The sequence below is a fragment of the Desulfoluna sp. HI9BLuna genome (assembly GCF_056829775.1).
Genome location: NZ_CP186555.1, coordinates 2786345 through 2901687 on the forward strand (window position 1 = coordinate 2786345; position 115343 = coordinate 2901687).

At 57.7% G+C, this 115343-nt stretch carries 98 protein-coding genes (2 of these 98 running past the window's edge); 63 read left to right on the forward strand and 35 right to left on the reverse strand.

What is annotated here, in order from left to right; translation table 11 throughout:
* Nucleotides 1-458, reverse strand: partial view of a DNA polymerase IV gene (gene dinB, locus ACOYW0_RS11335; RefSeq protein ID WP_482418545.1) — the start only. It extends 715 nt beyond the left edge of the window; only the first 458 of its 1173 coding nucleotides appear in the window; the start codon lies at nt 456-458; the stop codon falls past the left edge of the window.
* A 642-nt stretch (nt 459-1100) separates the two neighbouring features.
* On the opposite strand from dinB, the gene ACOYW0_RS11340 reads away from it, so the two are divergent.
* Nucleotides 1101-2621, forward strand: coding sequence for a sigma-54 interaction domain-containing protein (locus ACOYW0_RS11340; protein WP_482418546.1), 1521 nt, complete (start codon nt 1101-1103; stop codon nt 2619-2621).
* A gap of 239 nt (nt 2622-2860) precedes the next feature.
* Here the strand turns inward: ACOYW0_RS11340 and ACOYW0_RS11345 are convergent, their stop codons facing one another.
* Nucleotides 2861-3358: a hypothetical protein gene (locus ACOYW0_RS11345; RefSeq protein WP_180138131.1), complete on the reverse strand. Its 498-nt coding sequence runs from the start codon at nt 3356-3358 to the stop codon at nt 2861-2863.
* A 379-nt stretch (nt 3359-3737) separates the two neighbouring features.
* Between ACOYW0_RS11345 and ACOYW0_RS11350 the strand changes: the two genes are divergently transcribed.
* The gene (locus ACOYW0_RS11350) at nt 3738-4160 is read left to right on the forward strand and encodes an HIT family protein (protein ID WP_482418547.1); all 423 of its coding nucleotides are present in this window, start codon (nt 3738-3740) and stop codon (nt 4158-4160) included.
* 228 nt (nt 4161-4388) lie between these two features.
* Here the strand turns inward: ACOYW0_RS11350 and ACOYW0_RS11355 are convergent, their stop codons facing one another.
* Nucleotides 4389-5819: an ATP-binding cassette domain-containing protein gene (locus ACOYW0_RS11355; protein ID WP_482418548.1), complete on the reverse strand. Its 1431-nt coding sequence runs from the start codon at nt 5817-5819 to the stop codon at nt 4389-4391.
* A 707-nt stretch (nt 5820-6526) separates the two neighbouring features.
* Between ACOYW0_RS11355 and ACOYW0_RS11360 the strand changes: the two genes are divergently transcribed.
* Genes ACOYW0_RS11360 through ACOYW0_RS11375 form a run of 4 tightly spaced genes read left to right on the forward strand, consistent with a single transcriptional unit; the run spans nt 6527 to nt 11409 of the window.
* Nucleotides 6527-7585: a BMP family lipoprotein gene (locus tag ACOYW0_RS11360; protein WP_482418549.1), complete on the forward strand. Its 1059-nt coding sequence runs from the start codon at nt 6527-6529 to the stop codon at nt 7583-7585.
* Nucleotides 7582-8586 (forward strand): BMP family lipoprotein, encoded by a 1005-nt coding sequence (locus ACOYW0_RS11365; RefSeq protein ID WP_482418550.1) that lies wholly within the window; start codon nt 7582-7584, stop codon nt 8584-8586. The genes ACOYW0_RS11360 and ACOYW0_RS11365 overlap by 4 nt, the downstream gene beginning before the upstream one ends.
* Nucleotides 8583-10760: an ATP-binding protein gene (locus tag ACOYW0_RS11370; protein ID WP_482418551.1), complete on the forward strand. Its 2178-nt coding sequence runs from the start codon at nt 8583-8585 to the stop codon at nt 10758-10760. Before ACOYW0_RS11365 ends, ACOYW0_RS11370 begins: the two co-directional genes overlap by 4 nt.
* Nucleotides 10747-11409 carry a response regulator gene (locus ACOYW0_RS11375; protein ID WP_482418552.1) on the forward strand — a complete coding sequence of 221 codons (663 nt, stop codon included), beginning with the start codon at nt 10747-10749 and terminating at the stop codon, nt 11407-11409. The genes ACOYW0_RS11370 and ACOYW0_RS11375 overlap by 14 nt, the downstream gene beginning before the upstream one ends.
* A gap of 56 nt (nt 11410-11465) precedes the next feature.
* Here ACOYW0_RS11375 and ACOYW0_RS11380 read toward each other — a convergent pair whose 3' ends face one another.
* On the reverse strand, nt 11466-11759 hold the full coding sequence (locus tag ACOYW0_RS11380; protein WP_482418553.1) for a hypothetical protein: 294 nt from the start codon (nt 11757-11759) through the stop codon (nt 11466-11468).
* Between the two features lie 29 nt (nt 11760-11788).
* Here ACOYW0_RS11380 and ACOYW0_RS11385 point away from each other — a divergent pair, with 29 nt between their 5' ends.
* Nucleotides 11789-12505: a FadR/GntR family transcriptional regulator gene (locus ACOYW0_RS11385; protein WP_482418554.1), complete on the forward strand. Its 717-nt coding sequence runs from the start codon at nt 11789-11791 to the stop codon at nt 12503-12505.
* Between the two features lie 160 nt (nt 12506-12665).
* Nucleotides 12666-13463 (forward strand): sulfite exporter TauE/SafE family protein, encoded by a 798-nt coding sequence (locus ACOYW0_RS11390; protein WP_482418555.1) that lies wholly within the window; start codon nt 12666-12668, stop codon nt 13461-13463.
* A 458-nt stretch (nt 13464-13921) separates the two neighbouring features.
* Here ACOYW0_RS11390 and ACOYW0_RS11395 read toward each other — a convergent pair whose 3' ends face one another.
* The 4 genes from ACOYW0_RS11395 to ACOYW0_RS11410 form a co-directional block, all read right to left on the reverse strand.
* Nucleotides 13922-15247, reverse strand: coding sequence for an ammonium transporter (locus ACOYW0_RS11395; protein ID WP_482418556.1), 1326 nt, complete (start codon nt 15245-15247; stop codon nt 13922-13924).
* Between the two features lie 611 nt (nt 15248-15858).
* Nucleotides 15859-17292 carry a sigma-54-dependent transcriptional regulator gene (locus ACOYW0_RS11400; protein WP_482418557.1) on the reverse strand — a complete coding sequence of 478 codons (1434 nt, stop codon included), beginning with the start codon at nt 17290-17292 and terminating at the stop codon, nt 15859-15861.
* A 2-nt stretch (nt 17293-17294) separates the two neighbouring features.
* Nucleotides 17295-19037 carry a transporter substrate-binding domain-containing protein gene (locus tag ACOYW0_RS11405; protein ID WP_482418558.1) on the reverse strand — a complete coding sequence of 581 codons (1743 nt, stop codon included), beginning with the start codon at nt 19035-19037 and terminating at the stop codon, nt 17295-17297.
* Between the two features lie 501 nt (nt 19038-19538).
* Nucleotides 19539-20855, reverse strand: a complete 1317-nt coding sequence (locus ACOYW0_RS11410) for a dicarboxylate/amino acid:cation symporter (protein WP_482418559.1) — start codon at nt 20853-20855, stop codon at nt 19539-19541.
* A gap of 364 nt (nt 20856-21219) precedes the next feature.
* Here ACOYW0_RS11410 and ACOYW0_RS11415 point away from each other — a divergent pair, with 364 nt between their 5' ends.
* From ACOYW0_RS11415 to ACOYW0_RS11435, 5 genes are all read left to right on the forward strand, one after another.
* Nucleotides 21220-21567, forward strand: a complete 348-nt coding sequence (locus tag ACOYW0_RS11415; protein ID WP_482418560.1) for a TehB-like domain-containing protein — start codon at nt 21220-21222, stop codon at nt 21565-21567.
* Between the two features lie 109 nt (nt 21568-21676).
* Nucleotides 21677-22495: an outer membrane lipoprotein-sorting protein gene (locus ACOYW0_RS11420; RefSeq protein WP_482418561.1), complete on the forward strand. Its 819-nt coding sequence runs from the start codon at nt 21677-21679 to the stop codon at nt 22493-22495.
* A 272-nt stretch (nt 22496-22767) separates the two neighbouring features.
* Nucleotides 22768-24006 (forward strand): ABC transporter permease, encoded by a 1239-nt coding sequence (locus ACOYW0_RS11425; RefSeq protein WP_482418562.1) that lies wholly within the window; start codon nt 22768-22770, stop codon nt 24004-24006.
* Entirely contained in the window at nt 23999-25222 is a 1224-nt protein-coding gene (locus tag ACOYW0_RS11430; protein ID WP_482418563.1) for an ABC transporter permease, read from the forward strand. Before ACOYW0_RS11425 ends, ACOYW0_RS11430 begins: the two co-directional genes overlap by 8 nt.
* Before the next feature lie 365 nt (nt 25223-25587).
* Nucleotides 25588-26037 carry a hypothetical protein gene (locus ACOYW0_RS11435; RefSeq protein WP_482418564.1) on the forward strand — a complete coding sequence of 150 codons (450 nt, stop codon included), beginning with the start codon at nt 25588-25590 and terminating at the stop codon, nt 26035-26037.
* A 17-nt stretch (nt 26038-26054) separates the two neighbouring features.
* Here ACOYW0_RS11435 and ACOYW0_RS11440 read toward each other — a convergent pair whose 3' ends face one another.
* The 4 genes from ACOYW0_RS11440 to ACOYW0_RS11455 form a co-directional block, all read right to left on the reverse strand.
* Nucleotides 26055-27350, reverse strand: a complete 1296-nt coding sequence (locus tag ACOYW0_RS11440) for a hypothetical protein (RefSeq protein ID WP_482418565.1) — start codon at nt 27348-27350, stop codon at nt 26055-26057.
* 257 nt (nt 27351-27607) lie between these two features.
* On the reverse strand, nt 27608-28057 hold the full coding sequence (locus ACOYW0_RS11445; protein ID WP_482418566.1) for a MarR family winged helix-turn-helix transcriptional regulator: 450 nt from the start codon (nt 28055-28057) through the stop codon (nt 27608-27610).
* A gap of 6 nt (nt 28058-28063) precedes the next feature.
* The gene (locus ACOYW0_RS11450; RefSeq protein ID WP_180138172.1) at nt 28064-28486 is read right to left on the reverse strand and encodes an iron-sulfur cluster assembly scaffold protein; all 423 of its coding nucleotides are present in this window, start codon (nt 28484-28486) and stop codon (nt 28064-28066) included.
* Nucleotides 28487-28488: 2 nt separating this feature from the next.
* Nucleotides 28489-28902, reverse strand: a complete 414-nt coding sequence (locus tag ACOYW0_RS11455; RefSeq protein WP_218950983.1) for a MarR family transcriptional regulator — start codon at nt 28900-28902, stop codon at nt 28489-28491.
* Nucleotides 28903-29368: 466 nt separating this feature from the next.
* On the opposite strand from ACOYW0_RS11455, the gene ACOYW0_RS11460 reads away from it, so the two are divergent.
* From ACOYW0_RS11460 to ACOYW0_RS11475, 4 genes are all read left to right on the forward strand, one after another.
* Nucleotides 29369-30106: a lysophospholipid acyltransferase family protein gene (locus ACOYW0_RS11460; protein WP_482418567.1), complete on the forward strand. Its 738-nt coding sequence runs from the start codon at nt 29369-29371 to the stop codon at nt 30104-30106.
* A 234-nt stretch (nt 30107-30340) separates the two neighbouring features.
* Nucleotides 30341-30835 carry a cytochrome c3 family protein gene (locus ACOYW0_RS11465; protein WP_482418568.1) on the forward strand — a complete coding sequence of 165 codons (495 nt, stop codon included), beginning with the start codon at nt 30341-30343 and terminating at the stop codon, nt 30833-30835.
* A 481-nt stretch (nt 30836-31316) separates the two neighbouring features.
* A complete protein-coding gene (locus tag ACOYW0_RS11470; RefSeq protein WP_482418569.1) occupies nt 31317-33263 on the forward strand; it encodes a methyl-accepting chemotaxis protein in 1947 nt (648 codons plus the stop codon).
* Between the two features lie 380 nt (nt 33264-33643).
* Entirely contained in the window at nt 33644-34519 is an 876-nt protein-coding gene (locus tag ACOYW0_RS11475) for a hypothetical protein (protein WP_482418570.1), read from the forward strand.
* A 351-nt stretch (nt 34520-34870) separates the two neighbouring features.
* Here ACOYW0_RS11475 and ACOYW0_RS11480 read toward each other — a convergent pair whose 3' ends face one another.
* From ACOYW0_RS11480 to ACOYW0_RS11505, 6 genes are all read right to left on the reverse strand, one after another.
* Nucleotides 34871-36283 carry a cobyrinic acid a,c-diamide synthase CobB gene (locus ACOYW0_RS11480; protein WP_482418571.1) on the reverse strand — a complete coding sequence of 471 codons (1413 nt, stop codon included), beginning with the start codon at nt 36281-36283 and terminating at the stop codon, nt 34871-34873.
* 65 nt (nt 36284-36348) lie between these two features.
* Complete coding sequence (locus ACOYW0_RS11485) at nt 36349-36597, reverse strand: dissimilatory sulfite reductase D family protein (RefSeq protein WP_180138187.1); 249 nt, start codon at nt 36595-36597, stop codon at nt 36349-36351.
* A gap of 94 nt (nt 36598-36691) precedes the next feature.
* Nucleotides 36692-37840 carry a dissimilatory-type sulfite reductase subunit beta gene (gene dsrB / locus ACOYW0_RS11490; protein ID WP_482418572.1) on the reverse strand — a complete coding sequence of 383 codons (1149 nt, stop codon included), beginning with the start codon at nt 37838-37840 and terminating at the stop codon, nt 36692-36694.
* Between the two features lie 12 nt (nt 37841-37852).
* A complete protein-coding gene (gene dsrA / locus ACOYW0_RS11495) occupies nt 37853-39229 on the reverse strand; it encodes a dissimilatory-type sulfite reductase subunit alpha (protein ID WP_482418573.1) in 1377 nt (458 codons plus the stop codon).
* Nucleotides 39230-39822: 593 nt separating this feature from the next.
* Nucleotides 39823-40953, reverse strand: coding sequence for a hypothetical protein (locus ACOYW0_RS11500; RefSeq protein WP_482418574.1), 1131 nt, complete (start codon nt 40951-40953; stop codon nt 39823-39825).
* Nucleotides 40954-41047: 94 nt separating this feature from the next.
* On the reverse strand, nt 41048-41671 hold the full coding sequence (locus ACOYW0_RS11505) for a tetratricopeptide repeat protein (RefSeq protein WP_180138195.1): 624 nt from the start codon (nt 41669-41671) through the stop codon (nt 41048-41050).
* Nucleotides 41672-42064: 393 nt separating this feature from the next.
* Here ACOYW0_RS11505 and dapA point away from each other — a divergent pair, with 393 nt between their 5' ends.
* Complete coding sequence (gene dapA / locus ACOYW0_RS11510) at nt 42065-43102, forward strand: 4-hydroxy-tetrahydrodipicolinate synthase (protein ID WP_482418575.1); 1038 nt, start codon at nt 42065-42067, stop codon at nt 43100-43102.
* Nucleotides 43103-43265: 163 nt separating this feature from the next.
* Here dapA and ACOYW0_RS11515 read toward each other — a convergent pair whose 3' ends face one another.
* Entirely contained in the window at nt 43266-44060 is a 795-nt protein-coding gene (locus ACOYW0_RS11515) for a YkgJ family cysteine cluster protein (protein ID WP_482418576.1), read from the reverse strand.
* A 223-nt stretch (nt 44061-44283) separates the two neighbouring features.
* Here ACOYW0_RS11515 and galU point away from each other — a divergent pair, with 223 nt between their 5' ends.
* Nucleotides 44284-45150, forward strand: a complete 867-nt coding sequence (gene galU / locus ACOYW0_RS11520; RefSeq protein ID WP_482418577.1) for a UTP--glucose-1-phosphate uridylyltransferase GalU — start codon at nt 44284-44286, stop codon at nt 45148-45150.
* Between the two features lie 56 nt (nt 45151-45206).
* Here the strand turns inward: galU and ACOYW0_RS11525 are convergent, their stop codons facing one another.
* Together ACOYW0_RS11525 and ACOYW0_RS11530 are read right to left on the reverse strand one after the other, a co-directional pair.
* Nucleotides 45207-45773 carry a lytic transglycosylase domain-containing protein gene (locus ACOYW0_RS11525; protein WP_482418578.1) on the reverse strand — a complete coding sequence of 189 codons (567 nt, stop codon included), beginning with the start codon at nt 45771-45773 and terminating at the stop codon, nt 45207-45209.
* Nucleotides 45774-45826: 53 nt separating this feature from the next.
* Nucleotides 45827-46213 carry a hypothetical protein gene (locus ACOYW0_RS11530; protein ID WP_482418579.1) on the reverse strand — a complete coding sequence of 129 codons (387 nt, stop codon included), beginning with the start codon at nt 46211-46213 and terminating at the stop codon, nt 45827-45829.
* Nucleotides 46214-46548: 335 nt separating this feature from the next.
* Here ACOYW0_RS11530 and rdgC point away from each other — a divergent pair, with 335 nt between their 5' ends.
* The 5 genes from rdgC (at nt 46549) to ACOYW0_RS11555 (ending at nt 52993) form a co-directional block, all read left to right on the forward strand.
* A complete protein-coding gene (gene rdgC / locus ACOYW0_RS11535) occupies nt 46549-47166 on the forward strand; it encodes a recombination-associated protein RdgC (RefSeq protein ID WP_180138206.1) in 618 nt (205 codons plus the stop codon).
* A 3-nt stretch (nt 47167-47169) separates the two neighbouring features.
* The gene (locus ACOYW0_RS11540) at nt 47170-47697 is read left to right on the forward strand and encodes a hypothetical protein (RefSeq protein WP_482418580.1); all 528 of its coding nucleotides are present in this window, start codon (nt 47170-47172) and stop codon (nt 47695-47697) included.
* A gap of 732 nt (nt 47698-48429) precedes the next feature.
* Nucleotides 48430-49551, forward strand: a complete 1122-nt coding sequence (dnaN, locus tag ACOYW0_RS11545; protein WP_482418581.1) for a DNA polymerase III subunit beta — start codon at nt 48430-48432, stop codon at nt 49549-49551.
* A gap of 75 nt (nt 49552-49626) precedes the next feature.
* Entirely contained in the window at nt 49627-52050 is a 2424-nt protein-coding gene (gyrB, locus tag ACOYW0_RS11550; protein ID WP_482418582.1) for a DNA topoisomerase (ATP-hydrolyzing) subunit B, read from the forward strand.
* Nucleotides 52051-52216: 166 nt separating this feature from the next.
* Nucleotides 52217-52993 (forward strand): response regulator, encoded by a 777-nt coding sequence (locus ACOYW0_RS11555; RefSeq protein WP_482418583.1) that lies wholly within the window; start codon nt 52217-52219, stop codon nt 52991-52993.
* A gap of 336 nt (nt 52994-53329) precedes the next feature.
* Here ACOYW0_RS11555 and ACOYW0_RS11560 read toward each other — a convergent pair whose 3' ends face one another.
* The gene (locus ACOYW0_RS11560) at nt 53330-53776 is read right to left on the reverse strand and encodes a methylglyoxal synthase (protein WP_482418584.1); all 447 of its coding nucleotides are present in this window, start codon (nt 53774-53776) and stop codon (nt 53330-53332) included.
* Nucleotides 53777-54026: 250 nt separating this feature from the next.
* Entirely contained in the window at nt 54027-55388 is a 1362-nt protein-coding gene (gene asnS / locus ACOYW0_RS11565; protein WP_482418585.1) for an asparagine--tRNA ligase, read from the reverse strand.
* Nucleotides 55389-55922: 534 nt separating this feature from the next.
* Between asnS and ACOYW0_RS11570 the strand changes: the two genes are divergently transcribed.
* The 11 genes from ACOYW0_RS11570 (at nt 55923) to ACOYW0_RS11620 (ending at nt 67679) form a co-directional block, all read left to right on the forward strand.
* On the forward strand, nt 55923-58451 hold the full coding sequence (locus ACOYW0_RS11570; RefSeq protein WP_482418586.1) for a TIGR03960 family B12-binding radical SAM protein: 2529 nt from the start codon (nt 55923-55925) through the stop codon (nt 58449-58451).
* A 28-nt stretch (nt 58452-58479) separates the two neighbouring features.
* The gene (locus ACOYW0_RS11575; protein WP_482418587.1) at nt 58480-59991 is read left to right on the forward strand and encodes an Rne/Rng family ribonuclease; all 1512 of its coding nucleotides are present in this window, start codon (nt 58480-58482) and stop codon (nt 59989-59991) included.
* Between the two features lie 101 nt (nt 59992-60092).
* The gene (gene rpmH, locus ACOYW0_RS11580) at nt 60093-60227 is read left to right on the forward strand and encodes a 50S ribosomal protein L34 (protein ID WP_180138223.1); all 135 of its coding nucleotides are present in this window, start codon (nt 60093-60095) and stop codon (nt 60225-60227) included.
* 145 nt (nt 60228-60372) lie between these two features.
* On the forward strand, nt 60373-60729 hold the full coding sequence (gene rnpA, locus ACOYW0_RS11585; protein WP_180138225.1) for a ribonuclease P protein component: 357 nt from the start codon (nt 60373-60375) through the stop codon (nt 60727-60729).
* Nucleotides 60686-60934: a membrane protein insertion efficiency factor YidD gene (gene yidD / locus ACOYW0_RS11590; protein ID WP_425484394.1), complete on the forward strand. Its 249-nt coding sequence runs from the start codon at nt 60686-60688 to the stop codon at nt 60932-60934. The genes rnpA and yidD overlap by 44 nt, the downstream gene beginning before the upstream one ends.
* A gap of 262 nt (nt 60935-61196) precedes the next feature.
* Entirely contained in the window at nt 61197-62804 is a 1608-nt protein-coding gene (yidC, locus tag ACOYW0_RS11595; protein WP_482418588.1) for a membrane protein insertase YidC, read from the forward strand.
* A 15-nt stretch (nt 62805-62819) separates the two neighbouring features.
* Nucleotides 62820-63635: an RNA-binding cell elongation regulator Jag/EloR gene (gene jag / locus ACOYW0_RS11600; protein ID WP_482418589.1), complete on the forward strand. Its 816-nt coding sequence runs from the start codon at nt 62820-62822 to the stop codon at nt 63633-63635.
* Nucleotides 63636-63965: 330 nt separating this feature from the next.
* Entirely contained in the window at nt 63966-65345 is a 1380-nt protein-coding gene (mnmE, locus tag ACOYW0_RS11605) for a tRNA uridine-5-carboxymethylaminomethyl(34) synthesis GTPase MnmE (protein WP_482418590.1), read from the forward strand.
* Between the two features lie 136 nt (nt 65346-65481).
* Nucleotides 65482-66132, forward strand: coding sequence for a YkgJ family cysteine cluster protein (locus ACOYW0_RS11610; RefSeq protein ID WP_482418591.1), 651 nt, complete (start codon nt 65482-65484; stop codon nt 66130-66132).
* Entirely contained in the window at nt 66129-66509 is a 381-nt protein-coding gene (locus tag ACOYW0_RS11615; RefSeq protein ID WP_246317736.1) for a hypothetical protein, read from the forward strand. Before ACOYW0_RS11610 ends, ACOYW0_RS11615 begins: the two co-directional genes overlap by 4 nt.
* Nucleotides 66510-66881: 372 nt before the next feature.
* A complete protein-coding gene (locus ACOYW0_RS11620; RefSeq protein ID WP_482418592.1) occupies nt 66882-67679 on the forward strand; it encodes a 50S ribosomal protein L11 methyltransferase in 798 nt (265 codons plus the stop codon).
* A 605-nt stretch (nt 67680-68284) separates the two neighbouring features.
* Here the strand turns inward: ACOYW0_RS11620 and ACOYW0_RS11625 are convergent.
* The 3 genes from ACOYW0_RS11625 to ACOYW0_RS11635 all read right to left on the reverse strand — a co-directional run bounded on the left by ACOYW0_RS11625 (nt 68285) and on the right by ACOYW0_RS11635 (nt 71914).
* Nucleotides 68285-68632 carry a TraR/DksA family transcriptional regulator gene (locus tag ACOYW0_RS11625; RefSeq protein WP_482418593.1) on the reverse strand — a complete coding sequence of 116 codons (348 nt, stop codon included), beginning with the start codon at nt 68630-68632 and terminating at the stop codon, nt 68285-68287.
* Complete coding sequence (locus tag ACOYW0_RS11630) at nt 68629-69237, reverse strand: HAD family hydrolase (RefSeq protein ID WP_482418594.1); 609 nt, start codon at nt 69235-69237, stop codon at nt 68629-68631. The genes ACOYW0_RS11625 and ACOYW0_RS11630 overlap by 4 nt, the downstream gene beginning before the upstream one ends.
* A gap of 184 nt (nt 69238-69421) precedes the next feature.
* A complete protein-coding gene (locus ACOYW0_RS11635) occupies nt 69422-71914 on the reverse strand; it encodes a DEAD/DEAH box helicase (RefSeq protein WP_482418595.1) in 2493 nt (830 codons plus the stop codon).
* A gap of 390 nt (nt 71915-72304) precedes the next feature.
* Between ACOYW0_RS11635 and ACOYW0_RS11640 the strand changes: the two genes are divergently transcribed.
* The 23 genes from ACOYW0_RS11640 (at nt 72305) to ACOYW0_RS11750 (ending at nt 103534) form a co-directional block, all read left to right on the forward strand.
* Entirely contained in the window at nt 72305-73684 is a 1380-nt protein-coding gene (locus tag ACOYW0_RS11640; protein ID WP_482418596.1) for a radical SAM protein, read from the forward strand.
* A 325-nt stretch (nt 73685-74009) separates the two neighbouring features.
* Nucleotides 74010-74933, forward strand: a complete 924-nt coding sequence (prmA, locus tag ACOYW0_RS11645) for a 50S ribosomal protein L11 methyltransferase (RefSeq protein ID WP_482418597.1) — start codon at nt 74010-74012, stop codon at nt 74931-74933.
* A 580-nt stretch (nt 74934-75513) separates the two neighbouring features.
* Entirely contained in the window at nt 75514-76047 is a 534-nt protein-coding gene (locus tag ACOYW0_RS11650; RefSeq protein WP_482418598.1) for a tetratricopeptide repeat protein, read from the forward strand.
* 192 nt (nt 76048-76239) lie between these two features.
* Entirely contained in the window at nt 76240-77349 is a 1110-nt protein-coding gene (asd, locus tag ACOYW0_RS11655) for an aspartate-semialdehyde dehydrogenase (RefSeq protein ID WP_482418599.1), read from the forward strand.
* 310 nt (nt 77350-77659) lie between these two features.
* Complete coding sequence (locus tag ACOYW0_RS11660; protein WP_482418600.1) at nt 77660-77887, forward strand: hypothetical protein; 228 nt, start codon at nt 77660-77662, stop codon at nt 77885-77887.
* A 289-nt stretch (nt 77888-78176) separates the two neighbouring features.
* Nucleotides 78177-79454, forward strand: a complete 1278-nt coding sequence (gene ltrA, locus ACOYW0_RS11665) for a group II intron reverse transcriptase/maturase (protein ID WP_482417693.1) — start codon at nt 78177-78179, stop codon at nt 79452-79454.
* 259 nt (nt 79455-79713) lie between these two features.
* The gene (locus tag ACOYW0_RS11670; RefSeq protein ID WP_482418601.1) at nt 79714-80160 is read left to right on the forward strand and encodes a hypothetical protein; all 447 of its coding nucleotides are present in this window, start codon (nt 79714-79716) and stop codon (nt 80158-80160) included.
* A gap of 564 nt (nt 80161-80724) precedes the next feature.
* Complete coding sequence (locus ACOYW0_RS11675; RefSeq protein WP_482418602.1) at nt 80725-81855, forward strand: class II glutamine amidotransferase domain-containing protein; 1131 nt, start codon at nt 80725-80727, stop codon at nt 81853-81855.
* Nucleotides 81819-83456, forward strand: coding sequence for a glutamate synthase-related protein (locus ACOYW0_RS11680; RefSeq protein ID WP_482418603.1), 1638 nt, complete (start codon nt 81819-81821; stop codon nt 83454-83456). Before ACOYW0_RS11675 ends, ACOYW0_RS11680 begins: the two co-directional genes overlap by 37 nt.
* 5 nt (nt 83457-83461) lie before the next feature.
* Nucleotides 83462-85804, forward strand: coding sequence for an FAD-dependent oxidoreductase (locus ACOYW0_RS11685; RefSeq protein WP_482418604.1), 2343 nt, complete (start codon nt 83462-83464; stop codon nt 85802-85804).
* Between the two features lie 286 nt (nt 85805-86090).
* Nucleotides 86091-87227, forward strand: coding sequence for a glutamine-hydrolyzing carbamoyl-phosphate synthase small subunit (gene carA / locus ACOYW0_RS11690; RefSeq protein ID WP_482418605.1), 1137 nt, complete (start codon nt 86091-86093; stop codon nt 87225-87227).
* A 342-nt stretch (nt 87228-87569) separates the two neighbouring features.
* Nucleotides 87570-90782, forward strand: a complete 3213-nt coding sequence (carB, locus tag ACOYW0_RS11695) for a carbamoyl-phosphate synthase large subunit (RefSeq protein WP_482418606.1) — start codon at nt 87570-87572, stop codon at nt 90780-90782.
* Between the two features lie 352 nt (nt 90783-91134).
* Nucleotides 91135-91689 (forward strand): cyclic nucleotide-binding domain-containing protein, encoded by a 555-nt coding sequence (locus ACOYW0_RS11700; RefSeq protein WP_180138258.1) that lies wholly within the window; start codon nt 91135-91137, stop codon nt 91687-91689.
* Nucleotides 91690-91834: 145 nt separating this feature from the next.
* Nucleotides 91835-92842, forward strand: coding sequence for a radical SAM protein (locus ACOYW0_RS11705; protein ID WP_482418607.1), 1008 nt, complete (start codon nt 91835-91837; stop codon nt 92840-92842).
* A 200-nt stretch (nt 92843-93042) separates the two neighbouring features.
* Nucleotides 93043-93672 (forward strand): TetR/AcrR family transcriptional regulator, encoded by a 630-nt coding sequence (locus ACOYW0_RS11710; protein ID WP_482418608.1) that lies wholly within the window; start codon nt 93043-93045, stop codon nt 93670-93672.
* Nucleotides 93673-93955: 283 nt separating this feature from the next.
* Complete coding sequence (locus ACOYW0_RS11715; protein ID WP_482418609.1) at nt 93956-95764, forward strand: acyl-CoA dehydrogenase; 1809 nt, start codon at nt 93956-93958, stop codon at nt 95762-95764.
* 212 nt (nt 95765-95976) lie between these two features.
* Nucleotides 95977-97272: a helix-turn-helix domain-containing protein gene (locus ACOYW0_RS11720; RefSeq protein WP_180138265.1), complete on the forward strand. Its 1296-nt coding sequence runs from the start codon at nt 95977-95979 to the stop codon at nt 97270-97272.
* Between the two features lie 261 nt (nt 97273-97533).
* A complete protein-coding gene (locus ACOYW0_RS11725; RefSeq protein ID WP_482418610.1) occupies nt 97534-98484 on the forward strand; it encodes a ketopantoate reductase family protein in 951 nt (316 codons plus the stop codon).
* Nucleotides 98484-99044 carry an inosine/xanthosine triphosphatase gene (gene yjjX, locus ACOYW0_RS11730; RefSeq protein WP_482418611.1) on the forward strand — a complete coding sequence of 187 codons (561 nt, stop codon included), beginning with the start codon at nt 98484-98486 and terminating at the stop codon, nt 99042-99044. The genes ACOYW0_RS11725 and yjjX overlap by 1 nt, the downstream gene beginning before the upstream one ends.
* Complete coding sequence (locus tag ACOYW0_RS11735) at nt 99037-99816, forward strand: alpha/beta fold hydrolase (RefSeq protein WP_482418612.1); 780 nt, start codon at nt 99037-99039, stop codon at nt 99814-99816. The genes yjjX and ACOYW0_RS11735 overlap by 8 nt, the downstream gene beginning before the upstream one ends.
* A 479-nt stretch (nt 99817-100295) precedes the next feature.
* Nucleotides 100296-100538, forward strand: coding sequence for a hypothetical protein (locus ACOYW0_RS11740; protein ID WP_180138273.1), 243 nt, complete (start codon nt 100296-100298; stop codon nt 100536-100538).
* 472 nt (nt 100539-101010) lie between these two features.
* Entirely contained in the window at nt 101011-101709 is a 699-nt protein-coding gene (locus ACOYW0_RS11745; RefSeq protein ID WP_482418613.1) for a response regulator, read from the forward strand.
* Between the two features lie 58 nt (nt 101710-101767).
* Nucleotides 101768-103534, forward strand: coding sequence for an ATP-binding protein (locus tag ACOYW0_RS11750; RefSeq protein ID WP_482418614.1), 1767 nt, complete (start codon nt 101768-101770; stop codon nt 103532-103534).
* A gap of 87 nt (nt 103535-103621) precedes the next feature.
* Here the strand turns inward: ACOYW0_RS11750 and ACOYW0_RS11755 are convergent, their stop codons facing one another.
* The 7 genes from ACOYW0_RS11755 to ACOYW0_RS11785 all read right to left on the reverse strand — a co-directional run bounded on the left by ACOYW0_RS11755 (nt 103622) and on the right by ACOYW0_RS11785 (nt 110251).
* A complete protein-coding gene (locus tag ACOYW0_RS11755) occupies nt 103622-103945 on the reverse strand; it encodes a hypothetical protein (RefSeq protein WP_482418615.1) in 324 nt (107 codons plus the stop codon).
* 26 nt (nt 103946-103971) lie between these two features.
* On the reverse strand, nt 103972-105255 hold the full coding sequence (locus ACOYW0_RS11760) for a glycosyltransferase family 39 protein (protein WP_482418616.1): 1284 nt from the start codon (nt 105253-105255) through the stop codon (nt 103972-103974).
* Nucleotides 105256-105510: 255 nt separating this feature from the next.
* The gene (phoU, locus tag ACOYW0_RS11765) at nt 105511-106173 is read right to left on the reverse strand and encodes a phosphate signaling complex protein PhoU (RefSeq protein WP_482418617.1); all 663 of its coding nucleotides are present in this window, start codon (nt 106171-106173) and stop codon (nt 105511-105513) included.
* 254 nt (nt 106174-106427) lie between these two features.
* Nucleotides 106428-107204 (reverse strand): phosphate ABC transporter ATP-binding protein PstB, encoded by a 777-nt coding sequence (pstB, locus tag ACOYW0_RS11770; RefSeq protein ID WP_482418618.1) that lies wholly within the window; start codon nt 107202-107204, stop codon nt 106428-106430.
* Nucleotides 107205-107452: 248 nt separating this feature from the next.
* On the reverse strand, nt 107453-108337 hold the full coding sequence (pstA, locus tag ACOYW0_RS11775) for a phosphate ABC transporter permease PstA (RefSeq protein WP_482418619.1): 885 nt from the start codon (nt 108335-108337) through the stop codon (nt 107453-107455).
* Between the two features lie 2 nt (nt 108338-108339).
* Complete coding sequence (gene pstC, locus ACOYW0_RS11780; RefSeq protein ID WP_482418620.1) at nt 108340-109317, reverse strand: phosphate ABC transporter permease subunit PstC; 978 nt, start codon at nt 109315-109317, stop codon at nt 108340-108342.
* A 115-nt stretch (nt 109318-109432) separates the two neighbouring features.
* Complete coding sequence (locus ACOYW0_RS11785) at nt 109433-110251, reverse strand: phosphate ABC transporter substrate-binding protein (RefSeq protein WP_482418621.1); 819 nt, start codon at nt 110249-110251, stop codon at nt 109433-109435.
* A gap of 274 nt (nt 110252-110525) precedes the next feature.
* On the opposite strand from ACOYW0_RS11785, the gene ACOYW0_RS11790 reads away from it, so the two are divergent.
* A complete protein-coding gene (locus tag ACOYW0_RS11790) occupies nt 110526-111017 on the forward strand; it encodes a phosphate-starvation-inducible PsiE family protein (RefSeq protein ID WP_180138292.1) in 492 nt (163 codons plus the stop codon).
* Nucleotides 111018-111406: 389 nt separating this feature from the next.
* Here ACOYW0_RS11790 and ACOYW0_RS11795 read toward each other — a convergent pair whose 3' ends face one another.
* Entirely contained in the window at nt 111407-111910 is a 504-nt protein-coding gene (locus tag ACOYW0_RS11795) for a MogA/MoaB family molybdenum cofactor biosynthesis protein (protein WP_482418622.1), read from the reverse strand.
* Between the two features lie 10 nt (nt 111911-111920).
* Nucleotides 111921-112460 carry a bifunctional pyr operon transcriptional regulator/uracil phosphoribosyltransferase PyrR gene (pyrR, locus tag ACOYW0_RS11800; protein WP_482418623.1) on the reverse strand — a complete coding sequence of 180 codons (540 nt, stop codon included), beginning with the start codon at nt 112458-112460 and terminating at the stop codon, nt 111921-111923.
* A gap of 335 nt (nt 112461-112795) precedes the next feature.
* Between pyrR and mobA the strand changes: the two genes are divergently transcribed.
* The 4 genes from mobA to ACOYW0_RS11820 form a co-directional block, all read left to right on the forward strand.
* A complete protein-coding gene (gene mobA, locus ACOYW0_RS11805) occupies nt 112796-113410 on the forward strand; it encodes a molybdenum cofactor guanylyltransferase (protein ID WP_482418624.1) in 615 nt (204 codons plus the stop codon).
* Nucleotides 113411-113873: 463 nt separating this feature from the next.
* Nucleotides 113874-114242, forward strand: a complete 369-nt coding sequence (locus ACOYW0_RS11810; protein WP_482418625.1) for a molybdenum cofactor biosynthesis protein MoaE — start codon at nt 113874-113876, stop codon at nt 114240-114242.
* A 364-nt stretch (nt 114243-114606) separates the two neighbouring features.
* Nucleotides 114607-115089, forward strand: a complete 483-nt coding sequence (gene moaC / locus ACOYW0_RS11815) for a cyclic pyranopterin monophosphate synthase MoaC (protein WP_482418626.1) — start codon at nt 114607-114609, stop codon at nt 115087-115089.
* Nucleotides 115089-115343: the 5' end (the start) of a DNA recombination protein RmuC gene (locus tag ACOYW0_RS11820; RefSeq protein ID WP_482418627.1), read on the forward strand. 1194 nt of this gene lie beyond the right edge of the window; only the first 255 of its 1449 coding nucleotides appear in the window; its start codon is at nt 115089-115091; its stop codon lies off the right edge, out of view. The genes moaC and ACOYW0_RS11820 overlap by 1 nt, the downstream gene beginning before the upstream one ends.

Sequence of the window (115343 nt, forward strand, 5' to 3'; positions counted from 1 at the left end):
TTAATGTCCGAGGCGACCTTGGCCAGAAATTTCAAGGGGGCCACGCCCACGCTGCAGGTGAGGCCTGTCTCCTCGGCCACCCGCTTTCGAAGGGTGCGGGCGATGGTCTCGGGAGGACCGAAGAGGCCCTGGCACCCGCTGACATCAAGGTAACCTTCGTCGATGGAGACCTGCTCCACCAACGGGGTGTACTCCCGGCAAATGGAAAAAACCCGGGCAGAGATCTCCTTGTAGCGCCGCCGGTTGCCGGGGACCACCCGGGCATGGGGGCAGAGCTTCAAGGCCTCATAAAGGGGCATGGCCGAATGCACCCCGAAACGACGGGCCTCATAGCTTGCCGTGGACACCACGGACCGGGCGGAGTGGCCGGAGACCACCACGGGCTGCCCGCGCAGCTCGGGATGGTCCAACTGTTCCACTGCGGCGAAAAACGCATCCATGTCAAGGTGAAGAATCATGCCGGATTCCCGTAAACGATCATTAGAAAAAGGCGTGGAGCCAAGGCGAGCCCGCCCTCCTGCCTGCACACATATTAAGGTAGCACCGCCCCCTTTGCTTTTCAACACGGGGTGGGGAAACCGGCAGGGCCGCCGGAGGCAAAAATCCAAATGCGTTGGCCCTGGAGAAACCGAGCACTGCATTGGGTAATGATATATAATATATCAGATATCTTATATCATATCCAAAAAGGGAACCAAATTCCTGACGGAGCATGCTCACCACAACTGACAACACCGACATTCCCCTCCACCGGTACCCGGTGATGACAATGAGCCGACAGAGCGCCAGGGGCACGCTCATCAAGAACCGTTTAAAATTACAGAGGATCCATCTGTTTCACCGTCTACCCCTAAAGACGCCGGATATTCCGTGCTCCGGCCCCTTGAAATTTAGTCGCCAAAAATTACAAATTTGTTGCCTTCACCCCGGTTTTTCCCTATCACTGACCCATGGCGGCGACTCGGGAAGGAGACGCCTTCAGTCAGCCGCCCCCGCCCGACGGCAGGCAAAAGGCCTGTCGCCCGGCCCCCTTATCAAAAGGCAGCCCCCCTCGGCCCTGCCGGGGAGTCGATGCCATTTCAGAGCCTTTGGGAGACGGCATGAAACGCCTGAACGAAACGAGACTCTTCTTTGAAATCAGCAAAGCCCTCCACGAGCACCTCGACCTCAAAAACGCCCTGTACAATGTGCTGAACATCCTGGAAGAGGGGATGGATATGGAGCGGGGCACCATCACGCTCCTGAACTCCAGGCGTAACGAGATCAACATCGAGGTGGCCCACGGCCTCTCCAAGAGCGCCATGCGCAAGGGCAAGTACCGGCCCGGTGAAGGGATCACCGGCACCGTCTTTGAAAAAGGCGAGCCCGTTGCCATTCCCAAGATCAGCGAAGAGCCTCTCTTTCTGGACCGCACCGCCTCCCGTAAGCACAACGGGGTGGAGTACTCCTTCTTCTGCGTGCCGGTCATCAAGGGAAAGCGGGTCATCGGCGCCCTGAGCGTGGACCGGCCCTTTGAGGCAAGCTTTTCCCTCACCGAAGGCACGGAGATCCTCTCGGTGGTGGCCACCATGATCGCCACCCATGTGATCAACCTGGAGAGGATCAACCGGGAAAAGGAAAAGCTCAAGGAAGAGAACACCCGCCTGCGCACGGAGCTGGAGAACAAGTACCGGTTCACCAACATCATCGGCAACTCCAACAAGATGCGGGAGGTCTACCAGATGATCTCCCAGGTGTGCAAGAGCAACGCCACCGTGCTGGTCAGGGGCCAGAGCGGAACGGGGAAAGAGCTGGTGGCCAACTCCATCCACTACAACTCCAACCGGGCCAAACACCCCTTTATCAAGGTCAACTGCGCGGCCCTGCCCGAGAACCTCATCGAAAGCGAGCTCTTCGGCCATGAAAAGGGCGCCTTTACCGGCGCCATCAACCAGAAGCAGGGAAAATTCGAGCTGGCCCACAAGGGAACCCTCTTTCTGGACGAGATCGGCTCCATCAGCCTCGATGTGCAGGTGAAGCTCTTACGGGCCCTGCAGGAGAAAGAGTTCGAGCGGGTGGGGGGCCACCGCACCTTCAAAAGCGACGTCAGGATCATCGCGGCCACCAACAAAAACCTGGAACAGGCCGTGGACGAGGGGACCTTTCGGGGGGACCTCTACTACCGACTCAACGTCTTCCCCATTTTCCTTCCCCCTTTGAAAGAGCGCAAAACCGATATCCTCCTTCTGGCCGACTACTTTGTGGAAAAGTACGCCAAGGAGAACGAAAAGGAGATCCGGCGCATCTCCACCCCGGGCATCGACATGCTCATGAGCTACCACTGGCCGGGCAACGTCCGGGAGCTGGAAAACTGCATTGAACGGGCCGTTCTCCTCTGCAACGAAGGGGTAATCCACGGCTACCACCTGCCGCCCACCCTCCAGACCGGCACCGAGTCCGGCACCCTGCCGGCCAAAACCCTGGAAGAGGCCACGGCCAACCTGGAGCGGGAGATGATCATCGATACCCTCAAGAACACCCGGGGCAACATCACCGCCGCCGCCCAGATGCTGGGCACCACCGTCAGGAAATTCTCCTACAAGGCCCAGAAATACGATATTCATTACAAGGATTACAGATAGGGCTTGCTTAAAATCTGGGCAACGATTCAGTTCATCGTTGCCTCCGGCGGCCCTGCCGGAGGCCAACCGTTTGCCTGATTTATTTAAAGCGGGTCCATCAACAAAACGACCCGCCGGAGGCAACTGACTATTTACAAAATCTGCTTACCAAACCTTTCAAAAAAAATGCCGCAGAGCGTTGCCCCTTGAATTCCGGGTAACTCACTGCGGCATTATTTTTTGATAAAGCGATTTGTTCTTCAGTGGCCCACAAGGCGCGGGGCAAGGCCCAGGTCCTGGGAGACTCCGATGCGGACATCGGTGTGGGGCCCCCGCGCGTCGAGGATGATAACGCACCAGCGGGTTTTCTTGTTGAAAAGAAGCACGGTGGAGGGCTCGGAGGCGCAGGCCGTCACCAGGGTCCACTCCCTCTTCTTGAGCTCGGCCCTGAAAAAGATTTCCAGGGAGGTTTTCAGGACCCGCCCTGTGTAGACGATAAGCCCGGTCTTCTCGCCCCGGGTCTCCATCAGCAGGGTGTGCTCGGCCACCTCATAGAGTTCGCCCGGTACCGGGATGTCCCCGAACTGGGAGAGAAAGGGGCGTACCTCCAGAAACTGCTCCTCTTTGTGGATCTGCCGGGACATCAGATAGGCCTGTCGCCTGTCCACAGGCTCCACCCGCGCCACACAGGAGGCCATCAGGCAGGCCCCCAGCACCATCATCAAAAACCGATATCGGATCCACCCGGGTTGTGCCATCACCTCTCTCCCACGCTGCGTCATTATAGATCCACCCGAATCAGAGCATCACTTGCCGGTTACGCCTCCGGTGGGCCGCTTTTAAAAAAAGCCCCGCAAAAACGTTCCGGTCACCTCCCCTTTTGCCGCTCAGCCCCGCTGGGGCTGAGCGGCAAAGGGGGAGGTTGATTTAAAGGGACCGCAACACCCAGCCCCACATTCCCCTTTTCGGCTGGTTTTCCCCTTAGCTTTACCCCTGCTTTAAAGTCAAAATACCAGCAAACACAAACGTTCCTCCCCATGACACATCCCTTAAGCCACATGGCTGCCGTTGATCTTTGCCCTGAATTCGGGGTACCTTTTGGGCCAGCCGTTCACCCTTTATTTATCGGAGATCCCCATGACCGACTTTTCCCTCGACCCCCGACTGGACCATGACTGCTTCACCCTGGGTACTTTAAACGGGCTCTGCCTGCTTCTCATGAACAACAAAAAGGTCCCCTGGTTCATCCTTGTGCCCCCCACCCACAAGACCGAGCTCTACGAGCTGGAGCCCCCCCTTCAGGAGGCCCTGCACAAGGCGGTCTGCACCCTTTCCCGCCTCACCAAAGAGAGCCTGGGCGCAGAAAAACTCAACGTGGCAGCCATCGGCAACGTCGTCTCCCAGCTCCATATCCACGTGGTGGGCCGCTTTGCCTCCGACTACTGCTGGCCCGCACCGGTCTGGGGAGCCCCCGGCGCTGAGCCCTACACCGATACCGAGGCACAGGAGCTCATCAGCACCCTCAAAACACAGCTTGGCGACGATTTTCTATCGGCTTGAGTGTGACCTGCAGGACAAACGCATTGAGATGTTTGCCTCCGGCGGCCCTGCCGGGGGCTAAACAAACAGGTCATAAAAAAACAGTTACATAAATGCCGTTTTAAATGCAGATGTGATTTGACCCGAGGAACGAGGGGCAAATCACATCTGCTATCTGCTTTCAAGGTGGCACACCTTGCCGCCGGAGGCTGTTTTTTGGAGCTGAATAGTTACATGCGTTGGCCCTTGTTAAACCCGTTTCACCCGTGCGGTGCTGCCGGTTTCCCGGTCGGGGGTCAGGCGCAGGTGGTGGGTGATGCAGGAGAGGGTGTCGGTCTCGGTGTGGGTGACGTAAATCAGGGTGGTTTTTCCGCTCATGCCCACCCGGTCGGCCAGGTCGAGGACAAAGCGGCTGTTGGCATCGTCCAGCCCCTGGCAGGGTTCGTCCAGAATGAGGAGGGCAGGAGCCTTGATCATGGCCCGGGCAATGAGGACCATGCGCTGCTCCCCTGAGGAGAGGCTGCGTAAGGGGCTCTCTTTGCGATGGGAGAGGTTCATGGCGTCGAGCCAGGCAAGGGCCGCCTCTTTTTCTTTTGGGGAAAACCGCCGGTAGGTGCCGATGGAGTCGGTAAGGCCCGAAAGGATGGCGGAGAAGGGTGTGGCAGAAGCTCTGTAGCCAATCTGGAACTCGGCGGAGAGGTAACCGATCTCTTTTTTGATCTCCCAGATGCTCTCTCCGGTGCCCCGCCTGCGCCCGAAAAGGGAAATGTCTTTGCCATAGGCCTTGGGGTTGTCCCCGTTGATCATGGAGAGCAGGGTGGATTTTCCCGAGCCGTTGGGGCCGGTGATCATGAGGTGCTCCCCTTTTCTCAAGGCAAAACTCACCCCTGACACCACGGGCCGCCCGTTGTAGGCCACGGACACGTCCTGAAACCGGACCAGGGACTCTCCTTCCATGAACACCGTGGCGTCTTCCGCCGGGACAAAGCAGGCATCGGAAAGCGCTGCAGGGGCCGAAGCGACCCTGGCAGGTCGCTTTTGGGCCCACCCTTTTGCAGGGCCGCAGTACACAAGGCGCCCCTGGTTCATCTCAGCCACATGGGTCACCCAGGGCATTACCTCCCCTTCTCGCCCCAAAATGAGCACCGGGGTCACCCCGGCACGGGACAACCCGTGGATGCGCTCTCCTAAAGAAGCTGTGGCCCCTTTGTCCAGACCGCAAAAAGGATCGTCCAGGACCATGAGGGTGGGCTCTTTCATCAGGGCCCGGCAGATGAGGGTCTTTCGGATCTCTCCGGTGGAGAGAAAGCGCAGGCCCCTTTCAAACAGGGGCGCCAGGCCAAAGGATTCCCCCAGAAGGCGTGCCCTGGGCTCGTCCTTCACCTGCTCCATGATAAACCCCAGGGCAGAACGACCGGGGTCGATGCGGTCCATGTAATCGGTGTCGTCTTCCCGGATTTCCCGCTCAATGGTGGCCAGATGCTCCTCAAAGGAGAGGTGGCCCACGGCCTCGGGCATGCCCGTGAGGCTCCCGGAGGTGGGCTCGGCCTTGCCGGCCAGCAGGGTTCCCAGGGCTGATTTTCCCGAGCCGTTGGGCCCTGTGACGGCCCATACCTGCCCCGGTGAGAGGGTGAGGTTTATGTCACGAAGCCAGGCGTTGCCAGCGATACGATAGTCCACGGATGAAAGTGTCATGTCCATGGGGCGTATATAGCACAGCCATGGCCCAAACTTTAAGGGAGATTCTTTGCAAGCCTCCGGCAGGGCCGCCGGAGGCTGTTTTGAGCTGTATCGTACGATTCTTTTTCCGTCCATTCCGCCCATGCTGCCCCAGGAGCCCCCGGTACATCGAGGGATATCACCCATAGCCGGGTTGTGCCTGCCCATTCCACCCCATCAGAGAGGGATTACCCACCGTAAAACCACCATTACCCCACCCTAAACCAATACAAAACCCGAAAAACACATGACAAGACACCGATATTCACCACAACAACCCCTCCACACACCACAAACCTCACATCAGAACCGACTTTCCACCTGGGTTCCCTCATAAACGCGTGAAACACGCCACTAGAAGCCCCAATTGTTCATAACTTTTCACCTTTTTTCATCTCTTTTCCGCGTTCCGTTCCCTTCTCCCACCCCTTCCCAAGGGGCGCCCGAGGCGCCATTTTCACCCAAACCCATTGAGATCCATAGAAAAACAGCCTTTTTATTTACAGGTCGGTATGGTAATTTTTTAAACAGGCCCAACGCCATGACCACCCCTTGAATCCGCCTCCCCACCCTTTTCCACGCCCCCTTGCCCCATGGCTGGCCTGATGGTCGGCAACGAATGCCTCCCAGGGGTTCGGTTTCCATATTTTTAACAACAGCAGGACAACATGCGTATCACCTCGTCCCACAACTGCCGGCGCCACACCACGCCCCACCCTGGTCGCATCATCCGAGCGGGCCTTCTCCCGCTGCTGGCCCTTGTCCTGATGCTGTGGGGAACCTGCGGGGCCGAATCCCTCACCGTGGGGTTCCTTGCCGGGGGCGGGGGACTCGGGGACCAGTCCTACAACGACATGACCTGGATCGGGCTGGCCAAGGCACGCGAGCAATACGGCATTCGCCTCACCTACGCACCGGCCGAAGAAAACGACGCCTCCCGGGCAGAGGCCCTGGACACCCTGCTCTCCGCCGGAGCCACGGTGGTGGTCTGCAACGGTGCGGGCCTTCTCCCCCTGGTCAAGACCGTGGCATCCCAACGCCCTGAGATCACCTTCATCATCAATGACCACCTTATCCAAGGCTATGACAACATCGTTTCCACCACCTTTGCCAACCACGAGGGGTCTTTCCTGGCCGGGGTCCTGGCAGGCGCCATGACCAAAACCCGACGCATCGGGTTCATCGGCGGGGTCCGCATGTGCGCCATCCGCTCTTTTCACATGGGGTTCACCCAAGGGGTTCGGTTCGCCAACCCCGAGGCCACCGTGACCACCCGCTACATCACCGAGGCAGGTAACTACTCCGGCTTCAGCGACCCCGATGTCGGCTACGCCCTGGCCGACGAACTCTACAGCCAGGGAGTGGACATCATCTATGCCGTGGCCGGGCTCTCGGGCAACGGGGTCATCCAGGCCGCACGGACCCACGACCGCTACGTCATCGGCGTCGACGCCGATCAGGACCACATGGCCAGGGGGCTCATCCTCACCAGCATGATGAAGCGCCTGGACCGGGCCTCCCTCATGGAGGTGGAAAAGATCCTCTCCCGGCGTTTCCAGCCCGGAGAGAGCCCGTACAACCTGAAAAACGGCGGCGTCAGCTTAAGCCCCATGCGGTTCACCCGGGACATGATCCCCGAGGCGATCCACCGGCAGCTGAAGCTGGCGGAGTCCGACATCATCTCAGGAAAACTCACCGTGCACCGATGCGAGGAGGCCGCCCCATGAAATCATTCATCCTTTTTCTGGCAGCCCTTCTGGTACCTACAATCCCCGTCTCTGGCTCCTCCCTCTCCGTGGGGTTTCTCGTGGGCCATTCCGGCATCGGCGATCAATCCTTCAACGACATGACCTACGCCGGTCTCATCAAGGCCAAACAGGATCTGGGCATCGACGTGGTGGTGGAGGACATGGAAAAATCACAGGCCGCGGCCGAACAAGCCATGCAACGCCTTCTCAAGCGACCGGTGCAGGTAATCGTGGCCAACGGGTTTGAATTCAAGGAACTGGTGACCACCTACGCCAAGCGCCACCCCGACGTCTATTTCATCATGCACGATGTCCCCATCAAGGGCCTCCCCAACGTTGTCTCCACGGTGTTTGCCGTGGAAGAGGGGTCTTTTCTGGCCGGTCTCCTGGCAGCCTCCATGCCCGGCGCCCAGAAGGTGGGCTACATCGGAGCCGTGGACATACCGGTCATGGCCCCCTTTCTCACCGGGTTTCGCGCCGGGGTCCGCTACGCCTCTCCGGGAATCCCCATAGAGGTGGCCTTTATCTCCGAAGCCCCGGACTACAGCGGGTTCAATAACCCCGCCAGGGGACATGCCGTGGCCACCGAAATGTACGAGCGCGGCGCCACCACCATCTTTTCCGTGGCAGGCCTGACGGGCAACGGCGTCATCCAGGCGGCCCGGGCAGCCGACCGTTTTGTCATCGGTGTGGACTCGGATCAGGACCACCTTGCCGTGGGCCATGTCCTCACCAGCATGATGAAGCGCCTGGACATCGCCACCTACAAAGAGGTGGCCAAAATCGCCATGGGCCGCTTTCGCCCCGGCATTCGCCACTATGGCCTCCTGGAAGATGGGGTGGGCCTGTCCCCCATGACCTACACCCGCACCCGGATCCCCGAAGCTCTCCTCGACCGCCTGGAGGAGGTGCGCCTGAAGATCATCGCCGGTGAGATCCGCCTTCCCCGAACCGCTGCCCCGCCAAAAGGAGCGCCATGACCTTTGCCTGGACACTCCAGCGAAAGATCACCACCGGGATCCTCCTGATCCTCCTGGTGGCCCTGATCCTGTCCGGGGCCCTGATCCTGGACAAGCAGCGGCACCAGCTCATGGGGGACCTCACCCGGCAGACCGAGCGGCTCACCGCCCTGGTGGCAGAATTCAGCGTGCAGCCCCTGGAAAAATACAACTACTTCATCCTGGAAGAGGTGGCGTTGAGCGTGGAGCAGTTCCCCCAGGTGGCCTTTTGTGAAATCTACGACACCTCCGGCAACTCCCTCATCAACATCAAAACCATTATCCGCGGAAAAGATGTCACAAAAAAACAGCGCCGTACCGGCAGCAACATCCTCATCGCCTCCAAGGCCATCACCTCCGACACCGGCGTGCCCTTAGGTGAGGTCGAAATCGGGATCTTCACCGACACCGCCGTGGCCCAGCTCCGCATGGACGCCATCACCTTGAGCGTGGGCAGCTTTCTCATCCTGGGACTGGTGGCCGTAAGCCTCCATCTTTTCCTGTCCAAGAGCATTGTCACCCCGGTGGTCACCCTCTCCACCATGGCCAAAGCCCTCTCCCGGGGGGAATTCGTCAAGCCCGACTTAGACGTCCGCACCGATGAAATCGGCGACCTGTGCCATGCCTTCCAGGAGATGAGCAGCAGCCTCAAGCACCTTTATGCCCACCTGGAAAAAGAGGTGGAGGAACGGACCGGGGAGCTTGAAGGGACCAACCGTCTCCTGCAGGAGAAGATCAAAGAGAAAGAGGCCATGGGAGAGGCCCTGCACAAAGCCAAGGAAGAGGCTGAAGTGGCCAATCGGTACAAGAGCATTTTCGTGGCCAACATGAGCCATGAAATCCGCACCCCCCTAAACGCCATCCTGGGTTACGCCCAGCTCCTCCAGCAAAAGGAGCTGGGTGACCCGGACACAAGCCACGCCGTGGACACCATTGAAAAGAGCGGAACCCACCTTTTGGGGGTTATCAATGACATCCTCGATTTTTCCAAGATCGAAGCGGGCCAAATGGACCTTCGGGTCATCCCCTTCGACCTCATGGCCCTGCTCACCAATCTGGACACCCTCTTTGCCCTGAGGTGCAAGCACAAAAACCTTGCCTGGGAAGTCTCGGGGCCCGAAGGGCGCATCTGCCTTCCGGTGGAGGGCGACGAAGGCAAACTTCGCCAGGTGCTCATCAACCTGCTCAACAACGCCGTCAAATTCACCGGCTCCGGCGCCATCCGCCTCCGAGTGCAAGAGACCGCCCCGGACCTCTTTCACTTCGAGGTCCGGGATACCGGCACAGGCATCCCCGAGACAGCCGTGAGCACCATTTTTCTGCCCTTTCGCCAGGGCCACACCGACGCCCGGGAAGAGGGTACCGGCCTGGGCCTGCCCATCTCCGACAGCTATGTCCGGCTCATGGGAGGCAAACTGGAGCTGACCTCGGGCGAAGGCCTGGGAAGCCGCTTCCACTTCACCCTCAAGCTGCCCCAGGTGCCCATGGAAAGCCTGCCCGCGCCACCATCGCCCCCAAGCCCCAGGACCCTGGATAAAAACGGCGCCCTCACGGCCATGGTGGTGGACGACAACCAGCACAACCGGGACGTCCTTGCCACCATCCTCAAAGGGCTGGGCTTCGACGTCACCACCGTGGACAACGGACGGGACGCCCTGTCTCAGCTGGACACCCGCCCCACGGACATTCTCTTTGTGGACTACCACATGCCCGGCCTCAACGGCCTGGACACGGCCCGGAAGGCCAGGGCCAGAAAAGATCCCGCACCCGTCCCCACGGTGCTGGTCACCGCCGATGTCTTTGAACTCAAGGAGCAGCTCGTCCAGGAAGAGGGCATTGACCACTGCATTCCCAAACCCCTTCGCATCGATGACGTGACCCATGCTGTGGAAACCCTGCTCCCCGTGGCCTTCAAACCCGTTTCCACACCACCGCCCCCATTGCCCCCCATGGCCGTCGACCTGCCGCCGGACCTTCGCCGCGCCGTGCGGGAGGCAGCCCGCTTCGGAAAAATCAGCGAACTCAAAAAGCTTATGGAACAACTGGACGGAGAGGCCAAAGAAACCATGACCCGACTGATGCGAAAATACGACATGGACGGCATCATCGCCCTGATGGATGCAGCCGCCCAAGGAGATCCCCATGCAGACCCCTGACGAGCACACCCCCGCCCCTCCGAGAATCCTCATCGTGGACGACAAGGCGGAAAACATCGACCTCATCATGAAAATCCTGGAACCGGAAGGGTACAACCTCGCCTTTGCCACCAACGGCACCAAGGCCATTGAGGTGGCCCGCCACTTTCTCCCGGACCTCATCCTCATGGACGTGATGATGCCCCCCGGCCCCGACGGGTTTGCCACCTGCAGTGCCCTCAAGGCCGATCCCCTCACCGAGGACATCCCCGTGGTTTTTGTCACGGCCAAGGGCGAGACAACGGCCATTGTGGAAGGGTTCCGATGCGGGGGCCAGGACTACATCCCCAAACCCTTCAGGCGGGAAGAGGTCCTCTCCAGGGTCCGCACCCATGTGCAGGTGCGCCTCCTCATCGCCAAACAGGCCCGGCTCATCGAAGAGCTCCAGCAAGCCCTCTCCCATGTCAAAACCCTTCGCGGCCTCCTGCCCATCTGCGCCTCCTGCAAAAAAGTGCGCGATGACGACGGCTACTGGCACCAGATCGAAAAGTACCTCTCCACCCACTCGGAGCTGGGGTTCACCCACGGCATCTGCGCCGACTGCGCCAGGCGCCTCTACCCCGACCTCGACCTTTCAGATCTCTCCGATGTCCCCGACGACAGCGTGTAACCGCCTTAAAAACGCATGTCATAAGCACCAGGGCGGCAAAACCATGGCCACGGGTATCATTCCTGCCCTGAAACAGGGGTATCCGGCACGCCGGAAGGGCAAAGGGGCGCATCGAAAAAGAACAAAAACACAACACACACCCCAAGCACAAGCCATAACCCGCACCCACTCGGCAAAAACACATCAAAACCCATCCACAGCCAGCCAAAATTCAACCAGAACAGCTCCAAAAACAACATTTCAAGAAGAACACACCCCCATTGTTCATAACTTTTGCGTTTTTTTGAACAATCCGTTGCCTCCCGCATTTTTTGAGGTTGCAGTGGTCTGAAGGGCGTGATATTGGTCATACAAAAAAACATCTTCATGGAGTATTGGTATGACCAAAATAGAGACGGAGGGCCGCCTCTTTCACACGGTGGCCAAAGCCATTGCCGCCCGCATCCAGAGCGACGAGTGGCCACCGGGCACCAGGCTTCCCTCGGAGCGAAGCCTGGCCGAACACTTCGGCGTCTCCCGGAGCTGCATCCGAGAGGCCATCCGAACCCTCTCCGAGCAGCAGATCGTAGAAACACGCAGGGGAGCCGGGACCTTTGTCTCCGAGCCCGACGAGTCGGCCCTGGCCGCCCACCTGGCCCGGGTGGTCCCTTTGAAAACCGAACGCCTCGCAGAGATCTTCGACGTCCGGCGCATCATCGAACCCCAGCTTGCTGCCCGGGCAGCCCTTCACATCACCGAAGAGCAGCTCGTCCGCCTCAAGCTGCTGGTCTTTGAACAGGAAAAACGGGCCCTGGCCGGTGAGACCACCGAAGACATAGACCAGGCCTTTCACCTCTGCCTTGCCGAAGCATCGGGCAACAGCATCCTGCTCAATGTGGTGAAAAACCTCACCTCCATCCTCACGGAGTCCCGCACCGAAGCACTCCAGACCCCCGAGCGCAGCCGCCTGTCGGTCATCGCCCACGTGGAGGTCATCGATGCCCTGGAGCGGGGAGACAGCGCAGGGGCCGAAGCCGCCATGCGCCGCCACCTTGAAACCGTGGAGCAGGCCGTGTTTGAAGGGGAGGAGTCACAATGGCCTCCGGCGGACAGCTGATTGCCCCTGTGGTTCGTCCCTGGTTTTTCGGGGTGAAATGATTTGCCAAGGCCTCCGCAAAGCCCAAGCAAAACCTGTTTGTTCAACGCTTGAAACGTTTCGCCCCCGGCAGGACCGCCGGAGGCTGCTTTTAGAATCCAGAATAGGACGGAATCGAGATATGCTGACATCGTTTATGATTTACGCGGTTGTGGGCGCCATCGCCGGCGTCCTGGCAGGACTCCTCGGCATCGGGGGCGGTCTGGTGATCGTGCCCATGCTGGTCTTCAGTTTCACCCTTCAGCACATCCCTCAGGAGCTCATGATGCACCTGGCCCTGGGCACCTCCCTGGCCAGCATCATCTTCACGTCGGTCTCCAGCTTCCGGGCTCACCACAAGCGCGGTGCCGTGCGCTGGGATGTGTTCAAGCGCATCACCCCGGGCATCATCGTGGGGACCTTTGCCGGGTCCTGCGTGGCCTCCACCCTCCCCACCCACATCCTCAAAGGGATCTTTGTGGCCTTTCTCTATTACGTGGCCACCCAGATGATCCTGGGCAAAAAACCCGCGGCCTCCCGGCAGCTTCCCCGCACCGCAGGCATCTTCGGGGCAGGGGGCGTCATCGGCTCCTTTTCCAGCCTCGTGGGCATCGGGGGCGGCACCCTGTCGGTTCCCTTCCTCACCTGGTGCAACATCCCGGTCCATCACGCCATCGGCACCTCGTCGGCCATCGGCCTGCCCATTGCCCTGGCAGGGGCCTTCGGCTACATCCTCAACGGCCTGGGCACCCCGGACCTCCCTGACCTCTCCCTGGGCTTTGTCTACCTCCCGGCCCTTTTCGGCATCATCTGCTTCAGCGTCCTCACCGCCCCCTTGGGCGCCAAACTCGCCCACAGCCTTCCCGTAGACAAGCTCAAACGCATCTTCGCCATCCTCCTCTACATGGTGGCCACCCGCATGCTTATCAGCGTGTTTTAAGACAAAAAAACGCCTCCAGCGGCAAGGTGAGCCACCTTGAAAGCAGGTTGCCATTGCGCTTTTGCCCTTCGTTCCTCAGGTCAAAAGCGCAATGGCATTCAAACCGGGATTCGGGTGTATGCGGCCCGGACCACAAACGTCCAAATAACAGGATACGTTACCGTAGCGTGACGGCTATCGGCATTAACGTCCATACCTCCAGAAAGATCGCCGGAGGCAACTCTACACTGACTAAATAAAGAGGCCGTGTGTCACCCCATGGGCGGCACACGGCCTCTTTTATTTCAACGTTCAAGGCAGCCCAGAAACCGGTCACCCTTTGCGGGCGAAGCCCGTCAGCGAATGTGATCGACCTGAGGAACGAAGGTCGGGAGCATTCGCGAACCTGGGGTCAAGGGGCTTGCCCCTTGCCGCCGGAGGCTTGCTTTTTCAACCACGTTGCCCATAGAAAGCCTTTTTTAAGACTTCACCAACCCGTAGCCGGTCTCGCCATGGAGGACCTGGTCGAGTCCGATGACTTCGGACTCTTCGTCCACGCGGAAGCCCAGGGTCTTTTCGATGACGATGCACAGGACAAGGGTGACACCGGCGGCCAGAAGGATGGTTGCGCCCATGCCGGTGAGCTGGACAAGGAGCTGGTCAAAGGGGCCCCAGGCTTTTCCTGCGGCGGCTGAAGCCTCGTCCATCCAGCTGTCCCGGATAAAAAAGGAGAGCATGAGAACGCCCAGGCCGCTGCCCACGCCGTGGATGCCGAAGCAGTCCAGGGAGTCGTCGTAGCCGAGTTTGGGCTTGAGGGTCAGGGCCCAGTAGCAGAGGCAGGACGAAAGAGCCCCCAGGATCAGGGCACCGCCAGGCTGCACCACGCCGGCGGCCGGGGTGATGACCACAAGGCCTGCCAGGATGCCTGAAACAAAGCCCAGGGCCGTGGCCTTCTTAAAGATCCACGCCTCGATGGCCAGCCAGGTGAGGGCGCCTGCGGCGGCGGAGATCTGGGTCATGGCCAGGGCCCGGGCCGTGTCCAGGCCGCTGCCCAGGGTGGAACCGGCGTTGAACCCGAACCACCCCACCCAGAGAAGACCTGCGCCCATCATGGTCATGACCAGGTTGTTGGGGTGAAAGGCGGTTTTCGGAAACCCCTTGCGGGGCCCCAAATACAGGGCGGCCACCAGGGCGCTGATCCCTGCGGAGACGTGGATCACCAGCCCCCCGGCAAGGTCGATGACCCCGGCTGCACCGGTGTTTAAAAGCCAGCCATCCGGTGCCCAGATCCAATGGCACAAGGGGGCGTAGACAAAGAGAAACCACAGGGAGATAAAGGCGATGTACCCCCTGAACTTGACCCGCTCGGCAATGGCCCCGCTGATCAGGGCCGGGGTGATGATGGCAAATTTTCCCTGGAACATGGCGATGATGTAGTCGGGGATCCCGCCCGTCACCCGGGAGTCGATGCCGGAGAGCAGAAAATAGTCCGGGTTCCAGCCCCAGAACCCGCCCAGGATACTCTCTCCAAAGGTGAGGCTGTACCCGCACACCACCCAGAGCACCCCGATGACGGCCAGGGCCACAAAGGTGTGCATCATGGTGGAAAGCACGTTCTTGGTCCGCACCAGCCCGCCGTAAAACATGGCCAGGCCCGGCACCATCAAAAGCACCAGGGCCGTTGAGATCAGCATCCAGCTCGTGCTGCCCGTGTCCACCCCGTCCCCAGTGAGGGCAAAGGCCGCCCCTTTGAGCGTCGCCCATGCCCCAGCCGCCATCACCGCTGTTCTAACCCAATGTCTCATCGTTTATCCCCATCAGAAAGTTCACAATAAATCCCTTACGGAAAATTTCGTCATGATTTCGGGGATATCCCCAATCAAGTTTCGTGCCATCACAGGACAAACCGACACATTGATCAGAAATTCAGACAGTTCCATTAAAATCCACACACGACAACCCCGCAAACAAAGTTACACTTATGTAATTCACAAGCCGTATTGATTGCAGTTTTGTTGTTTTTCGCCCCTCGATAAAACCTTTAAAAGACGTAACTATTCAGCTTATGCCTCCGGCGGCCCTGCCGGGGGCTAAACTTTTGCCTGATTTTATAAAGGCGGGTTTAACAAACAGGTTTTAAAAAATCATTTTGAGTGAATTTTTACTTTAAAGGCGGATGTGATTTGACCCGAGGAACGAGGGGCAAAACACATCCGCAACCTGCTTTCAAGGTGGCACACCTTGCCGCCGGAGGCTGTTTTTTTTGAGCTGAATAGTTACTAAAAGACAAGCCTTCGATTCAAAAAACGGCCTCCGGCGGCCAAGGGCTGAGCCCTTGGATCCCAGGATCGCAAATGCTCCGGGGCTAACGCCCCTACACATTTGCTGACGGAGGCACGCTTTTTGAGCATAGCCCTTAGTCGTTCTGCTTCATTTTTTTGAGGCGCTTGCTTAAGGCGGGCTGGGAGATGCCGATGAGGCGGCTGGCGATGGACTGGTTGCCGTCGGCGCGCTTCATGGCCTCGGTCACGAGGAGGTCTGTGACGTCGTGGACGGAGGGCAGGGATTTGGTGGCCACGAACACGCTGTCGTCCTCAAGGGAGCTTCCGGGTTCGTGGTCATGGGCGGGAAGGGTCATGGAGCCGATCTTGCGTTTAAAGGCGTCCAGGGAGAGCATTTTGGCTTTGTGGGTGCTCACGGCGTCATGGGCCATGGCCTGGAGTTCCCGGACGTTGCCGGGAAAGGGGTAGTTGGCAAGGAGGGTCTCCAGCTCCCGGGGGTAGGTGGGCCGCTTTTTGCCCAGGGCGTCGGCGGCTTCGCCGAGGAAGTGGTTGAGGAGAAGGGGAATATCCCCTTTGCGCTCCCGCAAGGGGGGGATATGCACGTGGTGGGCGCAGAGGCGGTAGTAGAGGTCCTTGCGGAACTCTCCCTTAGCCTGCTTCTTGTCCAGGTCCTGGTTGGTGGCCACCACGATGCGGGCGTTTAAGCGCTTGGGCCGGTCGCTCCCCAGGGGGTAGTACTCCCCGTTCTGGATAAGGCGAAGCAGTTTCACCTGGGAGGTGACGCTCAGGTCTCCGATCTCATCGAGGAAGAGGGTGCCCTGGGCCGCCTGCTCCACCATCCCTTTGCGTACCCCGTGGGCGCTGGTAAAGGCCCCGGGAGCGTGCCCGAAGAGGGTGTCGGAAAAAACGTTGTCGTCCAGGCCGGCCACGTTGATGGAGATGAGGGGCCCTTCCACCCCGCTGAGACGATGGGCGGTATGGGCAAAGAGCTCTTTTCCCACGCCGCTCTCCCCTGTGATGAGGATGGGCATGGCACTTTTGGCCACGGACTCCATGTACTGGAACACGGCCCGCATGGCTTTGTCGCCGGTCAAGATCTCTTCAAAGGCGTCCGGGTGTTCCAGGCGGTCGTGGAGAAGGCGGCTTCTGATCTCCTTGTGCTCCTTGGACATCTCCACCATCTGAATGGCCCGGTTCACGCCCATGACCAGGCGGTCCTCCTCGTTGGTCTTGACGAAGTAGTCGTAGGCCCCCAGCTTCATGCACCGCACGGCCGGTTCAATCTGGTTGATGCCGCTGATAATGATCACCACCACATCGGGGTGCTCTTCGATGATGGACGAGAGGAGCTTGTCCCCGGAGAGCCAGGGCATGTTCAAATCCAGGAGCACCAGGCCAAAGCCCCCTTGGGCAAGGATTCCCATCACCTCCCGGCTGTCCTGACAGCGGGTGAGGTTGTTGATGCCGGCCGACCGCTCCAGTGCGATGGAGAGGCTTCGGATAAACGGCTCTTCATCGTCAACGATCAGCACCTTGAATGAGGGGTAGAGGGATTTTTTGGGAATCACGGTCACATCCTTTTGAACATGGGGAGTCGAAGGGAGACGGTGGTGCCTTCGCCGGGCTCGGAAGCAAACGACAGCACCCCGCCGTGTTCGTTGACGATGGTGGTGGACACCGAAAGGCCCAGTCCGGTGCCGCCGGTGTCCCGCTTGGTGGTAAAAAAGGGATCGGTGAGGTGGGGCAGGTGGTCCGGGTCGATGCCGCTGCCCTGGTCGCGCACCTCCAGGACCACCCCTTTGCGGTCCGGGCTGTTGAAGGTCTGAAGGGAGATGGCCTGCTCCGGTGCGGTGAGGGCCTGGCAGGCGTTCAAGATCAGGTTCACCACCACCTGCTCGATGCGCTGGGGGTTGCCCCGGACCTTGTACAGCCCCTCGCCGCAGGAGACCGAAAAAGAGTGGGTGGCCTTTTTGATGGAGTTATCCACCAGCCGCGTGGCCGCACGCACCACCTCGTTCAAATCCATGATCTCCATCTGGCGGGAGTTGTCGATACGGGAAAAGTCCTTCAGGTCTTCCACGATGTGCTTGATGCGCTTGCCCCCGGCCTGCATTTCCGCCAGCATGTAGGGGATCTCCTCACGCATGCGGGTGTACTCCAGGCCCCCCACCCAAAAATCCCCGTGTTCCTGATAGTAAGCCTCCAGAATGGGCCACAGGTCTTCAAAGGAGTCCATGATCACCGGGGTGTTCAAAAGCACCAGGCTGTTGGGGTTGTTGATCTCATGGGCCACCCCGGAGACCAGAATCCCCAGGGAGGCCATCTTGTCCGCCTGGATGAGCTGCTGCTGCTGGAGGTGGAGCTCCCGGGTGCGGTTTTCCACCTCCCGTTTCAGGGTGCGGTTCCACATGAGGATGGCACCCATCATCAGCACCAGGGGGATCACCACCACCATGCTGAGCTTGATGATGCGCGTCCACGACGGGGTCCTCGGCTCCAGGACCCCCAGCCACTTATCATAGATCTCCTGGTACCTCCCCGTGTTCTTCAAAATGGAGAGCCCCTCGTTAAGCCGGGCCTGAAGCTCGGCATCCCCTTTTTTTACGGCGTAGCAGTACTTGAAGCTCACCGCGGTCTTGCCCGAGGTGACGATGTTGGAGAGGCGGTGTTTGCGCCCGAGATAAAGCCCCGGCAGGTTGGCCACGGCCGCGTAATCGTGTTGGCCTGCGGCCAGCATCCTCAGGGCGTTGGCATGGGTGTCCGAAACAATGACCTTGATGCCGCCGTGCTTGACCAAGGTGTCGTGCATGGACCCGGCTTCCTGGACAATGACCTCGGAGCCCACCAGGTCGTCGACGCTCTTGGCCGGCCTGGAGCCTTTGCGATAAAAAATGGATTGGTGGATCAGGGCGTGGGGGACAAAATCGAACACGGACAGTCGCTCTTCGGTGAACACCGTGCCCGGCAGCATGTCCACTTCCCCATGTTGAAGGGCGGTGCGCATCTCGCTCCAGTTGCCCAGGCGGATCTCGATGTTGAGGCCCATGACCTCGGCAATGGCCCGGGTAAGCTCCACGTTGTAACCCTTGGGATTGCCCTCTTCATCCAGGTACTCATACGGGGGATAGTAGTAGTCGCCGCCCACGATGTAGGTTTTGTTGGAATCCACGGGGGTAAGGGCCCGGGCGGCTCGGGGGGCAAGGGCCTGGGCCAGGAGAAGAAAAAGCAGAAAAAGGGCGGCGCACCGTGCTGCCCACGGGCACTTGGGGCCGCGTGACACGGCCCCTGAAGCAAAATAACGACAACCTCTCATAACCGACCTGTTCCTTGGGTAAACCATTGACACCTGTCCTTGGTTATGGCCCCCGAGGGCTCTTCTGTCAATACGGGTTTCATCTTTTCAACCCCTTGCCCCAAATGGCAAAACCATAGAAAAAAAGAGACGATTCAGTGGCCTCCGGCGGGACCACCGGAGGCAGTGCGGTTAAATCGACAATGAGCAAGTAGCGATAACGTATCCTGTGACGTCGAAGCTTTTGAGCCAACCCGCTCAAGCCATCAGCATTTCTGTCGGGCGCAGCCTGAGCCGAAGGCCATTGCGCTTTGCCCTGAGGGACGAAGGGTAAAACGCAATGGCAATAAGCTTTCGAGGTGGCTCACCTCGCCGCCGGAGGCCTGCTTTTTCCACTCACTTTAACCATGGAACGCCGTGTTTAAGCTGAGTAGCCATCCAAACAAAACGGGCCGGACACCTTATTTCCCGGCGGGAAAAACGCATCCGACCCGTTTCGTCAGACCTTACAAGAAAGACGGATTAGAGCTCCACGGTGGCTCCCTGTTCCCAGACAGCCTGGTCAAGTTCCCCTTCGGACTTGGCCACTGCGCAGGTCACGGCCAGGTCGCCGGTGACGTTCAGGGAGGTTCGTCCCATGTCCAGCAGGGCGTCGATGCCGAAGATCATGGCATAGGCTGCGGCAACAGCGGAACCGGGCTCGACTTTGAGGCCCACGGACTCAAGGACCATGAGAAGCATGATGGCACCGGCACCGGGGACCCCGGCAGAACCGATGGAGATGAGAACCGCGGTGGCAATGACCGTCAGCTGCATGTCCAGGGCCAGGGGAGCGCCGATGGCAAGGCTCACGAAGATGGCGCAGACCCCCTGGTAGATGGCGGCACCGTCCATGTTCAAGGTGGCGCCCAGGGGCAGGGAGAAGGAGTAAACCCCGCGGGAAACCCCGAGGTTCTTCTCGGCCACTTCCATGCTGACGGGAAGGGTGCCGCCGCTGCTTCGGGTCACAAAGGAGGTGATGATGGCCGCGCGGGCTCGGGAGAGGAACTCAAAGAAGTTGATACCGTAAAGGGTCAAAAGGCCGCCGTAGACAAACACTGCATGGCAGATAAAGGAAGCGTAGACGGTAAGGGTCACCAGGGCCAGGGGGCCGAAGGCCTGGGCTCCCTGCTTTCCGAAGACCACGGCGATGAGGGCAAACACACCGATGGGGGCCACCTCAAGGATCCAGCCCACCACCTTGTACATGACCTCGGCGCCGCCTTCAAAGAAGGCAAACATGGCCTGGGCGGCGTTTTGAATTCGGTCGTCGTCGCTCTCCCGCAGGTGAGAGAGGCCGATGCCGAAGAAGATGGCGAAGAAGATGGTGGGGAGCATCTTGCCGGAGGTGATGGCTCCAAAGGGGTTGGTGGGAATGATGTTGAGCAGGGTATCCACCATGGAGGGCGGAGTCACGGACTTGCCTTTGGCACCGGCAATGCCCACCAGCTCCATGCCTGATCCGGGGTTGAAGAGGTTGGCAAAGACAAGGCCGATGGCCACGGCAAAGGCCGAGGTCAACAGATAGAGAACCAGGGCCTTGACGCCGATGCGTCCCAGGCGGGAGGGATGCACGCTGGCCGCGCCCACCACCAGGGTGAAGATCACCACCGGCATCACGATCATTTTCAGCAGACGGACAAAGGCGGTTCCCAGGGGTGCCACGGCCGCGATCTTGGGGCCGAAGATCAAGCCGGCCACTGCACCGGCCACCAGGCCGATGAGAATACGGAGCAAAAGGTTTGTGTTGAAATACCACCCAAACAGGCCTGATTTCTTTTCACTGCTTATCTGTGTCATGTCTATTCCCCATTTTTGATGAATAAAACTTAAATGCAACCCAAATTAATTTGATTGAATAGAAGTAGAGCACAGACAATGCCAACCGGCCCGTTAAATGCATGCCCCCCTGTTATCACGGGCATATTTTCCATTAAGGCGCTCCCTGCGCACCCTCGGAAGGGATATAACCTGTTGAAAGCGCCGCCGTCCAGTACATGGGTATCCACCATAAAAACCAGACAGATACCCTGCGTCCCCCAGGTTATAGCGGGTCGCAGGTTATAAGGGTTTGAAAAAAGGGCAGGGGTGCTTATCTTCTAACAACCGAAAGCCCGATTCCCGGCTTTCAGCCCCCATGAATCCCCCACCCAAGGAGGTACCCATGAACTTCCAGAACGCCCAGTTGCCTCCCGGCGCAGAACGTGCCGGTGCCACCCCCACCATGGACGAAACCACCATTGCCCCGGGCATCCTTGCAAAGCATATGGCCCCTAAGGGCAAGTGCGGGCTTCTCGTGGTGGAAGAGGGGGCCTGCCAGTTCGTCTGGGAAGACGATCAGGACCACCCCATCGACTGCAACCCCGATCACCCCGTGGTCATCTTCCCGGAGCGCTACCACCACGTGGTGATTACCGGTCCCGTGAAACTGCGGGTGGAGTTCTACACCCTGCCCGTCACCCTTCAAGGGCTCGATTCCAAGGCGTCCCGTCCCGGGGAGGATTTTATATAGCCCTGTGATTACCCATTGAAATCCATCTGTTGCTGTGCAAAAACAGGGGAGACATGGCCGCGTTATCCTTGCGACCGCCTGAGGCAACCCACCACCCCAGGAGCCCGCGATGAAACTGCTTTTCCCCCACCGCACCTTCCAAGAAAGCTCCCATGCCCCACGGAGCGTGATTTTTCTGACACGCGTCCTGGCTGCCCTTCTCCTGCCGATGCTGTGTCTCATGCCCGCCCCCTGCACCGGGGAATCAGCCGAACCCATTGTCCGGGCCGCCTTCGACTACTGGCGCGGGGAGGCCTCCGTCTCCCGGCTCACCATGACCATCCACCGCCCCACCTGGCAACGCACCGTCTCCCTCGACGCCTGGACCCAGGGAGAATCCGAGAGCCTCTTTGTCATCAAGTCCCCGGCCAAGGACAGGGGCAACGGTACCCTGAAAAAAGGGCGGACCATGTGGATCTACAACCCCAAAGTCAACAAAATCATCAAGCTGCCCCCCTCCATGATGAGCCAGAGCTGGCAGGGCTCGGACTTCTCCAACAACGACCTGGCCAAGACCGACAGCCTCATTTACGACTACACCCACAGCCTCACGGGACAGACCACCCAAAACGGCCACACCATCTATAACGTTCAGTCCGACCCCAAGCCCGACGCCCCGGTCATCTGGGGCAGAATCACCCTTGAAATCCGGGACGACCACATTCTCTTGAAAGAGACCTTCTTTGATGAAGAGCTGGAACCGGTGAAGGAGATGACGGCCTCGGATATCCAATCCGTGGACGGCAAGCTCTTTCCCATGACCTGGAAGATGGCCAAGACCGACACAGAGGACGAGTACACCGTCATGGTCTACGACGCCCTCTCTTTTACCCGGGAACTCCCGGCCAACACCTTTACCCGGGCCAACCTGATCAAGGTGGGAAAATAAGGGTCGCAAGAAAAACCCATTTTTTTTCGTAACTATTCAGCTTATGCCTCCGGCGGCCCTGCCGGGGGCTAAACTTTTAAAAAGTTTAACAAACAGGTCATAAAAAAAGGTACATGAATGCCGTTTTAAATGCAGATGTGATGTGACCCGAGGAACGAAGGACAAATGACATCTGCTATCTGCTTCCAAGGTGGCACACCTTGCCGCCGGAGGCTGTTTTTTGGAGCTGAATAGTTACCTTTTTTCTTCCCCCCCCCCCATGAGGCCTTACAATGAACACAGACATCGCCCTTGCATGGCGGAATATCTGGCGGAATCCGAGGCGCACGCTGCTGACCATTGCCGCCATTGCCTTTGCAGCGCTCCTGCTGGTGTTTATGCTCTCGTTTCAATTCGGGACCTACGAGACCATGATCAACGCCTCGGTCTCCTTGCGCACCGGGCATCTTCAGGTGCAAGCCGAAGGGTACCAAAAAGACCGGGAGGTGCGCCTGGCCTTGAACTGGGATGATGAGACCGAAGCGGCTCTGCTGGACGGGGACCTGCGGGTGGTGGCCGCAGCACCCAGGGCCAACGGGTTTGCCCTGGTCACCAGCGGCAGCCAGACCTACGGGTGCATGGTCACGGGGGTGGACCCGGAGCGTGAAAAGAAAGTCTCCACCCTGGCAGCCATCATCAGGCAGGGAAGCTATTTCAAAGGGGAAGACGCGGCCCTGGTGGGGGAGACCCTGGCCCGGAACCTCAAGGTGGGGGTGGGGGATGAGCTGACGCTTCTGGGACAGGGCCGGGACGGATCGGTGGCGGCCACGGTGGTGGCGGTTCAGGGAATCTTCGAGTCGGGGCTGGATGCCTATGACCGCAACGTGGTGCTCCTGCCCCTGGCCTTTTTCCAGGATCTCTTTACCATGGAAGGCGGGGTGCACGAGGTGGCCATCCGGGCCAGCAGCCTGTCGGAGGTGGCGCCCTTAAAGGCGAAGCTCAGCGCCAAGCTGGCGGAGCTGCCCCACAACGGCCCCCCCCCGGTGGCCCTGGACTGGATGGATCTCATCCCCGGGCTTCTCCAGAGCATCCAGATGGACCTGGTGAGCGGGCTCATCATGTACCTGATCCTCATTATTGTGGTGGCCTTCAGCATTTTAAACACCTTTGTCATGGCCATCTTCGAGCGCACCCGGGAGTTCGGGGTGATGATGGCCATCGGCACCACCCCGGGACGCCTCATGGGGCTGGTCTTAACCGAATCCTTTTTCATGACGGCAACGGGCCTTGCGGTGGGCATCGCCTTTGGAGCAGCCCTGACCCTCTGGTTCGAGTCCCACGGCATCCTCATCCCGGGAAGTGACCAGATCATGAAGGCATACGGCATCAGCGGCCGCCTCTATCCCAAGCTCTCGCTGCTCTCGGCCACCATCGGCCCGGTGGCCGTCCTTGCCATCACCTTGTTTTCCGCCCTGTTTCCCGCCCTGAAGATCCGGAACATGAACCCCGTGGAGGCGATGCACCATGCATAACGAACTGGCCTGGCGCAATATCTGGCGCAACCCGAGGCGCACCCTGGTGATTACAACGGCCGTGGTCATCGGGATCTGGAGCATCATCCTCTTAAGCGCCCTGACCCGGGGCATGCAGCGGGAGATGCTGGGCAACGGCATCAAGACCCTCACCGGCCACATACAGATCCAGCACCCCGAGTACATGGACGATCCGGTGGTGGATTACTCCCTTGGTGAGGGCGCCATCGACAAAGAGGCCCTCTCGACACGTCTTCCCCGGGGAAGCCACTGGACCGGCCGCATCCGCGTAGGGGCCGTGGCTGCCAACGCGCGCCACTCCGGCGGGGTGACCCTTGTGGGCATGGACCCGGAGCGCGAGCCTTTTGTCTCGTTTATCGGCGGGGCCGTCACCGAAGGGCGCCCCCTTAAGGCTTCGGACAAAAGCAAGGTGGTTGTAGGACGGGCCCTTCTCAACGCCTACGAGGCCAGGATCGGTCACAAGCTCATCCTCATGAGCCAGGACACAAAAGGAGAGATCGCCTCCAAAGCCTTTCGCATCGTGGGGGTCTTTGACGCGGACCTGGAAGCAACCGAAAAGACCTATCTCTTTGTCCCCTTTGGGGCTGCACAACAGATGCTGGGACTGGGGGACCGCCTCTCGGAGGTCTCCATTGTGTTGCCTGAGATGGGAGAAGAAAAGGAGGTGGCCAGGGCCATAAGCCAGGCCCTCAACACCGAGTCCCTCTCCGTCACCACCTGGCAGGAGCGCCTGCCCATGCTGGCCGCGTACCTGAAGCTATCGGACTCCTTCATCTACATCTGGTACGGGGTGGTCTTTATTGCCATGGGCTTCGGCATTGTCAACACCACCCTCATGGCTGTCTTCGAGCGAATCCGGGAATTCGGCCTTATCCGGGCCCTGGGCATGAGCCCTTCGGGTATCATCCGTGGGGTTCTCCTGGAGTCCCTTTTCCTGCTGCTCCTGGGCCTTACGGCAGGCAATATCCTGGGTATTGCCACGGTCTTTCTCATCGCCATTCACGGCATCGACCTCTCCGCCCTTGCCGCGGGAACCGAGATGTGGGGCATGCCCCGCATCATCATCCCGGTGCTCACCCCCACGGACATCCTCACCGCCAACGGGGTTATCGTCACCCTGGGCCTGGTTGTCAGCCTTTACCCGGCAACCAAAGCAGCCCGCATCACCCCGGTGGAGGCCCTCCGGTATACATAACAGCTGGAATGATCACGATTTTCATAAAATCGCACCCGGGTCCGGTGTGGCCTGATGACTGGGAATCCCCTGGTTTTCCGGCTGGGTTCGGCATCCCGTACCATAGCCCGTTCAACATCGAAAAATCAACGCATCTTAAACATTGACAGGGCACCCATCAACCCCTATAAATTACAAGGTTTACCCAAACATTCATTCCCATGGGCCCCCTTGTATTCACCGCCGTTCTGCACCCACCATCGCCTCCTTCTCCGCCACAGACAGCCCCACCTTCTTTCTGTTGCCCCACCAGCGGTTGCGCAGATGTCGCCCCATGGGCACAGCAATCCCTTAACCTTCGTTTGTCCGACCCAAAGGAGACCACCATGGCACAGCAAAAGTTTGACGGCACCTACAACGTCACCATCTTTATCCCGGAGCGCGGCAGTTATCAGTCCATCACCGAGACCATGACCATTGCCACGACCACGGAAGGAAGTGATGAAGTCCTCCAAACCGGGAGCCAGCTCTCGTTCATGAGCTACACCTTTGAGCTCAGCGGCCGTATCAACACCCAGACCGGCCTGGCCACCATCAGCGGCCAGGCAACCGACTCCGGTGTCTCACTGGATCCGGCCCTCTGGAGTTTCGTGTCCACCCCGGCCCTTCAATCCGTAAGCGCCGCCCGGGTTGTCTTTAACGGTGCCGCGGCCATCGGCTTCTGCTTCTCTTTGTTCGGCATGAAAGAGGGACAGGAGACCTTTGAATCCCAGAGTATTCCGGAGATGTTCATGAGGGACTTCCAGGCAACCTCACGGCCCGTGCCCAAACTCTAAACCACCTTGCGTGGCTGTCAGGCCATCTCTTTGGATCGCCTCATCACGCTGTCCACGTCTTCCATGGCGTAGTCGTAGAGGCGCCCGTACAAAAAGAGGGTGACGCCCTTTCCGGCAGTACGCCATCCCAGGCCCGCAGCCACCTTGAGGAGCCCGCCCCTGGCCGTAAGACGGTAAGCGGTCAGGGGCCACTTGAGCCAGCCATAGGCTTTTTTCCCGTGGGTGACGGCCTCTTTGAGGCTTTTGGGCAGGCTCTCTTCGGCATACCGGCGAACCGTTGCCAGGGTGTCCAGGCGGACGCGAAAGAGACGCCCGGCAACAGGCAGGGACTCCCCCTTGCCCAACTGCGCCAGAAGGTGGCGGGTACGCTCCAGGATAGGGCCGATTCTGGCCTCATCAAGGGGAGAGTCCGCCTCGGGGAAGTGCTTCTGGGCAAGAAGCTCAGCGGACTCTTTTACGGTTTTCCCAAATACAGAGAGGCCGGGGGTGGGATGAAAAAGCGCCGACACCCCGGTGATCCGTCTGCGAAGGGGGGCAAGGGCAGGATCCATGGCTGCGGGCGGGGCATCGTCGAGCCCCTCGAGTTCCCTTAAGACCTCTTCCATGGCCTCGGGAGCAGGCTCACCGCCGGAGGCCTCCCCTTCGGCACCCGGTGAGCCATAGAGTTCCAGGGCGGTGGTGCCCACAAAGAGGTGAAGGTCGGTCAGGAGGCACTTGCCCAGAACCATGAGGGAGAGATTTCCGGAGAGGGTAATCAGCCAGGAGACGGGATCGGGGAGGAGAAGCAGGCGAAACACGTTCATGCCGGAAACCCAGCGCCTGAAACGAAGGTACCAGCGCACCGGAGGAAAGCCGGTGATCCGTTTCAACCGACGGGTGCTGGTCTTGACCGTGGCAACTCTCACCCGCCTGAGGCGAGCCAGGCCAGGCCGTTCGAGCACGGCGTCAAAGCGATCCAGGGAACGGTTCAGGGTTCGGATCAGGTGGCCCACAGACACCCTCAGTTCCGGGCGAGGCGCCTCGGGGTGAAAGGCGGCGGCAACTTCGGTAAGGTAGCCGTGAAGGTCGTCAAGGCTTGGAAGGTCGGGGGAGAAAGAGCGAAGGGTCGCCCTGCAGTGAGAGACCACCACGCCAAGGGCGGCAGCCTCATGATCCGGTGCGGTTTTGGCCCGCGCCTCAAGGGCGCGTATCTCACGGGTAAGGGAGAGAGCCCAGCCGATGATGCGCAGGGCCCGGACAAGGGCCAGCGCCACCACAGGGACCAGAGCCATCCATAACCAGAAGGTCCATTCTGTGAGCAGGGGAAACGTCATTGTGTCCTGTGGCTGGTTTCAGGCAGGGTCCTGTTGAAAAGTTATGAACAATCCAGGCCTTCGGAAGGTCGAATTAGAAAAAGTTTTCAACATTCAGCCACGCCAAGAGCAAAAAGCACTCATTAACGATAAAAAAGACCGATTTTCAGAACAAACGGGCAAGGGTTTGACAAGTAAAGTGCGACCCATCCCGAAAAACAACGCTGCAACCCATCACTTCAAGCACAAAACAGGATAGAATTTCGCAGGAAGCCAAATCAGGAGGGACGGGTCTGGGCACAGGAGATTTTGTGGATGACAGAGCCGAGAAAACGGCACACCGTCTCCATCTCCTCCGGAGTAAACCCCTCTGAAGCGAACTCGTTGAATTGATCCACCAGGGGCAGGGCAAGGGCGGCGGTTCGGGCCCCTTTGGGGGTAATATACACCTGGAAAGCACGCCCGTCTTCAAGACAGCTGCGCTTTTCAATGAGCCCTGCTTTTTCCATGCGGGTCACCAGGCCTGTGATGGCTGAATTGTTCAGCCCCAGCCCCCGGCTCAGCTCTTTTAAGAGGCACCCGTCTTCCTTTTCAAGGATAAAAAGGGCTGCAAGCTGGGCCGAGGTGACGGAAAGCTTCTCCATCAGGATGGCATCGGCCCACTTCAGCAGCACATGACGGCTTCGGTTGATGAGGAAAAAAAGGCGGTTGTCAGGGGTTTCGTCCATAACACCTCAGTGGGTATAGGTCTTTTTCCATCCGTTTCGGGTCTTCTTGCGATGATCGTTCAGGGCAAGAAAAAAGGCACCCACGGAGAGTTCCGCACAGTGGAAATGATCTTCTTCCAGGGTCTTTAAGTAGCCGGCAACCTTTTCAGGGGTCACCTCCCAGGCCTCTTCCAATGTCCGCCCCTCGGTCATGGAGGCCACGGTGTTGGCACAGGCGATGGTGTTGAGGCATCCGTCGATCTGGATGGCGACGTGCTTGATGGTCTCCTCTTCGATGGTCAGGAACATCTCCACCGTGTCCCCGCAGTCCCCCACGCGCTTGCCGTAGCCGTCGGGGTTCTCCACGCGCTCCAGCCTTTCGTAGCTGTACGCCATTTCAATATACTCGTCTGAATGCTGCTCCAGAAAATTCTGCTCGTGATGATCCATGATTAAAATACTCCGTTGACCTTCGATAATATCCCGGAAAAGAGAACCATCTCCTCCTCAGTGAGGGCCGCTGCCATCTCTTCGGTTAAGCTCACATGATATTCATGGTGGCGCCTGAAAAGCGCCTCGCCTTTGTCTGTCAGCACAATTTCATAGGAACGGCGATCTTTTTCATGGGCTTCCCGCCGGAGGTAGCCCTCTTTTTCAAGGCGATCCACCGTTACCGTCACCGTTCCCGTGGTGACCCCTTTTTTCTCGGCCAGCTCCCGCATGCGAAGACGACCTTCGTGGCCCACGATCTCTATGGTGTGCATCTGGGAAGGAGTCAACCCGCTCCCCTTAACCACCGAATTCTCCCAGGAGGAAATCTTTTCGTAAAACTCAACAATTTGACGGGCAAGTTGCCTGACTTTCACCGATGCCTCCTGCAAAAAAAGTATCCATACCCCTTGGGATCCACCCAACACCCTGAATCCAGAGGGCAATATCCAAAACACAGAAGGCCGTACCCCGGTTGATCACAAAGTGGTTCGGCCCACTGAACAGACGCGCCCTCCGTCACGGGCAGGCCCCCGTGGGGCATGCATTCCGGAAACCAGAGCTAACCGACCGATTTACCCTCACTATACAATACGGAAACGGCACCGTCCGCGCCACCCGATGCAATAGCATAATTGAAGAAAACTGCAATGGATTTTATCCGGTGACCGGGCGTCAGGGTCCCTATCCAAAGGGTCCCAAGGCCCATGAGTGTACCTCGAACACCCTCAAATTTCCAACAGGCTTTTTCAATTGATCAATTTACACCCCGAGGATAGAATAGCGACCCAGGAATTTTCCCATCGGGTCCAGACCCGCAGATTAAACCCATGGAGACGATCATTGAAGAAGCTCAGTCCCCCTTTGTCCTACGCAATCGGCCTTCTTTCACGGGTCCTTTTTTCCCTTCTTTTTGCCACCTGCCGACTGGAGATTTTCGGTAAAGACGCTGGCGCCGCCCACAAACGGGGCCGCACCCACGGCAATGTCCTGTATGTCACATGGCACCAGCGCCTGATTCCTTACATCTGGTACTACCGCTTCAAAGAGGTGGTGGTGATGGCCAGCATGAGCCGGGACGGTGAGCTTGCCTCCCGCTATGTCGAAGCCTTTGGCTGGATCTCCGTGCGGGGATCCTCCAAAAAACGGGGCCGCGAGGCCCTGCTGGAGATGGTGCCCTACGTCCAAAAAGGCCACCCTGCGGCCCTGGCCTGCGACGCTCCCACCGGCCCTGCCTATATATCCAAGATGGGCATCGTGGCACTGGCCCAGAAATCGGGCCGCCCCATCCAGGCCGGCATGTGGAGCTGCGACAATCACTGGACCCTGCGAAGCTGGGACCGCACCATCATCCCCAAGCCCTTCTCCCGCATCATGCTCATGTACGCCGAACCCATCCATGTGGAAGAGGGCGCCTCCCGCGAGGCCTGTGAAGAGGCGCGCCAATTGCTTGACGACCGGCTCAATGCCATGATGTACCAGGCCGATCGCTATTTCGAATCCGGTGTCTCCGACCCCCGGGATATCCCGGTTCCCACCCCGGTTCCACGCCCGGACCCGAAGGAAGCCCTTCAAGGGTAACCTTTTATAAACACATCATAAATCCATGGTTTTCTACTGGATAAATCCACTGAGAACCAATTGACATTGAAAGTTCCCCCTGATAAGATCACCCCGTTTATAATTTCTGTAAATGGTGATTTTAGGGGAATCACGCTTTAAACCGGGACGGCCGCTGCGGAGTTGACGACACAGCCACGGGCTGCACCTTTCGTACCGAACCGTCACCGACTGGGAGAGGAAAGGAAACTAAAAATGAACAAAACCCGTTTGATTACGCTGCTGTCCGCCCTTGTGGTCTCTCTTGCGGCGGTGAGTCTTCTCTGGGCAGGGACCACCGTGGAAGACACCTTTGACATGAAAACCAAAGAGTACACCGAAGCCGGCGGACACAAGTACAGCCCGGTACCGTTTACTCACAAAAAGCACCACGAAGATTACAAGATCGGCTGTGGTGAGTGCCACCACGATGAAAACGGCAAAGCCCTGGAACTCACCATGGGTGATGATGTCCAGCGCTGCATCGATTGCCACGACAAGCTCGGCCGGGCTCCCAAGGGCAAAGGCAAGAAAAAGCTCAAGGGCAAGGAAAAGCGTCAGTACCATGCTGAGGCCGTCCATGACAACTGCATCACCTGTCACAAAGCCTTCAACAAAGAGTTCAAGAAGAAGGCCAAAGACAAGAAAGCCAAAGGGCCGGCCCCCACAAGCTGCAAAAAATGCCACACCGAAGGCAAAATTAAAAAGTAGTCGTCCCTGATTCAGGGCATCTGTTTAAAGGCGCTTTTTTCCTTTTCAGGAAAAAGCGCCTTTTTCATTGCCTGCTCCCGCCCTCCGCTTCCCGGCAGTTCTTTGCCCACCCACCCCTTCCTCTCCGGCGTTCACTTACCCAATCCACACGAAAAGACCGCGGGTGATCCCTTCTGTCAGCAATCCGGTAATCACTTAAAATAACGACAGGTTTCCCCTGTTTTATTCTTCGTTTTAAAAAAGTTTCGAAAAATTCCGAATTAGTTCTTAAGTAAACATAGTTCCGTGCCGTTAAGACTACATTAGTGAGATTGAACTAAGTATACAACATCTCACGACGGGCAAAACGAAACGCGACTTCCATGGCGTTATCAGCAAAATAAAGCTGCCCGACCCGGCCTTTTTTTTATTCTTCGTTAGGCAATATGTGAAGAGCCTTTCTTCACCCCTTATATTTCAACGTTGGCACGGAGAACCACACATGAAGCTACGCCTAAAATTCCTTATACCTGTCCTGCTCATCATCCTCACGGGCCTTGTGGCCATCACCACCCTCGGGTATGTCAGCTCCAAAAATGCTCTCAAGCAGAGCGTTCACACCCAGCTTACCTCCCTGACCGAGGCAACCTCCGAGGTCCTGGGAAAATTCATCCGAGACAACCGTTCCCTGCTGCACTACTGGGGGTCGGACACCCTGTACAGAAACTTCGCCATCAATCAGGACACTCTGATGCGCAAGGCCGTTCATGAGAAGCTCTCCCGCATCCTTGAGACCTTTCCCAGCATCGAAAACTTCCTGATCACCCTGCCGGACGGAACCATCATTGCCTCGGCAGTCCCCGGGGTGGAGAACTCCCTGAATATTTCGGACCGGACCTACTTCAAGGAAGCCCTCAAGGGCCAGCCCGTCACCTCCCGGGTAATCAAGAGCAAGGTGAGCGGCGAGCCCGTCTACGTGGAATCACTGCCCCTGACAGCAAACAACGCCGTGGTGTGTGTCATCAGCCTCGTGGTCAAGATGAACACCGTCACCGAGCTCTTCATCGACCCCATCAAGGTGGGGGAGACAGGGTATGCCTTTGTCATGGAGGAAAACGGGGCGGTCATCGCCTACCCGGACAAGAGCAAGATCCTCACCCTTAACGGCAACATGTTTGATTTCAGCAAGGAGATCCTCAAGCTGAAAAATGGGCTGAGGACCTATGATTTCAAGGGCAAGGAGAAGATCTCGGTCTTCAAGCAGGAGAACTTGTCCGGTTGGATCACCGTCATCAATGCACCGTCTGAGGAGGTGTTTGCCGCGGCCGTCACCCTCCGGAACCAGCTGATCATCATCGCCACCATCACCATGGTGGTGATCTGGCTCGTGGTCCGAACCCTCACCCAGGCCATGGTGGTCACCCGCATCAAGCGCATTGCCTCCCGCATGAGGGATATCTCTCAAGGGGAGGGAGACCTGACCATGCGCATCCGCATCCAGTCCGGGGACGAGATCGGCGAGCTGGCCCAATGGTTCAACACCTTTGTGGGCAACCTCCAGGACCTCATCACCCAGATTGCCGGCAAAACCAAAATCATCGACGGGGCCTCCACCGACCTCTCCGGGGTCACCCACAAGATGAAAACCGCCTCCGGGGACATGAGCGACAAGGCCGTTTCCGTCACCACCTCCGGCAAGGAGCTCAACGCCCACATGGCCGATGTGGCCGCCGCCATGAACCAGTCTTCGGCGGGCGTGGGGATGATCGCTTCGGCCGCCGAAGAGATGACCGCCACCATCACGGAGATTGCCGGTAATTCAGGACGGGCCCGGGAAATCTCCACCCAGGCGGCCAGCAAGGCCAGCGGGGTGGCCAAAGGGGTCGAACAGCTTGCCGCGGCCGCCCGGGACATCGGGGTGGTAACCGAGACCATCTCCGAGATATCGGACCAGACCAACCTCTTGGCCCTGAATGCCACCATCGAGGCGGCCCGGGCCGGAGAGGCCGGCAAGGGCTTTGCCGTGGTGGCAGGGGAGATCAAGGACCTGGCCCGCCAGACGGCCGAGGCCACCGGGGAAATCACCGACCGAATCCGGGGAATCCAGGACTCCACGGATGCGGCCACCAGCGACATCGCCGAAATCGACACCATCATCTCCAATGTGAGCGAAATTGTAGCGGGCATCGCCGCTGCTGTTGAGGAGCAGTCTGTCACCACCCGGGAGATTGCCGACAACGTGGCCCAGACCTCCATGGGCATTGACGAAGTCACCCGGACCATCTCCCAGAGCAGCGAAGAGACCCACGGAATCACCGAGGAGATGGAGGAGGTCAACGGCCAGGCCAGATTCCTGGCCGACAACAGCAGCCGCGTTCAGTCCGACGCCGATAACCTGGCCACGCTCTCCGATGAAATGAGCGGTCTGGTGAGCCGTTTCAAGGTCTGAAAGTGAAAAAGTGACTTTTTTTTGAACCTGGGGGGCTTTGGCCCCCCATTTTTTTTGTCTCCAAAGAGAATTTATGGTATGGATTTCTCAAACCCATCATCTTGAAGTGAAAGCATTTTTCTTCGGTAGGGGAGACAGGGGTCTCACCCGTGATACCGCCAAATGATTTCCTTCGGTGCGGCTTTTTAAGGGCCCACGACAACACATAGACCCCGTTCATCGTTGCGATCCGCCTGGGTATTGAGTCAAATCAGCCAAGGGTTAAGGCGGGTTTTCCCTTTGTTGGGGGAAGCGATCCTTACTATGTGTTCCCGTGGGCCGTTTTGTGTTCCAAGCCGTCACAGCAAACGCACAGCAAGTCATGACAGGAAGTGAGACCGTTGAAGAAGGATGTAAAGATCAGGGTTCATTTCAAACCCGGTAAATCGAAAAGAGCGTGCAAACCTCTCTCCCTGCTGGGAGATCTCATTGAATCTGAGCGCATGGAACTGGCTGTCCAGTCCATCATGGCCGAAAACCTCTACCATATCCATGAAAAGAGCCAGAACCGCAGCGTGGCCCTCATGAGCGGCCTCATCCAGAACCGCTGCGACAAAGGCTGGGTCTGGATCAAGGGCGTCATCGGCAAAGGCCCCATGAAAGGCCAGGTCCATTACTGGCTGGAAAACGACGGATGGGCAGTGGAGAGCACCGACCTTCCGGGGTCTGTCCTCACCGATCCCCACGGGGTCCTCGTCATGGACGCGGCCATGTACCGAAAAGAGATGAAGCTCAAGGCCGTCACCACCCGAAAGGCCAAGCAGGTGACCCAGTGGCTCCTCAAGCAGAAGAAAAAACGCGACTCGGCCATGAAGGGTAATCAGCCTACTCAGCCTGCACCGGCCCCGCCCGTGGCCAAGGCCCCCGAGGCTCAGCCGGTCCCTGCTGCTGCCGTATCACCCAAGGCTGCGGTTGAGGCCGCACCTGATCCTGCAGCTCCTGCGGCGGAAAAGTCCGCACCGGCTGCCCCTGTAGCAGAGCCCGCCACCCCCAGCGACAGCGATCTGGACAGCGTGGCAGCAGAGCTCGCCGTCATGGGCGCCGAAGACAAAGGGGCCTTCAAGGACCGCCTCATGGAGGTGATGGCCGAATTCAAAACCCAGGGCCTCACCCAGACCCGCATCGCTACGGCCTTTTTAAAGGCCAAGGTCCCCACCCGATCCGGCCGGGGTACCTGGAATCCCCGCATGGTTGGGGATATCTTCAAGCAGGTTTAATGTCCTGCTAAAAGGCCCCTTGGGCTTACCAGGCGCCGGAGGGTGCACCCAGCCCACCCGCACGGGACATGTCGTTTTTTAAACAGGTGTTCCCATGTGCGGGTGCGGCTTCCGCACCTTCCGGCGTGATGGCCGGTCATCCCTTGATCCCGCCCCACAAGCACACAAATCCCTCAAAAAAAATATCCATCAAGATCTCCTTGCGGGCATACGCCTGCCGTAACCGCACAGATACAACCCGTCGACATAGTGGTTTAAAGAAGAGCCTACGTACGCGACAGCACCGCTTTCTGTGGAAGGTGGCGAGGCAATAGGGGTGGTCTTGCGGACGGGCCGCATCAGCCGGGATTGTTAAGATCGATTTTTGTATTCTAAGGCTTTAGAAACAAAGGAGGGTGCCCAGGCAGGGGTGCCCAGGGCGTGGATGTGGGTGTAGGTGGCCAGGGCGTTGTACTTGGTGATGCCGTCGGCCTTGTCGGCCATGCCCGTGCCCCGTGCCATGGTAAAGGCGGCGTCATTGTCTTCCCGGTCCCATCGGGTGATTTTGGAGTAACGGAACTCATGGCCCTTGATGCGGGTTCCCACCTCAAAAAAGGGATTCTCCCCGGTGATCTCGGCCACCACGTACCCATGTCCCTGGGGCCTTTTGGACACGGAAAAGGAGAGGGGAAACAGACCGGTCATGGGGTGGATCTCTCCATCCACTTCGAGCTCTTCTCCCATGTAGATCAAACCGCCGCACTCGGCGTAGAGAGGCATACCCTCTTTGATGCGGGCAAGAAGGCTCTGGCGGAAGCTCACATTCTCACCCAGCTCACGGGCGTGGGTCTCGGGAAAGCCCCCGCCAATGTAGACCCCGTCAAGCTCGTCGGGGAGCTCGGTGTCCCTTAAGGGGCTGATCATCACCACACGGGCACCTTCGGCCTCCAGGGCTTCGATGTTTTCCGGGTAGTAAAATTGAAAGGAGGCGTCGCGAATCACCCCGATGACAGGTCGGTCGTCGGTACCTGCGCCCTCAACCTCGGGGACTCTGACGGTGCGCTCAAAGGGCTCGGCTGTTTCCGCAAGGGAGATGATACCCGGCACGTCCACATTATCCCGGATAATGGTCTCGGCGTTTTTTACGGACTCAAAGGCCCAGTCGTGTTCAGGGGTGGGAACAAGGCCCATGTGCCGCTCGGGGAAATCATGGGTCCTGAGCTTGGGCACCGCCCCGATCACCTTCACACCGGTATGGTATTCGATGTTGTTGATCAGGTTGTTCTTGTGCCGCGGGCCTGCAATGCGGTTGAGGATCACCCCGCCGATGGTAAGCTCCGGGTCGAAGTGGAGGCATCCCAGGACGGCCGCTGCCATGGTGCGGGTGCTCTTGGAACAGTCCAGAACGAGGACCACGGGTGCCTTGAGAAGCTTTGCGGTTTCTGCGGTGCTGGTCTTGCCGTCGATGTCGATGCCGTCGTAAAGGCCGCGGTTGCCTTCCACAATGGCGATGTCCGCGCCCAGCTTGGCTGAATTGGCAAGATAGGAGGAGACCACGGTGTCGTGGTCGATCAGGTAGGTATCGAGGTTGTAGCAGGGGTTCCCTGCAGCCAGGGAGAGCCACCCGGCATCGATGTAGTCGGGCCCCTTTTTAAAGGGGGCAACCTGTTTGCCAAGACTCCTCAGTGCAGCGGTGATGCCAATGGTCAGAATGGTTTTCCCTGATCCACCGCGAAGCGCGGAAATAAAAAGGCCTGGGATACTGCTGATTCTTTCAGATTTCATCAATCACTGCACTTGGGAGTCTTAGACAAATACGCTGGAAAGCCTGTCAGCGAAACAGGGGAAGATTACTCTTCGCCTTCTGCGCCGGCCTGCTTGCCCTGGCCTTTAAGACCGATCATGGTGGTGGAACCACTGGACCAGTACTCGAGAACTTCGTCTTTTACGAGGGCGTTCACGATATTCTTTACGGCGCGGGGCTTCTCATCGGGGAAGAATGCGTAGAAATCCTTCAAGTAGAACTTGGACTTGGATTTGGACTTCTTGGTCAGTTTCTCGATGATGACCTCTTTGGCTGCTTCTTTTTCTAATGCCATTGGGGACCTCCAATTTATAGGGCAGGGGACCTGGAGACCAGGTCCCCTGCAAGTTATCCATTTCCATACGAAATGGATGCGTGCTCAGCGTAAATTAGAACTTGAACTGAGTGGTCTGACGCCAAGACTGGTACGCAGCATCGCGGAAGTCGTCGATGAGGTGGTGGGTGAAGTCGAGTTCACACACGTCAAAGAATCGCTCCCAACCGATACGCTCAGCCCAGTCACCGAAACGCTCGTACTTACGGGCGCCTTTGGCGTACTGCTCGATCATCTTGTTGATGGTCTTGGTCATGGAAGGCCAGCGCGGGGTTTCGTTGGGCAGGAAGGCCACAACAACCTTGGAGAACTTGGGTGCGCTGATACGGTTGGACACCTTACCACCAGCCATGAGCACGATACCGTCGCCTTCGGCGTCGGAAAGGGGCATGGAGGGGCACATGGTGTAGCAGTTACCGCAGTACATGCAACGCTCGTTACGAACCGCTACAGAGTTAACGGTCTCGCCGCTGGGGAGCTCTACCTTGGCGGGCTTGATGGCCGCGGTGGGGCAGGAAGCTACAGCCAGGGGAACCTCGCACACCTTGTCAAGGTACTCGTGATCCAAGATGGGAGGCTTACGGTGGTAACCGAGGATGGCGATGTCGGAGCAGTGAACCGCGCCGCACATGTTGAGGCAGCAAGCCATGGAGATCTTGAGCTTGGCAGGCAGTCTGTGATCCTGGAAATCAGAGAACACTTCGTCCATGGTTGCCTTTACGGTGCCGGAGGCATCGGTGGCGGGGGTGTGGCAGTGAATCCAACCCTGGGTGTGGACGATGTTGGAGATACCGGCGCCGGTACCGCCGATGGGGAACTTGTAAGACCCACCGGGGAATTTGCGCTGGGCAAGATCAGCCTTGAGGGCTTCAACCTTGTCCTTGGAATCCACCATGAACTCGATGTTGTTACGGGTGGTGAAACGCAGACGACCGTCGCAGTGCTTGTCAGCAATGTCGCAGATCTCCTGGATGTGGGTGGAGCTCATGAGACGAGCGCCGCCGCAACGTACGGTGAACACTTCGTCACCGCTTTCAGCCACGTGAACCAGAACGCCGGGCTCGAGGATCTCGTGGTGGCTCCACTTGCCTTTGTTCTTCTTGATAACTTCGGGATAGAACTGGTCGTAATGCTTCGGGCCAATGTCCGTGATTCGACCTTCCATCGGTTTTTCGGGATCGTATCCTGAGGAAATAAAAGCCATGGTATACCCCTCCTAGCGTGCGTGATGCTTTCTGTATTCGTTGATGTCACGGTCCCAGCCACCTTCAACTTCGTCTTCTTTCCAGAAGATGTAGGGGTTGGTACGGGGATGATCGACGTGTACGGCCTGGGGCTCCATGTTGATCTTCTCAAGGAATTTCTGGAGACCCTGACGGATCATCAGCTCGCCGAGACGTTCACGGTTCTTGCCCTCTTCCATCCAGTAATCCCAGACAGACTCGATGACTTCAGTGAGCGCTTCGTATTTCTCTTCCAGGTACTCCATCCACTCTTCTTCGGAGTCGAAGTCGGCCAGCTGCTTGTTCATGGTCTGGTCGATTTCAAGGAAGGGAACCACGAGGGTACCCATCTGAGCGCCGTCAACGATGGGGGCCTTGGCGCCGGCGAGGATGGAAACACCACGCTGCTTACCGACTTTCAGAGCCTTGGGCATAACGTTGATGCAGTGCATGCAACGGTTACACTCTTTGTCGTTGATCTTGAGTTCACCGTTCTCGTACTTCATGCACTCGGTGGGGCACAGAGCGAGTACTTCGGCGTCGAGGTCAAATTTACCCCAGTCGCGACCGCTGTGAGCGCCGGCGTTGGCGGGGTTGGTGCCGTCGATGTACTTGGCCACTTCAGCCTGGTCCACCTGAATCTGATCTTTCCAGGTACCGATGAAGGAGAGGTCGGAACGGGCCATGGAGGCCACGCAGCCGTTGGGGCAACCGTCGAACTTAAACTTGAACTTGTAGGGGAACGCGGGACGGTGCAGCTCATCCTGGTACATCATGGTCAGGAAGTAGCAGAGCTCCTGAGTGTCGTAGCAGGCGTATTCGCAGCGGGACTGACCGATACAGTCAGCGGGGGTTCGCAGGTTGGACCCGGAACCGCCGAGGTCCTGATCCATCTCGTGGGTCAGGGTGTAGAAGATCTCTTCCAGCTGAGGCGTGGTGGTACCGAGCAGAACGATGTCGCCGGTAGAACCGTGCATGTTGGTGAGACCGGAACCACGGAACTGCCACAGATCCATCAGTTTACGCAGGTACTCAGTGGTGTAGTACTTTGCACCAGGCTGAGCCACACGTACTGTATGGAAGGAAGCCACGCCGGGGAATTCTTCGGGCTTGTCGCTGTAACGCCCGATGATGCCGCCGCCGTAACCGAAAACACCTACGATGCCGCCGTGCTTCCAGTGAGTGGTGCCGTCCTTGTAGGAGAGTTCCAGAAGACCGAGCAGGTCGTCGCAAGCTTCAGCAGGAATCTGAAAATCAATTCCTTTTTCGTTTTTTGCCCTGACTTCGGCTTCCTGCTTGATGTCGGACACAAAGCTTGGCCACGGCCCGGATTCCAGCTCGTCCAACAAAGGGGTTTCATGCTTTGCCATTGCCTTACCTCCATTGAATAAATAATTTTAACTCAACAAGACGAAATCAAATGAAACCATTTGACTTTGATTGCCAAGTCACTCAAACCTTAAACCTTAAACCACATAAAATAACAGCCAAAACAAACCGTCCCAGCTGCTACTGTCTATGCAATTTCCATTAATCAACTATAATGGCCCTATTATCAAACTCCATGGTATAAAGTTATTGCCTTTTCTTGTCAATAAAAAAGCTTTTTCCCGTGGTTATTAAGGCTTTACATTCCAAAGGCCTTTCAAGGCCTCATGCCCGCGCATCGCCTTCCCGTTAAATTGTGAGACGAGTTAATCTATTGAGACCTATCGATATCTACATCGCAATCATAAAATCGGGTCAAAAACAGACCCCTTCTGCAAATAACACCTTTCAGGGAATATCTCATCGTGTTTCACGGCGAGTCACATCATCGCAAGCTATCTCCCCCCACAGATCAACCCATTGATTTCTTATCTCAATACTTACTTTTAAACATAAAAAAAACGGACCCCATGGGGGGTCCGCCTTTGAAGATATGCCTAGCTTTATTCAATTTAAATGAACAAATAAATCAGAATTATTTTCTGTTTTCCTCGGTATTCATCCGCTGGACCGCACGATAAAACGCGGCCCCGTGCTCGGCAGCCTTTGCCGTCACCTCCCCCATCTCCGAAGCCCCTGGGTTGAAGGACGAAACCACCCCGCAGGCTGTCTCAACAAAATCTTCCAGTGTATGGGCGACCAGATACCGCCCCACCCAGTCACCGAAGGAGCCCTCCAGGGGCCCCACATCGGTGAGGTGGGCCACCCCGTCGAAAAACCCCTGGAGGGTGGCGGGCACGCAGTGATCTCCCACCCAGGCAACCTCACCGATGCCGTCGTAGCGATCTAACCGGTTCCGCAGGCTCAGGAGCATGAGAAAATAGAGGGCTCCTTCCAGAAGCTCTTCGGCCCCGGGCTCCTCCACATCGGCCATGGGCGTGTACTGCCGCACGGTGATGAGGCGAACCCTAGGGTCTTCCCCATCGATGTTCACCACAAAATCCCCTGCCGCATGGTGCCAGGGCTGCACCAGCTCAAAGGTTAGGGGGTTGTAGAGCCGGGTCAGGATCTCGGCGGCCTGACGATACACCGAGGCCTCCTGGTGAGGGGGTAAAAGGACGTGATCGTCACCGGCCCACACCACCACACGGTCTTTCCCGTCTTGGCGGGTCTGGTGAAACTCGTGGAAGCCTTCAAACCACTCCCCGAAAAAAAGGACCACGCGATGGGTGTCCACGTCCACGGCGTCCAGGGCGTACACATCGGGAAGGGCCGCACTTCGGCAGGAGAGTTGTTTCAAAAGGGCAAACTCCCCTTCGGCGCAGGCTCCCCCTTCGGGGGTCACGGCCAGGTTCACCACCAGGGATCTCTCTCCTGCATCCGAGCACACGGTCATGCGGGCCGGATGATAAAAGTGCCCGTGCTTGAGGATCTCCACATGGACAGATCCCACGGTGGGAAGGGGAGCGGAGAACAAGGCGCGAAACAGACCGGTTCCCCTGCCTGCGGCTTCTTTTTCAAGGACGGTCTCTACGGCACGGACATAGTGGCCGTAGCACAAGGTCGCTTCCCCGCAGGTACGGTCCGCGGGCAGCGGGGTGGCAAGGACTGCGTCATCGATCTGACCGCCGCGGCTGTGACCGGGCAGATTCCAGGTAATCTTCATGGGTTGCTTCTTCATCAATTTCAGGTTGCAGGGCAGGTATTTGCCATAAAAAAAGCCCCCTGCAGTGTGTGCAGGGGGCCTTGAATCCGAGTGCTTAGCTGCGGTGGGGTTCCACCTCTTTCAGCAGGGCCTCAGGCACCTCGTAGCCCATGGACTGGGCTATGTCAAAGTGCTCAATGGCCTTGGCGTACTCTTCCTTTTCAATGTAGGCGATCCCCAGGTTGTGGTGGGGAATGGGAAAATCAGGCTGGACCTCAAGGGCCTTCTTGCTGGTGGTGATGCTCTCGTCCACCAGGCCCTTCATCAGGTAGGCGTTGGCCAGGGTGGTGTACGCCTGGACAAACTTGGAGTTATGCACAATGGCCTTCTGAAGGTTCTTGATGGCTTCGTCCACGTTGCCGCGCTGCAGCTCAATGAAACCGATGTTGCCGTACCCAACGGCAAACCCGGCCCGGGACTTGGTGGCCAGCTTATTATAATAAAGGCAGCCCTCCACGTCTTCACGCTGCAGGGCAATACTGCCGAGCATCACATAGCCTTCGGCGAGGGTGGGACTACATCCCACGGCCTCGTTGAAGCTGGCTTCGGCTTCATCATACTTTTTCAATCCCATCAGAGCCACGCCCAGGTTGTAGTGGCTGTTTCCGCAATCGGGATTTCCGGCAATGGCATCCCTCAGTTGAGCAATATGTTCTTGCGCGTTCTTCGGCTTTTGCATGATCCCTCTTTGTCTGGTAACCCATCCAAAACGAGAAGAAACCCCAAACCGGGCACCCCTCGCTCAGAACCGGGTATTTTTTTTTATGTCACGGCCAGAAAAAAGTGGGCACACCCCCTTATATAAAGGTGCAACCCGCCTCTTCGGTTTCTTTTTTTTTAATAAATTCACAAACTATAACGCCCTCCCAAGGTTGTCAAATCAAATCGAAAGGGTCTGGCCCCTTTCATGCGAAACAGGTTCCGGTGGGGATCCCAAACCAACAAAGGTAGGGGCCTTCCCCTTGAAATCAAGCCTTTGGTATTGACACACCATTCTTTTTTTTTATATTTTTCCAAGGTTTGTAATCTTTAGCCACCTTACAGTCACATTTGCGAAGCCAGAGGTAAGACAATGAAAAAAGGCTGCTACACAGCACTGATCACCCCTTTTAGAAATGATCTTGTGGACTACGAGGGCCTCGAAAAACTGTGTCGCTTTCAGATCGAAAACGACATCACAGGAATCCTGGCCGTCGGAACCACCGGCGAGAGCCCCACACTCGCTTGGGACGAACACAACAGCCTGATAGAGATTATTTCCAAACAGACCAAGGGGAAATGTTTCTGTATTGCGGGCACCGGAAGCAACAACACCAACGAGGCGCTTTCAGCAACACGGCACGCCGTGGAAGCCGGGGTGGACGCGGTCCTCCTTGTGGACCCCTACTACAACGGCCCCAGCTCCCTTGAGATCAGAAAAGAGTATGTCACCCCCGTGGCCCGGACCTTCCCGGACATCACGGTGATTCCGTACATCATCCCCGGTCGCACCGGCGCCCAGATGCTTCCCGAAGACATCGCCCTGCTTCACCGGGAGTGCCCCAACGTCTCAGCCGTCAAGGAGGCCACGGGCAATCTGGACAACATGAAGCGCACCCGCGAAGTCTGCGGCCCCGACTTCAACATCTTCTCGGGAGACGACGCCCTGGTGGTGGAGATGATGACCGACCCGGCCATTGCCGCCTCCGGTGTCATCTCCGTGGCCTCCAACATCGTACCCGGGCCCGCCTCAAAGCTCATCAGGCTTGTGGCCGAAGGCAAGATGGATGAAGCCGAGACCCTGCACAAGGCCCTCACCCCGCTGTTCAAACTCACCAGCGTGGTCACCATGGAGGAGACCCCCTTCGGCGAGGTCAAGTGCCTGGCCCGGAACCCCCTGGCCGTGAAAACCGCCATGCAGCTCCTGGGGATGCCCTCGGGATCCTGCCGCAAGCCCCTGGGTAAAATGACCCGCAAGGGACTTGACGTGGTGGTGGGCTACCTCACCGAGGTGATGGACAACAACCCCGAGCTCCTGGCTCCGGTGGAGTCCTTCTTCGGGGTGGATATCAAGGCCCGCCTCACCGACAAAGCCCTTCTGGAGAGCCTTGTCTACGACGAGACCTATTAACGGCCCCCTGAAGACTTAACTGCACAAAAAAAGCCGGCTCCCTTTGGGAGTCGGCTTTTTTTATAAACAATAAACGGGATCAAGGGCCTTTTACCTGAAAAGTTATGAACAATTGACCCTTTTTTATCAAAACAGCCTTAAAAAAGGCTGCCATCACCCCTGACTATGCAGGGTTCTTCGGCTTGAACAGCTTATCCTCGTTTTCCTTTAAGAAAAAAACGTCCTTCAGCCAGAGAAAACCAAACTCAAGCAGCGCCAATTCGTCGGTCTTCATCTTTTCGATACGCTCTTGATCCACCTCGAATTTGTCGAGAAAAGGGCTCTCAAAGACAAACCGCTTGAAGGCGTCAAGGTTGTAGCAGGCCATGAAGAACATCTCTTTGGCCTTGGGGGTCCACTGGATATTGGGGGGAAAACTGCGCTTCCGCACGATAAGATCTGCCCAGCCCGCGTTGATCTCGTCGTGAATGTCCACGCCCTGGTCTTTTCGCCAGGAATCCACGGTCCACTCCTTGGCCTCTTCAAACCCTTTGCAGTGGGGCTCGTTGACGAAAAAGAAAAAATCCTTGTCGTCGTCACCGCCGTCTTCGCCGTGGCTGAGGTTGCCGACCCCCAAGGGGTAGTAGCGACAGGTGGTGGGGCGGTCGTCGTAGACAAGGCAGCCTTCGTCCCGCACAAAGGGACAGGACCGGATCTCGTCATCGAGAAGTTTCAGGGTCACCACGGGAAGGTCGGTTTTTTCAAACAGCTGGGGCTCGGTGTAGATGGCCAGAAACTCTTCGGACGGAAGTTCCAGCTTGTTTTTCAGGCGAATGATGTCGTAGGGGGTCAGGATGATATCGATCCCCCGGCAGCATTTGGTGAAACAGCTGACACCTTTGTGGCATTCAAATTGAAAACCGGAGCTGCGTCCCAACCGCACCGGTACGATGTCTGCCTTTTTTTCAGATTCACTCATATTGATCGCTCCTCACTCCTTCTATGTCAAAAACACGTCCCATATGTGTTTTTAGTTCCCAAAAAAGGAGTAACATAATAATTTCACTCCGGTTTTACAATAAAAATTTACCAACACCCCTTGATTTCGGACGCCATTCACCGTATATCACAACAAAAAAGTCTCACTACCCGCCGTCGTGAACTCACAATTTCACAACATCAAACCATCAGGATTCGACTCTATGAAAATACGAAAAGCGGTGTTTCCAGTTGCCGGCCTCGGCACACGATTCCTTCCGGCAACCAAAGCCCTCCCCAAAGAGATGCTCCCCGTGGTGGACAAACCTTTGATTCAATACGCCGTGGAAGAGGCCCTGGCCGCCGGCATCGAGCAAATCATCTTTGTCACCGGCAGGGGCAAGGAGGCCCTGGAAGACCACTTCGACCACTCCCACGAACTGGAGTCTATCTTAAAGGAGCGGGGCAAGGACCAGACCCTGGAGCTCATGGAGGCCCTGGTCCCTGAAACCGGAACCATTATCTACACCCGTCAGAACAAACCCCTGGGACTGGGTCATGCCATCTGGTGCGCCCGGGACGTGGTGGGCAACGAGCCCTTTGCCGTCCTCCTTGCCGACGACCTGGTCAAGGCAGAAAACCCTGTCCTCTCCCAGATGATGAAGGCCTTTGACGACACCCAGTCCTCCATGGTGGCGGTGATGGAGGTGGACCCGAGCCAGACGGATAAGTATGGCATTGTGGATGGCGCCAGTGAAAACGGCAGCCTCATCCGAGTGCAGGGCCTTGTGGAAAAACCCGCCCCGGAGTCGGCCCCTTCCAACCAGGCCATCATCGGCCGCTACATTCTCACCCCGGAGATCTTCGACCTCCTGGAAGCCAAAGAGACCGGTGCCGGCGGTGAAATCCAGATCACCGACGCCATGGAAAAGCTTTTGACCACCCAGGACATCTACGGCTTTCTCTTTGAAGGGACCCGTTTTGACTGCGGGGACAAGGCAGGCTTTCAAATGGCCAATATCGCCTATGCCATGGACAACCCGGAGATCAAGGGCCGCCTCACCGCCTACCTCCAGACCCTCCTCAACTGATCACCCCGGGCGAGGGGGAACGACCTTCTCGCCCCACCCTGTGCTGGTGCATCGAATCAATGGCTGCTGTAATAGGAATTGAACCGTTCCACTTTGGCCACGTAGGCCCGGGTCTCGGCAATGGGCGGGATGCCCTTGTGATGTCTGACGGTGGTGGGACCTGCGTTGTAGGCGGCCAGGGCGAGTTTCCGGTTGCCCTTGAAATCGGTGAGCAGGCTCTTGAGGTAAGCTGTGCCCCCCATGATGTTCTCATAGGGGTCATAGGGGTTTTTGATTTTGTAATAGGTGACGTTGTCGGGCATCAACTGCATGAGCCCCTTGGCCCCTTTGGGGGAGAGGGCCCTCGGGTTAAACCCCGACTCCGCGTGAATGACGGCTTTCACCAGGGCAAAGGAAATGCTGTGGGCCTCGGCGGCACGGACAATGATGGCGTCATAGGCCGACGAGCTCCACATTCTCCCCGTTGTTTTCTTTTTCTGCCCCCCCATGGGCCGTGCCCCCATGAGGTCGATCTGGCGGGCGTCCGGAGAATCGGTATAGCACAGGGTGCCCGAGGCGTCCCTGTAGATATAGATGTCGGCCTCCGCAGCGGTCCATCCCATGACCACCCACAACACAATCATCCACCGACTCCGCGCCATACCGCCCCCTGTACCAAATTGGACCTTCATTTGTGTCACGACCCGATGCTGTTGTACCGTCCCCGTTTTTCCACAAGGGTTTTCCGGACCACGCCCCCTGTAAATGAAGGGTGTGACAGATACGCCAGGCCGGTTTTGAGAAATGACCCTGTCACCTCGTCAAAGACCTTCTCTTTGTCAGACGCCGCAATAAAATTGCGCTCCAGCCGTTTTTCATAGCGCGCTGTGGTTCTCCCCAAGGCCTTGGTCAACTCGGGAAGGGAAAGGCCCACGGCAGTAGCCTCGGTCTCGGTCACCTCGAACTCAATGGAAAAAAGGGCCGTCACCACAAAGGCGTCCTCGCTGATCCTTCGGGACGCATCTTCAAGTATCAAGGTGAGGCCGTTTTCAAGTTTCATTGATTTTACACAGTTTTTCGTCATCGTTAAACTCCATTTTTACATCGGCTATGGGGCTGTACCCCCCTGGTATGGCGCCTTTTTCACAGGTTGGATGCGCCCTTTCTTCCATTTCTCAATGATGGATTCACAGCGCAATCCGTAAACGAGGTATACGGGGCAGCCCCCTTAAAAATCAAGATATAATGCCTTGTTTGGCTCCAGTATTCACGATATAAAATGCCTTTGGGCCGCCTGGAAAGCCCTTCTTTCCGGTGCCCCTCATCAACCCGGCCCCCTTTTTGTTACACCCCTTGTGCACAGGAAACGATGCCGCCGGGTTATCAACACAACCAACCGACACCACGAAGGACTACCCTATGGGATTGTTATCAGCCACCCAGACCATCGCCCGATACCGGGTGGAGGGAAGCTTCTCGGAAAACCCCACCGAGCAGGTTCGCAAAGGGCTAAAAAAACAGATCATCACCGATATTGACAACGAAGCCCAGGACATGGCCGTGGGCTGGACCTCCTTTGAGGCCCCCTATACCCCCGATTTCGACGACGCCACCTTTCAGATCGGCACCCACTACGTCTTTGGCATGCGTATCGACAAAAAGTCCATCCCCACCAAGGTGGTGAAACAGCAGGTGGCCATTGCCTCGGCCAAACGCCTGGCTGAAAGCGACCGGGAGTTTTTGTCGAAAAACGAAAAAAGCGAGATCAAAGAGCACGTCATGAACGTCCTCACCATCCGCATCCCGCCCACGCCCAACGTCTTTGACGTGGTGTGGCAGTACGAGGAGCAGGAGGTGTGGCTCTACTCCACCCAGAAGGCCGCCAACGAAGAGTTCGAGACCCTTTTCAACAAAAGTTTTTCCGGCCTGAAACTCATTCGCCTGTTTCCCTACACCCAGGCCGACCTGACCTTTTCCCTCTCCGACACGGACCGGGACCGCCTCTCGTCCATCACCCCAGAAGATTTTACGGAGTAACCCATGCTCGACATCGCTGTCTTATACAACAAATACAAATTCCTCGGCCATGAGTTCCTCACCTGGCTCTGGTTTACCCTGGAAAATGACCCCGAGCGCCTCAAGGACGACGAGGGCATGCCCGTACAGCTCACCGTGGGCAACCGTATCGTCCTGGAAGTGATCCGGGAAGAAAGCACCGTAGAGAGCGTTACCATCAAGGGAGACAACGCAGACTTAAGCGAAGGGATCGTGGCTATCCGCAAAGGGGCCCTGGTCACCGAAATCTCCCTGGCCTACAAAAAAGGGGACCTGGGATGGACCTTTACCCTTAAGGGCGAAAATTTCAACATCACAGGCCTGAAAACCCCTGAGACGCCTCCGGTGGAATCGGGCGATGAAACCGAAGGGGCCGTCATCGACAAGCTCTTTCTCTCCCGGGAGATTGTGGACCTTACCGGGGGACTCTTCCGTGACTTTGTGCGGCTGCGCATCTCCGAGGCCTGGAAAAAAGAGACGGTTCCCGCCATCAAGGTCTGGTTAACATCTTAGAAACAAAAAGGTTTTTCTTATTGTTCATAACCTCTTCATAACCAAAACCCCCTGTATATACAGGGGGTTTACACGAATATCCCAAGGGGTGCGGTCTTCCGCGCCCCTTTTTTGTTGTCCAAAACCGGTTCACGGATTGTTCAAAACCTGCAGGGTTATCAACAATTTTTCAAAACCTGTCAAAAAGCATGTGGTTTTCAACAACGCTTTAGACCGAATAAATCCGTTTTTTGACATTTTTATCTTCTTTTATTTAAAGGTCTTATCCTACTTATGTCACTTATCAACACCCTTTATTATGATTATCTTTTATAAAAAATTAAAAATAAGAACATACCCCCTACCTCTTCACACTTCCTGTCGTTGAAACACACCCAACATAAAAAGGCAGCCGGAAAGGCTGCCTTCACACATTCCGCATAATGAAAACGGAAAGAATTTTTAAAAAGTTAGACCACTTTCCAAACACAGACCCAAAAGCCCCCCAGAAGATCCCCAAAAAAGGGGTAAATGACTTTTTTTTATATTGATAATTTCGGTATAACTTACTATGACATAGGGGGTGATCAGGTCCTGGACCCCTTCATTCACAAACCGAATCGTTGAATCCAAACCCCTTGATTGAACGACCTGATCCCAGTCTCGACCACACCCCGGCTGCACCTTCGGACACCAGTACCGGTTGCACCGACCATCGAACCACGGATTCAGCATGAAACTTTGGAAAACCTCATGAAATTCAAAATAGCCAAAAAAGATATCTCCACCATTCTTGGACGGGTACAGGGGATTACAGGACGTAAAAGCAACCTGGCCATTACCGCCAATGTTCTGATCAAAGGGGAAGGCCAAGGCATCTCCTTTGTGGCTACGGACCTTGAAACAGGGTTTGAAGGACACTACACCGCGGATGTGGAGCGGGAAGGCGCCATCACCATCAATGCCAAGAAGCTCTTTGAGATTGTCCAGAATTTTCCGGGTGAAGATGTTCTCATCGAAGAGATCGAGCGCCAGTGGATCGAGATCAAGAACAACAACATCGTCTACCATATTGTCGGCATGAGCCCGGACGACTTCCCCGATGTCCCCAGGGTGGACGAAGTGGTCTTTGCCCGCGTCCCCACGGGCGGCGTGCGTGAGATGATCGAAAAGACCGTGATGATCCAGGCACCCTCCGATGAAAAGAGGGCCCACATCACCGGTGTCTGTTTTGAACGGATCCAGCGCGGCGGCCAGAACCTGATGCGCATGGTCTCCACGGACGGCCGCCGCCTGTGCAAGGTGGATGTGGAAATCGGAGACGACGCCAACTTTGTCCCCGGGGAGAGCGTCATCGTTCCCAAAAAGGGCCTCATGGAGGCGGCCAAGATCCTCGACAAAGATGCAGAGCATGTGGAGGTGGGGGTCAAGGACAACTACCTGATCTTCAAGATGGCCAAAGAGACGGTGATCATCGGGCTTCTGGAAGGGGATTTTCCCGAGTACGAGCAGGTCATCGAAAAAGACGACGCCTTTGACATCGAGGTGGACCGAAAGCTCTTTTCCATGATGCTCAAGCGCATGTCCATCCTTTCGTCCGACAGCTACAACAGCGTCATCTTCAACTTTTCCGATAACCGGCTGGAGGTGACCGCCACCAACCCGGACCTTGGGGAGTCCAAAGAGGACATGGCCATCGCCTTTGAGCGGGACGAGGTGGAGGTGGCCTTCAACCCCAAATATTTAATCGATACATTGAATGTGATAAACGATGAGCGTATTCTGGTAAACCTTCGGGACAACCATCACCCCTGCCTTGTGGAAGGGGTGGAAGCAAAGCGCTTTTTGAGCATCATCATGCCCATGAAGATCTGATCCTTTCCCTGATAACCGACACGGCAGGGGCACAGGGGATCAACTCAACACGTGGGCCAAAGGCTATAGAGACGCATGACAGAAGAACAGACCAACAGCTACAACCAAGACAGTATCACGGTATTGAAAGGACTCGAAGCAGTCCGGAAAAGACCGTCCATGTATATCGGTAACGTGGATATCCAGGGGCTTCACCACCTGGTCTACGAGGTGGTGGACAACAGCATCGATGAAGCCATGGCAGGCTACTGCGATACCATTTCCATCGTCATCCACCCGGACAACTCCATCAGCATTGAAGACAACGGGCGTGGAATCCCCACGGGCATGCACGAAACCGAGAACATGACCGCGGCTGAGGTGGTTCTCACCAAGCTTCATGCAGGGGGCAAGTTCGACGACAAGTCATACAAGGTCTCCGGTGGTCTCCACGGCGTGGGTATCTCCGTGGTCAACGCCCTGTCGGTTTTCCTGAATCTGGAGATCTACCAGAACGGCAAGATCCACCAGATGTCCTTTGCCAAAGGGGAGAAGACCAGCGACCTTAAGGTGACGGGTGAGACCGAAAAACGCGGGACCAGGGTCCACTTCAAGGCCGACACCGAGGTGATGAACGACGACAACTTCAACCTCGATATCCTTACCAAGCGGCTCCGGGAGCTGGCCTTTTTGAACAGCGGGATCCGCATCACCATCGAAGACGAGCGCTCCGATGAGAAAAAGGCCTTTCATTATGAAGGGGGCCTCAAGAGCTTTGTGGAATACCTTAACCGGTCCCAGACAGCCCTTCACGAGCCCATCACCTTTGGTGGAGAGCGGGACGGGATCCAGGTGGAAGTGGCGGTTCAGTACAACGACACCTTCAACGAAAAGATCTACTCTTTTGCCAACAACATCCACACCCACGAGGGGGGCTTTCACCTTTCCGGGTTCAAAGGCGCCCTGACCCGTACGGTGAACACCTACGCCACCAGCGACAACGTGCCCAAGAACATGCAGGGCAAGATCTCCGGCGACGACACCCGTGAGGGCCTCACCGCCATCGTGAGCGTCAAGGTTCCCGAGCCCCAGTTCGAAGGCCAGACCAAGACCAAGCTGGGCAACAGCGAGGTCAAAGGGGTGGTGGAGTCCCTGGTTAACGAAAAGTTTGCCGACTTTCTCCAGGAGAACCCGTCGGTGGCCAAAAAGCTCATCACCAAAGCGGTGGAAGCGGCCCGTGCCCGGGATGCGGCCAAGCGCGCCCGTGACCTGGCCCGCAGCAAGGGTGCCCTCATCGACTCCACCCTGCCCGGCAAACTGGCCGAGTGCCAGTACTCCGAGCCCGAGTTCCGCGAGCTCTTTCTCGTGGAGGGCGACTCCGCAGGGGGCTCTGCCAAAATGGGCAGGGATCGGCGTTCCCAGGCCATTCTTCCCCTCAAAGGCAAAATCCTCAACGTGGAGAAGGCCCGGTTCGACAAGATCTTACGAAGCGATGAGATCAAGAACATCATCACCGTCCTCGGCACCGGCGTGGGCAGCGAAGAGTACGACATCGAGAAGATCAAGTACCACAAGGTGGTGATCATGACCGACGCCGACGTGGACGGATCCCATATCCGTACCCTGCTGCTGACCTTCTTCTACCGCCAGATGCCGGCCCTCATCGAGCGCGGGTACCTCTACATTGCCCAGCCCCCCCTCTACAAGGTGGGCAAGGGCAAGAGCAGCGTCTACTTAAAGGATGAAACCGGGTACCGGGATTTTATCTTCAAGCGTATTTTTGAAAACCGCAACATCACGGCAGGAGGCACCGAGATCTCCGGGGAAGAACTTTTCAACATGCTCATGGACCTGTCCACCTTTGTACAGGCCATGGACACCATGGAGCGCCGGGGTTACGACCGCAGGCTCCTCATGGAGATCCTCAAAGAGGGCATGATCGACAAGGCCTTTTTGACGGACCGTGAGAAGATGGAAGCCTTCCGCTGCCGCGTCGTGGACAGCGGGTTCGACGTGGGCGATCTGGCCTACAACCCGGAAAGGGAACGCTACCGGTTCTATGTGGAGAAAAAGAGCAAGGCCGATGACGACGAGGTGACCCTTCACATGGGAGGCACCATGGAGGTGGGGCGTGTGCTCTTCTACTCCTCCGAATACATCGCCGCCGTAACAAGCCTTGCCAAGATCCAGGCGGTCATGGACGGGGAGGTGCTGGTCACCAACAGCGAAACCGGCGAGACGGTCCACACCGCCACAGACCCCTTTGAGCTCTTCGACCTCGTGATGAAGGACGGCAAGAAAGGGATCAACATCCAGCGCTACAAGGGTCTCGGTGAGATGAACCCGGACCAGCTCTGGGAGACCACCATGGATCCCGACCGTCGGACCCTGCTCCAGGTGACCATCGACGATGCGGAAAATGCCGATGACATCTTTTCTCTGCTCATGGGGGAAGAGGTGGAACCCAGGCGGGCGTTTATCCAGAAGAACGCCCTTGAGGTCTCGTCCCTGGATATTTAACCACAGGTATCCAAAGGGATACGTTTTGTTCTAAAGGGCTCGCGCAAGGTCGCCGGGGTACGATGAAGGGATCACCTTTCTTTGTGTGCGGCAGGTTTTGTCCGGGCCCTTTGGTTTTTTGGGCCCGGCGTGGGATTGGACTTTTTTACCCGAAAAGAGATCAATAATGGCTGAGACCCCCACATATCGAGAACTGGAAAAGAAAATTGCCGCCCTGGAAGCGGAGCTGGATTCCCTGCGCGAAAAAGAGATCTCCCAGGAGCGCAATCGGATCTTCGGGCGCGTGGCCCACGAGTTCAACAACCTCATGATGGTGATCCAGGGGAACATCTCCATCATGCTCCACGACACGGACGCGGATGATCCCTTCCATGAGCGTCTCAAAAACATGGAGCGCTACATCAGAAGCGGAACCCGCCTCACCGAAAAACTCCTCAATGTGGTGGAAAAAAGCACAGATTCCGAGGGCAAGGCCTTTTCGGTCTCGTCCCTGCCGGATGAAAGGGAACTTGCACGTCCACCGGGCGGTGCGCGCCGTGGCATGGATATCTACCGCCAGGCCTCGCCGGAGACCCACCGGGTCCTGCTTGTGGATGACGAAGCCCTTATCCTGGACGTGGGGGCCCAGATGCTGGCCAAGATCGGACTGGACGTGATCACCGCCGAAAACGGGGCCGGGGCTGTGGAACTCTACAAACGGGAAAAGGGGACCATCGACCTGGTCATCCTGGACCTCATCATGCCGGGCATCGACGGCATCGACACCTACCACCTGCTCAAAGACATCGACCCCGGGGTCAAGGTACTCATCTCAAGCGGGTACCGCAAAGACCAGCGGGTGGAAACCTTCCTCACCGAACCCAACACCGGGTTCATCAAAAAACCCTTCAGCCTCGCCCGCCTCTCCGACGAAGTCCGCAAACTCCTGCGGAGCCCTTCTTAAAAACCGCCTCCGGCGGCCCTGCCGGGGGCCAAACTTTTGTAAAGTTTGACAAACAGGTTTTGAGAACGAATTCGGCTCATTCGAGTGTTATCGAATACCAATCGATTTAATCTGATGAGGCAATCGGAAAATTTTGCGGAACTTTTTTTTAAAATCGACCCGCCGAAGGCCACTGATTAGTTGAAGAAAAATTTATGAATGTGGTTTTAAAGGCGGATGTGTTTTGACCCGAGGAACGAGGGGTAAAACGCATCCGCAACCTGCTTTCGAGGTGTTTTCGCAATAGTGGCTTCGCCACCCTCGCCGCCGGAGCCATGTTTTTCGCTGCTTTTATTGTTATGTGTCAGCCTGGACGGCTCGGTTGATGTGGGCGGTGTAATCTGGTTGGGCTGATTCATAGGGCGAGCTGAACCAGCGGCTGGTGACAAAAAAGTCTGCCGAGGCCTGGTTGCAGGCGATGGGGATGTTGTGGACGGCGGAGATGCGCAGGAGGGCTTTGACGTCCACGTCGTGGGGCTGGGCGGTCATGGGGTCCCAGAAGAAGATGAGCATGTCCAGGCCGTCGTTGACGATGAGGTTGCCCAGCTCCAGGTCCCCGCCCAGGGGCCCGCTCTTCAGGCAGGTCACTTCAAGGCCCACCTCTGAGGTTAGAAGCCCGCCTGTTGTGCCGGTGCCGTAGAGCTCATGCTTTTCCAGTTCCGCTTTGTGGGTCAAGGCCCAGGCCATCATCTTGGGCTTCATCTCATCGTGTGCCACAAGGGCAATCCGTTTCCTGGCTTCCATATCTCTCCTCATTTCTGAAAAACGGTTTTCATGGTCAAACAGGGGAAACAAGCCTCCGGCGGCCCTGCCGGGGGCCAAACTTTTGAAAAGTTTGACAAACAGGTTTTAAAGCATCATTTCGCAGCTACGCCGAAACAATTCAGACACTTTCCCAGCAGTTCTTTTTTTGCGGCTTGTCACGGCGTAGCTTGTTTTTACGGACCCATAGGGTTTCCAGGTGCCCCCACCTGGGCCGCCGGAGGCTTGCTTTCTAAAAATCGATGCTTCCCGGGGTTCGGGGGAAGGCAATGACGTCACGGATGTTGGTGATGCCGGTGAGAAGCATGAGCAGCCGCTCGAAGCCCAGGCCGAAGCCGCTGTGGGGGACTGAGCCGAAGCGGCGGGAGTCCAGATACCACCAGTATTCGTCTTCGGGCAGGTTCATGTCGGCCATGCGTTTGCGCAGGACATCTTCCCGCTCTTCCCTCTGGCTGCCGCCCACCAGCTCGCCGATGCGGGGGACGAGAAGGTCCATGGCGGCCACGGTTTCGTCGTCGTCGTTGACCCGCATGTAAAAAGGCTTAATCCCTTTGGGGTAGTTATAGACAAAGACCGGCTTTTTAAAGTGCTCTTCGGCCAGGTAGCGTTCGTGTTCGGACTGGAGGTCGGTGCCGAAGGAGACCGGGTACTCGAATTTTTTCTTTGCCTTTTGAAGGATCTCCACGGCCTCTTTGTAGGGCAGGCGCTCGTAGGTGTCGTCCCGTAAAGAGGTGAGGGTGGCCATGAGGGTTTTGTCCACAAACTTGGCAAAGAGGGTGATGTCTTCGCTGCAGGTCTCAAGGACCCCTTTCACCACGTATTTGATGAGGGCTTCTGCCACGTCCATGTTGCCGGCCAGGTCGCAGAAGGCCATCTCGGGCTCCAGCATCCAGAACTCGGCGGCATGGCGGCTGGTGTGGGAGTTTTCTGCACGGAAGGTGGGGCCGAAGGTGTAGACATCTCCAAGGGCCAGGGCCATCATCTCAGCGGAGAGCTGGCCCGAGACGGTGAGGTTGGTCTCTTTGCCGAAAAAATCTTCGGAGGCAGGGGTGGTGCCTTTGACTGTGGTGATGCGGAACATCTCCCCCGCGCCTTCGCAGTCCGACCCGGTAATGACGGGGGTGTGGATCAGGAAAAATCCCTCTTCCTCGAAAAAGCGGTGAATCAGGTGGCTGGTGCGGGAGCGGATGCGCATGATGGCCCCGTATTTATTGGTACGGGCCCTTAAGTGGGCGATGGTGCGCAGGAACTCGTCGCTGTGTCGTTTTTTCTGTAAGGGGTAGGCGTCTCCTCCGGATCCTCCGACGAACTCCAGGGCATGGGAGCGGATCTCAAAGGCCTGGCCCTTGCCGGGGGAGGGGACCATCTCCCCGGTGACGGCAACGGCCGCTCCGGTGGAGAGGTCGGGGAGGTGTTCGGAGCCGGGGCTGCCTGCGTCCACGATCACCTGAATGGAAGCCAGGCAGGAGCCGTCGTTGATTTCAAGAAAAGAGAACTCTTTGGTGTCGCGCCGGGTGCGGACCCAGCCTTTTATCAGGACTTTTTCCAGGGGAGCTGTTCGTGCCAGAAGCGCCTTGATTTTTGTTCGATTCATAAAACACCTGTGTGTTGGTTGGTTCGTGTAATTAAAGGTAGACCGTAGTGTAATACCCAGGCCCACCCCGGACAACAAGAAAGATGTATCACGGGGTTGTCACATGTGCAGACGGCCATAGGGGATTTAGCCAGGGGCAACGCGTTTAAACATTCAGTTGCCTCCGGCGGGTCACTTATTGAAAAAAGGTTCGGGCTGCGCCCAGATGAAAAGCCCGTCTTCGCCTTCGGCTACGCCGTGACAAGCCGCAAAAACGTTCCGGTAATAAAAAATGAAGAGGGCTATGCCTTGTAGCGACGCATCCTCAAAAAACGAAACCTGTTTGTCTAACTTTCTTGTCGCGCCGTAGCCCTTGGGTGAAGGCGGATCAAAGGTTTTGCCCCCGGCAGGGCCGCCGGGGGCAAAAATCTAAATGCGTTAACCCTGGGGATTTAGCATATGGTATTTTATTGAAATGTGGTCTATTATGAAATGTTTACAATTCGATGTAAAATAAAACCCTCAAGATTTCAGAAGGTTATAAAATAACGTAACATGGACGATACAACGATTCAAGATATCCTCACCGAGGTGGCCCAGCCGAGCCGTTATCTGGGGACCGAGGTGAACCGTGTGGTGAAAAACCCGGAAGCCGTGGACCTGCATATGGTGCTGGCGTTTCCGGACCTTTACGATATCGGCACCTCCCATTTCGGGATCCAGATTCTCTACGCCCTGCTTAACAAGCGGGAGAACATTTATGCCGAGCGCGTGTTTGCCCCGGCACCTGACATGGAGGCCCTGCTCAAAGAGAAGGGAGAGCCTCTCTTCTCCCTGGAGACACGCACGCCCCTGGGTGACTTTGATGTGGTGGGGTTCAGCCTCCTCTACGAGCTGAACTACACCAGCGTCCTGACCATGCTGGACCTGTCCGGGATTCCCTTCCTTGCCAAGGACCGGGATGCATCCCATCCCCTGGTGATCGCAGGGGGCCCCTGCACCTTCAACCCCGAGCCCGTGGCCGATATTTTCGATTTTCTGATTATCGGGGACGGGGAAGAGGCGCTGGTGGAGGTGGCCGAGGCCATTGCCGTCTGGCGCAAGAGCGGTGCGGACAAAGAGGCCCTGCTCAGCCAGGTGGAGCAGATTGCCGGGGTTTACGTGCCTTCGCGATTTGATGTGAGTTACGAGGCCATGGGCGACGAAGGCGCCACAATGGCCGTGGTCAAGCCCTTGAGTCCCTCGGTTCCCAGGGTAAAACGGGCCATTGTCCCTGAGCTTTCCAAGGAGTCCTTTCCTGAAAAGCCGGTGATTCCCTTTGGCAAGCCTGTGCATGACCGGCTTCGCCTTGAGATTTCCCGGGGATGCACCCGCGGCTGTCGTTTCTGCCAGGCCAGCATGATTTACCGGCCGGTGAGGGAGCGCAGCGTGGACGATCTCTTGAGCTTAAGCGGCGAATCCCTTGAGACCACGGGGTACAACGACATCTCCCTTCTCTCTTTAAGTACCGGGGACTACGAGCAGCTGGCCCAGCTCATGCGGGGGATCACCTCGGGGTGCTGTGCCGATGGGGAGAAGGTGGCGGTTTCCCTTCCTTCCATCCGGGCGGGCCGCCTGACCGGTGAACTCATGGAGATCATCAAGAACGTTCGCAAGACCGGGTTCACCATCGCCCCGGAAGCGGGGACACAGCGCCTTCGGGACGTGATCAACAAGGGGATCTCCGAAGAGGACATCATCGGCACGGTGAAGAGCGCCTTTGAACTGGGCTGGACCACCATCAAGCTCTACTTCATGATCGGGCTTCCCACGGAAACCGATGAAGACCTCCAGGGCATTGTGGATCTGGTGAAGACCTTGCGCGGTCTTACCCGGAACAAGAGGGCGGCCATCAACGTGAGTGTCTCCACCTTTATTCCCAAGCCCCACTCGGTGTTTCAGTGGGAGGGGCAGATTACCCGGGACGAGGCGTGGGAGAAGATCTGCTGGCTCAAAGAGAGCCTGCGCATGCGCGGTGTGACCCTGAAGTGGGGAAGCACGGACATCAGCTGGCTGGAGGGGATCTGGTCCCGCGGGGACCGTCGCCTGACCTCCCTGTTGATCCGGGCCTGGGAAAAGGGATGCCGCCTTGACGGCTGGAGCGAGTACATGGACCTTGGGCTCTGGCGTGAGGCCGTTGAAGAGGAAGGGCTGGACTGGGATCTTTTATGTCGTCGCCATCGCAGCCTGGACGAGCCGTTGCCCTGGGATCACATCGACTCCGGTGTTACCAAGGCGTACCTGAAGAAGGAGAGGGCAAGGGCCCTGTGTGCCTCCCTGACCCCGGACTGCCGCTACGGAGACTGTTCCGGCTGCGGGATCTGCGACTTCAAGACCATCCGGCCCGTGATCTGCGCTCCCCTGGAAGACGAGGCTCCGGCTGCCCCGGTTAAGGCCTCCGAACCGGGTCCCTTCGTGAAGTACAGCATGGCCTATACCAAGGTGGGCAATGCCCGTTTTTTCGGTCACCTGGAGCTGGTCAACATCGTCACCAAGGCCTTTCGTCGGGCCGGCCTTACCATCGAAAAGTCCCACGGGTACAACCCCCGGCCCCGGATTACCTTTTCCGATCCCATGCCCCTGGGGATGGAGAGCCTGGAGGAGACGTTCGTGGTTTCCGTGGCCTCTGAGCTCTCTTCATGTGAGATAAAAAATAAATTGAACCAACATCTTGTTGAAGGAATAGAAATTCGGGATATCAAGCCCTTTGTTAAATCCAAAGGCCCGAAAGACGATACGTTCAGATACAAGGTACACGCGCGATCTGATCTTTTTGATGCCCATTGTTTAAGTAAATTTATGGAATTAAATAATTTTATAATTGAAAAAAAGGGCAAAAAAGGAAATATAAAAGAGGTTGATTTGAAGCTGTTTGTCAGAGGGGTGGAGATCCATTCCCCCTCTCAGTTGACCATCGATCTGAAAGGGATTGATGGTGTGGTCATCCGTCCTGATCTCGCAGTGAAGCATATTTTCTCCCTTGCCGATGACGCCGCTGCTCACCTGGGTCTGGTAAAAATCTGCCGGATTGACGAAGTCTCTTAACCCGATAACCGAATCGTGGTCCCTATACATGTACAAGGAACTGGTTGTTAACGTAACGGAACAGGAGACCCGTGTGGCCCTCCTGGAAGATGGTAATATCGTTGAGCTTTTTGTGGAGCGCGGCGATGATACCAACATCAACGGCAATATCTATAAAGGCCGTGTGCAGCGTGTCCTGCCGGGCATGCAGGCCGCCTTTGTGGATATCGGCCTCAACCAGGCGGCCTTCATCTATGTGGACGACGTTCAGAAGAAGCAGAACATCGGGGAACACGAGGCGCCGTACAGTGAAAACGGCAACAAGGAGTTTGCCCCGGACAACACCGGCCGGCAGATTCCCATTGAAGAGCTGCTCCGTGAGGGCCAGGAGATCATGGTCCAGGTGGTCAAGTCCCCCATCGGCACTAAGGGGGCCCGCATCACCACCTACATCTCCCTGCCGGGCCGTTACCTGGTGCTCATGCCCAACGTGGACCACATCGGCATCTCCAAGCGCATTTCCAGCGAGGAGGAGCGCACCCGCCTGCGGGATCTGATCAGCGACAAGCGGGATGTCCCTTACGGATATATTTTCCGTACTGCAGGGGAAGGGATCGCCGAAGAGCAGCTCAAGCGGGAGATGGACCTTCTGGTTAACTCCTGGGAGAACATCAAGAAACGGTACCGGAGTTTTTCGGCTCCCTACCGTCTCCACCGTGACCTCACCGTGACCTTTCGGGCCATCCGGGACCTATTGACTCACGAGGCGGACCGCCTCACCATCGACAACAAGTTCGGGTTCGATTCGGTGAACAACTTCATCCGAAAGATCATGCCCGAGCTCAAGGTGAAGGTGGAGTACTACGATCGGTCCGAGCCTATTTTTGAGGCCTTCAACCTGGAAGGGGACATCACCCGTGCCCTGAAAAAGAAGGTGTGGCTCAAGTGCGGGGGGTACATTGTCATCGAGCAGACCGAGGCGTTGACCTCCATCGACGTCAACACCGGTCGCTACGTGGGCAAGCACAACTTTGAAGAGACCATCTTCAAGACCAACCTCGAGGCGATCCGGGAAATTTCCGCCCAGGTGCGCCTCCGGAACATCGGGGGAATCATCATCCTCGATTTTATCGACATGGAGAATCTGGAGAACCGGGAGCGTGTCTTTGAGTCCTTGAAGGAGGCGTTTAAAAAGGACAAGTGCCGGACAAACATCCTTCCCATGAGCGAGATCGGGTTGGTCCAGATGACCCGAAAGCGGGTAAGAAAATCGTTGACCCGGATGCTCTGCGAGGAGTGTCCTTTGTGTTACGGGGACGGATACACCATCTCAAAAACCACCATCTCCCAGAAGATCTATCGGGAGATCCATCGTCACGCCCGGGACATGATGGGGGATATTTTTACCCTCAAGGTGAGTGAAGAGATGGCCGATTACCTGCATCGAGACGAGGTCAGCACCATCAGCGCCATAGAGTACCGGCTGGGAAAGAAAATCGAAATCTATCCCATCCGCCGTTTTCACCGTGAAGAGTTTGAACTCACCGAGAAATTCAAGTAAAATATGGCTGTTGACACCCGTCGCATTTTATGATTAAGTTACCGGGTTTATTTTAACGTCACAAAAGTGTGAAATCAAACGTAAAATAGGGGTATTCACATATGAAACGAACATTTCAGCCAAGCAACCTTAAGCGATCCAGAAAGCACGGTTTTATGAATCGTATGTCCACTCCCGGTGGTCGTCGTATTATCAAGCGTCGTCGTGCGAAAGGCCGTAAGCGCCTGTCCGCCTGATACGCACTTGATTTTTATGATGCCTTCGTTAAAGGGTAGCTCCGAGGGCCTCGTTTGGGGGATCGGCAGGCCGGTAACGGCTTGCTTTACGGTCCGCCGGAACGAGGCACGACGGAGTGTACGATGATACAGGGATACATAAGACTTGCGAGCGAACGCCTTTACAAAAGAGCTGAGGATTCTCAAGAGACATCAGTTCCAGGAACTCTACCGAAAAGGGGCAGCCGTCCATAACCGCCACTTCGTTGCCAATATCCTGGAAAACAACCTTCAGACATCCCGCATAGGCATCACTGTATCAAAAAAGGTTGGGGGTGCTGTCACGCGTAACCGCATCAAACGGATTGTACGCGAGTATTTTCGGAAAAACGGTCGACACTTTTTTGAGAATCGGGATATCCAACTTATTGCCAAGCGCACAGCGGCTCAACTCAGCAATAAAGAGACCCTTTTATCCCTTGAGCATATTTTTCAAAAAATTAAAGCAAGTACTGAGTCTTAAGCAGGTCTTTGTCGGATTGATAAAGGCCTATCAGTATTTGATCTCCCCTTTGATTGGTCCCAGATGCCGTTTTTATCCCACATGTTCGGCATACGCCATTGAGGCCTATGAACGGTATGGAATCCTTAAGGGGTCCTTTTTGGCGGTGAAACGCATTCTCAAGTGCCACCCGTTTCATCCCGGAGGGTTCGACCCGCTTCCATAAAATCCTTCATCAGAGCTTCAGCACCCACCCACCGACCAGAAGAACCCGCAAACACCCGATGATCACGCCAGCCCCTCTGCGCATGAATGGCTGTGCCGTGCATCATCCGTAATATTACGAAACCGTCCAGAAGATTCCAGCGCCCGGCAACAGGCACCTTGATGTTGCACCATTTGTGAACCCACGGGGCAGGGACGGGCCATTGGCACATGAACAAGGCACCATCTTTCTTATACAAAGAAGATGAACAACGGAGAACCTAATGGAACAAGTCAGACTCTTTGCAGCAATCATTCTTTCCATCATTGTGTTTGTAGGGTGGAACTTTCTCTTTCCCCCCCAAAAGCCCGTGGACGTTCCCCAGGAGACACAGGTGGAACAACCCGTGGCCCAACCCGGGGAGCCGGCAGCACCTGCCGTGGATATCAAGCCTGTGACGGTGGTGGCGGAAAACATCACCGTGGTGGAGTCTCCCCTTTACCGCATCGAGTTCACCAACCGCGGAGCCGCGGTTAAACGGTTCGAACTGAAGAAATACAAAGAGACTCTGAAAGGGGACGCCTTTAAAAACCTCGTGCCCGAGGGAGTGGACCGCACCTTTACCTTAACGGTGACGGGCAGCGGTGTGGAAGGCGCAGTGGACGCCCTGTTTGAAGTGGACAAGGAAAAGGTTCTGGTCGGCGAAAACGGTGCCAGCCTTACCTACCGCTGGGTCAGCGCCTCCGGCGTGGAAGTGGTCCGCAGCTTCAACTTCAGCCCGGATTCCTACGACATCGGCTCCACGGTGACCCTGCGCAACGGAAGCTCCCTTGCCATCAACGATAACCTGGCCTTCGGCCTGATCTCCACGGTGGAAGGCGGCAGGACCTACGGGTTCGAAGGGCCCAGCGGTTTTGTGGATGGCCACCTTGAAAACGTCAAGGTGAAGAAGATCGAGGACAAGAACCTTTTTAAAGGGAACGTGGAGTGGGTGGCCCAGCAGAGCCGCTACTTTATGACCGCCGTCATTCCCAAGGGTGTTGCCGGTACCTCCATGGCCCTGGCCGACAACAGCGGGGTGATCACCGCAGCCATGAACCTGCCCACGGGCATGATCCAGCCCGGCGGGGAGAAGACCCTCACCGTGGACATCCTTGCAGCCCCCAAGAGCTACCGCATGCTCAAGAAGCTCGATTCTTCCGTGCACAAGGCGGTGAACTTCGGCTGGTTTGACATCATTGCCAAGCCCTGCCTCAGCCTGATGAACCTGATCCACGATCATGTGATTGCCAACTACGGCATCGCCATTATCCTTTTGACCATTCTCATCAAGCTGATTTTCTGGCCCCTGGGCAACAAGAGCTACACCTCCATGCACGAGATGAAAAAGCTCCAGCCCATCATGGCCAAACTCCGGGAGAAGTACAAAGACGACAAGCAGCGCATGAACCAGGAGGTGATGGCCCTGTACAAGACCTACAAGGTCAACCCCATGAGCGGCTGTTTGCCCCTGGTGGTGCAGATGCCCATCTTCTTTGCCCTCTACCGCATGCTCTACTCTGCGGTTGAGCTGCGTCACGCTCCGTTTTTCGGATGGATCACCGACCTGTCCGCTCCGGACCGTCTCTTCCATTTCGGGTTCAACATCCCCATGATGGCAGAGCCCTCCGGGATTCCGGTCCTGACTCTTCTGATGGGTGCCACCATGTTTCTCCAGCAGAAGATGTCCCCCTCCACCGGGGATCCCACCCAGGCCAAGATGATGATGATGATGCCCCTCGTGATGACGGTTATCTTCGTGAACTTTTCATCCGGGCTCGTACTCTACTGGCTTGTAAACAACATCCTTTCGATTTCTCAGCAGTACTATATCACCAAGAAACTCTCGTAACCTCTGGAGGAGTGTATGAATTCGCTTAGGGAATTTGAGGGCAGAACCGTGGAAAAAGCCATTGATGCTGCCTTGCAGGAACTCGATATCCCGAGAGAGGAGCTGGACTACAACGTGGTGACCAAGGGGAGTGCCGGTCTGTTCGGCCTCTTCGGGGCCAAAAAAGCCAAGATCTCCGTGACCCTCAAACAGACCCGGGCCAAGCAGGGCCGGGCAGCCAAATCCCTCGTAGACGAGGCCTTCGGGACTCCCAAGTCCGAGGAACGCACCACTGCGGAACTCGATGGCTTCAAAGGGGAAGACCGCACCTACGAGTACACCGAGCGGACCTTTGAAGAGGGATTTTTCAAAGGACTCACACCTGCCGAGGCGGGTGTGGAGATTTTAAAAGAGATCGCCTCCTTTATTTCCGAGGAGTCCGAGATCGCCTACAGCGTGGAAGGGGATATTCTCACCTACAACGTCACCGGCGGCAACGCGGCCGTGATGATCGGTAAAAAAGGCCAGACCCTCGAAGCGATCCAGTACCTGTTGGACAAGATCATCAACAAGCACAGCATGGAGCGTGTGCGGGTCCAGGTGGACATCGAAGGCTACCTGGAGATGCGCAAGGAAAAACTCCGTCAGCACGCCCAGCGCATGGCTGAAAAGGTCAAGAAAACAGGCAAGCCCCACACCATCGGGCACATGTCTTCCCACGACCGCCGCATCATCCATCTTACCCTGAAGGATGATCGCGGAGTGCGGACCCAGTCCATGGGCGAGGGATACTACCGGCGCCTTGTGATTTTCCCCAAGAGAAATAAGGGAATGCGCAATAAAAACAGATAGATAATCTGGGTTTTGACGCTATTAAAGCCCGTTTGGCCGTTCCCCGGTCAAACGGGCTTTTTTTATGGTCGCCCCGCAGGCGACGTGGTAGTTTAAATGTGATAAATTGCCTCTGTGACGTGGTCTCCCTTTGCCTCCGGCGGGTCGCTTTTTTGAAAAAAAGCTCCGCAAAAAACTTTTCTAATGTAAAAAAGGGGAAATTATTTCGGCGGAGCCTGGAAAGGCTTACTTAAGACCTGTTTGTCAAACTTTTTAAAAGTTTGGCCCCCGGCAGGGCCGCCGGAGGCATTATGATCAGCAGGTATAACAACACAACAGCAGAAAAGAGCTATGAGCTATTTGGATCTTGATACCATTGCAGCCATTGCCACGCCCGTGGGGCGTGGCGGCATCGGCATTATAAGGGTCTCCGGGCAGAAGGCCGTTTCCATTGCCATGACCTTTTTCAGGTCCGCCTCCGGCGTCACCAGCCCCAAGAGTCACCGGGTCTATTACGGCACCTTTGAGGACGGCAAAGGGGTCGCCTTGGATGAGGTGATCCTTTTTTACATGAAAGGACCCAAGTCCTATACGGCTGAGGATTGCGTGGAGATCCAGTCCCACGCCAGCCCTGTGGTCATGCGTCAGATCCTGGACCTTCTCATCGAAGCCGGAGCACGCCTTGCCGAGCCCGGGGAGTTCACCAAGCGAGCCTACTTGAACGGGCGCATCAACCTCTCCCAGGCCGAGGCCGTTATCGATCTGATCAACGCCCGGACCACCACCTCCCATGAGATGGCCATCTCCATGGTGAAGGGAGAACTCGGAGAGGCCGTTGCAGGCCTTCGGGAGACCCTTAAGCAGATCTCCGTTACCCTGGAGGCCATCCTTGATTTTCCCGATGACGTGGACGAAGAGATCCAGGCCGAGGCCATTCGGGACCAGCTTTCCGGCTCCGTGGTTCCCACCCTGGTCTCACTCATCGAGAATTTCGATCAGTCGGATATTTTCCGTCATGGGATCCGCGTGGTCATTGCAGGCCCCCCCAACTCCGGAAAATCGAGCCTGCTGAACCGCCTTTCCGGACAGGACCGAGCCATTGTTACCAATGTGCCGGGCACCACCCGGGATCTGATTGAGGAGTTTATCCACATCGACGGCATTGCTTTTCAGGTCACCGATACCGCTGGAATCCGGCATACCGACGATCCTGTGGAGAAGATCGGCATCGAGCGGACCCTCTCCAGCATCGAGGCCTCGGACCTGGTTCTCTATCTGGTGGACGGGTCCGAAGGGTTGGGCGGCGAGTCCGTAGAGCAGATCCGGGAGCATGTGGCCACCCGCCAGTATCTTGTGCTGGTGAACAAGGCCGATCTGACTCCGGGGGGAGCTGCCGACGGGCTCAACGCCCAGGGCATTGAACACCTGGTGGTCTCGGTGAAGACCGGAGACGGTCTGGAAGCTGTCAAGGAGGCGGTGGTGGCCAGGATCCTGGCCCGGCTTCCCGAGGACCGCAGCGCCCTGGTTCCCAACAGGCGGCAGGTGGCCCTGGTAAGAAAGGCTTTAAATAATGTGGAAAATGCTGTAGAGGGTATAGATTCTCATCTCTCTTTTGATGCCATCAGCATCGACATCCGTTCGGCCATGGACCTGATGGGTGAGATCCTGGGCGAGGAGGTTCAGGTGGATATTCTGGATGAGATTTTCAGTAATTTCTGCATTGGAAAATAGACCGGCGCCTGCGGAAGGTGGCCGGTTGTTTCACGTGAAACATTGATTACCCAGGACAAGGGCAGGACCGTCATGGGGACTGCCGACCCTTTTGGGGTGACGGCATCCTGGGCCAAAGATATAGGATGGAATGGTCATGGATTTTTCAGAGGCATTTACCCGTTACGAAGCGCTGGTGGATCAGGTCGGCCAGGTGTTCACCAAGGTCAGCTCAGAGTTTCCCACCGAGGTGACCTGCAAGGCCGGTTGCGACGATTGCTGCCATGCCCTGTTCGACCTCACCTTTGTGGAGGCCCTCTACATCAAAAGCAAGTTTGATGAGCAGTTCACGGGCAAGGCGCGCTTTGAGATCACCGAACGTGCCAACACCGTGGACCGGGCTCTGGCCAAGCTCAAGAAAGAAGCGTACAAGCGCCATGAAGCCGGAGAGACAGATGCGGCCATCATCGAAGAGGTCTCCAAAGCGCGCATGCGCTGCCCCCTTCTCGGGGAAGAGGGGACCTGCCTGATGTACGACTACCGTCCCATCGCCTGCCGGGTGTACGGGATCCCCACCTCCGCAGGGGGCCAGGGACACACCTGCGGTCTCTCCGGGTTTGACCAGGGCAAGGCGTACCCCACCCTCAACATGGATCTGGTTTACAACCGTCTCTACAAAGTCTCAGCGGAACTGGTGAGAAAGCTCGACTCCCGTTTCACCAAGATGGGAAGCGTGCTCATGCCCCTGTCCATGGTCCTGTTAACCGATTTTAACGAAGAGTACTTAGGGGTGGAGGTCAAGGTATGAGCACCGTCGGCATGACCCACAACGAGTTTACCGATGAGGAGGTCGAGGCCAAGAAGAAGGCCATCTTCGACTCCATGGGAAAACGGGGCCAGAAGATGATCATGAAGCAGGGCTACGAGAACTGGAACCCCTTTGGTGATCCCAAAGATCCCCTGGATATCCGGGTGGACGGTTCCGAGCGCACCGTGGACCAGCTCATCCGCGAGTTCCTGGCCGAGGTGGGGCCCGAAAATCCGTCCAATCAGTATTCCCAGTCGGTCATGGAGATGGCCATGGGGGTGATGAACAACACCGACAAGGTGCGCGCTGCCTTTGAATTTGTTCACTGGTACGACGAGCTCTTGAAAAAAGAGGGGAAGACCCTGACCTTTGATTAATCAGGGGAGCAATAAGCCTCCGGCGGCATGGTGTACCACCTTGAAAGCAGGGTGCGGATGCGTTTTGCTCTCGTTCCTCGGGTCAAAACGCATCCGCCTTTAAAACGACAGTTATAAACATGTTTTTTATGACCTGTTTGTTAGACCCAAGGGAACTATTCAGCTCCCAAAAAATGCCTCCGGCGCTCCTGCCGGGGGCCAATCTTTCACCACTTTTATGGACTGGGTTTGAAAGCAGGTCCTACGAACCACGTGGACCGTCCACAAGCTTTCGGCGAATCGACTGTTTTAACCATAACGGCCATTCAACCGAAACGGTTTTGCGGAGCTTTTTTCAATAAGCGAGTCGCCCGAGGCAAAGCAGGGAACTGTATGGAAACGATCTGTGTTGATGATGTTGTGATTGCCCATGTAAATGGGACCACCCGTTCCCTGACGCCCGCTGAGATCATGGCCACCCTCATGGCCGATCACGGCATGAACCGACGGACGGCCCGGGCCTGTCTGACCCGCTGCGTGGAGAATAACCATCTCGCCTATCGCCAGCAGCTGGGACGCACCGTGGTGGTTCCGTCCCTCAACCGATACCATCCCCTGGTCCCGGGGGTTGTTCTGGCCCCGCCCCACCTTCCTTCCTCCACCGACGGTTCCTGTTGCATCACCATGAAAGAGGGGATCAGTTTCGGCAACGGAACCCACCCCACCACCCGTCTCTGTGCGGAGTTTATGACCACTGCACACAACAACGGTTCCCGTTGGGACCATGCTCTGGACCTGGGAACCGGCACCGGGGTGCTCTCCCTTCTGGCCATCAAGCTCGGGTGCTCCCATGTGGACGCCACGGAGATTGATCCCATTGCCATGCACGATGCCCGGGAGAACGCCGTGCTCAACGGGTGCTCCCACTGCCTTCAGGTCCATCACGCCGATGGGTTTTCGTCTGCCCACAATTATGATGTGGTCACAGCCAACCTGAGATACCCCACATTGATCTCCCTGGAGGACTCCATTCATCGGTGGACTGCACCGGCAGGGGATCTGGTACTGTCGGGCATCAAGTCTGGGGAAGAGGGCAGGGTGATAGAGGCTTACGCGTCTCATTTTGATCTCAAAGCGGAAAAAACCCGCCAGGGCTGGGTTGGATTGCACATGAAAAAGGCTTATCTTTGATATCTGCGTATAATTTCCCGTTTTGCCCTTTTTCTGATTATGGATGGTTATCCCATAAAGAGTGCGAGATCTTACGAATTTGACTAATTACTTTGTAATATATTGATTATATAGTATTATTTTGCCAAAAATCTCGCATTTTGTGCACGCTGAGGCCAGGTTTGTCTCATCCCCACCCTTTATCATCCCCTGACATCTTTTTATCGGATCACAACCCGGCTTTTTGGAAGTAACCCGTGAGCAGGTGCGCGGTACCGGTTGCCTTGATCTTTATGACGCGCAACCATTCAGCTCATCTTTATCCCGGCTATCCTGCTGGGTTTCTCATTTAAAACGTGTGACAAACCGATTTTGGCAGCGACCTGCACCTGCCGGTAACTTTCGGTGAGCCGATTGGTCTACCCATAACGGCCATTCAACCGGAACGTTTTTGCGGAGCTTTTTTCAAAAAGCGACCCGCCGGAGGCAATTATGAAGGACGATTTAACAGAGGGTTTGTTGGGGCAGAGCGTGGTGTTGTGGATGGTGTTTCACGTGAAACATCATCCACAGAAAGGTGTGGGATGCCGGCCAGGCTGACCGGAAGGCACCTGTGGAGGGGGTCTTTAGCTCTCCATGTCAGCGGCACAAGCCACGCAGTGGGTGGCTTCGGGTATGAGGCGCAGGCGGGCCAGGGGAATGGGCTCTTCGCAGGCAATACAGAGGCCGTAGTCCTCGTCATCCACATGGGCCAGGGCGTGCTCCAATCGAGCGATACGCGCTTTCCTTGCCCGGGCTGAGGCTTCTCCGATGTGGCGACTCTGCATGGCCTCCACCCGGGAGATACGCCCGATGGCACTGTCCGGGGTCACAGCGGGCTTGGTGTGTTCTTCGGTGGCAGCGAGCTCCTCTTTGAGCTGCGTGAGTTCCGATTCCATATGGGCTTTCAGTTCCTGGCGCTGAAGTGGGGTCACAGGATGTCGAGCTCCTTGAGTGTCTGAGAGAGGTTGTCCACGCCGCAGACCTGATGGGCCTTGATACCAAGGGCGCGGGCTGCGTCGATGTTGACAGGGGTATCATCGAAAAAAAGGGTCTCTTCCGGGGCTACCTGGAGGGTGTCGAGGACGTGGCAAAAGGAGGCCTTGTCAGGCTTCATGCATCCCAGTTCATGGGAGGGGAAGTTGTGGTCAAAGAACCGGTGGATGTGCAGGCTCTCGCAGAGGTTGTTCCAGTGAAGCTCGTTGGTGTTGGAAAGGGAGGCGGTCTGGTAGTCGCCGTTGAGCTCGGCCATGAGCTCATTAAACCCCGGAAAAGGCTGGGTGGTCCAGGATACAAAGGCATCCAGAAAGGTGGGGACATCCACAGGAAGGGAAAATTCCCGGATCAATTCAGCGGCAAAGGTGTCGGGTGTGATCCGACCGGTTTCAAATTCTTTTACGGCCCGGGAATTGATCCAGAGCCTCCAGAGTTCTGTTTCCGTGTGGAGGCCCTTTGTCCATGAGAGCATCTGGTCCACACCGGTGAGCTGGATAAAGACGCCGCCGATATCAAAGAGCAGCAGCTTGACGGGTTGGTTCATTGGGAGCACCTCAACCAGTTGGATCGCGTTGCCACGCGATGGCTTGTGTGAAGATAACCGATGACCCGGAGGAAACGAATCCATGGAGCCCTTCCGGGTGGCCGGAGGTTCACCTGCATTGTTATCAAAAAACCAAAAAAAAAGCGCCGCTTTTTCAAGCGGCGCTTTTTGTCATCAGGGGGCTTTATCTGTCGGCGCGAGTCTTGCTCGTGTACCTGCCTCCCGAACGCTTGCGATACTTAGGTGCGTTGGGACGGCGGGTCTGGCGAACCGGTCGGGGGCTCTTCGGCTGACGCGAAGGGGCCGCTTCGGGTTCTTCTGCAGGGGCTGCTTCAGACTTTTCCACAGGAGCAGTCTCTGGCTCTTTTACAGGAGCAGCTTCGGGCTCTTCCACAGGAGCAGTCTCAGGCTCTTCTGCAGGAGCTGCCTCAGGTTCTTCTGCAGGAGCTGCCTCAGGTTCTTCCACAGGAGTCGCTTCGGGCTCTTCCGCAGGGGCCGCTTCGGGCTCTTCCGCAGGAGCCGCTTCGGGCTTTTCCACGGGAGCAGTCTCGGGCTCTTCTGCAGGAGCCGCTTCAGGCTCTTCCGCAGGAGCAGCTTCGGGCTCTTCTGCAGGAGTCGCTTCGGGCACTTCCACAGGAGCAGCTTCGGGCTCTTCTGCAGGAGTCGCCTCGGGTTCTTCCTCAGGAGCAGCTTCGGGCTCTTCTACAGGAGCCGTTTCAAGCTTTTCCGCAGGTGCCGCTTCAGGCTCGGGTTTGTCCGTAAGGGTTAACTCGGGCATGGCTACAGTGGAGGTCTCTGGGGTATCCGAGGTTCCTTCATCTTCCGGCGGCTCTTCCATGGCGATGGGATCGAGCCAGGGAGAGTGGGAGGCAGGGCCCTTGGCCTTGGCCGGGCTTTTTTTGGAACGGGGTGACCTTGATTTACGTGGCTCTCTGGGGGCGGACTCCTCACGGGGAGTCTCCTCTTTCTGGGCACTTTCAAGGTCGGGCTTCTGGGTATCGGCTTCCTGTGCCTTGGGCTCCTGACGTGAGGACTGAGGCTTTCGAGATCTCTGGCGCTGATTGCGTGAGGGAGACTTCACCTCCTGGATCAGTTCGTCAGCGGGGTACTCGCAGCTCAGCTTGTGGCCGAGGAGCTCCTCAATGGCCGGGATGTAGTAGGAGTCGTCCTCACAGGCAAAGCTTACTGAGGTTCCGGTGGCGCCTGCCCGGCCGGTACGTCCGATACGGTGGACATAGTGCTCGGGGTCCTGGGGCAGGTTGTAGTTGATGACGTGGCTGATTTCATCGATGTGGAGACCGCGGGCGGCCACATCCGTTGCCACGAGCACCTCGACCTTACCGGAGCGGAAATCCTCCAGGGCACGGATGCGCTTGTTCTGGGCCACTTCTCCGGAGAGCAGGTCGGCCTTGATTTTGAGTTTGTTGAGGCGCTCGGCAAGGTTTCGTGCCTGGTCCCTTCGGTTGGTGAAGACCAGGACCTTGGTGAGCTTTCTTAAGGTAATGAGGTTGTAGAGGAGGGGGAACTTCTCATCGGTGGTGACCAGGAAGATCTTCTGGTCCACGGATGCGGACTCCACGGTTTCAGGCTCGATCTCTGTGTGGTGGGGATCCCGGGTCCACTGCTCGGCCAGGCGCATCACATCACTGGAGTAGGTGGCGCTGAAAAAGAGGGTCTGGCGCTGCTCCTTGTGGGGCGTGGCGTAGACGATCTTGCGGATATCGGGGATGAAGCCCATGTCCAGCATACGGTCGGCTTCGTCGATGACCAGGATCTCCACGCGGGAGAGGTCCACCAGCCTCTGGTTCTTGAAGTCGATGAGGCGGCCCGGGGTGGCCACGATGATATCCACGGGACCGGCCATGCCTTTTTTCTGCTTGTCGTAACCGGTGCCCCCGAAGAGGGAGACGATGGTGTAGGGGGTGAATTTGCAGAGGGCCCGGGCATCTTTTTCGATCTGAAGGGCCAGCTCGCGGGTGGGGGCAAGGATCAGAGCACGGGGAAATCCGCGCTCGGGGCCGCCACGCATGGGGTGCTTTGCAATGTGGTTGATGATGGTGATGAGAAAGGCCGCGCTCTTTCCGGTACCGGTCTGTGCTTTGCCGATGGCGTCCCGGCCCTTCAGGGTTTCTGGCAGGCAGCCTGCCTGAATGGGGGTGGCGTACTGAAAGCCCAGGTCGGCAATGCCCTGCATGAGCTTGATGGGCAGATCAAGGTCGTGAAAACGGACCTCGCCTTCTTTTTCCGGAACCTGAAAATCTTCAAGCTTCCAGGCAGGCTTTTTGGGCTGCTTCTGAGCCCCGTTTCGTTTTGGGGCCTCTTTCTTGGGAGAGGCCTCCCGCTGGGGTCGCTGGCCCTGGGAGTTGCGGCCGTTCCGGTTTGGTGCTTTCTCTTCACGGGGTTTCTGGCCTTCGGAGGCGCGTTTGGCAGGGGCCTGCTTGGTTGTCTTGCCCTTGGAGCGCTGTCGGGAATCACCGCGTTTGGACTTGGCCGCGTCCTTGTTCTGGTCGGTGTTCTTCTTGTCCCGGGGCCGTCGTTTTCGTTCAGCCCGCTCTTTTTTTGCCTGTTCTTCCGCTTTTTTGCGTGAGAGTTCCGCGAACGGTATGGCCGACGAGTCGTCGTCCTTGCTCGATCCTGTGACAAATTCCGCTATGCGTTTAAATAGGTTTCGTATCAATCGTATTTCTTCCCAAATCGTTTCAGTTATGTTGCGTGTGATTGGTGATTGAGACCATGGCCACGGTGCGTAAAGTCAGGCGTACGTGTGGCTCGGGGAGTCGTGCCCTGATCGCTTTGGATGGCTCAGATTCCGATGAGGCCTTCGAAGAGCACATCCCTTTCGTCGATGGATGGATGCGGGTGCGGCCTGCCGGCATCACGATCCTTCGGTGGGGGGGATATCGGAGCGGTCATCCTGTGAAAAAAAGACGGTTTGACGCCCCGGTCCTTTGTGCTACAACCAGGGCATCCCGCTTTAGGATGTACCTTATATACAGGCAAGAGGCCCATTTAGGCAATATTTTTGATAAATCCTTTTAAATATAATAGATAACGGGAAACAATTCCAGTGGTAAGAGCGCATGGTAAAGAGAGGCTGGTGACCGCCCTGGTGGCAAATGAAAAAGGTGAAATCTTCGATCTGGAAGGTTACGCCGCCGTGGGACGATGCGGAGAGATGCTCATTCCCCTCACCGTGGGGGAGACCTTGTTCATGCCGGACGGTGGCGAGCTGATGCGGCTTCCCGACCGGTACGCCTTGGTCTGGAACATGGAAGAGGGCGTGGTAGAGACCCTCTCCCACAACCCGTACAATCCCGAAGAGCGCATTTTTCCGGTGGCGGCCTTCAACTCGCCGGGATACGTGAACACCGCCCAGGCCGCGGCTGTGGAAGAGGACGGCGCAGAGCCCCTGCCCCTTTTTTCCTATTGCGCCGTGGGGTGGTATGACGAGGGGTTTCGCACGGCCTCCTTCAGGGTGGATGCGGAAGAGCGCCAGGAGCTCCGCCTCATGCCCATCCCCAAGGTCAAGGATGGGGTGGAGGAGATGCGCGAGAGGTTTCCCGACAACCGCCTGTTCCGCCACCTGGAGCGCTGCGCCCTCTCTTACGGGTGCCCGGCTGCCAAGAACCTTTACATCGGTCGATGCGAAGCCCCGCTGCCCACCTCGCGTCAATGCAACGCCCGGTGCCTGGGGTGCATCTCCTTTCAGAGCGGCCCCTCCCTCTCCTCCTGCCAGGACCGCATCGATTTTACCCCCAGCCCCGAAGAGATCAGCCAGGTGGCCCTCACCCACTTTGAACGGGTACCCGACGGGGTGGTGAGCTTTGGCCAGGGATGCGAAGGGGACCCCTTGCTTGCCGCAGATGTGATTGAACCGGCCATTGCCCTGATCCGTGCTCAAAACACCACTGGGACCATCAACATGAACACCAACGGCAGCCTGCCCAAGGTGCTCGACCGCCTCTTTGCAGCAGGCCTGGACTCCATCCGGGTGAGCATGAACAGCGTGAGAAAAGAGATCTACAGCGCCTATTTCCGTCCCAATGGCTACTGCTTCGAGGATGTGGTGGAGAGCTTTGCCGTGGCAAAGGAGCACGGGGCCTACAAGGCCATCAACTACCTCAACGTGCCCGGAGTCACCGACTGCCTGGAGGAGGTGGAGGCCTTAAACGCATTTGTGGAGGCGTGCTCCGTGGACCTCATCCAGTGGCGCAACCTCAACTTTGACCCCTTAAGGTACTACACCCTGATGCAGGAAGCCGGTCCCGTGGGCCTGCCCGTGGGCATCCGGCGCATGATCATGAAGCTGGAAAAACGGTTTCCAAAGCTCAAACACGGCTACTTCAACCCCTCCCGCACGATGTACGACACCCGCCCCGGGGGCCGGAACGTGCCCAAAAAAGCCGTGGGCAAGGCAGCAAGCGGGTCCAAGAAAAAACGGAAGTAGCCATTTAGCTTAAAAAAGCCTCCGGCGGCCCTGCCGGGGGCCAAACTTTTAGAAAGTTTGACAAACAGGTCTTACCAACAACTTGGACCCGTCGAACGTTATGGATAAGCCGACTGTTTTAACCTATCGGACACACCTCGTAAGAGGGTAGATAAGAAATAAATAGTCGAATTGACCATGAATGCCCCAGCGCTTTTCCCCGAGGAACGAGGGGGAAAGCGCTGGGGCAACCAGCTTTCAAGGTGGCTCACCTTGCCGCCGGAGGCATCGCTTTTGGTTGTTTTCCAGGGGCCAAATCAGCAACACAGTTAAGGAGAATACCGCCATGGCATGGCTTGAGATACGCGTGACCTATACCCCGAAAGGGGACCTTCCGGCTGATGAGCTCATCGCCGATGAATTTACCGCAGTGGGGATCGGATCGGTTTCCGTTACCCTTCCGGATGTCGAGCCTGTGGAGGGGTGGGATCCCGGCGGATACAGCCAGGACACCGAATACGCTGTCACCGGCTACCTGACTGCAGACGGCACCGAGGGGGAGGCTGTTGCCGCCCTTGAAAAGCGTCTTGGTGCCCTGACAGAGCGAACGGGCATTGCCTGTGTTGTTACCACCGACACCATTCCCGACACGGACTGGAACGAGGCCTGGAAAGAGAACTTCAAGCCGGTGCACCTCACCGAGCGGTTTGTGGTGCGTCCCACCTGGGAGGCGTATGAGCCCGCCGAAGGCGAGAAGGTGATCTCCATCGATCCGGGCATGGCCTTCGGCACAGGCACCCATCCCACCACGCGACTGTGTGTGGAGATGATCGAGCACCACACCAAAGAGGGCATGACGGTCCTGGATGTGGGTACCGGATCCGGGATTCTTTTGGTGGCGGCCAGCCTGTGCGGGGCAAAAGAGGGGCTGGGGGTGGACAACGACCCCGTGGCTGTTGAGACCGCCGCCGAGAACCTTGCCCTCAACCAGGTGCCGGATTGTTTTTCGGTTATCTGCGCCGATCTCATCTCCCAGGCGGGAAAAGCCTATGACCTGGTGGTGGCCAATATCCTGGCCGAGGTGGTGGTGGAGCTTCTCGGTGACATCCACAAGGTGGTCCACGACGACTCCCTGGTGATCCTTTCCGGGATTCTGGATGAGAAGGGACCCATGGTGGAAGCCCGCCTCGATGAGACCGGGTTTGACCTGGTGGAGAGTCACCTTGAAGAGTCCTGGCTCGTGATGGTGGCAAAGAAAAAAGCATCGTAACGGTTCCGTTCAAAAAAAAGAAGCCCCCGGCTGCCGTGCCGGGGGCCATCCCCTTGCCTATTTTTCAAGCTGGGTTTGGCAACCTGGTTTTCTTTGTTGACGCCCCGCAACACTGCCTCGCCTTTTTCGTTTTTCGCCTTCGCCAGAACATTTTTTTACGCAAAGCTGAACGCGAAGGGGACCTTTTTTCAAAAAGCGTCCCGCCGGAGATATTCCGGTTAAAGCAAGGTGAATTTCACATGCCCATCATCATGTCACCAGCCAGCCCATTTCACCGGGACACGGCACCACAAGCGAAGGCAAAAAAGAGCACTCCCGCTCCTGGGGGCCATGCCTTAAAACAGCAGGCGTGTCAGGAATAGCTTGCCGTTTCTTGACGTTTTGTGTTTATCTATAAGATCTTTATCGTATGTACCTCGCCGCTGGGAAATGCTTCCTTGAGAATCGCCGACATCTTTCATGATGACCACGCAACGTATTGACCAAGCGATATGGCTTTGTCGATATCTGTGGGTGCTCTTCTGTATTCAAGGGGCGGCGACATGATGTGAACCGGATCAGTGAACGGATGGAATGAATCATGATGATATCTCGCAGGAATCGCAGGTGGGGGTGCATATGGCTGGCGGCCCTTCTGATTGCCGGTTGGTCTTCTGCCCTGTACGCCGGGCCCCTTTTTAACGAGGGGCGGACCCTGTACGGAAAGGAGCAATACAAAGAGGCCTCGAAGGCGCTTAAGCAGTCCCTGGAGGCCGAGGCCGAGAGCAATGAGTCGGCGACCCTGCTCCTGAGCGACTGCTACCTTCGACTCAAGAAACGCTGGAAGGCCGTCAGTGTGCTGAAAAAGGGGGCCGAACGCCACCCGGAGAGCTGGGAGATCCACTATCGTCTCGGCAACCTCCAGGAGGAGACCGGGGACTACTTCGGGGCCCTGTCCGCTTTTTATCAGGCATCTCAGTTGAAGCCCGATGACCTGCCCACCACCTTTCGGCTGGGCATGGCTTATGACGAAACAGCTCAGATGGAAAAAGCCCTTGAGGTATACCGGAAACTGCACAGAGCCGGGTCCCCCCTGGCCCCGAAGCTGCTGCGGATCATCCAGGGCATGGATTGACAAAGCCAAGAGTGGGGACCGTGTTCAGCTAAGCAGGTTTCATATTAATGCACTCGTTGAGGCGCACAATGCGGCTGCCTGGGCGATGTGACACCACACCGATCAGCTTCCGAGGCCCTGAAGGGGGGATGGAAACTGTCTGATGACCCAGGCTGATCGTTATTCAAACATATCGTAAGGAGCATGAAAATCATGGTGAAGGTAGGTATCGTCGGATGGAGAGGAATGGTCGGCTCGGTTCTCATGGAGAGAATGCGGTCGGAAAATGATTTTCAGGGCATCGACCCGGTCTTTTTTACCACCAGCCAGGCAGGCCAGAAGGGACCGGACATCGGAAAAGAGATCCCGGTGCTCCAGGACGGGTTTGATGTGGAGATCCTTAAAGGCATGGAGGTCATCGTCTCCTGCCAGGGCAGCGACTACACCAAAAAGGTACACCCCCAGCTCCGCGAGGGCGGATGGAACGGTGTCTGGATCGATGCGGCCTCTGCCCTGCGTATGTCCGAAAAAAGCATCATCGTCCTGGACCCCGTAAACCGTGAGGTCATCGACAAAGGGTTTGATGCAGGCATTCGGGACTTCATCGGCGGCAACTGCACGGTGAGCCTCATGCTCATGGCCCTGGGCGGCCTGTTTGAGGCGGGCCAGGTGGAGTGGCTCTCCACCATGACCTACCAGGCGGCCTCCGGTGCCGGCGCCAAAAACATGAAAGAGCTGGTCTCCCAGATGGGCGCCATCAACGAAGCGGCACAGCCCATCCTTGACGGCCCCGTGGCTGCTGTGGACTCTGCCGTGGCCGGTGCCATGCGGGGCGACGCCTTTCCCACGGACAACTTCGGTGCCCCCCTGGCCGGCAGCCTCATTCCCTGGATCGACAGCCCCATGGAGAACGGTCAGACCCGGGAAGAGTGGAAAGGGGTTTCCGAGACCAACAAGATCCTGGAAAACGAGACGCCCATTCCCATCGACGGTATCTGCGTGCGCATCGGTACCATGCGCTGCCACAGCCAGGCCATTACCGTCAAGCTTAAGGACGACCTGGAGATCGCCGAGGTGGAACGCCTGCTGGCATCAGCCAACGACTGGGTGAAGGTGGTCCCCAACACCAAGGAAGCCACCTTGAAAGACCTCACCCCCACGGCCGTCACCGGTACCCTCACCGTGCCCGTGGGCCGTATCCGAAAGATGAACCTCGGTCCCGGGGTCATCAGCCTCTTTACCGTGGGTGACCAGCTCCTCTGGGGAGCGGCCGAGCCCGTGCGCCGCATGCTGAATATTGCTGTGGAGAAGCTCTCCGCCTGATCCCTTTGCTTCCTGCGGGAAGCATCCCATAAAGAGATTTGTCAGTTGTAAAGAAAGCCCCCGGCATACCTGCCGGGGGCTTTTTTTGGTTTGCCCGGCAAAGCCGGCACTCCGTCTGCTTGAAAGAGAGCAGAGATACCCCGTCCGAGGGGAAATCAATCCTAATCGCAAGGGCGTTTCTGGTAACGGAAGGGTCTGAAGGAAGCGATAGGGAGTGAACGGTACATAGCGCAAGCGAACCTGATACGGCTCGTGCAGTGGGTAAGCCTGCCAAATAAGGCAATGCCCGATACTCGGACAGACTGCAAGAGTGATTGAGGATGGGATCGTTCACAGGGACCGGAAATTAACCGGGGAAGCCCTGCAGAGTTCTAAAAAAAAAAAAAAAAAGATATCACCCGACAAGAGGAGACTCAAGGAGGGGGAGATGCTTTGCAGGGTGGCAGATGAGCCCGTAGTAGTGATGAAATCTCAGCCTGAGAAGCCCGGTAACGGAGTGGAGGAGAAAACAGAGATGATCAGCAGCATGGACTGTTGAGGCTGCCGGAAAGCCAAAAGCGCCGACAGTTGCGAAGGGGTGAAGTTTAATCGAAAGCTTTGGAAGCAGAACGTGAAGATGAGCGGAGAACAAGCCGCCTGACGAGGCGGGCAAGTGGTAATGAAGTCCCCCTGGGAACAGGGCTCTTTAAGCAAACTGCTCTCATCGGAGTAAGCGACGCAGATGGCTGTACATTGCCGAATACGGATAGAAAGCAGGCAGGCGTTGCCGAAGACTCGAAACGCATCACCGGAACGATCTGACAGAAGAAGCGAAGCAAGAGGAAGAGATGGGAAAACGAGTCTGGTACAGCCTTTACGATCGGCTTCTTCATCAAGAGGCACTTACAGGGGCATTCAAAAAGGTGAAATCGGCGAATGGAGCTCCCGGGATAGACGGGCAGTCCTGCAAAGATTTTGCCTTGGAACTGGACACAAATATCCAATCTCTTCTGATGGAACTAAAGGGGAAGAGCTACCTGCCGTCTCCTGTGAAGCGAGTCGAAATCGACAAACCGGATGGCGGCATCAGGAAAATCGGTATCCCTACGGTTCGTGACCGAGTGGTCCAACAGGCGTTAAAGACCATACTGGAACCCATCTTCGACCCGGGCTTCCATCCATCGAGCTATGGGTACCGTCCCAGTCGAGGTGCGCAGGATGCCATCGCCAAAGCAACGATGTTCATGCGCGATTACAACCTGAAATGGGTTGTGGATATGGATTTGAGTAAGTGTTTTGACACGTTAGACCACGACCTGATTGTTCAGGCAGTTCGAGAGAAAGTAGCAGATCGCAGTATCCTGAATTTGATTCGAATGTTCCTGACAGGTGGAGTGTTAACCTCCGGCGAACTGGAACCGACAACCGTCGGTAGTCCGCAGGGTGGCGTCATCAGTCCACTGTTAGCCAATATTTATCTGGATAAGTTTGATCAGTATATGAGGCGACGGGGGCATCGAATCACACGTTATGCAGATGATATTGTCATCTTCAAAGCGAGCAAGGCAGGGGCAGAAAGAGCACGGGAAGTGGCAACGGGCTATCTCGAGGTGAAGCTAAAGCTGACGGTTAACCAGAAGAAGACTCATATAACGAGTCTGTGGAAGGGAGTACCGTATCTCGGGGTGGTTATCGGTTCGAGGTACACCCAGGTGAAACCCGAACGGAAGAAGGCCTTTAAAGAAAAAGTCCGGAAGTGCACCCGACGCAACACCCCAGTGAATCTTGCGAAAGTCATTTATGATCTGAATCCTATTCTTAGGGGCTTTGCCAACTACTTTAAAGTGGCAAACTGCAAGGGATGGTTCAGGGAGATGATGGGGTGGATACGAAGACGTCTGCGAGCAATCCAGATGAAGTTATGGAAGAAACCTCGAAAGCTTCACCGCAGACTCAGGCAACTGGGCTACACCGGTGAGTTCGAGAACATCCGGATGAGTTCGTGGCGAAATGCGGCATGCCAACTGAGCCACTGGGCTATATCGAATAAGTGGCTTGAAAAACTCGGACTGTTCCAGATGGACAAGATAGAGACGGGAGTGCTTCCCCAGCCAATGCTGGGATAAGGTTGGACAGGAGCCGTGTACGAGGCCCGTACGCACGGTTCTGTGAGAGGGATGAAGCAGAGCTGATCACTCTGCTTCACCCTACTCGATTTGCCGGGGGACAAGCGAAAGGGGGCACCCCTGCAAAAAGCCTTTTCATGGTCGTGCCTCCGGCGGCCAGGTGGGGGCACCTGGAAACCCTGTGGCGAATGCATGAAGGCTGCCATTCTGCATGCGTTATCGAGGCATTCGCGTGGGGTGTGACATGTGGCAACCGTGTTTGGAGGAGAAGCCTATTTTATTCTTCTGGAAACATGATGAAGGGTATTTTGGACTCCTTGATTTGAACCGGAATAACTCCGATGCCAAGGTGGGGAACTTGGAAACCCTGTGGCGAATACATGAAGGCTGCAATTCTGGAAGCGTTATCGAGGCATTCGCGTGGGGTGTGACATGTGGCAACTGTGTTTGGAGGAGAAGCCCATTTTATTCTTCTGGAAACATGATGAAGGGTATTTTGGATTTCCTTGATTTGAACCGGAATAACTCCGGCGTCAAGGTGGGGTACTTTGAAACCCTGTGGCACATGCATGGAGGCAGTCGTCATGGCCTTGAATATGGGGCCTTGGGCAGGTTATACGTGCCCGATCCGCAGCAGGGGAGTCCGGGAGTCAGGCCATTGATGGAATCTGATACTTTTGATATCACGCAAATATCGTCACTTTAACTGTTGCGAATGCGTTTTTTTCAGATTTGCTACCAAAAAATGGCGAAATCCCGAAAATTCGCCCGTCGCCGGCTTCGTAACGCGGAACAGGGCACGATGGCTGAATGGGTGTATTCTATATCTGGTATCTGATATATCTGTGTAATAAACTAAAATTATTGCTTTTCTTGTTCGAGTTCGGTAATAATACCGATTTACCACCCACGATGGACGGTTTCGGAAGGGCTTCCCAGCGATGGCTTTTGCGAAACCACGACCTGGTTTATCTCATGCATACCACCTTGCGGTGTTTCCCGAAAGGACGGCCAAGAGCCCGCCCCATAGGGAGTGGTGGCTTTGGATGTCTCCGTCTTGTGGCCCCGTTGGCCGCAGTAAAAAGGGAGATGCCCGGCAGAGAATAGGCCCCATGCCTCTGTCAGGCATGGAGGCAGCTAACCGATGTGGGACCAAGGGGGTTGTTTGAAAATCTTCGAGATCACTTTGCGCCGGCGGATGTCTCGCTGGCGTGAAATGATCTTTTCTCGTGTGAGATATGGATTCGCACCCGTGTAAGGAGAGACAAAGATGTGTCGTTTGTTTGCAATTACCAGCGAAGATCCCGTATCGCCCATGGTGGCCCTTGAGGCCCTGGATGTGATGCGGGAAGGCCATGACGGCTCCGGTGTCGGGCTCTTTTTAAGGGACCTCGGCGGACCGTTTGAAACCATGAAGGATGCGCCCATCCTCTCGGGGATCTTTACCGAGGCCGGGCTCCGTCGCCTTGACGTCAAGATGATGGAGAAGGGGTTTATCACCAAATACAAGATCTCCTTCAAACTCGACAAGACCCCCCCCGAAGGGGTGCCCAAGCGGGACGTATATCTCATCCGCGCCTATGAATACCCCGAGGAGTGGGAGGACTGGAGCTGGGAGAAAAAGCAGGAGGAGCTTACCCGCATCCGCCTGGAACTCCGCGCCATGGGTGAAGAGGAGAAAGACATGATCGTCTTCTCCTTCTGGCCCGATGTCATCATGATCAAAGAGATCGGCGATCCCCTGACTGTCGGACGCTACCTCAAGCTCGACGCCAACGACATCCAGGCCCGCATCATTATGGCCCAGGGACGCCAGAACACCAACTACGCCATCAACCTCTACGCGTGCCACCCCTTCTTTGTCCAGGGCTTCTCCACCATGACCAACGGGGAGAACACCGCCTTTATTCCCATCCGGGAATTTCTGCAGAAGAGGGGCTTTGAGGGGTACATGGGCTTCAACTCCGACTCCGAGGTGTTCACCCATATTCTGCACTACATGCAAAAAGAGCTGGGTCTGGGGCTGGAGTTCTACAAGCACATCATCACCCCCCTGGCAGGAGAAGCACTGGCTTCCCACGCCAACAGCGATCTGCTCACCCAGCTGAAGCACACCTGCAGGCGCCTGATCATCGACGGGCCCAACTGTGTCATCGGGAGCCTCCCGGACCACAGCCTGTTTATGGTGCAGGACAGAAAGAAGCTGCGCCCCGGGGTCATCGGGGGACGGCCCGGAATCTACGCCTACTCATCTGAGATTTGCGGCCTGGATTCAGCCATTCCCGACCGAGACAAGTCCAAAGATTTTCAACCCATGTATCTCGACACGGCCATTGTGGGTCCCGATCGTCAGGAGGTTCAGATATGTCGGCAAACGGAACGATTACACCTTCCTCATTAAGCATCAAGGATCTGCACTGGCAGATCGACTGGAACAAGGATGCCTGCACCCTCTGCGGCCAGTGCACGGCAGTCTGCCCTGTGAAGGCCCTTGAGCTGGGGGTCTTCCGCAAGCGGCACGTCGACGTCCCCATGGGGCTCAGCGGCAAGGTGGAAAACAAATTTTCCCTGTTCTACGGCATTCGTCAGAAGACCGAGCCCAAGCACGCCTGTATCGGGTGCGCCATGTGCTCCCAGGTCTGCCCCAACGACGCCATCCTTCCGAGGCGGAACGACGAAGCGGACAAGCAGCGCTACCACATCGACCAGGGCGGCCAGCCCCTGAAGCGGGGCGGTCGAAGGAAGGCCGAAGGCGCAGGGATCCTGGACCGCATCAAGTTCACCCGTATCTCCATGCTCACGGACCCGGCCCTGGATGCCGGACGCCACGAGTTTGATATCAAGACCCTTCTGGGCCGGGTGCTGCCTCCCAAGGAGCAGATCCAGCGCCAGATGAAGGGCGAGTGGGTTCCCCCGGTGCGGGAGATCTACCCGCTTGTCATCGGCGGCATGAGCTTCGGGGCTCTTTCCCCCACCATGTGGGAAGGACTCCAGATGGGGGTAGCTTATTTGAACGAAGAGCTTGGCATGCCCGTGCGCATCTGCACCGGTGAGGGCGGCTGTCCTCCGCGCCTGCTCCGCTCCGAGTTCCTGAAGTACGTCATTCTCCAGGTGGCCTCCGGCTACTTTGGTTGGGACGAGATCATCCACGCCATCCCGGAGATGAAGGTGGACCCCTGCGCCATTGAGATCAAGTACGGCCAGGGCGCCAAGCCCGGGGACGGCGGTCTTCTGATGTGGCACAAGGTCAATAAACTGATTGCAGCCATCCGAGGCGTCCCCACAGGGGTGAGCCTGCCCAGCCCGCCCACCCACCAGACCCAGTACTCCATTGAGGAGTCCGTGGCCAAGATGATCCAGTCCATGTCCATGGCCTGGGGATTCCGGGTGCCGGTGTATCCGAAGATCTCCGCGTCTTCCACCTCCCTGGCGGTCTTGAACAACCTCACCCGAAATCCCTACGCGGCTGGCCTTGCCATCGACGGGGAAGACGGGGGCACCGGGGCGGCGTACAACGTCTCCATGAACCACATGGGGCATCCCATCGCATCGAGCTTAAGGGACTGCTACAAGACCCTGGTGGAGATCGGCATGGAGAACGAATTGCCCCTGGCTGCCGGCGGCGGCATCGGCAAGAACGGGAACCTGGCGGCCAACGCGGCGTCTCTTATCATGCTGGGGGCCAGCATGGTGCAGACGGGCAAGTACATCATGCAGGCGGCGGCCGGGTGTATCGGCTCCGAAACCGACCGGTGCAATGTGTGCAACCTGGGCATCTGCCCCAAGGGGATCACCTCCCAGGACCCGAGGCTCTACCGAAGGCTCGATCCGGAGCATGTGGCCCAGCGCGTGGTGGACATGTATGTCTCCTTTGACACCGAGCTCAAGAAGATCATCGCACCCCTTGGCCGATCCACCTCCCTGCCCATCGGCATGTCCGATGCCCTGGGAATTGACGACCGCGACGCGGCAGAACGTCTCGATATCAAATACATGGTGTAACCGACATGAAGAGCAAGACGAAAATTACCATCCATGGAAAGGAAGAGGGAACCCGTATTGCGTCGCGCCTGCTGGAAGAGAAGATCCAGAAGGCCATCGCCAAGGGATACCGCCAGATAGAGGTGGATGCCTTAGGGCAGCACGGCATCGGCGGGCGCCTGCACGGCGCCGGCGATGAAAAGATTTCCGTCAGGATCACCGGTACCTGCGGCCAGCGGACCGGTTCCATGGGATTTCCCAATACAACCATTGAAATCATGGGGGCGGCCTCCGACGACATCGGCTGGCTTAACGCCGGGGCCGAGATCATCATCCACGGCAACGCCTCCAACGGTGCATGCAACGCCATGGCCCAGGGCCGGGTGTCCGTTGCCGGAAACATCGGTGCCCGCGGCATGACCATGACCAAGGAGAACCCCCGCTTTGAACCCCCCGAACTCTGGGTTCTGGGGTCGGCCGGGGACTACTTCGGCGAGTTCATGGCAGGCGGTACCGCCGTGGTCTGCGGCTGGAATCCCCAGAACGAAGAGAACGTCCTGGGTTACCGTCCCCTGGTGGGCATGGTGGGCGGGCGCGTCTTTTTCCGCGGTCCCATCAAAGGGTACAGCCAGGGCGATGCCCGCATGGCGCCCATCTCCGATGAGGCCTGGGAGTGGCTCTCCACCAACCTGAAGGCCTTTCTGACGCGCGTCGGGAAAGAGGACGCCTACACCAAACTGGCCCGTCGTGACGACTGGCAGCTCCTGGTGGCCCGGACCCCCCAGGAGAAGATGGGCAGCGCCACCCGGTCCATGGCATCCTTCCGCCATGAGGTGTGGGACAGCGAGCTGGGGGAGGGAGGGCTCATCGGAGACCTCACCGACCTGGACATGAGCCATATTCCCGTCATCACCACAGGGGAGCTCCGGCGCTTTGTGCCGGTGTGGGAGAACCAGAAGTACGTGGCGCCCTGCCAGGGGGCCTGCCCGTCGGGCATTCCCGTGCAGCAGCGCTGGGGCCTGGTGAGAAACGGCCTGGTGGACGAGGCCGTGGAGCTGGCCCTTCACTACACGCCCTTTCCCGCAACGGTGTGCGGCTACCTCTGCCCCAACCCCTGCATGGCGGCCTGTACCAAGCAGTCGGCCTTTATGCCCTCCATCGACATCAAGCAGCTGGGCAAGGCGAGCATTGCCGCCCAGGTGCCCAGCGTGCCCGAGGTCTCCGGCCGCAAGGTGGCCGTCATCGGCGGTGGTCCCGCAGGGGTCTCCGTGGCCTGGCAGCTGCGCATGGCCGGCCATGATCCCGTGGTCTACGACACCGCCCCCACCCTGGGCGGGAAGATCGCCTCGGTGATCCCCGAGAGCCGGATTCCCAAAGAGGTCCTGGACGCGGAATTGGCCCGCATCAGCGAGATCTTGCCCCACATTCACCTCCAGCAGCCCTTGACGGCTGTGGAGCTGGACCGCATGAAGGCGGACAACGACTTTATCGTGGTGGCGGCAGGGGCTCAGAAGCCGCGCATGCTCGACGTGCCCGGAAAAGAGCGCCTCGTCACCGGCAACGACTTTCTGGCCGACGCCAAGGAAGACAAGGCCAAGCCCGGCAAAAAGGTGGTGATCATCGGGGCGGGCAACTCCGCCTGTGACGCCGCCACCGAGGCTGTGCGCTGCGGGGCCGAAACGGTTACCCTCATCGACATCCAGGAACCCGCTGCCTTTGGCGAAGAGAAAGAGGCCGCGGAACAGGCCGGAGCCATCTTCAAGTGGCCCTGCTTCACCCGGGAGATCACGGACAAGGGCGTGCTGCTCACAGACGGAGAGCTTCTGGAAGCCGATACAGTGATCCTCTCCATCGGGGATGTGGCCGACGCGGAGTTTCTGCCCCGAAGCGTCACCATTGCCCAGAATGGTTACGTCTCCGTGGACGAGAGCTGTCAGACCACCGACCCCTCGATCTTTGCCATCGGCGATATCACGGGGCTGGGGCTCATCACCGACGCCATCGGCGCGGGCAGGCGGGCTGCAGAGACCATCGACGCCATCAGCAAGGGCAAGCGTCCGTCCGGACGGGACCCCCGGGAGGTGATCGCCAAAGACCGCATGAACCTGGCCTATTTCGACCCCAGGCTCTCCGTCTTTGAGGATCTCCAGACCTGCGGAACCGAATGTTCGTCATGTGGGAGTTGCAGAGACTGTGGTATCTGTGTTACCTTGTGCCCCAAAGAGGCGATTGAAAGACGCGAGACGGGGAATCCGAGCTCGCCTTTTGAGTATGTGGTGAAGACGGATCGCTGCATTGGCTGCGGATTTTGCGCCGATGCCTGCCCGTGCGGGATCTGGACCCTGATCACCAACACCCCCATGGGGTAAAACCGGTTTTACATCGGTTTCAAGGTGAGGGGATCGCCCTTTTATCTTCACCGACACAACAGCTGACAGTTTCCATTTGGTTTATTGCTATCCCGCTTTTTACCGCCTGCGTAAGAAGCGGGATAGTTGCGCGCGGACTCCGGTAAAGGAAAACACCCCTTCAAAGAGCCGTAATGACGATGGATCCACGTGATCCGTCTCACCATGATTCATGCATTATGGACGGGCCATGCAGGGCCGCCCTTTTGGTGTCCCGCATCGTTTGTCAAATAAGGAATCACCTTTCATGAAAGCACTGCTTGCCCTCGAAGACGGACGAATTTTTTCGTGCCGCAGCTTTACAGGTCCCGGCGAGGTGGGTGGAGAGGTTGTCTTCAACACCAGCATGACGGGGTATCAGGAAATTCTCACCGACCCCTCCTACCGTGGACAGATGGTCACCATGACCTATCCCCTCATTGGAAACTACGGCGTAAGCCGTGAGGACGTGGAGTCCTCCCGGATCCAGGCCTCCGCCCTCATCGTCCGCGAGTATCAGGACGATTACAGCAACTGGCGGGCCGACATGAGCCTGGCTGACTACCTCAAGGCAGCCAATGTCGTGGGCATCGATGAACTCGATACCCGGGCGCTGACCCTGCACCTGCGAACCCACGGTGCCAAGCGCGGCATCATCTCAACGGATGTGGCCAACCCCGAGGCCCTTGTGGAAAAAGCCAAGGCCCTGCCCTCCATGGAAGGGTGTGACCTGGCCAGCGGCGTCTCGACGGACAAGCCCTACCGCCTGGTCAACGACACCCCGGTCTTCATTCAGGAAGAGCTGGCAGAGGGTCTCTTTACCGCCCGAGGCGAGAAAAAAGCGGTGGTGGCCTTTGACTTCGGCATCAAGTTCAACATCATCCGCCTTCTGGAAGCCGCAGGCTGCGAGGTGATCGTGGTGCCCGCAAACACCACCGCCGAGACCGTCAAGGCCATGAACCCCGACGGAATCTTTCTCTCCAACGGCCCCGGCGACCCCGAGCCGGTGACCTACGCCGTGGAGACGGTGAAAGCCCTCATCGGGTACCGCCCCATTTTCGGCATCTGCCTCGGCCACCAGATCATGAGCCTGGCCCTGGGCGGAAAGACCTACAAGCTTAAGTTCGGTCACCGCGGCGGCAACCAGCCCGTGCAGAACATCGAAACATCCAAGGTGGAGATCACCAGCCAGAACCACGGATTTGCAGCCGACATGGACAGCCTGTCCGCAGCCGACGTGGAAGTGTCCCATGTGAACCTCAACGACCGCACCGTGGAAGGCTTGAGACACAAGGTTCACCCCGTGCTCAGTGTGCAGTACCATCCGGAGGCGTCTCCGGGGCCCAACGATGCCCAGTACTTGTTTGATGAGTTTGTTTCCATGATGGAACGTTTCACTGTTTAAGAACAGGGCACTTGTTGCCCTGTTTTTTTATGCCCGAAAGTTTGCCTCCGGCGGCCAGGGGATGATCCCCTGGACCCCAGGTTCGCGAATGCTCCCGACCTTCGTTTCTCAGGTCGATCACATTCGCTGACGGGCTTCGCCCGTGGTGGGGCTGAGGTGACTTGAATGAGGTCAAAATGCTTCCGGTCATGTTTAAACCTGTGCAGGTCAGGAAGACGAAGGCACCTCACGTGTTTATAACCTGTTTGTCAAACCCAGCTCATATACATTGGGCAAACGTTTGGCCCCCGGCAGGCTCGCCGGAGGCAACCATAACCGATAGATTAGTAGAGGCAAGGGATCATGCCAAAACGCACCGACATAAATAAGATATTGATCGTAGGCGCCGGGCCCATCATCATCAGCCAGGCGTGTGAATTTGATTACTCCGGGACCCAGGCGTGCAAGGCGCTGCGGGAAGAGGGGTACGAGGTGGTTCTGGTGAACTCCAACCCTGCCACCATCATGACCGATCCGGAGACGGCCGATCGCACCTACATTGAGCCGGTGACCCCGGAGACCCTGGCCAAGATCATTGAAAAGGAGCGGCCCGACGCCATCCTTCCCACCCTCGGGGGCCAGACCGGCCTCAACACCGCCATCGGCGTGGCCGAGATGGGCGTTCTGGATAAATTTGGTGTGGAGATGATCGGCGCGGACGTGGCCACCATCAAGAAGGCCGAGGACCGCGAGCTCTTCCGCAACGCCATGAACAAGATCGGCCTGAACATTCCCCGAAGCGGGTTTGCCACCACCATGGACGAGGTGAGGCAGGTTGCCGATGAGATCGGCTTTCCCATCATCGTTCGGCCCAGCTTTACCCTGGGCGGCACCGGCGGGGGCGTGGCCTACAACCCCGAGGAGCTGGAGGCCTTCTGCAAGGCAGGTCTTGAGGCGAGCCTCAACACCCAGGTGATGCTGGAGCAGTCCGTCCTCGGCTGGAAAGAGTACGAGCTGGAGGTGGTCAGGGACAAGGCGGACAACGTCGTGATCATCTGCTCCATCGAAAACCTGGACGCCATGGGGGTCCACACCGGGGACTCCATCACTGTTGCCCCGGCCCAGACCCTGTCGGACAAGGAGTACCAGAAGCTGCGTGACGCCTCCATCGCCATCCTGCGCGAGATCGGGGTGGACACAGGCGGCTCCAACGTTCAGTTTGCCGTGAACCCGGCAGACGGCGAGATCATCGTGGTGGAGATGAACCCCAGGGTCTCCCGAAGCTCGGCCCTGGCCTCCAAGGCCACCGGCTACCCCATCGCCAAGATTGCCGCCAAACTGGCTGTTGGCTACACCCTGGACGAACTCAAGAACGACATCACCGGCGAGACCCTGGCCTCCTTTGAGCCCAGCATCGACTACGTGGTGATGAAGGTGCCCCGCTGGACCTTCGAGAAGTTCCCCGAGACCGAAGACTACCTCACCACGGCCATGAAGTCCGTGGGCGAGACCATGAGCATTGGCCGTACCTTCACCGAGTCACTCCAGAAGGCGATCCGCTCCCTGGAGATCGGACGCTTCGGCCTGGGCAGCGACGGTCGCGAGGTGGAGGAGCTCTCCAAGACCGACATCGAGCACCACCTGGTGACCCCCAATTCCAAGCGCCTCTTCTACCTGCGCCAGGCCATGAAGGCGGGGATCTCCCTGGAAGCGATCCACGCCATGACCAAGGTGGACCCCTGGTTCCTCCACCAGATCAAGCGCATCAGCGACATGGAAGACGTGATCCGCGAGGCTGGCAAGAAGATGGACGCCGACCTTCTCAAACGCGCCAAGCGCAACGGCTTTTCCGATGTGCAGATCGGTGTGCTCAACGGTACGGACGAAGACTGGGTGCGTGCTCAGCGCTACGCCCTGGGCATCCGACCCGTCTACAAGCTGGTGGACACCTGTGCCGCCGAGTTCGAGGCTTCGACCCCTTACTACTACTCCACCTATGAAGAGGAGTGCGAGGCAAGGGTCACAGATAATAAGAAGGTGATGATCTTAGGGGGCGGGCCCAACCGCATCGGCCAGGGCATCGAGTTCGACTACTGCTGCGTCCACGCCTCCTTTGCCCTGCGCGAAGAGGGGGTGGAGTCCATCATGGTCAACTCCAACCCCGAGACCGTGAGCACCGACTACGACACCTCGGACAAGCTCTACTTCGAGCCCCTCACCAAAGAGGATGTCCTGCACATCGTGGAAAAGGAGAACCCCTACGGGGTCATCGTGCAGTTCGGGGGACAGACTCCCCTGAACCTGGCCCTGGGCCTCAAGGCCGCCGGGGTGCCCATCATCGGCACCCAGCCCGAGAGCATCCACCGCGCCGAAGACCGCGACGAGTTCCAGGCCATGCTCAAGAAGCTGAAACTCACCCAGCCCGAGAGCGGCATCGCCATGAACTACGAGGAATCCCTGGTGGAGGCACGCCGCATCGGCTACCCCGTCATGGTGCGTCCTTCTTACGTTCTGGGCGGCCGGGCCATGCGTGTGGTCTACTCCGAAGAGGATCTGGAAGGGTTTATCCGCGAAGCCATGGAGGCCTCACCGGGCCACCCCGTGCTCATCGACAAGTTCCTGGAAGATGCGGTGGAGCTTGATGTGGACGCCATCTCCGACGGAGAGAAGACCATCATTGCAGGGGTTATGCAGCACATCGAAGAGGCGGGGATCCACTCCGGCGACTCGGCCTGCGTGCTCCCGCCCATGAGCATTCCCAACCGCCTGCTCAACGAGATCCACGAAGCCACCCGCGCCATGGCCAAGGAGCTGGGCGTGGTGGGGCTGATGAACGTTCAGTACGCCATCAAGGACAACCGCCTCTACATCATCGAGGTCAACCCCAGGGCGTCCCGTACCGTTCCCTTTGTGAGCAAGGCCACGGGCATCCCCTTTGCCAAGCTGGCCACCAAGGTGATGCTGGGCAAGACCCTGGCCGAGGTTGGCCTGGAGAAGGAGTTCGTCCCCAGCCATATCTCGGTGAAAGAAGCGGTGATGCCCTTTGACCGGTTCCCCCATGTGGACACCCTGCTGGGTCCCGAGATGAAGTCCACGGGCGAGGTCATGGGCATCGGCGATGACTTCGGCATTGCCTACGCCAAGGCCCAGATCGCTGCCGGAGACGACCTGCCCACCGAGGGCACCGTCTTTATCAGCGTCAAGGAGGGGGACAAGGGCCAGATGCTGCCCACGGCCTCTCTGTTCAAGGCCCTTGGCTTTACCATCATGGCCACCAGCGGCACCTCGGACTTCCTCACCAAGAACGGGGTGGCCAACGTGCTGGTGAACAAGGTCTCGGTGGGACGCCCCCACGTGGTGGACGCCATCAAGAACAACGAGATTCAGCTGGTGATCAACACCCCGTCCGGCACGAGCGAGACCACCCATGACGGGTACAAGATCCGCAGGGCCGCCTTGAAGTTCAAGGTGCCCTTTGCCACGACCCTCACCGGTGCCATGGCCGTTGCCCGCGCCATTGCCCGCTTGAAAGAGGAGAGTTGCGCGGTGAAACCGCTCCAGGACTACCATAGCTAATCCCGCCCATTGAAAGGCGCGGCGTTGCCGCGCCTTTCACACTCCCCATCATTGACCCGGGCAGAAATGGTCCGGAAGGCTCTTCGCCTGTCCCCCGTATTTGGCTAGCTCACGGCAGGCCGCACACCATTTTTTCAGGAACCGGTCGAATTTATTTCGGCGAAGCCTGGAAGGGCTCACCAACGACCTGTTTGTCAAATGTTTTAAAAGTTTGGCCCCCGGAGACGTGTTTGAGCTGAATAGTGACAATTTTTATTGAATAATCTGCAAACAGGGATTAATTTGAAGTCTGTGTCGGATGTGCCGACGGGACCGCTGTGGATTTCTCTATGGAAAGGAGGCAGGAGGCTTCATGATTGAGACGCGATATCTCAAGGATAATATCCAGAATATCCAGAAACTCATGAGCATTCCGGCTTTGAAGAATTTCGAAACCCGTTACCTCGGAAAACTCCTGAAGCTGAGTAAAATCCGTGAGTACGAGGACGGTGAGAAGATCATCAAAGAAGGGGATCGGGATCCCTGGCTCTATTTTTTACTGGCCGGTTCTGTCCGTGTATCCAAAGAGGATGTGGAGATTACCCGGTTGACCAACATCGGGGAGTTGTTCGGGGAGATGCGCATCATCGACTCCCTGAAGCGATCCGCCACGGTGACGGCCGTGGGACGAACCACCTGCATCGCCGTCAACACCATGGCCGGGGAGAAGCTGGAAGGGGACGGGGCCGACCACGACGAACGCCTCGATTTTCTGTTGCTCCTCTACCGCATCTTTGCCGAGTACATGTCCATTCGCCTTCGGGCAACCAACGAGGAATTGATCAAGACCAAACAGGATCTTCAGCGCATCAGAGAAGAGAAAATGAACGTCATCATCAGGCGCCACATCGAAGGCTCCCAGCAATGATGGCCGACTGAGACAGCTCCGGGAAATACCAGGGAGTCACAACCCCATTTCTTCCTGTGCCGCGTTTTTTGTCCGTGTTCGGATCGGCAGATTGCCGTGGGGAGTCTTTTCCCCTGCCTGAAGGTCCGGATGAGAAGGACAAACAATGAGAAAGACCGTATCCTTTACCAAAGACGCCACCAACGTCTTTTTCCATATCCTGACGGCCTGCAACCTCTCCTGCCGCCACTGTTATATCAACCCCACCCAGCACGGAACCCAGACCCTGCCCATTGAGACCATCGAAGAGTGGCTGGCCCTGTTTGCCACACGCTCCAAGGAGGCCAATATCATCTTCCTCGGCGGGGAGCCCACCATGCATCCCGACCTTGCCCGGGCCGTGAAAAAAGCCAGGGCTTTGGGCTACGCCTCCATCACCATCGATACCAACGGCTACCTCTTTCACGACATCCTCGACAAGGTGACACCGGCCGAGGTGGACGCCCTCTCCTTCAGCCTGGACGGCGCCACCGCCGCCACCAATGACCCCATTCGGGGCAAAGGCTCCTGGGAGACCTGCATGGCGGGCATTCGAAAAGGGGTGGCCAAGGGCTTTTCCACCAGCCTGATCTACACGGTGAGCGGGGCCAACCTCCACGAGCTCGATCAGATGCCCGACCTTCTGGAAGAACTCGGGGTGAATCACTTTTTTATCCAGGTGCTGGGAATCCGAGGCAACTCAGCCCGGGAAGAGGCCGAAGAGGAAGGCCTCATGCGCGTCACCCGGGACAGCTGGATGGAGGTGGTCCCCAAGGTGGCCGAAGAGGTGGCCCGAAGGGGAATCAAGGTCACCTGGCCCAAGGTGTTCCTGGAGGAGGACGAGGCGTTTGAGTGCGCTGGGCATGTGGCCGACAACCTCTTTCTCTTTCCCAACGGCAGGGTCTACCGCTGCCCCCTGTGCGAAGATTTTCCCGTTCACTCCATGGTCATCGAAGACGGAAAGCTTAAGGACGCCCCCCGCATCAACGAGACCGATCTCTTTGATCTCTCCATTGCCGAGGGGTGCGTCATGAACCGGATCATCCAGCCCGGAAACATTGTATACAAAGAAAATGGGACCCCGGAGTGGCGCGTGGCGTGTTGCCTGCTCAAGGAGGAGATCACCCCGAAGTGAGTCGGGGCAGGGTGGGCGATTCCCCAAGGTATTGGGTGACATACACACCCTTGATACCAGATCAAGTAGATTTCAGCGGCAGGGGGAGGGCGCCGGAACAGCCCGCCCTTGGCGGTTTTCCGATGGTTCGTAGAGAAACAACTTGACAGAATTATAAGTCAAAATAATAATAAAATTTACTTCACTAACTGGGAGGGGGCGTGGCGGATTCGGGACTGAGCAGAAAGGAACGGGAGTACAAACGGCGTCGGGAAGAGATTCTGGAAGCAGCACTTTCCGTTTTTGCGGAGAGGGGGTACTACGGGACCACCATGGCTCAGATCAGTCAGAAGTCTGAATACCCTCTGGGCACCATCTACAAGTACTTCAGTGGAAAAGAGCAGATTTTCCATGACATGGTGATGGACCGGGGCATCCGCCTTGGGCGCCTCATTGCCGAGGCTGCTTCGCGAAAGGATCTGGCCCCCAGGGACAGAGCGTACGCATGTCTCCAGGCCAATGCCCGGTTCCTGAGGAACAACCAGGCCTTTGTGCGGGTGTATATCTCGCTGCGGAGCAGCGTCGACATGATCCTCTCCCCGGAGCTCAACGCCGACATCAATCGCCTCAACGACAAGATGGTGGAGACCTACACCGAGATTTTTCAGGAGGGGGTTGAAAAAGGGGAGTTCAGGCCCTACCCCGCCGAAGACCTCTCGGCCCTGTTTTACGGGGTGATCTTTTCTGCCATCTGGCCCTGGGTCTCCGGGAGCAGGGAGACGTATGACATCGAAGCCTGGTTGAATCGTGCCTTTGAGCTTCTCACCAACGGCTTTTGTGTCTCCAAGTGAGGGAGAGGTCGGGATAGTTATTGACCGACAGGTAAAAATCTGGAATAATACCGCGTTAACGCTGACAATTGGCTTATTTCAGGCCTGTGCAGGGCGTTGCCGCACAAGGCAGACGAGAAAATGGTTTTTTGTGTAAAACCATAAACATAGTTCTGCTTTGAGTAATAATGATTTGGTCGAAAGTGCTGTATTGGAAGGGAATTCATTAGATTTCAGAGCTGACAAGGCCCTTAATATGCCTTAAATAATCTTAAAATGTCTTAATATAAGGAGAGATTTTGTTATGGCACAACAGATTGCAGACCGCAGGGACCAGGATTACGTTCTTCACGAAATGCTGAACGTTGCTCAGTTTTCAGAGACCGAGAAGTACGGTGATTTCAACAAGAAAACCATCGACATGGTTCTGTCCGAAGCCAGGAAGTTCGCCGTCAATGAAATTCTTCCCACCCAGAAGACCGGTGACGAAGAGGGCGTCAAGCTGGAAAACGGCCAGGTGAAGGTACCCCCTTCATTCCACAAGCCCTACAAGCTCTTCTGCGAGAACGAGTGGGTTGCCATGGCCGATGCACCGGAAGTAGGCGGCCAGGGCCTTCCCCACTCTGTTTCCCTGGCTTGCGGTGAGCTCTTCACCGGCGCCAACTGCGCTTTCCTTATGTACCCCGGCCTCACCCACGGCTGCGGCAACATCATCGCCAGCCTCGGTTCCGACAAGCAGAAGGAGCTCTACCTCAAGAAGCTCTACTCCGGCGAGTGGGGCGGCACCATGTGTCTCACTGAAGCCAACGCAGGCAGCGACGTAGGCGCCCTTGAGTCCGTGGCTACCCCCAACGACGACGGCACCTACAACATCGTGGGCAACAAGATCTTCATCTCCGGCGGCGACTCCGACATGGTTCCCAACGTGATCCACCCGGTTCTCGCCCGTATCGAAGGCTCCCCTGCAGGGACCCGCGGTATCTCCCTGTTCATCGTGCCCAAGCTCTGGGTCAACGATGACGGCAGCTTCGGCGAAGACAACGACGTTGTCGTTACCGGCGTTGAGCACAAGATGGGCATCCACGGCAACGCCACCTGCTCCATCGCCTTCGGCGGCAAGGGCAAGTGCCGCGGTACCCTCATCGGTGAGAAGAACAAAGGCATGAAGGCCATGTTCCTCATGATGAACGAAGCCCGTCAGGGCGTTGCTCTCCAGGGTCACGGTTTTGCCACCACCTCTTACATGAACGCCGTAAACTACGCCAAAGAGCGTATCCAGAGCCCCAACCTGCTCTCCATGCTCGACGCTGAGCCCAAGGGTGTGCCCATCATCCAGCACCCCGACGTGCGTCGCAACCTGCTCATCATGAAGTCCTACGTTGAAGGCATGCGTTCCCTGCTCTACTACATGGGCTTCTGCTTCGACATGGTCTCCACCGCCGAAGACGAAGCAGTTCGTGACAAGTACAACGGCCTCATCGAGATCGTGACCCCCGTTGCCAAGAGCTACGGCACCGACAAGGGCTTCGAGGTTTGCTCCCTGGGTATCCAGATCTACGGCGGCTACGGCTTCATCGAAGAGTATCCCCAGGCCCAGCTCCTTCGTGACTGCAAGATTACCTCCATCTACGAAGGCACCAACGGGATCCAGGCCATGGACCTCCTCGGCCGTAAGCTCGGCATGAAGAAAGGCAAGCCCATGATGGACCTGATGGGTGAAATCCAGGCTGCCATCGCCCTGGCCAAGGAAGCCGGTCTCGAAGACCTGGCTGCCAAGGTTGAAGCCGCCCTGAACAAGGTCGGTGAGTGCGCCATGGCCATCGGCGGCGCCGCCATGAGCGAGAAACTCCTCGACGCCTTCGGTTCCGCTACCCTCTTCCAGGAGTGCTGCGGTGACCTGATCATGGCTTGGATGCACCTCTGGAGAGCTGCCGTTGCTCAGCCCAAGATCGAAAAAGCCAAGAAGAAGGACAAAGCCTTCTACGAAGGTCAGGTGGTTACCGCCAAGTTCTTCATCGAGCACATGCTGCCCGTCGGCCTCGGCAAGATGGACGCAGTCAAAGGCCTCACCGGCGCCATCATGGAGATGCCCGAAGACGCATTCATCGGCTAACCGATAAGAGGTTATAGGGGATTTCATCCCTGATCAGTGCTATATATAAGCCCGGAAGAGTGTGCCTCGCATCCTCTTTCGGGCTTTGTTATTATGGGGAGACGCGTGTTACCGGCGCGGGCGTTTGGAGGGGACGCCTTCGGCCGCATGCGTGGCGAACCATGAACGGGATCTTTAATTTTAGGGCTCACAACCATTTTGAGGACGTAAGAATGCACCAAAAAGCGGGAACCGGCATCGGGAAAGTGGACGAGATACTTGACGGACTTCGGGTGGGAGACAACGTCATCTGGCATGATGATTCCGGGAGCCTGGCTTCCGACTACTGCCTGAAACTCATGGAAGCATCCGCACGGGAAGACAAGCCGGTGATCTATGTCAGTTTCGACCGGTCTCCCAACAACCTCGTGAAAAAGCTGGGACCCCTGGCCGACGCCCCCGGGCTCACCATCCTGGACTGTTTCACCCACGGCAAAGGCGGGGGCAGTGAGCTGTTCCTCAAGTACTACAGCTCACGTGAACGAAATGCCAACGTGATCCTGGTGGAGAACCCCTCGGATCCTTCGGCCCTCTCTGACGCCCTGGAAAGCAACCTGGCGGATCACGGTCTGGACACCCGGTTTATCTTTGAGTCCATCACCGGCATGCAGGACCTCTGGGGAGATGAGGAGCGGATCCTGAAGTTCTACACCCGCACCTGCCCCAAGCTCTATGAACTGAGCACCATTGCGTACTGGCTCATCGAGCACCGGGCCCACAGCGACCGGCTGAAAGCGGGCATCGCCCAGATCGCCCAGGTGGTCATCGAGCTCTCCGTCAAACGGGGCAAGTTTTTCTTCAACCTCATCAAGGCCGAAGGCCGGGAGCACGGCCCCTTGAACAAGCCCCAGGGTTACTGGGTGCGCGATGGCGAGGTGGTGTTCGGCTCCGGGGACCAGAAGGGCTGGGGCCGCATCGACATCGGGAGCCGCCTCAAGCACTTCCGCACCTCCGCCGGCCTCTCCCAGACCGGTCTGGCCAAGCAGGTGGGGGTCACCCCCAGCACCATCAGCCAGATTGAAAACGGTCAGATCTACCCCTCCCTTCCCGCCCTCTTCCGCATGGCAGAGCTCCTTGCCGTGGAAACAGGCTCCTTCTTCTCGGACAACTCCGCCGAAGAGGCCACACCTGTCTACGAGCCCTCCCAGTGGCAGGACATCAACATCCCGGGCATCACAGGAAAAGGCGGATCCGTGCGCCAGGTGATCCCCTCGGGCGGGGACACGGGCTTTGAGGTGTGGCTTCTGGAGATCGAGCCAGGCCGGGTCATAAAACAGCACTTCTTCGACGAGAAGTGCGAAGAAGTGGGCTACGTCATCAAGGGCAGCGTCCTCTTCCAGAGCGGCAGCCGCGACCTCGAAGCTGTGGAAGGCTCCCTCATCCATCTGGTGGAACGCACCCCCTCCCGCTGGAAAAACAAAGGGGAGGAAAAAGCGGTGATCCTCTGGCTCAAACTGCGCCAGGTGTAAAGCGTACGGGAAGAAAAAATGCCTCCGGCGGCCCTGCCGGGGGCCAAACTTTTGAAACGTTTGACAAACTGGTTTTTGTGAATTGCCTGGACCTTCTGGAAGATCGTAACTATTCGACTATATAAAATTAACGAACAGGCATCGCCTTCTGCCGCTCAGCCCCACTGGGGCTGAGCGGCAGAAGGCGATGCAACCGGAACGTTTTTGCGGAGCTTTTTTCAAAAAGCGACCCGCCGGAGGCAGCGAAAGGATATTCATAATATGAAAGTACTGGTGTTTGGGGGCGGTGCCGTGGGGTTGGGACTGGCGTCGTGCCTTGCTGAGGCGGGGGTGACCCCGGATATTGTGACCCGGAAAGAAGGCGCTGACGTCATTGCGGAAGAGGGGCTCAAGCGCACGGGGCTGTTGGGGCAGGCGGTGTTTCGCAACGTGCGGGCCGGGGTGTCCCCGGATGATTTTTCGGCAAGCGGGCCCTATGATTATGTGCTTGTCTGCACCAAGTCCAGCGCCACGGGGGAGGCGGGAAAGGCCCTTTCAGCGGTTCCCGGGCTTTTGGGGCCAGCCACCTGCGTGGTGCTCTGCCAGAACGGCTGGGGCAACCGGGAGCGGGTTTCCCGCTGGGTGGATCCCGACCGGGTTTACAATGCCCGGGTCATCACCGGGTTTTCCCGGCCGGCCCCCAACACCAGCCACATTACGGTCCATGTGGCCCCCATCTCCATGGGGCATCTGGAGAGGTCCATGGACGGGGAGCTGGTGCCCCTGGCAGAGGCCCTTACCGCAGGCGGGCTCTCCTGCACCCCGTCCGATGACGTGGGAAAAGACCTCTGGGCCAAGATGCTTTTTAACGGTTCCCTGAACTCTCTGGGGGCCATCTTCGGTGTGCCCTACGGCAAGCTCTCCGACCACCCCGAAGGGCTGCGCCTGATGCGGTCCGTGGTCAACGAGATTTTTGCGGTGATGGCCGCGGCCGGCTACCGTACCTGGTGGGAGACCCCGGAGGAGTATTTTCAGGTACTCACCGGCGACCTTCTTCCCACGGCAGCCACCCACGTCTCGTCGACCCTTCAGGACCTCAAGGCGGGCAAGAAGACCGAGATCGACGCCCTCACCGGCGAGGTGGTGCGCTTAGGGGAAAAACACGGGGTGCCGGTGCCCGTGAACCAGACGGTGCTGGATATCATCGGGTTTATGGAAAAGGATTGTGCGTGATGTTACAGGACAGTGTTCGGGTGGCCGTGGGATCGGCCAACCCCAACAAGCTTGATGCGGTAAAAAGGGCTTTTCAAGGCTTTAACGGATTCAACAACCTTTCGTTTGTGTCGGTGGCCTTTCCCTCCGGGGTGTCGGACCAGCCGGTGGGCTATGAGGAGACCCTCAGCGGGGCCGACAACAGAGCCCAGGGGGCCTACGGCGGCTCCGGCTTCGGCGTGGGACTGGAGTCGGGCCTGGTACCCGTTGCCGGAACCGAGACCGGATACATGAACCTCACCGCCTGCGTGATCTATGACGGCCAGCGGTTTCACCGGGGCGTGGGCCCGGCCTTTGAACTCCCCGGCGAGGTGTGCCGGATGGTTGTGGACGGGGGCTGCGAGCTGGACGAGGCCGTGCACCGGGCCGGGCTCTCAGAGAGCCGGCGCATCGGCTATGCCGAAGGGATCATCGGCCTTCTCTCAAACGGGGCCGTGACCCGTGCCGACTACATGGTCCCTGCCGTAACCATGGCCCTGGTGGCCCTTGCAGCCTCCGTAAAAGGAGAGGCCCATGCGTGAGGAGCGGGTGATTTCTGTCCTGGGCCAGACCCTTTACACCGTGTGTGTGAAAGGGGACAGCCCCGGTGCCATGCCCATCGTGCTGCTGCATGAAGGGCTGGGGTGCGTGGGGATGTGGCACGACTTTCCCGAGGTCCTCAGCCGGGCCACGGGCCGGACGGTCTGGGCATGGGATCGCTGGGGATACGGCAAATCATCCCCTTTGACAGAGTGGGAAGCCAACTCCCAGTACCCCGCCTTTGAGGCAGAGACCATGCTGCCGCTGGTGCTTGACGCCCTGGGCCTTTCCCAGGCCCTCTTTTTCGGCCACAGCGACGGCGGCACCATTGCCCTGTTGTTCGGGGCCATGTTTCCCCACCGCACGACCGGGATCGTGGTGGAGGCCTGTCATGTGTATGTGGACGAGCTCACCATCGACGGCATTGCCGATGCCGACAGCTATTTTGCCGAGGGCACCTTTCGGGAAAAACTCGCCCGGCACCATGGCGACAATACGGAAAAAGCCTTTCGGCGGTGGGCCGATACCTGGCTTTCCCCTTCCCATCGAACCTGGGATATCACCGGGGCCATCTCCGCGGTGACGGCCCCAACCCTGGTGATTCAGGGGGAACACGACCAGTACGGCACCTGGGGCCAGGTGGAGGCCATCTGCCGCTCGGTGGCCGGGGCCACGGCCCTTAAGGTGAGCGACTGCCGCCACGTGGCCCACCACGAGAAGCGGGACGAGGTGGTGGCCGCCCTGGTTGATTTTTACGATGGCGCTGCCGGGTGAGGGAAAACGCATTGAGATTTTACCTCCGATGGCCCTGTCGGAGGCAAGTTGAATCGTTAAATACTTGTAACTATTCAGCTTATGCCTCCGGCGGCCCTGCCGGGGGCTAAACTTTTAAAAAGTTTAACAAACAGGTTTTAAAAAATCTTTTTGAGTGAATTTTTACTTTAAAGGCGGATGTGATTTGACCCGAGGAACGAGGGGCAAAACACATCCGCAACCTGCTTTCAAGGTGGCACACCTTGCCGCCGGAGGCTGTTTTTTTTTGAGCTGAATAGTTACAAATGCGTTGGCCCTGGCGGGGTGTGAACCCGCCTTGAACCTTTGGGGTAAGGGGTGTATATTGAAGTGGAATCAGTTGGATAGGCGCGGAATCCTTGCGGGCGGTGCGTCGCCTGCAAAGGGCGGTCACGGCCGTGGGCCAAAGCCCGGTGCCGTGAGTCGTTTCGTGCCTGACACGCCCTGTGCCGGGAGGTCCTATGAGTACCATTATTCATCTCGACCCGGAAGCGATGTCCCGCCTTGCGACGTTGGAGCGGCGCTTCGGGCTGGATCGGCGTGAACCGTTTGAGCGCCGACAGGGGTATGGGGTGCTCCACAGCGCCGAAGAGGGCGGGGTGGAGAATCGGTGTATTTTGGAACGGAGACGTTCCAGTGAGCGTCGTTTCGGATGGTTTCGCATGGGCCGATGGAGCAGCTCCTGCGATAAAGGCCCCGCATGAGGTACCGCCGAAACGGCAAAGGGGGGCCGTATGGCAGAAACCCAGGAGAGGAGAGACGGGAATAACAAGCGATTTCACTTTGATACCTATCCGAAATGGAGACGCCGGGGCGACGAACGGCGTCAACGGGGCACTTTCGAGGGGAAAGGGCTCTTTCGGCGTCGGCCCGGGGATCGGCGCATCGGATTTCTGGCGCGCATCTCACGGTACATCTTTCCCAGGGGATTTCCCGAAGATAGGTAACCATATCAAAGGCCCCGGCCTTCGGGTGCCGGGGCTACGACAACAAGGCGAGGTTCCATGGAACCTCGCCTTTTTTTTATCCCGTGGCGGTATGGGGGCCCTTGGAAAACGGGGAGATTACACGATCCATACACCTGCCTAACACAAGCCTAACACAACGGGTTTACAACCTACAGCACCCTTGACGGGCTCGTTGGCCGTCAAAGCCACCCTTTCCATGGAGAACGTGATGAAACCCAAAGCACATATGCTGGTCGTGGATGATGAAGAGGACATTCTGGACCTGGTGAAATACAACCTCGAACGGGAAGGCTACAAGGTGACCTGTACGGCAAGCGGGGAGCGCGCCGTGGAGATCGCCAGGCGTGAAACCGTGGATCTCATTGTCCTGGACCTCATGTTGCCCGGCATCGACGGGCTGGAGGTGACCCGCAGCCTTAAAGGGAGCCCTGCCACCGCGGATATTCCCATTGTGATGCTTTCGGCCAAGGGAGAAGAGGCCGACATCGTCACCGGTCTGGAGCTGGGTGCCGATGATTACGTGGCCAAGCCCTTCAGCCCCCGGGAGCTCCTGGCACGGGTCCGGGCGGTGAGGAGACGCACCGACAAGGGGGAGAGGGACGCGACCATGGACGAGGTGCTCCTCTTGGGGGAGATCGAGATTCGTCCCGGCAGGGTCCAGGTGAAGGTGCAGGGCCAGGGGGTGGAGCTCACCTTCTCCGAGTTTTCCCTGCTGCTGCTCCTGGCCCGGCGACCCGGGTGGGTTTTCACCCGGTCCCAGATCGTGGACGGCATCCGGGGGGACAACTACGCGGTTACGGATCGCAGCGTGGACGTGATTGTGGCCGGTTTGCGCAAGAAACTCGGGCCCTGCAGCCAATATGTCGAAACGGTCCGGGGCATCGGTTATCGGTTCAAAGAGGTCTGACATCCGGTCAAGGCCGCGGTTTCTTTTTTACCCCTTATACACAGGCAATGATAGATCCATGATGCAGCGTAAACGTCTTTTCTGGCAGCTTTTTCCCTCCTATGTGGGGATCCTTGTCCTGGCCCTTACGGCGGTGAGCCTTCTGGCCATCTCCTCCATGACCTCCTTTTATCACCAGCAGACCCTCCGGGATCTGGAGTCCCTTGCCGGGGTCATGGGACTTCGGGTGGGCCCCCTCATGAACGGGGATCGTTTAGCCGACATCGACGCTTACTGCAAGGCGTCGTCCCAACGTTCCGGTAGCCGCGTGACGGTCATTGACCGGGACGGGTGGGTTTTGGGGGATTCCACAAAGGATTCGGCCGCCATGGAGAACCATGGCTCCCGCCCGGAGGTGGTGAAGGCCCTGGAAGGCGTGACGGGCTTGTCCATCCGCTTCAGTGCCACCTTGACCACCAACATGATGTATGTGGCCATTCCCATTGAGCAGGACAACGTGGTGCTGGGGGTGGTGCGTACGGCGCTTCCCATGACGGCCCTTGAAGGCGAAGTCCGTTCCGTTCAGAAACGCATCATCTTCTGGGGACTGGCCACGGCCCTGGTGGCAGGATTCATAAGTCTCGTGGTCTCCCGGAAGATCAGCCGCCCCATCTCCGACATGCAGCGGAGTGCGCGCCTTTTTGCCGAAGGGGATTTCAGTCATAAGCTTTACGTCCCTGACTCTTTAGAGATCGGCGGGCTCGCCGAGTCCATGAACCTGATGGCACATCAGCTGGATGAGCGCATCCGCACCACCACTCGCCAGAGAAACGAGATGGAGGCCGTTTTGTCGAGCATGGTGGAAGGGGTGATGGCCGTGGACGCGGATTTTTCCATCATCAGCATGAACGCTGCGGCCCATGGGATTTTCGGCCTGGTGCCGGGGGAGGCCGTGGGCTTCGGGGTGTCCGAAGCGATCCGCAACATCGCTTTTATCCGTTTTGTGGAAAAGGCCGCAGGCACCTCCGAGGCCATGGAAGAGGACATCAAGCTCTGGGACAACCGGGAGACCCTGCTCCACAGCCGGAGCACGCCCCTGAAGGGTGTGGGGGAGGCGCGCCTGGGAACCCTCATCGTGTTTAACGACGTCACCCGCATGCGTCGGCTGGAGAGTATGCGCCGGGACTTTGCCTCCAACGCGTCCCATGAGATGCGCACCCCGTTGACCTGCATCAAGGGCGCCGTGGAGACGATCCTGCTGGAAAAAGAGAAGCTTCCCGAGAGCCATGATCGCTTTTACACCATTATCGAAAAGAACGTGGAGCGGATGACCCACCTCATTGAGGACCTTCTGGAACTCTCCCGCATCGAGCAGCAGCAGGGGGAGCTTTCCCTGACGCCGTCTCAGGTGGACGGGGTGCTGGAGACCAGCCTTCTTCTTCTTTCGGGAAGCGCCGACGCCAAGGATGTGACGCTGGAGGTGACAGGGGCCAAAGGGGTGATGGCCACCTTCGACCCCATGCTCCTGGAGCGTGCTGTGGTGAACCTACTGGACAACGCCATCAAGTATAGTCCGGCCCGGAGCACCGTCACCGTGGCTGTGGCACGAACCGAGGACAGGGTGGAGATCCGGGTGTCGGACCAGGGGTGCGGAATTCCTGCCGAGCACATTCCCCGGCTCTTTGAGCGCTTTTACCGGGTGGACAGTGCCCGGAGCCGAAAGCTTGGGGGCACAGGCCTGGGCCTTGCCATCGCCAAGCACGTGATGCACCTGCTCAACGGAGAGGTGAGGGTGGAAAGCACCCCTGAAAAAGGTTCCACCTTTACCCTGGTTGTTCCAAGCTGAAAAACCAAAGGATCAGGAAAAACAAACCCGGAGAGCTGAGCGAACCCACACCGCCCAGCTCTCCGGGTTTTTTGTTGCGATTCTGCTTTATCGTCCCCGCACAAACAGGAGACTTCCGCCCTTTTCAAGGGGAACCTTTTCCACAATGGTCACCGGGACCATGGAGAGGGCTTCCGGGAGGTGATCAGCGGCATCGGACTGCATGAGCAGGGTGTCATAATCGGGGTCTCCTCCTTTGAGGATGTCAAAGCAGCGATCCAGGTTGTCGGTGTTGAGCAGGTGAAGCCGCCCGTAAAAACAGAGTGAGGCCCGGAGGCGGCGGTCCACCCCGTACGCTGCGGTGCCCTTGTGTGGGTGGGTTTGGATGGCGGTGATCAGGGGGCGGATCTCCGATGCCCGGTGACCGGTCAAGGCGGAAAAGGGGCCGTTGGCCAGGGTTACCCAGAGGATGGCGGTGACGGTGAGGAGTCGCCCCGTGCGGGTGAGGGGGATGGTTTTACCACGCAGGTGACGGCGGCCAGGACCAGCCCTGTGGCGGCAAAGGGAGAGAAGAGGTCGCCCCGGAGGAGTCCGGGCAGGATGGCGTGGTCGGTGCGAAGGCTAAAAAGGCGCAGGCCCGGGGAGAAGGCCAGGATGAACAGGATCAGAACCACCGCCCAGGACCAGGCTGCGGCAAAGGGGCGGACCCACATGGGCATTCCGTCCCTCAGGACAAAGGCTGCCATGAGGGCCAGGGGGGGGAGTACCGGGCTGAGCCCCGTCTCACCGGTGATGGTGGGGAGAAGGGAGGCAAGGAACCAGAAGATAATGAACATGGGGGTTGGAGACAGGGTACCGCTCCGTAAGGTGCGGGCTGTAACGAGCCCCACATAGATAAAGAACAGGGGCGTCCAGGGCCAGGTCTGAGCAAGGATCTGCAGGGCCAGCTTGGTGGGCGACGGTGGCGGGGCGGGGGGGAATGCGGGGATCCAGAACCCCTGAGTAATGGGGGCCGCCGTATGGCCGATGACCTGGGTAACCATGCCACCGCTCGTGAGGACGAGGATGGCCAGAAGGGCGGCCAGGTGAAAAAAGAGATGGCTGACATGGCTGGTTCTTCCCGGGCCTCGGGAGTTGATAAACCAGACAATGCCCGCGGCCCAGACACAGGCGATGAGCAGGAGCCCGTCCCATGAGCTGGTGAGAAAGGCTCCGGCCGTTGCCGTTCCCGCCATGAGGATCCAGGGCGGTGAATCGTCCACAAAGGTTCTAAAGGTTGCCGTCACCGAAGCCATCAGGAAAAAAAGCAGGGCAGGGTCCCGGCCGATCCACCCGGCACCGAAGGCAAAACCGGGCATGGTGGCCAGAAGGGCCGTGGCAAGGAGCGCAAACCTGCTTTTTCCGTAGCGCAGGGCAAAGCTGAAGAAGAGCACCAGGGTACCCAGGCTGAAAAGGGCCGAGGTCAGGCGAAGGGGAGCCATGCCCTCCAGAAAGGGGGCTGTGGCATGGGACAATGTGGCCGCGGCAAGGGGGTAGAGCGGGGGAAGGCCTGCGAGGTACTCCTGAACCGTGGCCAGGGTGAGGGTGGGGGCCGCGGCCATGTGCAGGGCGGCTGCCGCAGTCACCGGGTCATCGGTGGCCAGGGGGGCCTCGCCCACCAGGCCGGTAATGGGGAGAGTGAAGGCTGACACCAGCACCAGGGTCAGGAACAGGGCGACCCGCGGGTTGTTGATTCGGACCATGGCTCTCTGCTGTATGGGCCCTTCGGAATGGGGCCGCAGTCGGGTGGTTTGGGTTGTAAGGGTGCAGGGGCGGACCCGTCCTTCACCAGACAGGACAGGTTTTGAAGCGTATGTTTATTGTGATGGTTGAGTGTTTTAATTAAAGAACATTGGTTATAAAGCTGGAAAAGTCAAGACAATTTCATGGGGCGGGGACGTAGAAATGCCGGGGGGAGCCGAAGAGCCCCTTGTTAAGGGGCTCGGTCGGCAACGGGGTTAGTCCAGGGCTTCTGTGTGGCGGATGATCTCACCCTTGCGCATGTAGATCACCTCTTCTGCGATGTTGGTGGCGTGATCGGCTATGCGTTCCAGGTGCCGGGAGACGAGAAAGAGGTTGATGAGGTACCCGGCTTCGTCCGGGGTTTGGGAGATGGCCTCTTTGATGCGGTCGTAAGCCGCGTTGCGCATGGCGTCCACCTCTTCATCCATGAAGCGGACCTTTTCGGCCATCTCGTCGTCCTGGCGGACAAAGGCATCCAGGCTCATCTTGAGCATCAGGCCGGATTTGTCCGCCATTTCGGTGTAATCGTAGGTGAAGCCCGGATTTTTTTTGGCCGCCAGGGTCTTGATGCGTACGGCAATGTTGACGGCCTGGTCGGCAATGCGCTCCAGGTCGTTGTTGATCTTGATGACCACCACCAGGGATCGCAAATCACCGGCCACGGGCTGGTGCAGGGCCAGGACCTTGAGGCACTCCTCTTCGATCTGGACCTCCTTTAAATCGATCTCCTCGTCTTTTTCAATGATCTCACGGGCCAGGTCCAGGTCCATGTCGTTTAATGCGCGGATGGCCAGCCGGAAGCGGTCTTCGGTGAGGGCTCCCAACGAGAGGAGCATGCGCCGGATTTTATCGAGTTCCCGTTGCAGATGGATGGTCATGGTTACTCTCTATCACCCGGTACACCGGGTGCCTCCTTGAAGGTAAAAAATCAATAAATGCTTAAAAATGAGGCCTCCGGCGGCCCTGCCGGGGGCCAAACTTTTGAAAAGTTTGATAAACAGGCTAAAAAAACAGATTCGGTTTAATTTGAAGCATAGGCGAATGTGATTTTCCCTGAGGAACGAAGGGGAAAGCGCATTCGCAACCTGCTTTCGAGGTGGCTCACCTCGCCGCCGGAGGCAAGCTTTTTCCCTTACCCGAAACGGCCGGTGATGTAGTCTTCGGTCTCTTTTTTCACCGGTTTGGTGAACAGGGTGTTGGTGTCCCCCACCTCCACGAGCTTGCCCATGTAGAAGAAGGCGGTGGTGTCGGAGACCCGGGCCGCCTGCTGCATGTTGTGGGTGACGATGATGATGGTGTAGCGCTCCTTGAGTTCCAGGACGAGTTCTTCGATTTTCTGGGTGGCGATGGGGTCCAGGGCCGAGGCCGGCTCGTCCATGAGCAGGATCTCCGGTTCCACGGCCAGGGCCCGGGCAATGCAGAGGCGCTGCTGCTGACCCCCGGAGAGTCCCAGGGCGGGTTTGTGGAGCCGGTCTTTGACCTCGTCCCAGAGGGCGGCCTGGATCAGGCTTCGCTCCACCCGCGAGGCCACCATGGATTTGTTGGTGATGCCGTTGACCTTGAGGCCGTAGGCCACGTTGTCGTAGATGCTTTTGGGAAAGGGGTTGGGCTTCTGGAACACCATGCCGATGTGCCGCCTGAGGGAGACCACGTCGATCTTTTTCTCCAGGATGTTCTTCCCCTCAAAGATCACCTCCCCCTCGCTGCGGGTCCCTGCCGTGAGGTCGTTCATGCGGTTCAGGCACCGGAGAAAAGAGCTCTTTCCACACCCCGAAGGGCCGATGAGAGCGGTGACCTGCCGTTCGGCAAAGGGCAGGGTGATCCCGTGGAGGGCCTGGAAGTCTCCGTAGAAAAGGCTCAGGTCCCTGGCGTGGATAATGGTGTCGTGGGTCTCGTTTTGTTGGGTCATGTTAAGTCACTTTTTATGAATGATACGTTTTTCGGTAACGGTTCTGCTTAAAAACACGCGGCGAGAACGTGTCCTGTAGCCTCGACGCTTGTGAGCCAGCCCGTAGAAACCATCAGCGTTTATGTCGAGCGAAGCCCGAGCCGAAGGCCCTTGCGCTTTCTCCTGAGGAACGAAGGAAAAAGCGCAAGGGCAATAAGCTTTCGAGGTGGCTCCACCTCGCCGCCGGAGGCTTGTTTAAGTAGATGCCCTTATACGCGGCTCCGTTTGCGCAGGCGCGAGCGCAGGAGGATGGCGCACAGGTTCATGCCGAGGACCAGGGCGATGAGGACAAGGGCCGTGCCGTACTGAAGGTGGCGCGTCTCTCCGATGTGGGTGCCTGCCGTGGCCAGGACGTAGATGTGGTAGGGCAGGGCCATGACCTCGTCGAAAATCGAGGTGGGCAGGTCCGGGGTAAAGAAGACGGCACCGGTGAACATGATGGGGGCTGTCTCGCCCGCGGCCCGGCCCAGGGCCAGGATGGATCCGGTGAGGATCCCCGGCAGGGCAGACGGCACCACCACCCGGCAGATGGTCTGCCACTTGGAGGCCCCGAGCCCCAGGGAGGCTTCCCGGTAGGTGTCGGGCACGGCTTTCAAGGCCTCTTCTGCGGCCCCGATGATGACGGGCAGGCTCATGACCCCCAGGGTCAGGGCTCCTGCCAGAAGGCTCACCCCCATCTTGAGTACCGTGCAGAAGAAGGCCAGGCCAAAGAGGCCGAACACCACCGAGGGGACCCCGGCAAGGTTGGCGATGGCAAACCGGATGACTGAGACGATCTTGCCCTGGCCGGCATATTCATTAAGGTAGATGGCTGTGCCCACCCCCACGGGAAAGGCGATGGCAAGGGCCCCGAAGGCCAGGGAGGCGGTGCCCACGATGCAGGGAAGGATTCCTCCTTCGGTCATGGAGTTCCTCGGCATCTGGGTGAGGAACTCCCAGCTGATGGCGGAGAGGCCCCGGGTGATGATGAAGAGGATCACGGAAAAAAGGGCCAACACGTTGATGGCTGCGGCCACACGGAAGAGGGTGAACCAGAGGGTCTGGGTGGTTCCGCGCCTTCCGGACTGGATGCGTTGGGAAATGGAAACGGTCATGATTACCCCTTGAGCCGATACTTGCGGGAGACGGCCATGGCCAGAACGTTAAAAATGATGGTGAAGAGGAACAGGGTGATGCCCGTGGCAAAGAGCGCGTGGTAGTGGTCCCCCCGGAATGGGGCCTCCCCCATCTCCGCGGCGATGCTCGCCGGCATGGGGCGGATGGGGTCGAAGAGGGATTCGGGCACCATGGCCGCGCCTCCGGCCACCATGAGCACCACCATGGTCTCGCCGATGGCCCGGGACATGCCCAGGATGATGGCCGTGGTGATGCCGGAGAGGGCCGCGGGCACCGTGACCCTGGAGATGGTCTCAAAGGGGGTGGCGCCCAGGGCCAGGGAGGCTTCCCGGTAGGTGACCGGGACGCTTCGCAAGGCATCTTCGGAGATGGTGCAGATGGTGGGGATGGACATGAAGGCCAGCATGATGGAGGCCGTGAACATGTTCAGGCCCGTGGGGATGTCAAAGAGGCTCTGCATGAGGGGGGCCACCGCCACCATACCGAAAAAACCGATGACCACCGACGGAAGGGAGGCCAAAAGCTCGATGGCGGGTTTGAGCCACTCCGCCACCCTGGGCGGGGCCAGTTCCGAGAGGTAGATGGCGGTCATCACCCCGGAGGGTACCGAGATGAGGGAGGAGAGCAGGGTCACGGCAAAGGAGCCCACGATGAGGGCCAGGATGCCGAAGGCCGGAGGCTCGTCCGTGGGGTACCAGAGCACGCCGCCGATGAACTCCCGCACCGAGACAAAGGAGAAGGTGGGGCTCCCCTCCAGGATCAGGAAGAGCATGATCAGGCCCAGGATGAGGATGGAGATCAGGGAGATGATCAGAAGGGAAGATTCGGCCACCCATTCCCCTACGGCGGTGCGCCGCCCGGTGAGGCTTCCCCGCTCCGGGGCGGTTGTTTCACGTGGAACCCGGCCCGGGGGGGACACCGGGGCGTGGGGTGCTGCGGTAGACTCGCTGTGTGTCATGAAAGGTCGTCCTTGGCTTGTGGCAAAAAAGCGAACACGCAGCCGACGCGCCGTGTGCTGGGTTGGCGTGTCGGCTTCGTGAACCCACGGTCCCGCTCAGCGGGAGGTGTCATGGTTAGTAAAGGGAGATGCTTCCAGCCTCTTCCACCAGGGCCTGGCCTTTTCTGGAGAGGATGAAGTTGATGAACGAAAGGGTCTCTCCCTTGGGCCATCCGTTGGTGAACATGAACAGGGGGCGGCTGATGGGGTAGCGGCCGTTGAGGGTGGTTTCCGCAGAGCCCATGACCCCGTTTACCCGAAGGGCTTTCACCTCTTCGTTCATGTACCCCAGGGCGATGTAGGCGATGGCGCCTTTGGTGGTGGCCACCTGGGTCACCAGGCCGCCGTTGGAGGGCTGGGTAAGAGCGCGGGGGGTGACCCGCTCCTTTTTCATGACCAGGCTCTTCCAGGCATCAAAGGTGCCCGAGGAGCTGTCCCGGGAGATCACCACGATCTTTTTGTCCGAGCCGCCCACCTGCTTCCAGTTGGTGATCTTGCCCAGGTAGATCTGCTTGAGCTGATCCAGAGAGAGGTCCTTTACCGGGTTGTCCGGGTGAACCACAGGGACGATGCAGTCCAGGGCGATGCGGTGGGGCACAGGAAGCACGCCCTTGCCCGTGGCCAGCTTCACCTCTTTGCCTTTGATGAAGCGGGAGGAGTTGCCGATGTCTGCGGTCTGGTCGATGACCGCCTTGATGCCGTTACCGGAGCCGCCCCCGGAAAGGGAGATTTTCACCTCAGGGTGGGAGGCCATGTATGCCTCGGAGATTTTCTGGGCAATGGGAAGAACCGTGGTGGACCCTTTGAGAACAAGCCTTTCGGCCGATGCCGTGGCAACGGATGCCGCAAGGAAAACGGTGGAAACAAGGGCGGTGAACCAAAGACTTTTTTTCATGATATCTCTCCTGTGGAGGTTGGTGATGGTATGTCGCGAGCCGTTGCCGTCGGGCAACGGCATGTTTTCCGCACCTTGGGGGCGGTGGGCCTTGACATGTTCCACAGGAAGATAGTGTCGGCGTGTTAGGGTTTGGTTAGGGCGTTGTGAGCGGTTGATGTGTTTGCCCTTGGGGGCGAGGTTCGGGGGAAAATGCCTGTGTCGGAAGCGCTGATCGCCGAGTTCTTGCAGGATGCTGACATGTTTCACACATACCCGGTGCACCCTTGATCCCATGGAACAGATCAATGAGCCCGTGTGGCAAAAAAACAGAGACCAAGAGGGGCCGGCACGGACCGGCCGGATTCTGGAAACCATTCATCCCAGAGCGATTTTTTTCAAGACCCAGGAGGTGATGGTCAATATCATGACCGTCTATATCATCGTGGTGCTGGCCGCAGGCCTGGGCAAAACCCTTCTGGACGCCAGGCACCTGCTCCACATGATGGACGGAGAGGGGTTCACCTTTGTGGTGGCCGAGATCCTCTCCTTTCTCGTCATGCTGGAGCTCTTCAGAGGGTTCGTGGATTTTTTCAGCACCCGGCGCATCCGGCTTCACACCATGATGGACCCGGCCATTCTCTTTGTGGTGCGCGAGGTGATGATCACCTTGTACCGGGACGAAGCCAAGGGCCCCTCCTGGGAGGTCCTTACCGGATTTGCCCTGCTCCTTGTGAGCCTGGGCGTCATCCGCACCCTTGCCGTCCGCTACACCCCGGGGTCGTGAAAGCTTCCAGCCCTCGCTTGCCGCGCCGTAGTCCGACGACACAGGATGACCGGCGTCACACAGACACAATTTCAGGCCTTGGTCATCGTTTGGTCACCAGGGTGTTCTTGATAACATCATCCCAAAAGGCCGACAGCCCGTAGGGTGCACTATGTGCACCGTGTCCGGGCCACCCAAGGCATTGATGTTGGTGTACGGAGTGCGCTTTGAGGAATCGGCTCTTTGCAGGTCGCGGTCCAAAGGATGATTAAGGCCCAATTTTACGAAAAATACCGTTGTGATTTACCCCTATGAATCCGGCTACGCCGTGACACGCGAGGGGTAAATCACAGCAGCAACAAGCTTTCAAGGTGGCTCACCTTGCCGCCGGAGGCATCATGTGTGACCCTTTATCCTCTGGCGTGTTTGGAGACGTGGCCGAGTTCCGGGAAGATGAGGTTTTTGCAGGCGAGTTTGCAGGCGGCCAGGCTTCCGGGGATGACAAAGACTGCGGAGTCCGAGACGATGCCCGCGGTGGCGCGGGAGAGGATGGCTGCCGAGTCGATTTCGTCAAAGCTCAGCTGGGCGAAGATGGGGCCGAAGGCGGTGAGCTCTTTCCTGAACATGGGCCGGACCGCTTCTAAGGTAAGGTCCCCTGCGGTGATGCCGGTGCCGCCGGTGACGATGATGCCGTCGGCGTTGTGATCCCGGATGATGTCCCGGATGGCCTTTCGCACCTCCCCTTCCGAGTCCATGACCACCAGGCGGTCCACCACCTCATGGCCCTCTTTTTTAGCCAGTTTTTCAATCCACGCGCCGCTTTCGTCCGTGTCCATGGTGCGGGTGGAAGAGACGGAGACGACGGCTACTTTCAGTTGTTTCTTGCTTTGGCTTCTGTGCTCTCGGGTTCCCATAGGCTACCTCTCAGTTTAGGGTTACCAGGTCAGAGTCATCGTGCTCGCTGAGCAGGACGTCGACATGCTGTTCGTATTCACTGTCCACTTTCTTGCCGGTGTAGTCGGGTTGGATGGGAAACTCCCGGTGTCCCCGGTCCACCAGGACGGCCAGGCCGATGCGCGACGGGCGCCCGAAGTCCATGAGGGCATCCATGGCGGCTCGGATGGTGCGGCCGGTATAAAGAACGTCATCCACCAGGAGGATCTCCCGGTCGTTGACCTCAAAGGGGATCTCCGTGGGCTTGACGATGGGCTGGTGGCTGATGCGGGTCCAGTCGTCGCGGTAGAGGTTGATATCCATCTCACCGCAGGGAAGAGAGTTGGCCTCAAGCCCTTCGATGACTTCGATTTCGCGTTTCAGGCGGCGGGCGATGAAGACGCCGCGGGTCTGGATCCCGATGAGGGCGAGCCCCTGGGCCCCTCGGTGGTGCTCGATGATTTCGTGGGCCATGCGGGTGATGGCACGTTTGATGTCCGTGGCATCGAGAAGAACGGTTGCGGTGGTCATAGCAGGGTTCCCAATGGGTGGATGCCTGTGTAGGAACATTTCGCCGATACCTTGTCGGGGGATCGTCACGCGTGGGTGTGGAAGGGCAGTTCACATACGGGCATGCAAAGGGTTGACGATGCCATCGGCTCGCAGTCCGATGGAGGTGGGATGCCAAGCGGCCGGTGCCGCAGGCATCAACCCCTTATTTTTATCCTATTGATGGGTGATTGATCAAGTCAAATGTGGCGAAATGGGGCGTAAACGCCTTGGTTTGACCTCTTTGAAATGCCTTGATTTTGCGCATTATTTTTGACAGACTCCCCTCAGAAACCAAAGAGGGAGCAACGAGTGCAATGGGGATTTTTGATTGTACCGGCGTGATTCTGGCCGGTGGGTTGAATTCCAGAATGAGTGGAACAAACAAGGCCCTCCTCGACATCGGGGGGCAGAGCATCATGGCGCGCACCCTCTCCCTGTTTGAGGACATCTTCGGCCGGGTGCTGGTGGTCTCCAACAACCCCCTGGACTTTCTTGATTTTGACGTCAAGGTCGTTTCGGACCTCTTCCCCGAGCGCTGCTCCCTGGCCGGCATCCACGCCGCCCTCTTCCACGCGGAAACCCCCTGGATCTTTGTGGCCCCCTGCGACAACCCCTTTCTCTCCCGGGAGATGGTGGAGCTGGTGCTCTCGTATCGCACGGACGGCGCCACCATCGTGGTGCCCGAGACCTCCAAGGGCATGGAGCCCCTCTGCGCCGCCTACTCTCGAGAAAACCTCACCCTGGCCGAAAACCGGCTGGCCGAAGGCCGCTACAAAATCCAGAGCCTCTTTCGCAAGAAGAGGACCCGCAAGGTCCCGGAAGATGAGATCCGGCGCATCGACCCGGAGCTGCGCAGCTTTTTTAATATCAACACCCCCGAAGACTACCAATGGGCCCTGGACATGCTTGCCCGGAAAGGCGAGAGTTAACGTTGTCTTCTTATGGTCAAAGCCGCAGAAAAAAACAGCCTTCTTATGGTAAAAGTGAGTGGAAAAAGCGTGCCTCCGGCGGCGAGGGTGGCGAAGCCACGATAACGAAAACACCTCGAAAGCATATAGCCCTTGCGCTTTGTCCCTCGTTCCTCGGGCCAAAGCGCAAGGGCCTTCGGCTCGGGCTTCGCCCGAAACATATGCTGGTGGTTTGTACGAGCGATACGACAAGCCTTGATGGGCTAAGATTCATTATCGGAACTCGTTAATTATCAGCTTTAACCGGACTACCTCCAAGGTAGTGGGGCAATTTTAAAGTCTGTTTGTCAAGCTTTTCAAAAGCTTGGCCCCCGGCAGGGCCGCCGGAGGCATCTTTGACCGCACTGCCTCCGGCGGCCAACCCGTTGACAAGCAGGGGGTAATTACGTCCTTACAAACCAGGTTAAACACATAAGGAAAAAGAATGATTCATATCGCTGAGATGATTCAAGAGATAAAGGCCCACCCTGATTTCGGCAAGGCGGGCATGGTACTGGCCCACAACGGGGTGGTTCGGGAAAGCTCCCGTGACGGACGCCCCGTCACAGGCCTCACGGTCCATGTGAACCACGCACGCCTTGACGAGCTCATGGCCGAGTACCGGAGCCGGGCGGGTATCGTGGAGATCCTCATTGCCATTGAAGAGGAGAGGCCCCTGGCCGTGGGGGATGACGTCATGGCCATTGTGGTGGCAGGGGACATCCGCGAGAACGTGCTGGCCACCCTTGAAGGGCTCTTAAACGCCGTCAAGGCCGAGGTGACCTCCAAGACGGAGCATTTTACCGAAAGCTAGATTTGCATAGGCCGGGAGTCACTATTCAGCTCAAAAACACAGCCTTCGGCGGCAAGGTGGAGGCACCTTGAAACCCTATGGCGAATGCATGGAGGCAGACATCATGCAAACGTTTTCGGAGCATTCGCGTGGTGTGCGACATATGGCAGCCGATTTTGCAGGAGAGGCCCATTTCATGTGTCTGGAAACCCGATGAAGGGCTCTTGGGATTCATTTAGATCAGGGTGTATGAATATCCCACACCGCCAATTACGGGCGAAGCCCGTCAGGGAATGTGATGATCCTGAGGAACGAAGGCGAAAGAGCATTCCCGAACCTGGGGCCCAGGGGATGTATCCCCTTGTTTTTAAAAAGGATTTTTTTCATGAAAGAATTTACGCATATTGATGAGGACGGCGCGGTTCGCATGGTGGATGTCACGGACAAGGCGGCCACGGACCGTCGGGCTGTGGCCGAGGGCCGCATTGTCATGACTCGCGACACGTTTGAGCGAATCACGGACACCCGGGTGAAAAAGGGCAACGTCCTTGAGACCGCGCGCATTGCAGGGGTGATGGCGGCCAAGCGTACCAGCGAGGTCATTCCCATGTGCCACCCATTGTTCATTACCGGGGCCCGTGTCGATTTTTATCCGGAGCCGGAGAACCATGCCTTTCGCATCGAGGCCGAGGTGCGGGTGAAAGGGGAGACCGGGGTGGAGATGGAGGCCCTCCATGCGGTCTCTGTTGCTGCCCTGACCATCTACGACATGTGCAAAGCCTACGACAAGGGCATGACCATTGAGGGGATTCGTCTCATGGCCAAGAGCGGCGGAAAGTCTGGCGTGTATCAGCGGGAAGGGGCGTGATGGCATTTAGTGGCTTGCTGGATACGCTGATGCATCCCGCCCTGGGTGCAGGGCTGGTGGCCGGTGCGGCCGTAGCCTGGGGCTTTGCCGGACTTCGGCATCGCCGGACGGCCCGCGCCCTGGACGAGGCCCTGGAGAGCCGGGATGCCCAGGAGGAGCGCCTTTTTGCCTTGGCTGATGAAGCGGCCGAGGCTCGGGGCCGCCTGACCAATCTTCTTACCCTGGAGGAGGGCATCAAAGAGAGGGATGCCGCC

Excerpts from the sequence above, each read along its gene's own strand:
- ACOYW0_RS11340 (WP_482418546.1), top strand. The coding sequence starts at position 1,101 with ATGAAACGCCTGAACGAAACGAGACTCTTCTTTGAAATCAGCAAAGCC.
- ACOYW0_RS11345 (WP_180138131.1), bottom strand. The coding sequence starts at position 3,358 with ATGGCACAACCCGGGTGGATCCGATATCGGTTTTTGATGATGGTGCTG.
- ACOYW0_RS11350 (WP_482418547.1), top strand. The coding sequence starts at position 3,738 with ATGACCGACTTTTCCCTCGACCCCCGACTGGACCATGACTGCTTCACC.
- ACOYW0_RS11360 (WP_482418549.1), top strand. The coding sequence starts at position 6,527 with ATGCGTATCACCTCGTCCCACAACTGCCGGCGCCACACCACGCCCCAC.
- ACOYW0_RS11365 (WP_482418550.1), top strand. The coding sequence starts at position 7,582 with ATGAAATCATTCATCCTTTTTCTGGCAGCCCTTCTGGTACCTACAATC.
- ACOYW0_RS11370 (WP_482418551.1), top strand. The coding sequence starts at position 8,583 with ATGACCTTTGCCTGGACACTCCAGCGAAAGATCACCACCGGGATCCTC.
- ACOYW0_RS11375 (WP_482418552.1), top strand. The coding sequence starts at position 10,747 with ATGCAGACCCCTGACGAGCACACCCCCGCCCCTCCGAGAATCCTCATC.
- ACOYW0_RS11380 (WP_482418553.1), bottom strand. The coding sequence starts at position 11,759 with ATGACCAATATCACGCCCTTCAGACCACTGCAACCTCAAAAAATGCGG.
- ACOYW0_RS11385 (WP_482418554.1), top strand. The coding sequence starts at position 11,789 with ATGACCAAAATAGAGACGGAGGGCCGCCTCTTTCACACGGTGGCCAAA.
- ACOYW0_RS11390 (WP_482418555.1), top strand. The coding sequence starts at position 12,666 with ATGCTGACATCGTTTATGATTTACGCGGTTGTGGGCGCCATCGCCGGC.
- ACOYW0_RS11395 (WP_482418556.1), bottom strand. The coding sequence starts at position 15,247 with ATGAGACATTGGGTTAGAACAGCGGTGATGGCGGCTGGGGCATGGGCG.
- ACOYW0_RS11405 (WP_482418558.1), bottom strand. The coding sequence starts at position 19,037 with ATGAGAGGTTGTCGTTATTTTGCTTCAGGGGCCGTGTCACGCGGCCCC.
- ACOYW0_RS11410 (WP_482418559.1), bottom strand. The coding sequence starts at position 20,855 with ATGACACAGATAAGCAGTGAAAAGAAATCAGGCCTGTTTGGGTGGTAT.
- ACOYW0_RS11415 (WP_482418560.1), top strand. The coding sequence starts at position 21,220 with ATGAACTTCCAGAACGCCCAGTTGCCTCCCGGCGCAGAACGTGCCGGT.
- ACOYW0_RS11420 (WP_482418561.1), top strand. The coding sequence starts at position 21,677 with ATGAAACTGCTTTTCCCCCACCGCACCTTCCAAGAAAGCTCCCATGCC.
- ACOYW0_RS11425 (WP_482418562.1), top strand. The coding sequence starts at position 22,768 with ATGAACACAGACATCGCCCTTGCATGGCGGAATATCTGGCGGAATCCG.
- ACOYW0_RS11430 (WP_482418563.1), top strand. The coding sequence starts at position 23,999 with ATGCATAACGAACTGGCCTGGCGCAATATCTGGCGCAACCCGAGGCGC.
- ACOYW0_RS11435 (WP_482418564.1), top strand. The coding sequence starts at position 25,588 with ATGGCACAGCAAAAGTTTGACGGCACCTACAACGTCACCATCTTTATC.
- ACOYW0_RS11440 (WP_482418565.1), bottom strand. The coding sequence starts at position 27,350 with ATGACGTTTCCCCTGCTCACAGAATGGACCTTCTGGTTATGGATGGCT.
- ACOYW0_RS11445 (WP_482418566.1), bottom strand. The coding sequence starts at position 28,057 with ATGGACGAAACCCCTGACAACCGCCTTTTTTTCCTCATCAACCGAAGC.
- ACOYW0_RS11450 (WP_180138172.1), bottom strand. The coding sequence starts at position 28,486 with ATGGATCATCACGAGCAGAATTTTCTGGAGCAGCATTCAGACGAGTAT.
- ACOYW0_RS11465 (WP_482418568.1), top strand. The coding sequence starts at position 30,341 with ATGAACAAAACCCGTTTGATTACGCTGCTGTCCGCCCTTGTGGTCTCT.
- ACOYW0_RS11470 (WP_482418569.1), top strand. The coding sequence starts at position 31,317 with ATGAAGCTACGCCTAAAATTCCTTATACCTGTCCTGCTCATCATCCTC.
- ACOYW0_RS11480 (WP_482418571.1), bottom strand. The coding sequence starts at position 36,283 with ATGAAATCTGAAAGAATCAGCAGTATCCCAGGCCTTTTTATTTCCGCG.
- ACOYW0_RS11485 (WP_180138187.1), bottom strand. The coding sequence starts at position 36,597 with ATGGCATTAGAAAAAGAAGCAGCCAAAGAGGTCATCATCGAGAAACTG.
- dsrB (WP_482418572.1), bottom strand. The coding sequence starts at position 37,840 with ATGGCTTTTATTTCCTCAGGATACGATCCCGAAAAACCGATGGAAGGT.
- dsrA (WP_482418573.1), bottom strand. The coding sequence starts at position 39,229 with ATGGCAAAGCATGAAACCCCTTTGTTGGACGAGCTGGAATCCGGGCCG.
- ACOYW0_RS11500 (WP_482418574.1), bottom strand. The coding sequence starts at position 40,953 with ATGAAGATTACCTGGAATCTGCCCGGTCACAGCCGCGGCGGTCAGATC.
- ACOYW0_RS11505 (WP_180138195.1), bottom strand. The coding sequence starts at position 41,671 with ATGCAAAAGCCGAAGAACGCGCAAGAACATATTGCTCAACTGAGGGAT.
- dapA (WP_482418575.1), top strand. The coding sequence starts at position 42,065 with ATGAAAAAAGGCTGCTACACAGCACTGATCACCCCTTTTAGAAATGAT.
- ACOYW0_RS11515 (WP_482418576.1), bottom strand. The coding sequence starts at position 44,060 with ATGAGTGAATCTGAAAAAAAGGCAGACATCGTACCGGTGCGGTTGGGA.
- galU (WP_482418577.1), top strand. The coding sequence starts at position 44,284 with ATGAAAATACGAAAAGCGGTGTTTCCAGTTGCCGGCCTCGGCACACGA.
- ACOYW0_RS11525 (WP_482418578.1), bottom strand. The coding sequence starts at position 45,773 with ATGATTGTGTTGTGGGTGGTCATGGGATGGACCGCTGCGGAGGCCGAC.
- ACOYW0_RS11530 (WP_482418579.1), bottom strand. The coding sequence starts at position 46,213 with ATGACGAAAAACTGTGTAAAATCAATGAAACTTGAAAACGGCCTCACC.
- rdgC (WP_180138206.1), top strand. The coding sequence starts at position 46,549 with ATGGGATTGTTATCAGCCACCCAGACCATCGCCCGATACCGGGTGGAG.
- ACOYW0_RS11540 (WP_482418580.1), top strand. The coding sequence starts at position 47,170 with ATGCTCGACATCGCTGTCTTATACAACAAATACAAATTCCTCGGCCAT.
- dnaN (WP_482418581.1), top strand. The coding sequence starts at position 48,430 with ATGAAATTCAAAATAGCCAAAAAAGATATCTCCACCATTCTTGGACGG.
- gyrB (WP_482418582.1), top strand. The coding sequence starts at position 49,627 with ATGACAGAAGAACAGACCAACAGCTACAACCAAGACAGTATCACGGTA.
- ACOYW0_RS11555 (WP_482418583.1), top strand. The coding sequence starts at position 52,217 with ATGGCTGAGACCCCCACATATCGAGAACTGGAAAAGAAAATTGCCGCC.
- ACOYW0_RS11560 (WP_482418584.1), bottom strand. The coding sequence starts at position 53,776 with ATGGAAGCCAGGAAACGGATTGCCCTTGTGGCACACGATGAGATGAAG.
- asnS (WP_482418585.1), bottom strand. The coding sequence starts at position 55,388 with ATGAATCGAACAAAAATCAAGGCGCTTCTGGCACGAACAGCTCCCCTG.
- ACOYW0_RS11570 (WP_482418586.1), top strand. The coding sequence starts at position 55,923 with ATGGACGATACAACGATTCAAGATATCCTCACCGAGGTGGCCCAGCCG.
- ACOYW0_RS11575 (WP_482418587.1), top strand. The coding sequence starts at position 58,480 with ATGTACAAGGAACTGGTTGTTAACGTAACGGAACAGGAGACCCGTGTG.
- rpmH (WP_180138223.1), top strand. The coding sequence starts at position 60,093 with ATGAAACGAACATTTCAGCCAAGCAACCTTAAGCGATCCAGAAAGCAC.
- yidC (WP_482418588.1), top strand. The coding sequence starts at position 61,197 with ATGGAACAAGTCAGACTCTTTGCAGCAATCATTCTTTCCATCATTGTG.
- jag (WP_482418589.1), top strand. The coding sequence starts at position 62,820 with ATGAATTCGCTTAGGGAATTTGAGGGCAGAACCGTGGAAAAAGCCATT.
- mnmE (WP_482418590.1), top strand. The coding sequence starts at position 63,966 with ATGAGCTATTTGGATCTTGATACCATTGCAGCCATTGCCACGCCCGTG.
- ACOYW0_RS11610 (WP_482418591.1), top strand. The coding sequence starts at position 65,482 with ATGGATTTTTCAGAGGCATTTACCCGTTACGAAGCGCTGGTGGATCAG.
- ACOYW0_RS11615 (WP_246317736.1), top strand. The coding sequence starts at position 66,129 with ATGAGCACCGTCGGCATGACCCACAACGAGTTTACCGATGAGGAGGTC.
- ACOYW0_RS11620 (WP_482418592.1), top strand. The coding sequence starts at position 66,882 with ATGGAAACGATCTGTGTTGATGATGTTGTGATTGCCCATGTAAATGGG.
- ACOYW0_RS11630 (WP_482418594.1), bottom strand. The coding sequence starts at position 69,237 with ATGAACCAACCCGTCAAGCTGCTGCTCTTTGATATCGGCGGCGTCTTT.
- prmA (WP_482418597.1), top strand. The coding sequence starts at position 74,010 with ATGGCATGGCTTGAGATACGCGTGACCTATACCCCGAAAGGGGACCTT.
- ACOYW0_RS11650 (WP_482418598.1), top strand. The coding sequence starts at position 75,514 with ATGATGATATCTCGCAGGAATCGCAGGTGGGGGTGCATATGGCTGGCG.
- asd (WP_482418599.1), top strand. The coding sequence starts at position 76,240 with ATGGTGAAGGTAGGTATCGTCGGATGGAGAGGAATGGTCGGCTCGGTT.
- ltrA (WP_482417693.1), top strand. The coding sequence starts at position 78,177 with ATGGGAAAACGAGTCTGGTACAGCCTTTACGATCGGCTTCTTCATCAA.
- ACOYW0_RS11675 (WP_482418602.1), top strand. The coding sequence starts at position 80,725 with ATGTGTCGTTTGTTTGCAATTACCAGCGAAGATCCCGTATCGCCCATG.
- ACOYW0_RS11680 (WP_482418603.1), top strand. The coding sequence starts at position 81,819 with ATGTCGGCAAACGGAACGATTACACCTTCCTCATTAAGCATCAAGGAT.
- ACOYW0_RS11685 (WP_482418604.1), top strand. The coding sequence starts at position 83,462 with ATGAAGAGCAAGACGAAAATTACCATCCATGGAAAGGAAGAGGGAACC.
- carA (WP_482418605.1), top strand. The coding sequence starts at position 86,091 with ATGAAAGCACTGCTTGCCCTCGAAGACGGACGAATTTTTTCGTGCCGC.
- carB (WP_482418606.1), top strand. The coding sequence starts at position 87,570 with ATGCCAAAACGCACCGACATAAATAAGATATTGATCGTAGGCGCCGGG.
- ACOYW0_RS11700 (WP_180138258.1), top strand. The coding sequence starts at position 91,135 with ATGATTGAGACGCGATATCTCAAGGATAATATCCAGAATATCCAGAAA.
- ACOYW0_RS11705 (WP_482418607.1), top strand. The coding sequence starts at position 91,835 with ATGAGAAAGACCGTATCCTTTACCAAAGACGCCACCAACGTCTTTTTC.
- ACOYW0_RS11715 (WP_482418609.1), top strand. The coding sequence starts at position 93,956 with ATGGCACAACAGATTGCAGACCGCAGGGACCAGGATTACGTTCTTCAC.
- ACOYW0_RS11720 (WP_180138265.1), top strand. The coding sequence starts at position 95,977 with ATGCACCAAAAAGCGGGAACCGGCATCGGGAAAGTGGACGAGATACTT.
- ACOYW0_RS11725 (WP_482418610.1), top strand. The coding sequence starts at position 97,534 with ATGAAAGTACTGGTGTTTGGGGGCGGTGCCGTGGGGTTGGGACTGGCG.
- yjjX (WP_482418611.1), top strand. The coding sequence starts at position 98,484 with ATGTTACAGGACAGTGTTCGGGTGGCCGTGGGATCGGCCAACCCCAAC.
- ACOYW0_RS11735 (WP_482418612.1), top strand. The coding sequence starts at position 99,037 with ATGCGTGAGGAGCGGGTGATTTCTGTCCTGGGCCAGACCCTTTACACC.
- ACOYW0_RS11740 (WP_180138273.1), top strand. The coding sequence starts at position 100,296 with ATGAGTACCATTATTCATCTCGACCCGGAAGCGATGTCCCGCCTTGCG.
- ACOYW0_RS11745 (WP_482418613.1), top strand. The coding sequence starts at position 101,011 with ATGAAACCCAAAGCACATATGCTGGTCGTGGATGATGAAGAGGACATT.
- ACOYW0_RS11750 (WP_482418614.1), top strand. The coding sequence starts at position 101,768 with ATGATGCAGCGTAAACGTCTTTTCTGGCAGCTTTTTCCCTCCTATGTG.
- ACOYW0_RS11760 (WP_482418616.1), bottom strand. The coding sequence starts at position 105,255 with ATGGTCCGAATCAACAACCCGCGGGTCGCCCTGTTCCTGACCCTGGTG.
- phoU (WP_482418617.1), bottom strand. The coding sequence starts at position 106,173 with ATGACCATCCATCTGCAACGGGAACTCGATAAAATCCGGCGCATGCTC.
- pstB (WP_482418618.1), bottom strand. The coding sequence starts at position 107,204 with ATGACCCAACAAAACGAGACCCACGACACCATTATCCACGCCAGGGAC.
- pstA (WP_482418619.1), bottom strand. The coding sequence starts at position 108,337 with ATGACCGTTTCCATTTCCCAACGCATCCAGTCCGGAAGGCGCGGAACC.
- pstC (WP_482418620.1), bottom strand. The coding sequence starts at position 109,317 with ATGACACACAGCGAGTCTACCGCAGCACCCCACGCCCCGGTGTCCCCC.
- ACOYW0_RS11785 (WP_482418621.1), bottom strand. The coding sequence starts at position 110,251 with ATGAAAAAAAGTCTTTGGTTCACCGCCCTTGTTTCCACCGTTTTCCTT.
- ACOYW0_RS11790 (WP_180138292.1), top strand. The coding sequence starts at position 110,526 with ATGGAACAGATCAATGAGCCCGTGTGGCAAAAAAACAGAGACCAAGAG.
- ACOYW0_RS11795 (WP_482418622.1), bottom strand. The coding sequence starts at position 111,910 with ATGGGAACCCGAGAGCACAGAAGCCAAAGCAAGAAACAACTGAAAGTA.
- pyrR (WP_482418623.1), bottom strand. The coding sequence starts at position 112,460 with ATGACCACCGCAACCGTTCTTCTCGATGCCACGGACATCAAACGTGCC.
- mobA (WP_482418624.1), top strand. The coding sequence starts at position 112,796 with ATGGGGATTTTTGATTGTACCGGCGTGATTCTGGCCGGTGGGTTGAAT.
- ACOYW0_RS11810 (WP_482418625.1), top strand. The coding sequence starts at position 113,874 with ATGATTCATATCGCTGAGATGATTCAAGAGATAAAGGCCCACCCTGAT.
- moaC (WP_482418626.1), top strand. The coding sequence starts at position 114,607 with ATGAAAGAATTTACGCATATTGATGAGGACGGCGCGGTTCGCATGGTG.